Here is a 115,343-nt window from a genome sequence, read left to right as displayed (position 1 = left end):
TTTCTGATTATCGGGTTAGCCCTTTGGATCATGTCCTCAGGATTCTTTGATAATTTCCAACGTTTTATGAAAATGCATTTTCGTTTTAGAAAGAAGAACGAGCCGAAAGAATTTATTCCATTTTCAGAGATTGGCAAAGCACATCAGCTTTACTGGCTTGAAACTGGAGGTATGTTACTGATCGTCTCTATTGTTTCTTTATTATTTTACTTTTTATAAGCACAGATAGCAAGAGAGAGAAATATAAAATTCTCTGATTTTTGCTAACTTGCCCTAAATCTGAATAAATGGCGAAACAGAAGCAGCTCCTTTAGAAATAAGTTGAAATTCACGAAAATTGGAAACCCAATTTTCGTGAATTTCTTTTTATTCCCTTAAACCATTCGGTTCGTTGGAGTTGTTTGCTTCTGTATCGGCCACTTTTTTATTAGAACTAGTTCAGATTATTCTGAAATGTATGTCCATTTGTAATCGTATTGAGCACCTGCTGGATGGAAACCAACATCTTTGACTTTTTCAGCACGCAAGTGAGCTTCAGCTTTTTGATAAAGCGGGATCACACCCATGTCACCCATGATTGTTTTCTCTGCATCAACCATATTTTCCCAACGTTTTTCAGGATCATTAGCGTTTGTTGTTGACGCTTCTTTTACTAATTTATCATATTCAGGGTTGCTGTAGTGTCCACGGTTATATGGTACACCTGTTTGGAATAAATCTAAGAAACTACTTGGGTCTACATAGTCAGCTCCCCAACCGCCGATAACAGCTTTAAAGTCCCCTTTATTAGAACGATCTAAACGTACAGCGAACGGTACTGGGCTAACAGTTACTTTAGTTCCTTCCAAGTTTTCTTGAATTGCTCCTTGGATATATTCAACTGTTTTCTTAGAAGAATCTGCATCAGAAGATAAGATATCGATATCTAATGTTTTAATGCCTAATTCTTTCTTCGCTTTGTCCCAATATTCTTTTGCTTTTTCTTTATCAAATGCAATCTTATCATCTGCTGCTTCTGTAAAGTCTTCTTTTCCGTCTGGAGATTTAGCCATATCCGCTGGAACTAATCCTTTAGGTTCAACTGATCCGTCCCCTAAGATTTTTTCAACTAAAGATTTGCGATCGATTGAATAAGAGATTGCTTTTCTTAAATTTTCATTTCTATATGGTGAATTTTCGTCGATTTGATTTAATTCCATATATTGAGTTGATGCTTCTTTTTGAATTACAAGAGCTGGATCATTAGCTGCTTGTTGTGCTAATTCACCAGTTAAGGTTACATCATCAGCTTGTCCATCTTGGAATAAGTTATATGAAGTAGGTGCTTCTTTCACGACGTTCGTTTTTACTTCATCTAATTTTACAGAATCTACATCCCAATATTCTTTATTTTTCTTATATGACCACTCAGTATCTGTTCCTGCTCCATCAAAACCATCTAATACAAATGGACCATTATAAACTGAGTTATCACTATTTGAAGCATAGTCTTTACCATATTTTTCCACGATGTCTTTTCTTTGTGGGAAGAATGACGGGAAGGCTAATAGATAATCAAAATAAGGTGTTGCTTTTTCTAATGTAATTTCTAATTCATAATCACCTGTCGCTTTGATTCCTAATTCAGCTTTGTCTTTTTTACCTGCTGCGATATCTGCACCATTTTTTACAGATTCATAAAGGTAAGCGTACTCTGAAGCTGTCGCTGGATCAACTGTACGTTGCCATCCATAGACATAGTCTTCTGCTTTTACGGGTTTGCCGTCTGACCATTTAGCTTTTTCGTTCAGTTTGATTTTATAAGTAGTACCATCTTCACTGACTTCAGCTTCTTCACTAGCTCCGGCTGGTTCTGGTTTATTATCTAAGTTTAAACGGTAGATTCCTTCATATACGTTGTTTAGTGCAGTAAAGCTGATAACGTCTGTCGCTAACGATAAATCGGCACTTGGCATTTCTTGTAAAACATTGACACGGAAAACTTGCTCGCCGCTTGGTTTACCATCGGCTGCTTTTGAGCTGCCTGAATCGTCTGTTTTTGTACCGCCGTTACCACATGCTGCTAATGTTAAACTAAATAAAGTGATGAATCCAAAAGCAAATGACTTCTTTAACTTCATTCTATTTTCCTCCCTAAAAGACCCAAAGTATTTTCTGAAAAATCAGAATTTAATAATTATTTATTGTACTGAGGTATAGTTTACAATTTTTAAATTAAAAAATCAAGAAAAATCTTATTTTTTCTTAATACTTACATCATGGAATTATCTCTTCATTAGAAGTGATTTCTTAGAAATAGCCATAAAAGCGACTGTTTTCTTATATAAAAGTATGTTAGATTAATAATGGAAGAATCAGACATGCGTGGAACGAGTTTGTGCTTGTCCATTAAAATTAATAAAAAAAAGTTTTTTATCTTAATAATAATAGTAAGGAGTGATCAGATGCTTCGTTCATCTTTTTTCAAAGAATTAACTACATTTCATAAACCTAAAAAAGCCCCTTTTCGTTTGATTGGTGCTGGTATTTGTATGGCTGTGCCATTGTTCATTGGCTATTTTTCTAATAATTTGCTAATTGGTAGTTTTGGTTCACTGGGAATCTTTACTTTCCTGTATTACCAAACACTTCCATTAAAACAATTGCTGATTCGTTTAAGTTCAATTGGTAGCTTTTTACTTTTGGGAAATCTGTTAGGTGTTCTTAGTACCCACATCCCTTGGGTTATTCCAATCACAATTGCGTTGATTGCATTTTTGGCTAGAATTATTTTTAGGTTATACAGAATTGCGAAGCCTGGGGCTTTTTTTATTGTCATGGTAACCGCTATGGGCAGTGGGACTAAAATCCCCTTGGAAAGAGTCCCTGCAATGATGAGTTATGTTCTACTAGGCGTGTTGACTTCTCTTGCGGTAGCGATTCTCTTGTTTTTTATTGAAGGGGAAACCGTAGAACCCGAAAAGAAAGTCTCTTTACAAGAACGACTTTATACAGACCCCGCAGCTCTTCTTGATGCATTACACTATGCTGCTATTTTATTTTTAGCAACGTATATCAGTCAATCTCTGCATTTAACGAACGCTTACTGGATGGTTGTTTCATGTGCAGCTGTCTTGCAAGGTGACAATTTACGTGCTGTTATGCATCGAAATATTCAAAGAATTTTAGGTACCATGATCGGTTTATTGATTGCCGCACTTCTATTAAGTATTTCGTTTACTTCTTTAGAAATGATTTTTCTGATTTGTTTTTTCTTTTTAACTGTAGAATTTTTCATTAAACGAAATTATACAATTGCAAATTTTTTTACAACACCCATGTCTTTATTGTTAGCAAATCTAGCCCGTCACCAATATTTAATAAGTTTACTGAATTATCGATTGATCGGTATCGTTTTAGGTAGTCTCTTAGGTTTATTGGGCGCTTTTGTATTAACGACTTGCTTGAAATTTTATAATCGTGCCTATCAGTTAAATGAAAATTTAGATAAAGAAACAGAATAATGATAGCGACTCTATCTTAAAAATGCGGAGGTTCATTTATGAAAATCAAAAAGCCAATTGCACCACTCTTGCCTCAACTCACTGAAACAGATTTCGTTTCTATTGATGATGAACTTATTATTGAAGGAATTGTTTTAAAAGAGCAAGATCTTAGTTATCAAGATGTTCGTAACTTAGTATTTAGAGAATGTCGTTTTGAAAAAATTACAATGAATCGAAACCATCTTGAACGATTCGAATGTAGCAATGTGATTTTTGATCATTGTGACCTGTCTAATACAGAATGGATCGGCGCTAGTTTTCACCAAGTTCATTTTCGTCAATGTAAATTGACTGGAACAAACTTTGCAGAAAGTTATCTACGTGATTGTTTCTTTGAAGATTGTTTAGCAGACTATACTTCCTTCAGCTCAACCAATCAAAAAGTCGTTCAGTATGATCAAACCAGCTTAAATGACACTGAATTTGTGGATGTCACTTGGAATAATCTTTTATTTGACCAATGCTCTTTAACTGGAAGTAATTGGTTCCACACAAAATTAGCTAATCTTGACCTAACTAAAAGCACTTTCGAGAAAATCGCTTTCTCACAAGAATTGTTAACAGGATTAAAAGTAAATCAAGAACAGGCCCTTACGATTGCTTCAGGATTAGGCTTAGTTATTGAAGACTAACATTAAATTTTGAGATAAGCTTGGTATTTACACTTCTAAGCTTTCTTTTTGCTTTCAATTATTAATGAGAAATTAATTTTTTCCTTAATATAGAAACTATAAATTTCACTTAGGACACTTTTTTGGTAAACTAGTGTAGGTTAAGAACAGTCAGTACCTTTATATTGGAGGTTTTTAAATGAAAAAGAATCTTGTTGAAATCTGGGGAGACCTAGTTGATTTAAAAGATTTAATTTTGGCGATTGCGATTTGCAGTGTTACAACAATGGGGAGTTTCTTTTTAGCACCTGCAACAGATACAACAAAACAATTATTTTTTGGACTTGGTGGAGCTGTCACAGGTTTTATCATCAGTGCTTTTTTAATCAAACCAAAACGAACGGTGATTGAGGAGAACGATAACTAATGGATACTGGACTACTCTTTCAAATGTTTCTAGCCGTATTAGGAGCAATCGTTTTATATACATTCATTGGATTTGTGCCTGGAACAGACGAAACGTCCGTTTTAATGCCTGTTACCTTGGCAGTCGTTTTAGCTGGAGTTCAACCCATCGTTGTTTTGACGTTTTTTATCTCAGCAATCATTACGTTGAATTTAATGAATGCTATCCCCACCGCTTTGGTTGGTTTACCTGGTGGTGTGCTGTCAACGCCAATGATCGAACACGCATTGTATTTAAAAGAGCGTGGCTTAGCTGCTACTAGCATAAAGAAAATGGCGACAGGTTCGATTATTGGAACAGCCGTTGCGATACCTGTAAGTTTACTTTTAGCCAACATTTTGGCACCTTTCTCTGATTCAGTAAAAGAATACGCGCCTTTATTATTTGTTTTCGGTGCGGTCTTTTTATCTTTGATTGGTAAAAATAAACTACTTGCTCTAATCAGTATTGTGCCACTTGCTTTGCTGTTTCAAGGATTGCGCTCCCTTTATTGGAGCATCGGAGCTGTTCCACAAGACAAAAACGTGACGGTCTCTTTCTTTCTTGGCATCACCATTGGTCCTTTACTTGTTTCACTTCTAGGGTTATTAAATAAACAAAATCGTGAGACTTTACCTCGATTTGAAGAAAATGAAATCAAGCTCCAGGCGGCAGATAAAAAGCAAACAACATTCCAACCATTTCACACAATCTCAAAAAAAGAAGCTGGAACTAGCGCTGTTGTCTCTTTGCTATCAAACTTCCTATTCTTTTTAAGCCCTGTTGGTTTGACTATATTATTTGGCGAAGCTGTCGCAAATAAAGAAAAGGATCCTGTAAAAAAAGCCAGTATGGCAATTACTTCAATGAGTGCTTTATCTCATGCTACATATCTTTCAGGAGTGATCATTCCATTGATTGCATTAGGGATTCCCTTATCTCCAGTAGCTGTGGGACCAGCCAATGCCTTATTCAATGCTCCGCCTGTTTACACACTAGATCATAATCTCCATCATCTATTAAGTAGAAGCGAGTTTGTTTTTGCGATTTTATTTGCTGGTTTACTTTCCTCTATCATTACTTATTTTATTGCGATGAAATATGCGCGTCAGATGACGTCATTTGTCTTGAAAAAGATTCCTCATGAAGCAATACTAGGTTTGTTTATTGGATTTATATTATTGTTAGCTTATATGGATGCCGGATTGATCAATATTTTTGGTGTTTTGCTGGTGGGAATCGTTTGTGGTACTCTTAATAAAATGGGGGTCAATTATGGCGTTCAATTTATGATTCTTTATGCAGCACCTTGGATCACTACGCATTTGATATTTAAATAAAAGGACTGTTTATTAAAATGAATAAAGAAAAAACTGGTCATGGTCAAGCTTCTGGAAAAATTATATTGATGGGTGAACATTCCGTCGTTTATGGTGAGCCCGCGATTGCTTTTCCTTTTCAGGAGACCTTCATTTCAACACAAGTTGAAGCTAATTCTACTATGATAGTTGATTGTCATTACTTTTCGGGAGAACTCTCAAATGTTCCTCCACAATTGAAAAGTATTAAAGAAGTTATTAGCCAAACATTGACTTTGCTCAAAAAAGAAAATACAACTTTAAAAATTACGATTACTAGTACGATTCCTGCAGAACGCGGTATGGGATCAAGTGCCGCAGCAGCAGTGTCTATCGTACGGGGGCTATTTGATTATTTTAACATTCCATGTACACAAGAAGTATTGCTTCCTTTAGTCAACCGAGCAGAAAAAATTGCTCACGGGAACCCTAGTGGCATTGATGCCGCAGCTACCAGTGGCAATGAACCCTTATTTTTCATCAAAGGTCATCCATTAGAAACGTTCCCAATGAACGTTTCGGATGCTTTTTTGATTGTAGCAGACACTGGCATCAAAGGTCAGACTAGAGAAGCTGTTAGTGATGTAGCTCATCTATTTGAGTTGAATAAACAAAGCGTTTCACAACAGATTACAAAGTTGGGACGCTTGACTAAGCTCGCTAAAAAAGCTATTTTAGCAGATGAAGTCTATACATTAGGAACTATTATGAATCAGGCACAAGAACAACTTAAAGCCTTGACTGTTAGCAATGAGCAACTAGATAAACTGGTTACTACCGCTCGTGAGCATGGTGCTTTAGGAGCTAAATTAACAGGTGGAGGCCGTGGCGGTTGTATGATCGCCTTAGCAGATTCTAACGAACAGGCGGTAAAAATTGCAGCCGCTATAGAGTCAGCAGGAGCTGTAGCCACTTGGATTCAATCATTAGGAGTGAAAAAATAATGTACGCTGGAAAAGCACGAGCCTATACAAACATTGCATTGATCAAATATTGGGGTAAAAATGATGAACACTTGATACTCCCTATGAACAGTAGTCTTTCTTTAACTTTAGATGCGTTTTATACCGAAACTAGTGTCTATTTTGATGAAACGCTGACAGAAGATAGCTTCTTCTTAGATGGGAAACAGCAAGATTCTAAACAAACCGCTAAGATTTCTAAATTCTTAGATCTTGTTCGACAACAGCAAAACCTGGCTTTGTTTGCTAAGGTAGACAGTAAAAATTTTGTACCTACTGCAGCTGGGTTGGCCTCTTCCGCTAGCGGTTTAGCAGCTCTAGCTGGCGCCTGTAGTGACGCATTGAATTTACAATTAACAAAAACAGAATTATCTCGTCTAGCAAGACGCGGCTCTGGTTCTGCTTGCCGTAGTATTTTTGGCGGCTTTGCTGAATGGCAAAAAGGAGACTCCGATCAGACTTCCTTTGCTCAAACGGTCCCCTCTGATAATTGGGAAAACGAATTAGCTATGTTATTTGTTCTAGTCGATGACGGAATGAAAGACATTTCCAGTCGTGACGGGATGAAGCGAACAGTTGATACCTCTAGTTTTTATTCTGGGTGGCTAGATAATGTTGAAGCTGACTTAGCCGTGGCTAAACAAGCAATCAAAGAAAAAGATTTTAACAAGCTTGGTCAAGTGACTGAAGCAAATGGGTTACGCATGCATGGTACTACTTTAGCTGCTGTACCTCCTTTTACTTATTGGTCACCAGACAGCTTAAAAGTCATGCAGTTAGTACGTTTGGCTCGCCAAAAAGGATTGCCTTGCTACTTTACGATGGACGCTGGTCCAAATGTTAAAATCTTAGTAGAAAAGAAAAATTTACCTGCTTTAAAACTCTTTTTATCAGAACATTTTTCAAAAGAACAGCTGATTACAGCATACGCAGGACCAGGAATTGAAGGAATTCCTGTAGAAAGGTCGGAAGAATTATGATAGAAGTTTCCACACCAGGCAAACTATTTATAGCGGGAGAATATGCTGTTGTTGAGCCCGGACATCCAGCAATCATCGTTGCCGTAGATCAATTTGTAACGGTCACTCTTGACTCTGCTGAAAATGTTGGTAGTATCCAGTCTGCCCAATACAGCTCACTTCCTGTACGTTGGACAAGACGAAATAATGAACTAGTCTTAGACATTCGAGAAAATCCTTTTCATTACGTACTAGCTGCAATCCGTTTGACTGAAAAATATGCACAAGAACAACACAAAGAGTTGTCTTTCTATCATCTGAAAGTGACGAGCGAACTAGATAATTCTAATGGTCGAAAATATGGTCTAGGTTCTAGTGGTGCTGTGACTGTAGCAACAGTAAAAGCGTTAAGTCTTTTTTATGGTTTAGAGCTAAGTGAAGAAGCCATCTTCAAACTTTCTGCGCTAGCACATTTAGAAGTGCAAGGCAACGGTTCTTGTGGAGACATCGCGGCAAGTTGTTATGGTGGTTGGATCGCTTTTTCAACGTTTGATCACCAATGGGTCAACGATCAAGCTAAAAAGCAAACTCTAACTACACTACTTGATGCAACTTGGCCAAAACTAATGATTCAGCCGTTGACGGTTCCTAAAAAATTACGTTTGTTGATTGGTTGGACCGGTAGTCCAGCTTCTACTTCTGATTTAGTTGATCAAGTCAACGAGTCAAAAGAGGTACAAGAAACAGCCTATCAACAGTTTTTAGAGGATAGTAAAGCATGTGTTGAAACCATGATTGCAGGTTTTCATTCAGAGAATATCTCTTTGATCCAAACACAAATCAGAAAAAATAGAAAACTACTTCAACAATTAACCTCCCTCACAGGAGTGACAATCGAAACCCCTGCTCTTAAAAAATTATGTAATTTAGCACAAACATATGGTGGTGCAGCTAAATCCTCGGGTGCTGGCGGCGGCGATTGTGGAATTGTTTTATTCAAACAAAAATCCGGCATTCTACCTTTAATGAGTTCATGGGAAAAAGAAGGGATAACACCTTTACCATTACATGTATATTTTTACGGAAAGCAGGAAAAAGATGAATCGAAAAGATGAGCACATCTCTTTAGCGAAAGCCTTTCATAAAGAAAAAAGCAATGATTTCGATCAAATTCGTTTCGTTCATCATTCGTTCTCAGAAATAGCGATGGATGAAGTTGATATTTCAACATCTGTTCTTGGATTTTCCTTAAAACAACCATTTTATATCAATGCCATGACCGGTGGTAGCGAGCGAGCGAAGGACATCAATCAGCAGTTAGGCATAGTAGCCAGAGAAACTGGTGTGATGGTGGCAACAGGATCGGTAAGTGCTGCTTTGAAAGAGCCTAATTTGGCTGAAACATATCAGATCATGCGCAAAGAAAATCCCGATGGTGTACTATTAGCTAATATTGGGGCTGGACTTGCTTTAGAAGAGGCAAAAAGAGCAGTCGATCTTTTTCAAGCGGATGGATTGCAAATCCATGTAAATGTTCCACAAGAGTTAGTCATGCCAGAAGGAGATCGTGATTTTCATAGCTGGCTAGACAATATTGAAGATATTGTCTCAAACCTATCCGTACCTGTAATCGTGAAAGAAGTTGGTTTTGGTATGAGTAGTGAAACAATTGAACAATTAGTTTGGCGGGGTGTAAAAGCTGTTGACGTCAGTGGTCAAGGTGGCACTAGTTTTACTCAAATCGAAAATGCTCGCCGTAAAAAAAGAGAATTAGTTTTTTTAACTGACTGGGGACAATCAACGGTTCTTTCCTTGTTAGAATCGATGAATTGGCAACGTGACTTGACTGTTTTAGCCTCTGGTGGTGTTCGTCAATCTTTAGATATTCTAAAAGCACTTAGTTTAGGCGCCAAAAGTGTGGGGGTTGCGGGAACCATTTTAAACAACCTAATGACAAATGGTGTGGATGACACGATCGCACTTGTTCAACAATGGGAAGCAGAACTTAAAATGTTGTATACATTGCTTGGGAAAAAAAGTACAAGTGAACTTACAACAACGGATATTATTTTTTCTGGTGAGATCATTCATTGGTGTGAAAGTCGTGGGATTGCTTATCAGCCGTTTGCTAAGAGAAGTAAATAAAGAGAGAAGATTGAGCTTAAATGCTCAATCTTCTTTTACTTTATTCTTCGTATGCTTTTCTCAGTGCAGCTATATCGATCCGTTTCATCTTATACAATTCCTGCATTACCCGATAGGCTCTTTCAGGATCTGAGTTATCAAATAGCGTATCCATATCAACTGTAACAGTTTGCCAACACACCCCATACTCATCTTCCATCCAACCACATGGCCACTCTTTCCCCTTGGCAGTAACAGCATTCCATAACCGATCAATTTCTTCCTGATCTTTACAATAGACATAAAATGAAGTCGCCATCGTAAACGTAAAATCATGTGATTCTCCGCTGTCCATCACTCTAAAGGGTTGTCCATGCATTGTAAATAATGCTTGTGCAACCGATCCATCAGGATTTTTTTGCATATATTCTACCTTACCATCACCAAAAATTTCAATCCATTGATTCATCGCTTCTTCTGCTTTTCCAAATTGTTCCCCAGAAAATAAGAAACTAGGTGAGATAGACTGTAGCGTTTCAGATAAAACTAATTGCCATGAAACACCATACTGATCTTTTAACCAACCATACTTTTTGCTGAAAGGATATGAACCAAATGCCATCAATACTTCGCCATTATGACTTAATGTTTCCCATAATCGATCGATTTGTTCCTCAGTTTCACATTCCACAAAAAACGAAATTGCCGGTGTAAAATCAAATTCTGGTCCGCCATTTAGTAAAATAACTTCTTGTCCTGCAAGTGTCATCGCTATAGTCAATACTGAACCTTTGGGTTGATGTTCGCTATCGACGTAGTAATCCGTTTTATTGATTTTACTTTGCTCAAATGCGTTCACATAAAACTCTGCAGCTTCTTCAACTTTTCCGTCGAACCATAAACATGGAGAAAATTTTGACATATTCGATCTTCCTTTCTTAATCAAACTGATTTTTCAAGTAAAGTTGTTCTAGCTCTTATTATATAGATAATCCAATCGTTTTAACACTATTCAACTCTTTTATGATTCCCCTTTGAAATTGTAAATGGGGCGAATCACTTCTTTTATATCCATTGTGTCTTTCATATCTTCTATTAATTGTTTCTTTGGTTTATAAGCTTTTGGTGCTTCATCGATTGTTTTCTTTGAAACAGAGGTCGTCCAAACATGCTTCATCGCATGCTGATAACTTTCTAAACTGATTTTTGCTTTTGCTTGGGAACGACTCAATACCCTTCCTGCTCCATGAGGACCTGATTGATTCCAATCATGATTGCCTTTACCCGTTGCTAAAATACTACCGTCTTTCATATTCAAGGGCACAATGATTTTTTCCCCAAGCTTGGCAGATACAGCTCCTTTTCTTAAAATATTACTGTCTAAATCAATGTAGTTATGAGGACAATCGAATGATTCTATGACCGCCTTTTTCCACTTCATTCCTTTAAGAATGGTTTCTGCCATGATTTTGCGATTCATAGCTGCATATTCTTGAGCGATTTTCATATCCGCTAAATATTTAGTTAGATCATCTGTTGATACATACGATAACTCATAAGGGACTTTTATCGCTTCTCGTGCTGCCTTCAGTTCTGCTGCTTTTTTTGTATCCCCATTTTGTTTCGCCAGAGTTGCAGCAATTTTTAACTCTTTTCGTTGTTGCGATAGTTTTTGATAGGCTACTTCTTGATGATATTCAGCGATTTCCTTACCTAAAACACGACTGCCGCTATGGATCACTAAATATAAACCATCTGTTCCTTCGTTCACTTCAATAAAATGATTGCCACCACCAAGTGTCCCTAAACTTCTTAAAGCCCAACCTTTGTGGATCGGCGCATGGATATTTCCTAGTTCAAACTCATGTTGTTTTTTATCATGTGACTTAGAACCACTAGGGATTCTGATACGAATGATTCGATCTAATTTATCAAAATTTGTTTTAATCGATTTGTTTAATTTCACAACATGCAAGCCACAGCCGATATCAACTCCGACTATATTAGGAACTACTTTGTCTTTGATCGTCATCGTTGTGCCAATCACACACCCTGAGCCGCTATGAGTATCCGGCATGATTCTGATTTGACTTTCTTTTGCAAACTCTTGATTGCATAAAGACATGATTTGCCCAATCGTACTATCCTCTAACATATCTGTATATACTTGTGCTTCGTTATATTTTCCTTTGATTGTTAACATTCTGATTCCTCGTTCTTTTTTTATTGTTGGAATGCAAAATGTCGGCTGCATTCCTTAGCCGGTTTGATTTTTTCCTTTTCTTCCACTCATTGGGTTCACCTCCAAGAAATTTCCACAAAAAACCGTCGATCAAAAATGATCGACGGTTTATCTTTTAAAGAACTATACTCAAATAGTCCTATATACTGAAAGAGAGAGCAAAAAAACATGATTCCTGCTGTTGTCTCAATCTAAGATAATACGTAACATCCCATTTTTGATTATTCATTCGCATAAATTGATTCATTATCATTTTGCTCCCTCCTTTCTTCTTTTATTATTTTTCTATGGTATCATTTTATAATTTACTTTGTCAATAGACATTTTTATTCATTACGACAGCTATTTATCTCTTCTTTAATCAAATAATTTTCTGAAATTCACTTGGTTTTTAACTCTTTTATATCCTTGATGTTCATAAAATTTATGTGCTTCCGTTCTTTCAACACCTGAATTCAGCCGGATACCATCAGCATTGTTTTCTTTAGCCCATACTTCTGCATGCGTCAGTGATGATTTGCCTATTCCTTGACCATGAAAGTTTTCATTTACGACAAGTGCCAAAATGTTCATCAGTTTCGGACCATACGTACAAACATATTCACTTAACTGAATGTAGCCAACGACTTTTGTATCTATAACGCTTACAAATAATTTATTCGTCGGCGAAGATAATAAGTAATGTAACTGTCTTTTGGCCTCTTCTAATGGGTATTCATGATTCGACGGAAACGTATTTAACTGATTAATCGCTTCGATATCCTCTATTTTTGCTTCTCTAATGGTCATTTTGTATCACTCCCTTTTATTTTGACTTTATTATACCTCTAAACAAAAAAAGAAGAGCAACTTTTCAGTTACTCTTCGTACTTTTTTAATTAACCATTGTAGGCATCAATGATGATTTGTTTCAATTCACTGATCAACGGTTCTTTTGGATTTGCTGTTGTACATTGATCTTCATACGCTAATTCTGCCATGTGATCAACAGTTGAATCAAGAATTTCTTGTGTCACACCTTGTGCTTTCAAGTTCATGTCGATTCCAACAGATACACCTAAATCGTAAACAGCTGTTGCTAATGCATCCACTAATTCTGCTGTATTTTTTCCTTTAAGACCTAAGAATTTCGCAATATCAGCGTAATCTGTGTCTGCACGGAAGTAGTCATATTTAGGGAACATTGCATGTTTTGAAGGATCTTTGGCATTGTAACGGATGATATGCGGTAATAAAATCGCATTTGTACGTCCGTGAGGAATCCCATATTCTCCACCAATTTTATGTGCTACTGAGTGACAAATTCCTAAGAATGCGTTGGCAAAAGCCATACCAGCCATTGTTGATGCATTATGCATTTTTTCACGACTTTCAGCATCTGGACGTTTCACTGAGTTTTCTAAGTGTTCAAAGACTAATTTGATTGCTTGTAAACTTAATCCACGCGTGTAATCAGAAGCCATAACTGAAACGTAAGACTCGATTGCATGTGTTAAGACATCCATACCAGTATCTGCTGTTACAGAAGCTGGAACTGACATTACAAATTGAGGATCAATGATCGCAACATCTGGTGTCAATGCATAATCTGCTAATGGGTATTTAACATGTGTTTCGCTATCTGTAATAACCGCAAATGGTGTTACTTCTGAACCCGTACCTGATGTTGTTGGGATACATACAAATTGTGTTTTAACAGCTTTTTCAATTTTGTACGTACGTTTACGGATATCTAAGAATTTTTGTTTAGCGCCAAAGAATTCTGTATCTGGGTGTTCGTAGAACATCCACATTCCTTTAGCCGCATCCATTGCAGATCCCCCACCTAAAGCGATGATTGTATCTGGTTCAAAGTCAACAATGACTTTTGTTCCAGCATAGACTGTATTAGTAGATGGATTTGGTTCTACAGCTGAGAATACTTCGATTTGAACATCGTTTTTACGTTTTTGTAATTCTTTACGTACGGTATCCGCATAGCCGAATTGAACCATTCCTGGGTCACAAACAATCATGACACGTTCAACGTTTTCCATTTTTTGTAAATATTGTAATGAATTTTTTTCAAAGAAAATTTTTGGCGGTAATTTAAACCATTGCATATTATTTCTCCGTTTCGCTACAGTTTTGACGTTGATCAAGTTAACAGCAGATACGTTTTTAGAGACTGAATTTTTACCGTAAGATCCACAGCCTAATGTTAATGAAGGAATCATTTCGTTATAGATATTACCGATTCCGCCTTCAGCAGATGGAGAGTTTACTAAGATACGGCAAGCTTTCATGCGTAAACCAAATTTCACTTGTAGGTCTTCATCTTCTGTATGGATCACTGCTGTATGTCCTAAGCCACCTAATTCAAGCATTGCTTCACATAAATCAAAAGCATGATCTGTATTTTTTGCTTTCATCATTGCAAGAACTGGAGATAATTTTTCACGAGAAAGTGGGTATTCAGCTCCTGCTCCTTCAAGTTCAGCAATTAGAATTTTCGTTCCTTTTGGTACTTTGATTCCAGCAAGATCTGCGATATGTTCAGCAGAATACCCAACGATTGCTGGATTTACTGCATATTTTCCTTCGTTCATCACAGCATCTTCAAGTTTTTGTAATTCGTTTGGTTTAACGAAGTATACTTGGTGTGCTTCAAATTCAGCTTTTACAGCTGCATAAACTTCTTTATCTACGATCACAGCTTGTTCAGAAGCACAGATCATACCATTATCGAATGATTTAGACACGATCAAGTCGTTTACTGCACGTTTGATTTTAGCTGTTTTTTCAATATATGAAGGAACATTACCTGGTCCAACACCTAACGCTGGTTTACCAGTTGAATACGCTGATTTAACCATGGCACTACCACCAGTAGCTAAAACAATCGCGATTCCAGGATGATTCATCAAACCTGAAGTTGCTTCTAAAGAAGGTTGTTCGATCCATTGTACACAGTTTTCAGGAGCCCCTGCTTTGATGGCAGCATCGCGAACGATACGAGCAGCTTCAGCAGAACATTTTTGCGCACTTGGGTGGAACGCGAATACGATTGGGTTACGTGTTTTGATTGAAATCAATGCTTTAAAAATAGTTGTTGAAGTTGGATTCGTTGTTGGTGTAACCCCACAAACAACCCCAACTGGTTCAGCGATTTCGATCAATCCTGTTTGGTCATCTTTATTGATCACACCGACTGTTTTATCGTGTTTGATGCTGTTCCAAATATATTCAGAAGCATACATATTTTTAATTGCTTTATCTTCGTAAATTCCACGGCCAGTTTCTTCAACCGCCATTTTTGCTAAAGGCATATGTTGGTCTAATGCCGCCATTGCCATTTGGTGCACAATGTGGTCAACTTTTTCTTGATCGAAGTCTTCCATTTCTTTTAAAGCAACGTTTGCTTTTTTTGCTAACTCATCGATCATTGCTGATACATCAGTCGTTTTGGTATCTTCTTTCTTCATTGTTTTAGCCATTGTGATCCTCCTAGAAAAATAAGTTATTTATTTTTGTTTGTTAACTATTTCACATACATATCATACAACATTATTTTTCAGTTGTAAATAGTTTTATTGTGATTTTTTTCACATTAAATCGTTTTTTTATCTATCCTCTTAAAGTAAGCGTTTTTATCTAGTAAAAAGAAAAAAGAACCTATCCTAAACTAGAATAGATCCGTTAAATCATGCCAATCCTTAATCGTTAGATTACTTGTTTGTGCAATCAACTGCTGATAATCAAAAAATTCATTTGGCTCAATATGTAAAATGTCTTCACGACATGCTTTGATCGATGATGGAGCGTTCTTTTTCCAACGATAAGAAACGAGGTAGTTCATCAATTCTGTTTCATTGACTGATGAATAGCCCATTTGCTGAAAAGATCGGCAAGTGATTTTTAATTCTTTTTTTAATAAGAATTTTTGGTGCCATGATAACTTTTCGATGGTTCTCCCCCTCTTTCCAAAGAATAATCTATGTCTATTTACTTAGTTGCTATTAGAAAGAAAAAATTCCAGCAAGCTGGAATTTATTCTTTCGTTTCATCGTTTTCAGAAATTGTTGTTGGTGCTTCAACAGTTATTTCCTCTGTTTCAACAACTGTTACATCACTGTCATTTGTAACAACAGTTCCTGGTTTTACAGTTTTGATTGCTGCACGATCAAATTCAAGGATAATTCCTTCACAATCGATTAGTACAGTTCTTTTTTCGCTGTCGATTTCAGAGATCACACCATGTAATCCGCCAATCGTTACAACGCCATCGCCCACTTTCATTGCATCTAAAAGTGTTTGACGTTCATTTTGTTGTTTCTTTTGCGAACGTGTCATAAAAAACATCATTCCCGCTAAAAGAATTAATGGTAAAATAAACGAAAGTCCTCCGCCCATTATCTATTCACCTCTCTATCGTGTAATCACTAGTTTACTGTAACAAAATTTCACGTACAACACTAGTCTTTTGATCACTTTTTTAGAAACTTTTTGCATTTTCTTTATTGAATCCATATTCTTCAAAAAAGGCTTGTCTAAATTCCAGTAAATTATCATCCATGATTGCTTGACGAACTTGTTTCATCAAATTCAATAGGAAATATAAATTATGATAAGACGTTAATCGAATACCAAATGTTTCATCCGCTTTGATCAAGTGACGAATATAGGCACGCGTGTAGTTTTTACATGTATAACAATCACATTTCTCATCCAATGGACGGAAATCTCTTGCATACTGTGCATTCTTAACAACCAGACGGCCCTTAGACGTCATACACGTACCATTTCTAGCGATACGAGTCGGTAAGACACAGTCAAACATATCGATCCCGCGAATCACACCATCGATCAATGAATCTGCTGTTCCCACACCCATTAAGTATCTTGGTTTATTGTCAGGAATCAACGGCGTTGTAAAATCTAAAACGCGGTTCATTTCAGCTTTCGGTTCACCTACAGATAAACCACCGATAGAATATCCTGGGAAGTCCATGCTGATTAAGTCTTTCGCACTTTGATGACGCAAATCTTCAAATCCTGCACCTTGAATGATTCCAAACAATCCTTGACGATCAGGATTAGCATGAGCCTTCAAACCACGTTCTGCCCAGCGTGATGTACGCTCAATTGATTTCTTCACGTAATCATAGCTTTCATCAAACGGCGGACACTCATCAAAACTCATCATAATGTCAGAGCCTAGATTATTTTGAATATTGATTGCTTTTTCTGGTGAAAGGAATAACTTAGACCCATTTAAATGATGTCTAAAATGAACTCCTTCTTCTGTAATTTTACGCATATCACTTAACGAAAATACTTGGAAGCCGCCAGAATCTGTCAAAATCGGTTGATCCCAATTCATAAATTTATGTAAGCCGCCAGCTTCTGCAATCAAATCATCGCCAGGGCGAAGCCATAAATGATAGGTATTGCTTAAAATCACTCCTGCACCCATTTCTTTCAAGTCTTCTGGTGACATTGTTTTTACTGTCGCTAACGTTCCTACAGGCATAAACATCGGTGTTGGAAACGTTCCGTGAGGCGTGATGATTTCTCCTAAACGAGCACCTGTATGTTTTTCTTTCTTTATTAAACGATAACGAATGGCTGGTTCCGTCATTCATTTCCCTACTTTCTTTTACAATTTTACACTTTCCTCATCATACTTTTTTTTGTTTGTATTTGCAAGACCTGAACCGTTTCCAACTATGGATTCAATGTGTTTTTTAATAATTGAGGGATAGTACTAGACTATAATTGAAACAATAGAGCCTAACAATTTTTAACAACAGGTTATTAAATGAATTAAATCTTGCACTGCATATAAAAAACCTAAGATAACGTCTATATTTCGTTTTATCTTAGGTTTTTGTAAATATTTACGTTAGAGGCATTAAATGTAGCCCTATTTATTAATGAACGTCCTTAGGAAAATAACGTTCTGACGCTATTCGCTCAAAAAAAGAACTCTGCGTTTTTCCAGGAGCTGTGGTTCCTTTTTTGACAAGCTTAATTTGAATACCTTCTGAACGGTAGGCAAAGCCTTTAGTACCAGCAGCTGCACCATTTTTTGCCCAATCCAACCAGCCCGTTCCCTCTACATATACTCGATAATAGATATCAAATTCCTCACCTAGTCGCCCCGTTAAACGAAAACGAACAGCTTCTATTCGTAATTGCTTTCCAACAGACCCACTTGTTGCTCCATTTGCTTTCCAGCCTTGCCAACCAGTATTTTGAATATATGCTTGGTATTCAACAGAACCCGTGGACGGATAATCTGCTATCTTCGCCTGAAGACCTTCCATACGAAGACCTCGGCCAACCGCTCCACTCGTTTTACCATTACGAACGTAATTTTGCCAACCTGCTCCTTGAATATTTGCACGATAATTAAGTTTTGGCATTTTTTTGAACGCATTGGCTGTGCTTCCAGGAGCGGGTTTATTCTTGGGTACAAAACAGACCTGCATTGCCTCTACTCGGTAGCCATAGCCTTCAGTGCCTGCCGGTTCACCATTTTTTGCCCATCCCATCCAACCAAAGTTCTGCACATGAACTCGATAATAAAGATTATATCGACTTAAAGTCGTACCCACTAATGTATAGTGAACAGCTTCTAAACGTTTTTTGAACCTTTGTCCTAGTACTTCTTCATATATAGCTCGGTCTGAATCCCAGCCATAATCCGCAAGATGAAAACCTGTTTCTATCCACTGATTGATTCCTGGTCCCCCACCATGGAAATACATGTCCTTACCTAGTATTGCTTTTCCTTTACCGACAGTTCCGCTTGTTGCTCCATCAGTGACAAGTTTTTGCCAACCTAAATCCTGCACATATGTTTTATAGACGATATGTGGAGTAGACCAGCCACCAGCTATGATTGAATCTCTTTCCATAGGTTCAGCTTCTTCACTCATTGGATTCGCCGTCTCATCATCACTCGAAGCTGTCATTTCTTCAGATGATATCTTTGTTACTACACGTTGAATTTCCGTATGTTCAGATCCAGATTCACTTTGAATCGTTTCTTCTGTCGGTTCTATCTCTCCAAGACTGCTAGTTGTCACCTCAGCAAATGCCCAAGTAGGGTAAAAGTTAATCAAGCTGATTAATACCAAAACACTTATTATTTTTTTCATTTTTATTTCCTCCTTTGTAGATAGATTTTCTCATAAAATAGTTATCATTAAAAGAGTAAATAAAAACATTTTGTGTGATTTTTATTTTCTATTGAATTTTTCTAGTTCTTTCATTGCATCTTTTACTACTTCTGGTGTAATCTTTTCTTTCATATAATGAATCGTTTCATGAGGTTCTGAAGCACGTTCAGCAACTCTCATATACTCGTCATCAGATAAAACCATGTTCATTTCTTTTAAAGATGTTGGTAAATCAAGACTACGATAAAACGGAAGCAAGCGTTCAATTTCAGACCACTTATTTTCGATCACTAACTGAACAAAAACACCGTAAGCAACTTTATTCCCATGCAGTTGCTGGTGGCTCTCAGGTAACATCGTCAATGCATCATGAATAGAGTGAGCACCTGCTGTTCGACCATAATCATCACCGAATCCGCCAACCATTCCGCCAAGTAAAATATTCGTTTCAACAACATTTAAAAAAGCTTGGTTGAGTTCTTTTTCTTTCATAGCATTAAGCGCCTCTTGACTGTCAGAAAGTAAAACATCTCGACATTTTTTCGCCGCAAATGCTGATACTTGAATTTCAATTGGCTGTATCTCTAATTGTGAGATCATGGCATCTGCTTCATACCATTTGGCTACAGTATCACCGATCCCAGCAATCATCAATTCAATCGGTGAAGATAAAATCACTCTAGGTTCAATTAGAACCAACGCATTACTTTGTGGAAATGCATCATAGCGATCCATAGAACCATCTGTTTTATAGATCACACTTAGCGGTGTATAAGCAGCACACGTTGCAGCCAATGTTGGTAAAATCAAAATAGGTTTGTCACATTGGTTTGCTATTGCTTTTCCTAAATCAGCAATTTTACCACCGCCAACAGCTACAATTCCTTCTAAGTGCTTTTGTTCAACTATCTGCTTTAATTCCGCTGTCTTCTCATCTGTACATTCTCCGCCATAATAAACAGAGCATTTTTCTATATTCATTAATGTAGGAAAATATGGTTTGGCTGCTTCCCATGACTCTTTTCCATGTAAAATCATCACTCGTTTGATTTTTCTTCTATTTAAGTGCTCTTCTAAATCATCCCAGGCCCCTACTCTACATTCATACTCTTGTGGCGCTCCTCTTACTATCAATGATTGATTCATTCTTCTCGACCTTTCATTTTTTACTAATTTTTATGCAAAAGTGAAATTTTGTAAATTCTTTGATAAAATTCACTTTTCCTTTCCCTTAATCTATGATATGATAAAACACATCCAAAAACAATAAATTTTTATACATATATACACGTTTTTTAGAATATTTATTGAAAAAATGGGAATGAAGATAAAAAGATCTATCCACTCTCTACCATTCTATTATAAAGGAGAAAAACAAATGAAACTATGTAAAAAAACCTTAGCACTTATTATTCCTGTATTACTAGTACTACTTACTTTTCTACCTGTAACTACAGCATTTGCAGATGAAAAAGATCCTGTCTATGACAGTATCATGAAACGAGGAGAACTGATCGTCGGGTTATCTGCTGATTATGCACCTTATGAATTTCATGCAGATGTTGATGGAAAAGATCAAGTTGTTGGTTTTGACATCTCGATCGCTCAGAAAATCGCAGATGATTTAGGGGTAAAATTGAAAATCGAAGAATTGGGTTTTGATGCATTATTAGGTGCATTAAAAACTGGTAAAATCGATTTGATCATTTCTGGTATGGCTCCCACACCAGAACGTCTCCAAGAAGTTAATTTTTCAACACCTTATATGACTGTCCAACAAAAAGTTGTTGTAAGAAAAGACGACACAGATAAATTCCAATCAACTAAAGATTTTGATGGCGTAAAAGTCGGTGTTCAAAAACAAACAACGCAAGAAGAATTGGCAAAAACTGAACTCGTTGGGTCCATTCCAACTTCTTTGCAAAAAGTACCCGACATCATCATGAACTTAAAAAACAAAAAAGTTGATGCTGCAGTTTTAGAAGGCCCTGTTGCCGAAGCATACGTAGACCGTGATAAAGAACTGGCATTTGCTGATGTTACCTTTGAACAAGGTGAAAAAGATGCAGCCGTTGCCATTCCAAAAAATGCTTCAGTGTTAGAACAAAAAGTTAATGCCTCAATCAAAACAATCAATGACAATAATTTGTTAGAGGGGTATAAAAAGGAAGCCGGGAAATTGATGTTTACGGATGACGAAAGCTTCCTTGGTAAATATGGTAAATTTTATATCAGTGGTGCTGGATACACCATTTTCCTAGCCTTTATGGGTGTATTATTCGGTGCCATCTTAGGTGGTTTACTAGCATTAATGAAATTATCTAAATCTAAGATTTTGCGTGGAATCGCCATCTGTTATATTGAATATGTTCGTGGTACTCCATTATTAGTACAAATTTTTATCGTTTATTTTGGTACAGGCGTTCTAGGGCTTGATTTATCAAAAATCGCTGCTGGGTGTATCGCGCTAGCTTTAAACAGTGGTGCTTATGTAGCTGAAATCGTCCGTGCCGGCATCAACGCTGTCAACAAAGGACAGTTAGAAGCTGCTCGCTCTCTTGGAATGAACCAACCGCAAGCAATGCGTTTTATCATTTTGCCACAAGCAATCAAGAATATTTTGCCTGCTTTAGGAAATGAATTTGTAACTGTAATCAAGGAATCCTCTGTTGTTTCTGTTATCGGAGTATCCGAGTTGATTTTCCAAGCCGGTAATGTTCAAGGTGCCAGCTTTAAGCCGTTCTTACCATATTTAGTTGTATCATTGATTTACTTTGTTTTAACCTTTACTATTTCTCGCCTATTGGGTGTTGCTGAAAGGAGAATGAGTACTAGTGATTAATATTAAAAACTTACACAAAACCTTCGGGAAAAATGAGGTATTAAAAGGTATCGACCTAGACGTAAACGCTGGAGAAGTGGTCGTAATCATCGGTCCTTCCGGAAGTGGGAAAAGTACTTTCTTACGTTGTTTAAACTTATTAGAACAACCTACAGATGGACTCATTGAATTTGAAGGAAAAAATTTATTAGATAAAGATACGGATATCGATGCACTTCGTCAAAAGATGGGCATGGTATTCCAAAACTTCAATCTATTTCCTCATAAGACAGTTTTAGATAACTTAACAATCAGCCCAATCAAGGTCAAAAAAGAAACAACCGAAGCAGCAAAAGAAAAAGCTCTTTCCTTATTAGAACAAGTTGGCTTGAAAGACAAAGCAACAAGCTATCCTTCAAGCTTATCGGGTGGGCAACAACAACGGGTAGCAATTGCTCGCGCTTTAGCAATGAATCCAGACGTAATGCTTTTCGATGAACCAACTTCTGCACTAGATCCAGAAATGGTTGGAGAAGTGTTATCAGTTATGAAAGCATTAGCTGTTGAAGGTATGACCATGGTCGTAGTAACACATGAAATGGGCTTCGCTCGTGAAGTTGCAGATCGTGTAATTTTCATGGATGCAGGAATCATTCAAGAAGAAGGAACACCAGAAGAAATTTTTGGACAACCGAAAAACCCAAGAACTCAAGACTTTTTAAGAAAAGTGTTGTAAAAATGTAAAGAGGGCAAAGCAAGTTTGGATACTTGCTTTGCCCTCTTAAAAAAATAGTATAGAATGAATAGTGTATTAAGTAATAGGAGGTAACAACATGGATCGTTCAACTATCGCAAAAAAACATCAGCAACCAGCAGAAAATATTTTAATGGATATTGCTACTTTAGCAAAACAAGTACCTGATCTACTAGATTTATCAATCGGTGACCCTGACTTGATCACAGACGAGCGAATTATTGAAGCAGCCTTTACAGATGTCAAAAACGGGCATACTAAATACACTGCATCCGGCGGCAGTCAAGAATTTATCGATACGGTGATTGAGTTTTATGAAAAACAATATGATTTATCCTTTGAGCCTAACCAAGTTCGTGCAACAGTGGGTGCATTGCATGGTATGTACTTAACTTTACAAGTATTGCTAAATCCAGGAGATGAAGTAATTATTCATGAACCCTACTTTTCACCATACAAAGATCAAGTAATTTTCGCTGGTGGAAAACCTGTCTTTATCCCAACTTATGAAAAAGATGGCTTTCAAATTAACATTGATGTACTAAAGGCAGCGATCACAGATAAAACAAAGGCCATTATTATCAATTCACCAAATAACCCAACAGGTGCTGTATTCTCACCAGAAACATTCAAAGCCATTGCAGAATTAGCAATTGAACATGATTTTTATATTCTTTCTGATGAAGTCTATGAGGCTTTTTGTTTTTATGACGATTTTGTCCCAATGGCAACTTTTGCGCCTGAAAATACAATTACATTCAGTAGTTTCTCTAAAGCGTTTGCGATGACTGGTTGGCGTATTGGGTATATGGTTGCGCCCGACTATATTAATGATGCAGCAAAACTAATCAATGAAAGTATTACTTACTCTGCTCCAAGTCCTTCTCAACAGGCTGGTATTTATGCTTTAAATCACGCTGACGCTTTAGTACCTGACGTAGTCTCAGTCTTTAAAGAGCGGCTAGAATATATAGAAGAACGTATCGCTACGATTCCATTTCTTTCACTGCATCCAGTTAAAGGCAGTATATACGCGTTCATCAACATTTCCAAAACAGGACTAACCTCTGTTCCTTTTGTTGAAAAAGTATTAAAAGAAACAAACGTATTAATGATTCCTGGAAAAGCCTTTGGTGAAACAACTGGAGATGACTATGTACGTTTAGCTGCGACACAAAATAACACGGTTTTGAAAGAAGCTTTTGATCGAATACAAAACATGAATTTTTAAACTAAAATAGTTTTGCTTTTTCCATTATTATGATGAAAAAGCAAAACTATTTTTATTAAGATTGTTCACTATCTGATAAAGTATTGTACAGAATAACTAATGTTGATACCACACAAACACCAATCTGAATCAGTAAATTATCTGAAAAGTTCTCGGTTACTTTGATAGTCGTTATGGCTAAAATAAAACAAATAGCTAAGATAAAAGCCAATTTCAATCGTTTGAATTCTTGTTGAATTCGATAAACCGTCTCAATTGGAATCCCCTTTTGTTTCGCTATTTTTCGTAATTTTTGTTTTCCAAGCAATCGCCATACTATATCACGGTACATTTGTTTAGCTTCGGGGTCTCTAGTAAATACAGAATAGGTTTCTCTATTTCGATTTTTTTCTTGCTTCAACTTTAACTTAATCAAACGAGGGTGTACTAGTTGATCATTTCGACTTGCCCAAAAAAGTACTTCTCGCCAATTTATCAATGTCAGTTCTGGTGAAGTTAACACAATTAAATCTAATTTCAACGTTTCAAGTTCATTAATAAAATCCAATAATTGATGATAATCTCTTGAGATGACTTCTAAAAATGAAATGACTAAACAATCTCCTGATTCCGCATAATCTAATAACCTTCGATAATCACTTTCTGGATCTTTAAGCACATCAAAATTCAGATCACTATCAGAAAAAATCTCATCTAATTCATAGGCTTCTAACAAATCAAACTGCTGATCTAATTTATGTCCACGAGCATAGCCTAAATTCATCGTCGTCTATTTCCTCGTTTCATTGGTTTCGTCTTTCTTTCGGTATTGAACTGATTTGGTTTTCTCATTTCTTTTTTTGATACCCTTTCTCGCTGCCCATTTGATTTTAAAAAAAAGTTCGCCTGCTCAAGTCGAGTGATTTTATTTATTAAATCTGTATTTTTTTGAATAATAAAAACGAATAGTAGACTGTGGATAAAGCTAATTATCCCTAAGGCAACTAAAAGCAAATACACGCTACATCACCCTTCTCTATTAGGTCTAAATATTTTGTTCTTCAAGACTCAACTAAAGAAAATATTGAGTTTTTATGACCACCTCTATCCCATATTACTCATCAAGGCTAATTTCACCTAATTGGTTTTGTTTGTAGCTCCAACTATACGGTGTGGGAGAAGTATCCAAGCCAATAGCCGGTTCAAGGTATATTGTTAGCCAGTAATTCCCTTGTCCATTAATATCTATATTCATTTCGCCCGATACTTTATTCATACTGTCATGCGGACGATCATTTTCCGTCATAATATACCCGCTATAACGATAATATTCAGGAATCATCAATGATACTGCTAATTGATCATGCTTTCCCGTTTTAGCAAATTGAATAGGAGAATAAGGAATATTTTCAGACTCCTCACCTGAATTCACAGATACATGAAAGACATTACTTTTTTTATCTATCTGGCCATTATCTAGTTGAACATAGCCTTTATTCGGTACGATAAGTTCGTTGTGGCCTGTGAGTACTATTTGCCTAATATTCAATTGGATTAATTTATTGTAATAATAAGTCACTGTGTGATGATCGTTGACCTGTTCAATCATTACTTTTCCATCTGATGTTGCAGATATATTATTTTCGTTGTTGATTTTATAGCTATCTATTACATATTTATCAATACTTTCAATTTTTTTTTCATATGAATTATTTTTTTGAATATCTTGATAAGAATCTGGCTTAATTTTAGCACCTTCAGTATCAACGTATTGTTCAAGGACACGAAAGTCATTCATCAACTCTTTGATTTTAACTGTTTTGATTCCACTAACATTATTAGAACGGTCAACCGTCACGATATGAAGGTACTTCTCTAAATCAGTTATTCCATTAATCCCTTTGATCGTTCCTTTAGTGTTGTAGTTCACCAAGTTAGCATCTTTCGTTGGATCATACGTTGGGCTTTCACTATTTGTCTCTCCTGTTGGTGCTATATAAATATCAAATAAGCTAGCAGAGATACGACCGAATGCATCCTTATAGCCTTCCACGGTTTCCTTTAAAGGAGAAGTAGCCAAGGTATCGATTGTGTAAAAATAACCAGCTATGTTACTCGTAATATTTTCTTTTACAATATCTGATCTCTTTAGTCCATTTGATTTTGTATTTGCTTCAATAAACCATTGATATTCCTTTCCCTTATCCACACTATCAACTTCTATATCAAAATTCAATATGCTTCCACCTGGTTTTTGAATGGCCGTCGCTAGTGATGGTGCCTGATCATCTTTAACTGTTTGATCTTGTGCGGTTGTTTCGAAAGAAACCTGGGCTAAGTTATACAGTGTATTCGCAATTATTTTCCTTTCATCCGGAGTAGAAGTACCATTACTGTGTCCAGTTTGGATCATTCCTAAATTATTATTGGTTGCCAAATAAAATGTTGCATCTGCACTACCATCACCAGGTTTATTCCAATTATATGGCGGTTTAAATTCTAACCATTTAGTTGTTGTGGCGTTCGGTAAAATCCCTTGCCCCCACGTATGTGTTAGAGGTATCGTCAAATCCAAATCATTTTGTAATTCAAAAGGATATTTCATCAAGTAACCGTTATTGGTTATTTTTACATTTCTACTTCCAAGCTGAAATGATTTTGCCTGTAGTTTTAGTCCTAGTTGACTAGCAAAACTATTAAAATTCGTATGACTTCGATCATTAGGTGTAATCGTATCATGACCAAAAAGTACTCCTCTTCCAGAATCAATAAACGCTTGTGTGGCATTTCTAGCGGAAACAGATATATCTATATGATTATTATAGTCCCACGAACCAAACATAATCACATCATATTGGTATTCACCTTGCGCATTTTTCAAATATTTATTTGGATTAGCACTATAGTCTCTTTGACTACTGGCATCAACATTGATTAATTTTTCACCCTTAGAATTTTTTAAATCTAAACTATCCATCCAAACTTTCAAATTATTTGAGCTAGTAAGATCTGGATAAATATTAAGAACTTTTATGGCCTTTCCATAGTTCAAAGAACGAACACTCCAACTGTTGCCATCTTCAGATTGATAAAGTTGATAACCAGTTTTATCTATATCTTTTACATTATCCCATTCTAAATAAGCAAAGCTCTTCTTATCGTCACCACTCCATCTATTCTCAGCTTTCAACCTAAAATCTCTCATCACTACTATAGTCGACGCTGTCAACTTGTCTTGATAAAAAATAAGGTAAGAACTTATGGCTACTAAAGTAATGCACAAAAATACTCCTATAAATTTTGTTTTGATATTCAATTTACGCTTTTGTTTTCTCACTCAATATCCCTCTCTTCAATACTCATCAAATCAATGACCTTTTCCTACTAGAAACACTCATTTCATGAGTGTTGAGTTGCATTGAAAAAAGCAATTTTCTACCACATAATCATGATTACTCTGCTATAGTCGCTAATTGATTGTCAATCAGCTGAAGCTGCCCATCCGTTGGAATAGCGCCTTGCCACCAAGCATCACGATAGGTATATTTCACACAACCAATAGCTTCCACTTTAACTAATAAGCTGGCAACTGCCTTATCGTACTCCTGTCCCAATCCATTTTTTAATTTGACTTGGGTGAATAGTGTTTCAGTCCGATTTGATTTACCAGATTTCAAAACTTTTAAGTAGTAATAATAACCGTCCTCCCCTAATTTCCAATCGGTATCATTTAAGTCTAACAGCATTTCTTCACCGATTTTCGAGGGAAATACTCTCTTATCTTCGTCATTTCCTACAGAAATTTCAGGCTGAAGCATTACACGAACGAATTGATCAACTGTTCCTGTATTTGTGACACTTACGCTCTTTTCAACAGGCTTATCTGGTAAAATCGTTGTTGTTTCAGTAAATATTTCTTCAATAGTTGTTTGAAGATTTCCAATCTGAAAAAGATTTTGTTTTTCATCTCTTACCGTCATTGCTGCATAAACAGTTGCACTACCAATAAGTAAACACAAAAAAAGTACAGGTAACATCCATAAGATATAAATTATTTTTTTGCTTTTTTTCATCCTTAATTCCCTCCTATTGGACTTTTTCACGATACATCTCTTCCAGATAGGAACCAGTCGCAACATTCCAATCGCCCATCAGAGATTTCGTACAATCATGAGCATCCATAATTGGAATTAATTGATATAAAGAACTCTTATACTTATTCGGTAACTCTTTATCCAAATTAACACTTTTGATTAGTTGTACTGTTTTTTCTTTTGGTTGTATTACTTCCGAATAGTAGAAATAGCCATCTGAATAATACCAATAATCCTTCACTCCAAACGCTGGTCGATCATTTTCATCATAAATAGCAGTGTCATTAAATTGAATATTCAGGAATTTTAATGCCTCAACATCCCTGCTTCCTTTGTAAATATAAGCTGTATTTGAATTTGATTTATCACTTTTATAAACTTCTGATGCCGTATAATACTTTCCAGAAGCAATTTTATATGTATTACCTTTTTTCCAGGTGTTAACGTCATCCATTATCATGTCATATCCATTTGAATTTTTCACAATTTTTTGATTACCGTTGCCAACTCCATCACTCATATCTAGTTCAAACTGTGCAAAAAATTCGTATAGAGATACTCTAACGATTACAGGAATTTGTCCATCATTTTTTATTGTTACTTTTTTTTCAGTCACATTCCCTGGTACCCATTGTAGATTAGGTGTAAAAACCTCATCGATTATCGCAGAAATTTTTTTTCTATTTGGCTTGTTTCGATTAATCTGTTCATCACTATAGGTAATCCACGAGTAAGTACTTCCTACTACAAGTAATAGGCTTAGACATACAGAAAACATGGCTAAAAACGGTTTGTTTTGATTCATTGTTTTCAATATTATTTTTCCTTTACTCATTCGTCTACCCCTTTCTCTAATCTACTTCACCTTGCTGTTCTTTATGCTTTTTCCATAATAAAATTGCAATCAATACTAACAGCAAGCCTGATAGTATTTTATACATCATATTTCTGATTTCTTCTCCGGTCATAGGAAATTTTCCTTTCGGTTTTACTTTCGCTGAAGAAGAATCGCTATCATTTGTTTCTGATGATTTAGTTTGGTTTTTGGTTGCAATGAATGTCCAGTGATACACGAGTTGACTTTCCTCTTTATAATCTTCACTCGTTAAATTCTTATCAACTTCAAATAGTGCAGTCAAAATTTGATCCTTTCCATATTCACAAGTTCCTATGATCAAAGGTTCTATTGTCCAATCAAATTCTCCATTTCCTAGTAAAGGACCTTGATACAATTTTTTGCCATCTATCGATAAAGTTAATTTGATTTGTTTGCCAAACTCTATTACTCCTTTTGTAGACTCCGGCTTCGCTAAAACACCTAATTCAAAGGGTTCTTTTACATCCATCCCCCGAATCGTAATTGTTTTTTCGTAACTTTCTCCAGGTAAAACATTTGGTAAATCAACAAAGTAATCTCCCTTTGAAGAAGCAGATATCCCTGTCTCATCACCAATGATCACCCCTGGAGGAAGGGTTTGACTGGCAACAACTACTAGTGTTCCACTCGTTAATGTGACAAAAACACTTAATACACTGTATAAAACCAGAAATGATAGACGTTTTCGCATTAATTGTCGCTGCATCGTTTTCCCCTTCCATTTACTTATTCTTAGCTAGAAATTAACTTGCTGCTTGACCATCTAGATACGTTGTAATTTTTTTTGTTTCTGAGCCTTCTGCTCCATTCAAATTCCAACCAGTCGTATCAGTCAATGCTGCTTTAGTCGCTTGAATTGCTTCCATTTTTACAATTAAATCGTACGTAGCATTTGTAAATTCTATTCCGACGTTATTTGTAAATACTAATTTTTTCAACAAGTGCGGTGTAGTAGCCCCAGAAACAACTGGACTTGTGAAGTAGAAATACCCGTCTTCTTTGTTGTATGCCCATTTATCATTTGCCATCGTTGCTGTTGTAACCATATCTGTTCCGTACTCTACATTGATTCCACTAACACCTAAAGCATCTTTATCTGTTTGAATAGCTTTTTTATCTGCATCAGCGATCGGAATTTGATCAGCTTCTGTTGCTGGAGTTGCTGTTGGAAGTGCGCTCAACCCTAATGTTGCCACTGTATAGTCATAATCAACAGCATATTTTTTCCCAGCGCTTCCTAGTAAAGAAGCATTCGCTGCTGTTGCTTCTGATGAAGCACCTTCTAAAGAAGAAGCTGCCCAGTTTGCTACAACATTGCTATAACCGCCTTTATAGACTAAGTAATCAGCTTTAGAAATTTCGAAACTCCACGATTCAATGGCTGCTCCATCTGTGTTCCCTGTTTTTACCCCTACCTCTGTCTCCATTGCTTGATATTTATCAGGTGCATATTCGAAAAATGCAGAATAGCTAAAGGTAGTATTTTCGTCTCCTGTAACAGGATCTTTTGTCACAGAACCTTTACCGTATACTTTAACGCCTGATGGTAGATCGGCATTAGCACTGTCCTTGACCTTACTTGATATATCTACATAACCACTTCCTGCATCTATATACTTTTCACCATCATACTCAACAGGGATATCATCTGTTAAAGCTGGTGTTGCACTGCTCTTCCATCCTGTAGTTCTAGTACTAACTGCTCCTTTTTCTGTTAAATGCTTCAATACTTCTTCATACGAAACACGAACAAAGACTGGTGTATTTCCTGAATTCGTAATTGCTACTTCTTTTGTTGCCTCTGTACCTGGAACAATCGGTTTTGGATTCCACGTTTCTTCTACACTGACACTACCGTCTTTGATAGCAGCTGATTTCACACGGTTAATTCGTTGATCTTGAGAGTTAATCCATGCAAAGGTACCTGCTGCTGCAGCTAGCATTGCTAAACAAGCCGCTGCCACCAACTTTTTCTTTTTGTTCTTTTTCATTCTTATTGTTCCTCCTATAAAGTTATAATATATATTATTCTCACTTGCCTGTGTCAATAAGGCGAAGTGGTAATATCATCTGCTATACGCTGGGCGATTTTTATTTTTTCTACGAACTGGTTCATCTTTAGATGAAAATAGATAAGCTTTCAACACCAAGAAGAAACCATACAGTGATAAGATGCAAACTAAACAAGCCCAAAATTCTTCTCGAGCAAATTCTATGAGACTGCCAACTTTCGGCACTGCAATAACCACTTTTCCCAGCACACGATCAGCTGTTATCGGTGGATCATTACTTTTATTGGCATCCCCTTTCGTAATAAGAAATGCGCCTTTTTCTCCGTTTAGTTCATCCTTGCGTTCCACCATTCTATGAGTGAGGTAACGTGAACCATCACCGACAGAAAATGTCACGATATCATTTTTTTTCACTTTGTCTCCATCCATTAGTTTAACGATCACAATATCCCCAGCATAAAAACCGCCTTTTGGTCCATCTTCTTGCGGTACCATGGAATTAGTCAAAACTGTATAAAATCGATAACCAAAAATAGATGCTGTTGATTTCGAACTAAATGAAAACATTACCGACATTAAAATAATGCCAATTGTAACACCGTAAAATACTAAATTACTAAAAAAAGAAAAAGCTAATCTAGCTGGACTTCTAGTCAGTACTTGCTGTTCCCGTCTATCAAAATCATCCTTCAATCTGCGTTTTTGAGTTGGTCGTCTATTGCGTGGGTATCTTGAGTCCTCAGCTTGTCTAAAATTTTCAGTTAAACGATCACGATTCTCTCTATCTGCATATCTGGGTTTGGGTTTTGCTATACGTCGCTCATATCTTTCCTTTTCTGAATAACCACGTGAACGCTTTTTGGGAGCCCTTTGTCTAGCCATTTCATCATTAGGACGGACACGCTTTCGTACAGATGTTTTTTTCGGCATATACAATCCCCTTTCATTTCATTAAATCTCATCCGTGGTTTGATCTTCTACTTGCAATAAAAAAATAGTTTATAAATCCACTATAAAAATAAAAAATAGTTCAAAATAATATCTTTTTCGCCCTTACACAAACTATACATATTGTTATTTTTAGTGTCAATAGTTTTTTGTTTTTTTCTTTCTCATGCTTTTTACTAAAATAGAAAAAAATTTACCTCACTTTTTCCAATCACAAAAAAACGCTTATAAAACGGCTTTAACGAGCAATTTTTCCGATAAACAAACTAAAAAACATATTACCAAAACTTTAATATCTTATATTATCAAAAACAGTTCAAAAAAATAAATAATCAAAAACATTGTTATTTTATAAATACAAAAAAATGAAATAAAACAATCTGTTTTGTACACATTTTTTTGATTATATACAAAAAAATACACGAGCAAACATGTCTAAAGACATTTGACTCGTGTAATCTTTTTTCATTTTATTCCTTTACCTATGCATTAAATAAACTGCGCGTCGCCTCTCTAATTTTTTGAGCTACATATGGATTATTCATTGTATAAAGATGAATCCCATCCGCTCCTTGCGCAACTAAATCTACAATTTGGTTGATTGCATAAGCAATACCTGCATCTCGGATTGCTTCTGGATTGTGCTCATAGCGCTCCATCATTTTTAAAAATTTTATTGGCAAATCAACATTAGACATTTTTACCATGCGTTCTATTTGCTTTTTGTTGACTACAGGCATGATTCCTGCTTGAATCGGGACGTCAATTCCTGCAATATCACATTTTTCTTTAAATGTATAAAAATAGTTATTATCGAAAAACAGCTGCGTAATCAATTGATTGGTTCCGTAATCAACCTTTCGCTTTAAATTTCTAATATCTTCAACCGAATTTTCTGCATCGCTATGCGTTTCAGGGTAACAAGCACCAATAATATTAAAATCGCCTTGTTCTTTTATAAATGCTACTAGGTCATTTGCATAAATAAAATCTTTCTTTGGTGTTTTATCTGGTAAAATATCTCCTCTTAAAGCTAAAATATTTTCTACTTTTTTTTGTTTTAGTTCCTCTAAAATAGCAACAATTTCCTCTTTTGAGAAATTAACAGCTGGTAAATGAGCTACACTTGGTAAAAATTGTTCCTCTTGAATTTTTTGAGCAATATCTGCGGTACTCAAATTTGCTCCTGCTCCGCCCGCACCTAATGTCACACTTATAAAATCAGGTTGTTGTCCTTTCAATCGTTCCAACGTATGATAAATCGTATCAATTGGTGCTGTTCGTCTAGGTGGGAAAATCTCATAGGAAAAGACCGTTTTTTCTTTGAACAAGGAATCGGTTCTCATTTACACCCCTCCACGTACCTTTTTAGCTGCAAGTACTAAATTTTTCAAACTAGCTTCTGTTTCTGGTACGCCACGTGTTTTTAGCCCACAGTCAGGATTGACCCAAATTTTTTCGATAGGTAATTTATTTAAAATATTGTGAATGGTTGCTTCTATTTCATTGACTGAAGGAACACGAGGTGAATGAATATCATAGACACCTGGCCCTACTTGTGTTTGAAAATCAATTGCTTTTAAGGCATCTAAAATATCTAAATTAGAACGAGAAGCCTCAAACGAAATAACGTCCGCATCCATATTATCGATATCTTGAATAATATCGGCAAATTCGCTATAACACATATGCGTGTGAATTTGTGTTGTCGGTTTTACTTTGCTATGAACCAGTCTAAACGCCGGTATCGCCCAATCCAAGTACTCAGAATGCCAATCTGTTTGACGTAAAGGTAATTTCTCACGCAAGGCTGCTTCATCAATTTGAATGATTTCAATACCATTCGCTTCTAAATCTAACACTTCTTCTTGAATGGCCAATGCTAGCTGCAAGGTTGATTCTCTTAAACTGATATCTTCACGTGGAAACGACCAATTTAAGATCGTTACAGGTCCTGTTAGCATTCCTTTCATTGGTTTGTTCGTCAAGGTTTGGGCGTATTTTGAATAGGCTACTGTGATCGGTTGAGAACGCGAAACGTCGCCCCAGATGATTGGTGGTTTTACACAACGCGTTCCATACGACTGCACCCAAGCCTTTTCAGTAAATAAATAACCATCTAAGCTTTCACCAAAATATTCTACCATGTCATTTCGCTCAAACTCACCATGAACTAAAACATCCAACCCAATTTCTTCCTGAAAAGCCACACACTCTGCAATTTTCTGTTGATTGAACGCTGTATATTCACGCTCAGTAATTTCACCTTTTTTAAACTTTGCTCGATTTTGTTTTACTTCTTTCGTTTGTGGGAAAGAGCCAATCGTCGTTGTTGGTAAAATCGGTAAGTTTAGTTTGTCTTTTTGAATCGTTGCCCGTTCTGCCAAAACAGGTAATCGGATAAAGTCTTGTTCTGTTAGTAAATCAACCTGTTGAGCGACTTGTTCGTTTTTAGAAAAACGTTCTTTTTTGAATAATGCCGTATTGGCATTTAGTATCGCTTGATTTCCATCTTTGTCCGTACTTATTTTCTTCAAATCGTTTAATTCAGCCAATTTTTCTACGGCAAACGAAAAATAATTTGTTACTTCTTTTGTTAGTGCTGATTCATTAGCTAATGTGAAAGGGACATGCAACAATGAACAAGATGTATTCAACACAACATTACCGAATGTTTGAATTTTTTCAAGCAACGTAAGTGTTACTTCATAATTATTTTTCCAAATATTTTTCCCATTTACGATACCTGCAAATAGTAATTTCTCTTTTGGGAATCCATATTTTTCAAGTAAGCTGACTGTTTTCCGCCCTTCAATAAAGTCTAAACCGATTCCATCAAATGGCAACTCAATTAATTCTTGGTACACATCTCGAACGTCTCCGAAATAGGTTTGTACCAACACCTTTAGATTGACTTTTTTAGCTAACAATTTTTGATACAGTTGTTTGAATTGTTGAACTTCAGCTGTTGATAAATCCAAGACCAATGCCGGCTCATCGATTTGAATCCACTCACACCCTGCTTTAACTAATCGATCAAAGATTTGCGCATAGGCGTTGATTGCATCCTCGTAAAAATCTGCTGCCTGCTTAGTACCGTGATACGTCGCTAATTTCAACAAAGTAAATGGGCCTATTATCGTTGGTCGTGTAATGATTCCTGCTTTTTTCGCTTCATTAAAAGCTGTAAACAGGCTATCACCCACAAGTTTCAATTCTGTCTCATCATCGATTTCTGGAACCATATAATGATAATTCGTATTAAACCATTTTTTCATCGCTAAAGCTGTAACATCTCCTGCTTCGCCTTGATAGCCTCTAGCCAATGCAAAATAGGTTTCTAATGGTGATAACTTTAATTGCTGGTATTTTTTTGGCACAATATTCAATAGCACTGCAGCATCCAATGTTGTATCAAAAAATGAAAAATCCCCACTAGGGATAAAGTCGATTCCCTGATCGACTAATAACTTCCAATGTTTATCCCGTAATTCTTTTCCTTTATTTTCTAATTCTTCTGCTGAAATTTCATTTCTAAAATAGTTTTCTGTTGCAAATTTTAATTCCCGCACCTCTCCCACACGCGGGAACCCGATAATCGATGTTTTCATACTATTCCTCCTTCAATAAGGTATTTCAACTACTTTACCACGGGAAAGGAATATAGAATAACACTTAATTTCTATCGATAAATATAGTTTTAAACTATATCAAAACAGTAACTAAAAAAAACGTGTCTGGGTCATAACTCTGTGAGTTATGACCCAGACACTTGGTATCCGAATAGACGGTGGGAGCAAATGGTCCTCGATGCTTCGAGGATCGGAGTGAAACGAGAACCGTAGAAGCAGAAGTAACACCATCAGAGTTAAACATTTCTGTCCCAACCTCGTCCTTTTCTATTTTTGTTCAGCTAAAAATTCTTTTGCTTCTTTGTTTACAGCTTTTAAATCAACGCCTTGTTTTGATGCCGCAAACATACAGCCACAATAGCATTGACGGTAGACATCATATTCCTTACACAGTTCTATCGAACGTTTATAGCCATTATTTTTTTTAAAATCACTTGGTAAATAATTGGTCGCGTAAAACTTTTGGATATCAATACCAATTTCATTGATCAATTGGCTATTCTTTTTCGGTGATAACGTCAACGCACTGCCGAAATAATCGTATTCTAATTCCTGTGCTTTTTCCGCAACGATATCTAAGCGCATTTGAAAACAGGCGGAGCAGCGCTTTCCACCTTCTGGCTCTTCTGTCAGTTCTTTTTGTTGCACCATTTGGATGAATTTATTAGGCTCATAAGGCGCAGCTAAAAATTGAACCTGGCTATTGGTCTGTTTATTAAAATCTTCTACAAATTTCTGTTGAACGATTTCTCGACGTTGATATTCTGCCCGTGGATGAATATTGGAATTGGCAAAAAATATCGTAACATCTGCATATCGTGTCAGATATTCCAGCGAGTATGTACTGCAAGGTGCACAACAACTGTGGAGTAAAATCGTAGGTCGGATTGCTGATTTTTCCCATTCTGCGATGACTTTTTGTAACACACGATCATAATTTATTTTTTGGTTTGGTGACATTTTCTCCGTTATTTCTGTCAAGTTTATCACTGTTTTGCCTCCATACTTTGTCTTACGATACGTTTTATTTTACTGCTTAAAAGACAGAATAGCTAGCTTAATTTTGGTGGATTTTTTTAGACACCATTTTTCAATCATAATCATTTGCCTAAACTTTAGTTTTGTTTTATAAAAAGACACAAAGAATGGTTTATTTTCTTCGTGTCTTACTAGTTATTCAGTTGTTTTTGTCACTTTAAAATAATCAATATGCGCATGTTCATAATCCATCACTTCAAACATAAAGTGATCAATTTTAATCTGATCCCCTACAGCAATTTGATTGTTCTTTTGCTCCATAACTAGCCCTGCTAAAGTGGACATTTCAGAGGTTTCAAATATTGGGATTTTCACTTTAAAGTAACGTTCAAAATCATCCAGTGTAATTTTCCCGGACACAATATAGGTGTTCTCAGAGTCTTTAGCAATCAAGGCATTTTCTAAATCTGTTTCATCCCTGATATCTCCGACCAATTCTTCTAAAATATCTTCGATAGTGACCATGCCTGTCGTACCGCCGTATTCATCCTTTAAAATGGCAATATGTTTTCCTTCTTTTCGCATCATCGTCAATAAGCTTTTGATTGGAATCGTCGTTAATGCGACTATTGGTTCTTCTACCAACTCACTCACTTTCTTTTGATTATTGATAAATGATTCTTTGATCAACGCTGGAAGCGTCACATAGCCTAACACGTTGTCTTTAGATTCTTCGATTACGGGGTAACGAGTATGGCCTCGTTTTAAAGAATGTTGGATAGCTTGTTCTACCGTTTCATCTGCTTCAAAAACTTCCATCGATGTTCGATCTACTTGAATTTCTTTGGCTAATGTATCATCAAATTCAAACACATTTTCCATATAATGGTATTCTTCTTTTGTTAATTCACCTTTTTTATAAGAATCAACTGCTACATACAATAATTCTTCTTGGGTTAAGGTTTCTTCCCCTTCTGAAACTAATTTTATCCCTAACATTTTCCCTAACCTTGCGGCAGAATGGTTTAATAACCAAATGAAAGGATACATCACTTTGTAGAAATAATGCAAAGGTTTGACGATTGCCAAAACCACTTTTTCAGTTTGAGCGATGCTATAACTTTTCGGCAATAATTCCCCTACAACGACATCAACATAGGTTACGATCGCAAAGCCTAAAATAACCGAAATAGTCCGACTCAAGGCAACACTGATCGGCAAATTTCCTATTAACGGATGTAGCAATGCAGCTACCGAACCTTCTCCGACCCACCCAATAATCAATCCAGTTAATGTAATTCCTAATTGACTAGCAGATAAATACGCATCTAAATGATGCGTTACATGGATCGCTAATTCCGCATTTTTTACATTTTCTTTTTTCAGCTGCTCTAATCTCGACATACGAATCTTCACTAAAGCAAACTCACTCGCGACAAAAAATGCCGTAATGGCAATCATTAAAAATAATATGAAAAAATTTATTGCAAGCATATTTTACACCTCATTTTCCTTCTATCTGTTTATTATACTTGTCCTTTCAAAATTGCGCGAATAGGAACTATTCACACAAAAACAAAAATCTCTAAGACGTATAGGCTGTCTTAGAGATTTTCTATTTATAATAAAGCTTTTCTTTCTCTTAATCTCGTCTTCCGTGCATCACCAATGATCAACGGAACAGATTCATATTTAACTTCACTATATTCTAGCCCAAACCAGTTTTCTGGAGATGTCGTTCTCTTTTTGATTGCTAATTTCAGTTGCATGATTTGACGATCCCATTTTTTTAGTTCCGTTACTTTCGATAGTTCTTCACGAATAATAATAAATTGGAAATCCCCAACCTCACGACCTGGTGTCAATGAATATTTTTGTGGTTGTTTAGGTAAACGGCCTTCTTTCATCAAATCATAAACGATCTGACGAATATAAACATTGACCTCTTGCGCTACATGGAAACCAAGATACAGTTGAACTTGAACAATGAAATCTGTCCCCATCATATCTACAGAGTATTCTTTCGTAAAAGGTTCGTCCGTCACTTCCACATTCACAAACCAATATACATTTGCTCGTTTAGGTTGTTTATCTAAAATCGAATAAATAATCTGACGTCCGATCTCATCTCCAATTGTATCAGGTGTCATGAATACCACATTAGTTTGAGATTTTGGCACGGTGGTATCATCTTTTAGCATCCGTAACTGTTCAACATATTGTTTAAGTGGAACTGTATCAGATGTTTTTTCTTTGATAATATTGCCCCATTCCCAGATAGACATTACCGCCAAAATCAACAGAGCAATTCCAACCGCAACATAGCCTCCATGGAAAAATTTGGCAATACTTGAGACAAAGAAGATGGATTCAATACTGCCAAAGAACAAGGTAACAAGATAAGCGATCCATTTTGGCGCGCCTTTTTGTAGGAGATAAAACATTAGTAAAATCGTTGTCATCAACATCGTTACAGTAATAGAAAGACCGTAAGCCGCTTCCATATGTGTAGATGTTCTAAACGTAATCACAATCAATGAACACACGATCCATAACATCATATTGACTGCTGGAATATACATCTGACCAATATTTGCACCTGGATAAATAATTTTCAATCTTGGCAATAGCTTTAATTTAATTGCTTCAGATACTAGCGTAAACGATCCTGAAATCAAGGCTTGAGAAGCAATGACTGCCGCAACAGTAGCAAAAACCACGCCAATCAACATAATGCTGTTTGGCATCATTTGGAAAAACGGATTAAGGTTTTCGATTGCTAAAATTGATGGATCATTTTTAGCGCTTAAAATCCACGCTGCTTGTCCAAGGTAGTTTAGGATCAAACAAATTTTGATATATGGCCAGCTCGCACGAATATTGTGTTTCCCAACATGTCCTAAATCTGAGTACAACGCTTCTGCCCCAGTTGTTGCTAAAAAGACATTCCCTAAAACAAAAATCCCTAATTTATTTTCTGGACTAAGCAATAGATGAACTGCATAATATGGGTTCAGCGCACGAAGAACCGTCCAGTCTTGGCCAAAATTAATCAGCCCCATCACACCTAAAAATGTAAACCAAGCAAACATGATCGGTCCAAAGGCTTTACCAACCGCATCCGTTCCGAAGCGTTGAACAGAAAATAGAATAAGAATAATGACTAAGGTAATCATAACAATAATGTTTTGATCACTTCCAAATCGATCAAAGAAAACAGGAATACCACGTAACCCTTCAATTGCGGTTGTTACGGTTACAGCAGGCGTTAAAACACCATCAGCCAAAAGTGCTGCTCCACCGATCATTGCTGGAATGATCAAGTACTTTCCTTTTTTACGTACAAGCGTGTATAAAGAGAAGATTCCGCCTTCACCATGATTGTCCGCATTTAAAGCAATCACGACATATTTAATCGTCGTTAAAATCGTTAATGTCCAAAAGATCAATGATACCGCACCAATAATGAAATTCTCCGAAACATTCTGCAGACCGCCATTATCTCCGACGATTGCCTTCATTACATAAAGCGGGCTTGTTCCGATATCTCCATAAACGACACCCATTGCTACTAAAAGACCAGCAGCAGTCAATTTCTGATGATGCGAAACTTTTGACTTCTCTACCACAAGATTCTCCTCCAATTTAAAAGCTGAGCAAACTGATATAACGCTGACAGAAAAATGGTACTCACTTTTCTAATGCGTTAGCGTGCCAAGCTAGATGTTGTTAAAAGCCTCTGTTCCTGAATTGGCTTCAACAAAAAAACAGTGTTCAGATTTCCTTTTTTAAATAAAACAAGAGACCTAAGTGAAACGACACTTGGCCCTTACACTTAGGTCTCGCAATTTCATTCTTAGACCAGTGTTCACACACTTGCTGTTGATCTAAAAACATAGATGATCTATGCTGCTACTCCCCTAAGATTTTTATTTGGAGGTCCAAATAAAAATATCGGTTACGATTTATAATTTAATTGAAAACTATTAGAAAAAAATCAAAATAACTGATTTCGATAACAACTATAATACTCCTTTAAGATTTTAGCAAGCCTTTTATGTAAATAATTTCAATAGTGTTTTCAAAGTGTCCTTTCAAACACCAACTATTTCCTAAAAAGAACAGTTAAAAGGCTGATTTCTATTAAGAAATTAGCCTTTTAACTAGTCTACTTATTATCCTATTCTTCATCTTCGTCTGTTGAATAATGGAATTTAATCATTTCATTTACAAATATCGGTACAATCGATAATCCCATTACTAATAACCAGTGATTGATGCCAATCGGAACTAGTCCAAACAACTCTTGTGTGAATGGCAACAACGCAATCACTGTGGTAATAATAACGGCCAGTACTGCCATTTCAAATAATGATTTATTTGTCGATAATTTTACTCTAAAAATTGATTCTGTGCTTCTTACATTGAAAACGTGCAAGATAGATGAATAAGCCAAAATCAAGAATGCTACAGTTTGACCAATTTCATGGCTCGCCTCAAAAAAGTAAGAAACAGAATCAACATTCGCACCTAAATAAAAACCAAATAACGTAATTACAGTAAAGACAAATGCGTTGATTCCAATTTTTTGCCATAAACCGCGCGCAAAAATCCCTTCATTTCTAGGAATCGGTGCTTCATCCATGATGCCTTTTTCAGCTGGTTCTTTTCCTAAGGCAAACCCTGGAAGACCATCTGCAACAACGTTTACAAACAATAGTTGAACCGCTGTAAACGGCGCACCCCAGCCCATCAGCATAGCAATCAGTACAATAAAAATCTCCGAAATGTTACAACTTAGTAAAAAGTTTACCGCTTTACGGATATTTCGATAAACCGCTCGCCCTTGCGCTACTGCATCCACAATCGTTGCAAAGTTATCATCCGTCAAAATCATATCTGCGGCACCTTGGGCTACGTCAGTTCCTGTAATACCCATAGCACAGCCAACATCACTCGCTTTCAAGGCTGGTGCATCATTAACACCATCACCTGTCATAGCAACAACTGCACCTGTTCTCTGCCAAGATTTAACGATACGAATTTTGTCTTCTGGTGTCACTCGAGCATAGACTGAAAGAGATTTTACTCTTGAATCTAGTTCTTCATCTGTCATTTTTTGTAATTCTGATCCTGTTAAAGCTTCACTCTTATCCGTCAAAATACCTAATTCTTTGGCGATGGCACCTGCCGTTACCACATGATCTCCTGTGATCATGACTGTTTTGATTCCAGCTTTCTTCGCTCTAGCAATAGCACCTTTACTCTCCGGTCTTGGTGGATCGATCATACCAATCAATCCTAAGAGCCTTAAATTCTTCTCTAAAGCTTCTGAAGTGATTTCTGTAGGTTCCTCATCATAGATCGCATACCCCACTGCAATCACGCGTAAAGCGCGTTTTCCAAAGCGGTCATTTACTACAGCTGCCTGATCTAAATCGCCAAAACGGAAACGTGTCAATAAGACATCAAAAGCACCTTTTGTTACAGAAATATATTTTTTCCCCATTTTATGGACAGTTGTCATCATCTTACGTTCTGAATCAAAAGGTATTTCCCCAATTCTTGGGTATTTTTCTTCTAATTCAGCTTTTGTATGGTAATTTTCTTCCACTGCTCGTACAATTGCTGCTTCTGTAGGATTCCCTTGAATAACTAAGTCATCCCCATCTTTGTCCACAATAACATCTGTACATAGTGAAGCCATTTTTAAAACTTCCATTGCTTCATCTGTCATCGCGTCTTCCGTATCCGTTACTTCGTCTCCACGAGACCAAACACGTCTAACGCGCATTTTATTTTGTGTCAATGTCCCTGTTTTGTCGGAACAAATCACATTGGCAGTTCCTAATGTCTCAACGGCAGGCAATCGTCGAATAATTGCATGCTTTTTAGCCATTTTTTGTACGCCATAAGCTAATGTTAAGGTTACAATTACCATTAATGTTTCAGGTACGGCTGCAACTGCTAATGAGACTGCTGTCATAAACATTTCTAATAATGGTTCACCTTGTAACTCACCAATGATAAAGACAAGTGTTGCAGCAGCCAACGCAATTAAACTAATCCGTTTACCTAATTGATTTAAACGCTTTTGTAATGGTGTTTGCTGTGTTACGTCGTCATTCAGTAACCCCGCGATCTTACCCATCTCTGTCTGCATGCCTGTCGCTGTAACAATCGCTCGCCCACGACCGTTTGACACAGTACAACCCTTAAATACCATATTGATTTGATCGCCAATTGGTGCATCTTTTTCCCCTATGTACTCGGCATCTTTTTCAATAGGTTCACTTTCTCCAGTCAATGCAGATTCTTCCACTCTAAGTTGTGAGGCTTGAATCAAACGAGCGTCTGCGGTGATCATCGATCCTGATTCTAACACAAGTATATCTCCGACGACCACAGCTTCTGCATCTATCGTTTCTACCTTGCCATCACGCAAAACAGAACTACTCTGCTTATTCATATCTTGTAATGCTGCAAGCGATTTTTCAGCGTTCCCTTCTTGAACAATTGCCAAAACAGCATTAATGATCACGATCGCAATAATTAAAATCCCTTCAAAATAATCTCCATGATCTGTTGCGATGGCTGTGTAAAATGAAATAGCCGCTGCCACCAATAAAATAATTGTCGTAAAATCAGATAAACTATGAAGGAACTTTTTCAATACAGACTCTTTTTTAGATTCTTGAAACTTATTAGCACCATGCTCAGCGAGGCGTTTCTTTACTTCTTCCCCCGTTAAACCATGCTCTTTATTTGTGTTCACTTCTTTGATAATTGTTTCGATAGGTTGTTTGTATGCTTCCATCCTATCCCCCCATTCTTAAATTTTTCCTTCTATTATTATAGTATCTATATTCACTATACCATGTTTTTTTTTCAAACTTCAATAAATATGGCTACTTTTTCATTTTTTCTTTCCATTTCTTTTTAACCTGTCCCTAAGATGTTTAATCAAAACCAAAGAATTATTAAAAGCATTAAACTTGAAAACGCTTACTCAAAATGGTATTATAACTATAGAAGGAAGGAGGCAGTATCAGTTGTATTGAAGAATTTCTCGAAGCTAGAAAATGAATAAACACAAAATTGTTAGCAGAACACGATTCACCTTTCATCACGACGTATATGTAAAGTATAAAAATCATAAAAACATCTTTAAAAAATAGTGAATATGTGTGAAATATCGGACAAAAATCCAAGCAACTCAAAAAAACACGTATAAAGATAGTTTGATTGAAAAAAAATTTTAAAAAAGAAATGTAGATACTGTAATGAAGACAACCTTTTGTTTATGAACAAGAAATTCAACTAATTACTTTACATGTATAGCGAAAAGTAAAAAAAATATCGTTCAATACGCTGATTCCTTCCGTAAATGAAAGCCAAGCTAGTCGAGAAGCTTGGCTTTTTTCTTTGCAAGATATTTGTAAGTGAAAGTAAGATATGGTATATTGACTATGCGCTTTTTATTTAATACATAAATTAGACTATTGGAGGGATTTGCATTGCCAAAAAAGAAGAACTCATCTTTTGAGAGTTCCATTCACGTCTACAGAGCCATGAAACGCATGACCCAACAGGAACTTGCTGACAAGGTGGGAGTATCTAGACAAACAATTATTCAGTTAGAAAGAAATAGGTACAATCCTTCCCTTTTACTGGCTCACGACATAGCTGACGTTTTCGAAGTGCCGATTGAACAAATCTTCACTTTCAAAAAATTAACAGAAGACGAGCAAACAAACGAAGAAACCGACTAACGGAAGGAAAGGATAAATTATGACTGAATCACTTAAATCTTTTTTTGATAACTTGCCTAGAAATCATTGGTCTAGTATTGTGATTGCTGTATTATCAGTAATTTTTATTGTCTATTCAATTTATTTTTACTTTAGCAAAGAAGGTAAAGATGAACGTGGAAAGAAAATTATTTCAACAGCAAGTTTTATTTCTTTTATTATCACAGTAATCTTAATATCTATTCTGAACAACTTTTCAACACTTTTTGAAATTGTCTCAAAAAGCCATTTAGCTTTTAACTGGATATTAAATTTCTTCGTTCTTGTTATTTCAGGTGTCGAAGCAATTGGGATACTTATTTTGAAAAACATAAAGTAAAAGAGACCTTTTAAAGGTCTCTTTTACTTTTTAGAAACAAATCAATCTAGTCCAACCACCAAGTGAATTAGGTGTTGTCTCATCAAGTCTGTTAAACATTTCATCAGTTTCTTCATTTCGTTCAAATGATGCACCAACAAATTTGTCTAATTTCTTGATATCTTTTTCAGTTTCCATTTTTTCAATTGATAATTTTCTCATGATATTATTTCTCCCCCTTGCGTTAATACCTAAATTATAAAACGTTATCTCCGATAAGTAAAGTTATTTTTTCAGTTTGTGTCACTTAATAAATAACAAGGAGTGAACATTGACTGGATCATACGCTCTTAGCAATTGATATCCGATTCCCCCCAAGCCACAGAATAAGCCTATCGGAGTGCTTTCTATATCCGTCTTCAATTTAATAACACTTTTCGATAATATAAAGATATTATTTAAATAATTATCATCATTTCCATATCTTCCATGGCACAAACAAGATTCTTCTCTACTTTCATCTTCAATCCCCATAATATTTTTATTTGGAAAAGAACGATTCAATACATGACAGACTTCTTCGATTCCTGTTATTCCTCGACACCAAGATACGTTTAACGAATCTTCTTTGTATAACTGTTTTTCAAACCTTTGTTGATACCATTTCAGTTTCTCTTCAACAGTTGATGATTGGAGAACTTGCTTCGCACTATTTAACCCGTAACATATGCCCGCATAGCCATGAGCAAAACTATTATCTTCCATTTCTTCCAGCGTTATTTCTTGTGTATAGCGTGAAAGTAACTCATATGCGTCTTTATTATGAAATGCTTGAGATACAGTTGCTAAAATAGCGATTAAACTGGCTTTACCGTATAACCATTCATTCGCAACCGTTACAGAAGTAGTTCGACTTTCTTTTAAAGAGCGTAAACTCGTTTCCATATACGAACGATGTTTGGCATCTTTGAGCAACTTTGTCACATAAAAAGCAACCGTCACGCGCATTCCGTCGGCAAAAAAGGCACTTTCATACGTGTTTATGTCCTCCTTTATCAGAAAAATATCTTTCTCTAATAACGCGATTATTTCTTGATAACTCTTTTTAGGAACATAATAATTTAAATAGACTAAAAATAAATAGACTCCTGCACTCCCGCCGTATAGATCTGTATCTGGATACCCGATACCTATTTCAGTAGCAGACTCTGGAAGAACACTCATCCAATCCACTTCACCAAGGTCATAGTTTATGTCAATTTGATCAATGATTTTATCGCCAATATCAGCAGCTTTTTGTAGTAATGGTTGGTCCATTGAACTATTTTTTTCTGCAATCGTTATTTCCTGAAGTTTGTATTCTAACGTTCCTAAACTTTCTTTTAATAAAAGATACGAAAAATGACTCGTTTTCTCTGTAATTTTCTCCATGTGTTCTACAGTATCTTGTAGAGGTGTCTTAGCTAAAAGGTTAGGCAATTCATAACCGTTTGTGTATACACTGGTTAATGACGTATTAGCTGTGATCAAAGGAATATCATGGTCTAACATTGCTTGAATCTCAAAAGGAATCAATGCCTCTGGAATAATTTGACTTGCCCATAAATTTTCAATGATCTTTTCCCGCTCAATGTAATTCGACATGCTTTCTGTGTGTAAGGTAAAATTCAATAAATTCCCGTAATCTTGTGTATCTCTATAAATCAAACGAATCGCCGTATTTGAAAACAATTTTTTAACTTTTTCGATAAATGCGACCTTATTATTTAATAATAGTTGATTCATCTTTTTGAACGATGATTGAATCACATGCCGATAAAGTTGGTAGTCTACTTCTTTTCCAGCTAAATATGGGATATTTTGAGCACCATCCATATATGCCTCTTCTAATTGAAACGCGATTTCACTGGAGCGTTCATTTCTTAACCTTCGAACTTTTTTTGGTAATTTTTGTTCGGTGCCAGATAGTGCGTCCATTTCCAACACGCGTTTCCATTGCTTTTTCTGTGGAACCAACCCTGTTACGAGCACTGATTGTTTTTCAATTCGAATTTGTCTTGATGTTTTTTTGGTCTGCTTAAACATTTCCGGACGGATCAACGTTTCTACATCAATCAATACAGGGTGAGCACCACTAGCAATCACGTTTTCCATGTGCAAATCGGTTGAACCAAGCCAATAGACGATTGCAAGTAGTTGACCATACTCTTGGTAGAATTTCGTTACATCCTCCTCATCTTTACATTCTTGATGTGCTACTCTTTCTTCAATTGTAAAAGTGGGCTGAACAATTCGTTTTATTTTATAAAAAGACAATGCTGGATTTAGACCTTCAAGATAGGTCAATAACGCATTAAATCGCTCACCAATTTCCAAATTTTTAAATTTGAAAATCAACGATTTTTCTTGAATTTGAAATTGAATCACTGTTTTTCCGCGATCATGACTGTCTCCTTTTCCCACCTCAATCTTGGTAATATCCATTAACGATGAGAGAGCAAACCTCTTTGATATTTGTTCTGTCGAGTCATTTACTGCTGACATAAATTCGTCTATCATTTCACATGCAAAACGCAATCTAGTAGCAAGGACTCTAGCAAGGGCTGGGTATTCTCCGTAAAAAAGATAGGTCCGTTGTTTATCTCCAAGAAATTCATCGATATATTTAGTAAACTCTTCTTCTTTTGTTTCAGCCTGTAAATGGTATTCTTCAATCATTTGATGAACATCCCAAACTAATGTTTTTTGGGCGATAAAAAGGAATTCGTCTGTCAGTTGCTCAATCAGTTTAACTATCGCTTTTTCTGAAAGTCGGATCTTAGAGAATTTTTTCGATAGATTTCGTATATGACGTTCATAATAATCGATGTGAAATCGTAAAGCTGCACTCAGAGATTCTTCTTTGATTGAAACTTCCGTCCTAAACAAAGTTCTATGCAATTGGAACCACTCACTTTTCTCGACTGTGGGCAAGAGCAATTGTGCCCGTTCTTCTGTAAAAGGGAGTAATCCAATACCAAATGTTTTTTCATCTAACTCGTAGCATTGAAGCATTTTCGTATAATCAGCTGCTTTCAATAAGCTTTTTCGTGCTTGCCATTGTTTGAAATAAACATCTGATTCTAGCTTCAATCCTTGCCAACACTGGATTCTTTCTGATATTGTTGTAGCATAACTATAGGTCAACTCTTCAATCATCGTGTTCTCTCCCTATCCATTGTTTGTCTTGTTTATAATAATAATAAAAAAGTAGGAAAAATACTATACTAATTTCATAGTAAGAAACAAATTGCCGTTTTAAGTACACCGTTCGTAGGATTAATTCAAGAAATTCCCACTAAATTTTATATAACAATTAAGATTTGCTTTTCAGATTGGCAGCAGGCTACTTTCCTCAACAAAAATAACAAAAGTTTGTGAATTTATAGCTATTTTTACCTTTCGATAGAAATAAACCCTTATTTTCAAAGCATTTATTTTGTGAATTTTTCACTTTTCGTATATTATAGTTATCAAGAGGTATGTACCAATATTTTCGAAAGGATCTGAAAAAATATGTTAAAATTATATACGACAAATAGCTGTACATCATGTAGAAAAGCACGGAGATGGCTTGTTGATCATGATATTCCATTTGAAGAAAAGAATTTTGGCACTACTCCTATTACATTAGATGAACTAAAAAATATATTAATCCTTACAGAAGAAGGCACTGAGGATATTATTTCAATCCGCTCCAAAGTCTTCCAAAAATTAGACATAGATATTAACGAACTCCCTTTACATGTTTTATTAGAACTAGTCCAAGATAATCCAAGTTTACTACGTCGTCCAATTATGATCGATGAAAAAAGATTACAAATTGGCTTTAATGAAGATGAAATCCGTTGCTTCTTGCCAAGATCAGTTCGTAAACGAGAATTATCTCAAACTTTGCTTTTAAGTGGCTTATAATTACTAATACCTCGATTTAAAAAAACTTAATCAAAAAAACTCATTCGTTTCTCACCTGAATGTGGAAGATAAATGTACTCTGTAAAAGAAACAGCTCATTTATCCCCACTAATTCAGTTAGAATTAGAATGAGTTTTTTTATCACTTATACTACTTTACAAACATTGCATCTCCAAAGCTAAAGAAACGATAACGCTCTTCGATTGCATGATGATATGCTGCAAGTGTCAAGTCTCGACTAGCAAATGCACTGACCAACATAACTAATGTTGACTTAGGCAAATGGAAATTCGTTGAAAAAGCTTGAACAATTTTAAATTCATATCCTGGCGTTATAAAAATATCGGTCCATCCGCTATCTGCTTTGATCTGACCATCAAACTTCGTTCCGATTGTTTCTAAAGTCCGAATCGATGTTGTCCCAACGGCAACTATTTTGCCCCCACTACTTCGAACTTCATTTAGTTGTGCTGCCGCATCTTCTGTTAAACGATAAAATTCACTATGCATTTCGTGTTCTGAAATATTCTCCACACTAACTGGTCTAAATGTTCCTAAACCAACGTGTAAGGTCAAATAAACAAGCTTTACGCCCTTAGACTGTATTTTAGTAAGAAGTTCCTGCGTAAAGTGTAAACCCGCTGTAGGGGCCGCTGCGGAGCCATTTTCTTTAGCGTATACCGTTTGGTAGCGTTCTGGATCTTCTAAACGTTCTTTGATATAGGGTGGCAATGGCATTTCGCCAAGTGATTCTAAATTTTCTAAAAAGATCCCCTCATATTCAAAAGTCACAATTCGTCCGCCATGTTCTAACTCTTCAATAACAGTTGCTGTTAAGCGTCCATCACCAAAACTGATTTTAGTCCCAACTTTCGCACGTTTAGCTGGTTTGATTAATGTTTCCCACGTATCTCCTTGTGTATTAGTCAAAAGAAGGACTTCTAAATGACCGCCAGTTTCTGGTTTTTCACCATATAATCGGGCTGGTAATACTCGTGTATCATTCATAACAAGTGCATCCCCAGCATTTAGCTCATCGATAATGTCGTGAAAATGTTTATCTTCAATTTCTTTTGTCTCACGATTTAAAACTAATAATCGTGAACTTGTTCGATCTTTCAACGGTGTTTGCGCAATTAATTCTTCTGGTAAATCAAAATCAAAATCTTCTGTACTAAGCATAATTGTCACTCTTTCTACTTGATTTGTCTTGGCTATTCTACCATTTTTTATAGTATCTGGCTATGAAGAACGCATTTTGTAAAAAGACAAATTACTTGAAATCAACTTTATTTACTCCGGCATTCCTAAAACGGCTAAGTCAAATGAGCTGAGTGACGCATTACATCACATTCTTTCAGGTAAAGAACCAGCTAGGTCTTATTATCCACCTATATAGTTATAAAAAAAGGCAGTGCAACATGGTTTCCCCGTTGCGCTGCCTTTTTCTATTCAACTGATTTTATTCAACTTTTTTTAAGATTTTGACATCTCCCGTTTTAGATTGCACGTCGATCTTATATTTTTCATTATCTGCTACATTTAAAAAATCATTTCGCAATTCACCCGTTTCAGTGTTTGCAGTGATTTTAATTGCTAGTTCAGGATCTTGTAACCATTTGATAAATCCAGATTGACTTAAAACAGTTGCATTGACTTTGCTTTCTTGAATCGCAATCGTTGGGCCAGATCCATTTTTCAACTCTAATGTACCTTGATTTTCTTCCGAAACGATTTTGCCCGTTTTATTGGCCATCGATAGGTCACCTTTTGTTCGTTTTACGATTATTTGACCATCAGTTGCAGTAGCTGTAAGTTTTTTTGCTTCCGCATCTTCCAAAATCATACGACCTGAATGATTATTTAATACAACATTGTCTGAACGTAAAAATTTTAAAATCGAGAGGCTTTTATTTCCCTCAATCTCTAAATCTCCCAGCATACCCGTAATAACTGTTTTTCCTGAATTACTTTTAACCTTTAAATTTATCGCAGATTCTTCAATGATCACATCACCATAATCGCTATTGATATTTCCTTCATCAGCAATAATATTTTTAGCGTAAACATCTCCTGAAATCAAATCTAAATCAAAATTCTTTGTTTGAATATCCAATAAACGCAAATCTCCACGACTTAACCCTAGATGAAAATCGTCCAGTATCGTTCCTTTTGGAATAAAGAAAATGACTTCTGAACGTCCAGTTCGGGTAAAGATATCAAAAATATTCTCTTCGTCTAATGTTAGATCGACCTTATCTTCATATGAGCCGTTTTCAATTTTTTTAATATCACTTTCCTTAAAGCGTCCTTTGATCATCAAGCTAGGTTTTTCAGCACTAGATACTTCTACCGTTGTAATTTCAACATCCGCATCGGAATCGAAGCTAAAGGCCGCATGCTTATCCGTGCTTAGACTGATTTCTTTGTAGTATTTTCTACCTGCATACATCAAACGGTCTGTTGCAGAGAAAAACAGTGACATTGCTGCACCCAGCAATACCAAACCTACTGATAAACCATTTATCCATTGTCTTTTTTCTACGACCCATTCTTTTACTAATTGTAAAATGATCGGCAACAACAATAAACATAAAATCGTTGGGATAGCGGCAATGTTTCGTTCTTCTTTCAACTCTTTTATTATGTACATCAAAAAGAAAGCAAACACTGATAAAAGAAGCAAAAGGACTAACGGTTTCACTACTTTGAACACCGTTTTCACAAGTTTTTGCATTCTTTTTTTCTGTGTTTGAATAAATACATCTTTAATTTCTTCTCTAGGTACAACGGATGTTTTCGCATTAATCGCAGCATCCAAGCTTAAATCTGCATAGTAATCCGCTGCCATTTCTTCTGGTGAAGCAAGTCTTGAAACAACTTCTGCCTCTGTTTGTCCTTCCTCCAAACAAATATATAGCTGCTCTAATAAATCTTCTTTCAGCTCATTGAAATCCTCTATATCTTCTTCAGCAAAAGCAGCTTTTAGTTGCTTTAAATACTCTTCCATCGTTTGCACTAATCTGCCCTCCTCAGTTTACTTACTTGCTCAACGAATTCATCCCAATCATGCTCTAAAAGCTCCAAATATTCTGTTCCCTTTTGAGTAATTTGGTAATACTTTCTGGAAGGACCATCAGGTGATTCTTTCGTATAAATCTCACAATACGATTCTTTGACTAATCGACGCAAAACTGGGTAAAGCGCCCCTTCAGTAATCGGTATAAACTGATTCACTCGTTGTGTTAATTCGTATCCATAACGATCTTCTTTTTGAATAAAATGGAGCACACACATTTCTAGTGCTCCTTTTTTAAATTGGCTAGAAGCCCTCATCGCTCAATCCCCTTATCACAGTTTTGATTGACAAATTACCCGCTTATTCCATCACTATCCACTGAAATAAATCGACTACGAAAAGAGCAATTGCACGTGCTTTCATTTGATGTTTGTTTAGAAAAAAGAATTCTATTTACTGATTGAATTCCAGATTCTAATACTAATCAAAAGCAATTCAGCTCCAAAGTTTTTTAATCTTTGGAGCAAAATAGTGTCCAGCCATTTATCAGTGGTTATTGCGGTTGTAATTCTTTTTCTCTTGAATGATACCTTGACGTTCTTCTGGTGTCAAATTAGGATCGCTCAACTGCTCGCCCCATTCTCTATTTTTTTGCCCTATTTCTCGTCCACTAGCTGAGGCACCCGATACTGCCTCGGCTCCTTGGGGATTTTCAGGTGCAACTGGTACTTGTGCTTGTTCTATTGGTTGCTCTTCAATTTGCTCTGTTGCGGCTGCCTGCTCATTCTCAATTGCTTGTGCAGCAGCTTGTTGGCTAGCAACTTTTTCTTCTTCTGCTTTTTTAGCAGCCGCCTTTTTTTCGTTCTCTTCTTTTTGTTTTTTTACTTTCTTTTCTTCTTGAACTTTTAATTTTTTCTTGATGGAATTTTCAACATGAGCAACCTTTTTTGAGACAACTTCGGCCAGTTTCTCTCTTTTTAAAGCAAACCGTTCTCTAACTGCTTCGTCTTTTGAAAATACCGCTTCAGCGCTCTGAGTGTTCTGGGTCATCCCCATACCAACCATCAAAAGTGCCATGCAAAATAGTATAAATTTTTTCATTTTAACTTCTCCTTACTCAACATATTTCTCTACTATTCGTTACCCTTGAAATGCATCTAGCAGTTCATTAAACCGTTCTTCTTCATCTACAATGATCCAATATTTTTTCTCTTTCTTATCTGGCTCCAGTTCTAACTGGATTGTCTTTGGTTCTTTTGCCGCTTTCAATTCTTGAAATGTCTTTTTAAGTGCTTCGAATTGAATTTGATTAAGGTCACTATCTTTCAATGATGTGAGTTCTTTTAAAATAGCATTTAATTGTTTCTCGTCAGATATCTTATCAATATCGTCTATCGTTTTCAGCTTATCATAGCCTTTATCGTTCAACCATTGTACCAATTCTTGGTCCGTTTTTTGATCGATCATTTGATCAAATTTTGTCTGATCTAACCCTGTCACAGTTACTTCAGCCTCATGTTTTTTGGTCGTATTCTCTTTCATTTTTACAGAAAAACTCGTTTCTTTATCCAGTCGTTCTTGATAAATTACGACTAATTCCTTTGCTTGTTCTTTTGAAAGGTCAAATAATTCAGAGAAATCTTGAATTAAATCCTCTTGATTTGGTGCATCCAACTTGTAAAAATAGCTGTCTGCTTTTTCCTTATCTCGTTCATAAATGACATTATTGATAAAAACTGTTGCAACCTCTTTAGGATTAGCACCCTTTGAGCATCCAGTCAATACAACAACTATTAATGCAAACATAATAATGATTTTTTCTTTTTTCATACGTCTAATTGGCTCCTTTTTTGACAATAACTGTTGATTTTTTGTACTTATTCCATTTCGTTCAACTTGAATGGAATTATTCAGATAACACAAAAGCAAATAGCTTAATTTAACTACCACAACCGATCTTTCTATTTTGTCTGTTGACTCGCCTCCTATTGTTCATAAAACAGTAGTTGCTAATCAACAATATACTAAGGTTTCTGACTATTGTCAATAGAACGTTAGTCACGCCCAATAGCTTAGTCTACTTTTCCTGTTTTCTTGTTGTTCCAAATACAAGCAACTCTTTTGATTTTTATCTCAAAAAAATGAAAAAAATCCTCTGATTTGTCCAAATCGCGGTTTTGTTGCATACTAGTAATAGAAACGTTTATTAGAAAACAGTGTGTTCATTTAAGAAACGAGAACAAGAAAAAAGAATTTGGGGTGAGAAAGTTGATCGAATTTCAACATGTTTCAAAAATTTACAAAGGCGGTAAAATCGCTGTAGACGACATCAATCTGTCTTTTGATAAAGGTGAATTTATCTGCTTTATCGGAACCAGTGGTAGCGGAAAAACTACTTCAATGCGGATGATCAATCGAATGACTGATCCATCAAAAGGAAAAATCTTGATCAATGGCGAAGATATTCAAACGATCAATCCTGTAGAGTTACGTAGAAAAATCGGTTACGTTATTCAAAATATTGGCTTGATGCCACACATGACAATCAGAGAAAACATTGTTCTTGTACCTAAGTTATTAAAAGTTGATCTAGAAGAGCGAAATAAAATCGCAGAAAAAATGATCGATCTAGTTGAATTGCCTAGAGAAATGCTTGACCGTTATCCTAACGAACTCTCTGGAGGACAACAACAACGAATTGGTGTTGTTCGTGCCTTAGCAGCAAATCAAGATATCATTTTAATGGATGAACCTTTTGGTGCTCTAGATCCAATCACAAGAGACTCTTTACAAGATTTAGTGAAAGACTTACAAGAACGTTTAGGCAAAACAATTGTCTTTGTTACCCACGATATGGATGAAGCACTAAAATTATCAAATCGAATCGCCATTATGAGCGAAGGGAAAGTTATTCAATTTGATACACCAGACAATATCTTACGTCATCCAGTCAATGAATTTGTCGAAGAACTGATTGGTGAAGACCGTTTGATTCAAGCGAAACCAGATATTACGACGGTTGGCGAAGTAATGCTAAATAACGCCATTACGATTACACCTGAAAAATCATTGTCAGAAGCGATCAAATTAATGAGAGAAAAACGTGTTGATACGCTCTTAGTCGTTGATGGCGCCGGTGTATTAAAAGGCTTCATCGATGTCGAAACCCTTGATCGCCGCAGAAATACTGCGACAAGTGTCAGTGACATCATGAATCCAAAAGTTTTCTTTGTAAAAAAATCTTCTTTATTACGCGATACATTGCAACGCATCTTAAAACGTGGCTTAAAATATGTTCCAGTAGTAGACGACCAACAAAAAGTTGTAGGAATTTTAACTCGAGCTTCCTTGGTAGATATCGTTTACGATGTTATCTGGGGTGAGGAAGAAACAGAAGAAACGGTTCCTACTGCAAGTGAAACAGAATCAACTGATGTCACACAACCTCAAGCGGAGGTGTAAAAAATGAATCAGTTTTTATTAGAAAGAGGAAATGAACTTGTCACTAAAATTGGTGAACATATTTTTATTTCTGGTGTAGCACTGCTCTTGGGAATTCTATTGGCTGTACCGATTGGGATTTTATTGACAAGAACGAAACGAACAGCAGCTATTGTCATTGGATTAACGAGTGCATTGCAAACTGTTCCTTCACTAGCTTTACTCGCATTGATGATACCTATTTTTGGTGTTGGAAAAATTCCAGCAATCATTGCATTGTTTATTTATTCCTTATTACCTATTTTACGAAATACGTATATCGGGATCAAAGAAGTCAGTTCTGATTACAAAGATGCAGCAAAAGGCATGGGGATGACAAATGTTCAGTCGATTTTCATGGTCGAATTACCGATTGCTATGCCAACAATTATGGCTGGAATTAGACTAGCAGCTGTTTATGTTATTGCTTGGGCAACTCTTGCCTCTTATATTGGCGCAGGTGGTCTTGGAGATTTCATTTTCAGTGGCTTAAATAATTACCAACCAGATTTGATTTTTGCTGGAACGATTCCTGTTACTATTTTAGCTTTAGTTGCAGACTTATTACTTGGACTACTAGAGAAGAAATTGACGCCTAAAGCTTTAAGGGAGGCGGAATAATATGAAACGAAAATTAAAATTATTGCTCATCACACTTAGTGCTATGTTGTTGCTATCTGGCTGTTCTTTACCTGGTTTAGCATCAAATTCTGATGATTCTACAATTTCGATCACAGGCGGCATTACTTCTGAGGCGCAAATACTAGCCAGTCTAGTTGCTGGAATGATTGAGCATTACACTGATGAAAAAACAACGATCATCAACAATTTGGCAACCACTACCATCAATCACCAAGCTATGATGAATGGCGATGCACAAATTTCAGCTGCCCGTTATACTGGAACTGATTTAACAACTACGCTCAATTTAGAACCAATCAAAGATCCAAAAAAGGCCTTTGATGTGGTGCAATCAGAATTCCAAAAAAGATTTCAACAAAAATGGTTTAATTCTTACGGTTTTGCCAATACCTATGCATTCATGGTCACACAAGAAACCGCTAAAAAATACAATTTGAAAACGATCAGTGACCTAAAAAAAGTTGGTGATCAGCTGACTGCAGGTGTTGATACGTCTTGGATCGACCGTAAAGGTGATGGCTATAAAGGCTTTACTGAAACGTATGGTTTTGATTTTAAACGTGTTTTCCCGATGCAGATCGGTTTAGTTTATGACGCAGTTGCTGCTAACAAGATGGATGTCGTTTTAGGTTATTCTACAGATGGACGGATCGGTAGTTATGACCTTGTGATTTTAGAAGATGATCTTCATTTCTTCCCTCCATACGATGCCTGTGCTGTTGCAACGGATGAGATTTTAAAGAAATATCCTGAATTGAAAGATGTACTGGCTAAACTATCTGGACAGATTTCAACAGAAACGATGCAAAAATTAAATTATCAAGCAGATAATGATTTAATGGAACCAGAAACCGTTGCAGATAATTTCTTGAAAGAACACCATTTCTTTGAATCTGAAGGAGGTGGAAAATAATGCAGAATTTACAAGATATGAACTTGCTACAACAGTTTTTCTATTACTTTGAGCAAAACGGTAGTTATGTTCTAAGTCAATTTGTTCGGCATTTTCTAATTTCCATTTATGGTGTATTGTTCGCCGCAATCGTCGGTATTCCGATTGGTATTTTCATTGCCCGTAGAAGAAAAATGGCGGGTTGGGTCGTGAGTATCGCTAACTTGATCCAAACAGTCCCTTCACTCGCTATGCTTTCGATCTTGATGCTTGGTCTTGGTCTTGGCGTAAACACGGTTATCGTTACTGTCTTTCTTTACTCTCTTTTACCGATCATCAAAAATACCTATACTGGAATGATCCAAGTCGATCGAAATATTTTAGATGTAGGTAAAGGCATGGGGATGACAAAATGGCAGCGACTTTACATGGTAGAATTGCCACTTTCTGTTTCTGTGATCATGGCGGGTATCCGTAATGCTTTAGTTGTAGCGATTGGGATCACTGCAATTGGTGCTTTCGTTGGCGCTGGTGGGCTTGGTGATATCATTATCAGAGGTACCAATGCAACAGACGGTACGGCTATTATCCTTGTAGGAGCTTTACCAACCGCTTTGATGGCAATCATTACAGACTGGGTGTTAGGGACAATCGAACGCCGATTAGATCCGGCGAGTAAACATTCAACCAATTAATTCTTAGACAGTTTGTCAGCAGTTGTTATCAGTAAAATAATAAAATAAAAAACGACCTTCACTACTATTTTACAGAAAAGTAGTGAAGGTCGTTTTGTTAGTGAATTAAGACTTTTAATTACTTGTCTTTCCTTATTACTAGACAATAAAGTGACGTATACCCAATAATAAACCCGATCAAACCAGATAATTCATAATTCAAAAAAGAAGATAAAATTAGGTGATCATCTCTAAATAAAATAATCATCCTAATCAACACATACGTAATTATAACAACATAATAATTTTTTCGTTTATTTTTATTCATCATCTTAGTATCAACTTTCTCAATAGTTAGAATAGGACTATTTTTTGTTGATCAATTGAACTCCAATTATGGTTGAAATAAGTAGACTAGTAATTATAAATAAGGTTTTTGATATCATATATCCAGTATCTAACGGGTTGCCATCAACAAGAATTTTATCAGGATTAAAGCTAAATAGTAATGATAGTAGAATTGATGCAGAGATGATGAGATAACCTATCGCTTTAACAAACTTTATATTCATATACTTAAAGTCCTTTCTTTTTAATCTATCATAACATTTTTTTATTTAATAGTTAATTAAAGCATATTCTCCATACTTTGGTCTTTTAACAGTATATTTATTACTAGAATGTAATTTTCCACTAGCTGTTCGATAAACTTCTCTCGTTCCTGTTTCTACGGCATATCTTACTCTATACCCTAAATATACGCGCTTATTAGCGCCAATATTTAAAGTATAGCCTTTTGCGCTAGATACTGATCCTGAAGCATTTACTTTAATCCCTTTTATATCGCCAGATACACTCGCACCAAAAGTAGCTGTCTTCGTAGCCGTTATCGAACCACCTTTGCTACCAGTAGCAACATTGTCAGATATTCTTTTATACCCTGACCACTCATCATATGTTTTTACATTCTTTTTACGAGTAGATAGAGCATATCTAGGTGCAATTTCTAACGAGCTCTCCTCTTCAATTTTAGAATCTTCGGTGTAAAAAATAATATCTTCTTCATTGACTTCTTTTACTGTATTTCCAAAAGAATCAATGAATTCATGAGAACTTACTACATCTGATGAATTCATTGAATTTTCAACGTTTTCATCAGCATAACTGGTTTTATTTCCTAAAAACAATGAGCACCCAACAATTGAAACAAATAAAAGTTTTTTCATAAAATAACTCCCTCTTTCTTTTACTATCGATTTGTTTTATCCGCTTTTTATTTAAGGTAGATGTTAATAATTTATTAGAGCATATTCACCATATAAAGGACGTTTCACAGTATAATTATTTGTTCTATAGACTTTGCCTGTTTCTAAATCATATTGCTCTCTTTTACCCGTTTCTACAGCATATCTCGTTCTATAACCAAGATAAACTCGTTTGTTTGCACCAACATTCAATTTATATCCTTTCGCACTAGATACAGATCCCGATGCATTTACATTGATTCCCGATATGTCTCCAGATACACTGACACCAAAAGTAGTCGTTTTAGTAGCACTTATTGAGCCACCTGCAGCTCCTGTTTTCAAATTGTCAGATATACGTCTATACCCAGACCATTCTTGGTAACTTTTTACATTTTTTTTGCGATAACGGATAGGATTTACCATTCGAGAACTGATAGTTGGGTTCTGATTTTCATCAGGAAGTTCGAATGAATTTTCAATAATACCATCGAAAGACAATTCGTTATCCTTAATGATAATAACAGAATCTTCCCTTCTCTCTTTTACCTGTTCGGTTTCCGCATAAGAATATTTCGGAAAAATCAAAGGGATTAAAGATATTCCTAAAACAAAACAAGCAATACACACTTTTTTCATAAAATAAAACCTTCTTTCTTTTTAATATGCAATCATCATCACACGAAAAAAATAGTTTAGTAAGCACCTATTGGTTTACATCATGACACGCTGTGGTTGCCCCACTCCTTGCAACTAAAAGTTGCCCCCAAATACACAAAAAATGATAGTTTTTTCGTTCAAAATGACGTATGATTAAGTATAAAAAAGCAAGAGGAGGGAAACGCATGGCTTTAGCTGATCAGTTACGTGCACATCGAGAAAATAGAGGTCTTTCCCAAGCAGCTGTTGCAGATCAATTGAATGTTTCTCGTCAGTCCGTCTCTAAATGGGAAACCGGAAAAGGCTACCCAGATATTGATAATTTAATTTTACTTAGTAAAATTTATGAAGTCTCCATAGATGAACTTGTTCAAGAAAACAAAGAATTGAAAAAGAAAATTGATGAAAACAACCAAACGATTGAAGAGCATCGGAAAAAATTAGATTGGATTCATGATCAAGGAGCCGGTGAAACCGATGAAGGGCTACTGTTATTGATTGCCGTAATTGGCTTGTCCGTCGCTGCTCCTTTGGGTCTAATACTTGCTCCAGTTATCATGAAACGCAACAAAAAAAGCAACACATTCTACACGTTGGTTAACGTTGTAAGTGTGTGTTGCATGCTAATTAATCTATATTTTGTTTACATTATACTTGGAGACTATCTCTTATGGGACCAAAAAATCGAAATAAACTACACGCCTGATCCTTAGGTAAGTACTGAAACATTCAACTTAGAACCATCAATTTTTGCGCGAAGATTTATCGTTGTTTCAGCAGTCCCTACTTTTCGTTTTAAATAATAAGTAGCTTGCTTTGAATGATCGATTCGTAAAGATTTACTAGTAAATGATCCCGAAATAGCTTTAACACTAGCATTTTTTGTTGAGATAATCGAATTTTTCTTTATAATTACCTGATAACTAGCCTTCCAAGAACCTCTTCTTTCTGTTGAGACGGTATACGTACCGTTACCTAGTGCCCGAGAGAGAGTTGGTTCTTTTTCAATTGTAACAATCAGCTCTTCGCCTTCTTCTGTAATAACACTTGAGACTTGCTTTTGTGTATCTGATAACGAATAATCGACCGACCCTCTATATTCTTCAGCATGTGCCACCAAATCATTAACAATAAAACTTAAAAAGAACACTGCCCCCACAATAAATTTCTTCTTCATATTTTCCACTCCTTTTTTATATATCAACCGTACAAAAAAAGGAGTGGAAAAGAAAGCACTTTTCTGTTTGCAACATGTCAACTTCTAGTTGCAAGTCAGTATCCATAAGCTTTTTGAAGAATTTGTTCATTCAATAAAACAATCCATTAGATAAACAATCGGACAGCCAATCGAGAGAAAAAATCGCGATTCATGTTATTCAGAACTAGTCGTAAAACTGTGCGCGGAACGAAACTCTTTTATTTTTTCAAATGATAACTATATGTTGCAACAACGATATTTTCCCGCCAAGATAATTTAAGACGTAAACGTAAACTTGTTTGGTTATGCAAAATATTTTGCCAGCGTCTATTAGGAACAAATTGCGGAATCAATACGGTGGTCGTATACGCCCGTTTCGCTGAATTTTTGCTTACCAAATCAACATAACGCAGAATTGGATTGGTGATTGAGCGATACGATGAATGAACAACCGAAAAGCGTATATCTGGAAAATGCTTTTTAAATTCTGCTTCAATTTCCTTCTCTTTCGCTTGATTTTCATCCAAAGACACATGCATGGCAACAACATAATCCCCAATCGAACGAGCATAATTCACTGCTCCAACATTTGCTTGCGTGGCATTTCCAACTAAAACGATAACTGTGTTCCCATAAAATTCCTGTTGTTTCACAGTCTCTTCCAACCGTAGTTGTTCTGCCACATTTTTATAGTGAGCATGGATACTGTAAAAAACAAAAATCAACACGGGCATAATGATAAAAAATGGCCAAATATCGCCTAAACGATACATAAATAAAATAATAATGATCCCATAAGAAATCAAAGCCCCTACAATATTAGCAATCGATTTTGATAGCCATTTTTTGGTTTCTTTTCGCCATTTTATAACCATTCCTGTTTGAGATAAGGCAAATGGTATAAATACCCCAATAGAATAAAGCGGAATCAGCCGTTCTGTTGACCCTTGGAAAATCAATAACAAGACAACAGACCCTGCAGCTAAAGTCAAAATCCCATTAGAATACCCTAAACGATCTCCTCGATCCATATACATATGTGGCATAAATTTATCTTTTGCTAAATTATAAGCTAGAACTGGAAACGCCGAGAAACCCGTATTTGCCGCAACAGCTAAAATCAATGCTGTTGTAAACTGCAAGACATAATACAGGATGTTTTGACCAAAAACCGCTTTTCCGATTTGAGCCAACACAGTTACCTCAGTTTGAGGGACAATACCATACCAATAGTTGATAAAAGTGATTCCCACAAAGAAAAAACCTAAGATTGCAGCCATTAGCGTTAAAGTGCCCGCCGCATTTTTTGCTCTAGGCTTTTTGAAAAAAGGGACAGCATTACTAATTGCTTCAACCCCAGTCAAAGAAGACGAACCTGAAGAAAATGCCCGTAAAATCAATGCAATCGTGATTCCAGGCACAACAGCACCAGGCACAGCTGTTGCTTGCATCGGTACGACACCTGTTACGATTTTGAATAGACCAGTTGCAATCAGCAACGTGATCACCGCAATAAAACTATAAACAGGAAACATCAAGAAACTAGCTGATTCTCTTAACCCACGAAGATTCATCAACATAATGAGCAAGACAATAACAATTGAAATCGCTACTTGATGGCCATATAATGCTGGCACGGCAGAAATGATTGCCTCAGCTCCCGCAGAAACAGAAACAGCCACAGTCAACATATAATCGACCAATAATGACCCACCAGCTACTAAGCCTGCATTCTTTCCTAAATTTTCACTACTGACTACGTAAGCTCCGCCACCATGAGGATACGCATGAATGATTTGCCGATAAGATAAGGTTAAAGAAATAAGTAAAATAATAACAAAAGCAGCAATCGGTAACGAATACCATATGGCAGCAGCAGATAACGTAACGAGTACAACCACAATTTGCTCAGTACCATATGCAATTGAAGACAACGCATCAGATGATAATAAAGCCAGTGCTGCGAATCGACTTAGTTTATGGTCGTCATTTTCAGTAGATTTTAAGGGTTTTCCGATAAATAATCGTTTTAAATAGTCCACTTGATCCATCTCTCCTTCTCAGTTTTCTTCTATTCCGTTTTCAGAAAAATATATGTTTTTTCCACAAACAATCACATATGCTACTCCCCTAGATTAAGATTGTCAATTATTTATTTGCTAAACTTCAAAAATCTTCATCGCTTCCTCCTTCTCTACTAAAGAAATTATCAGACTAATTATTTTATCAAGATTTTCTTTTCAAAAAAAATAGTTTGATTTCCTTATTCTATTAGGATATAAAAAAACAAGGATTCCGTAAAAGGCAATCCCTGTCTTGATTTCTATTCTAATTTTTGCCATGTACGGTGTTTATCAAAATGATTCGCTTCTTTTTTTGCTTGTGCAACGATTTCTTTCGGATAATTCAATACCTGTAATAATTCAATCGCATTTCTTGTAGTCGAAGGCCCTTGTCTCAAACTGTAATCAAAGGTTACCCCGTATTCTTTCGTTACTTGCTCCTCAAAATGGACATTATCACAGGATTCTTTTAAAATTTCGGTCAGTTCAATATCATGAGTCGCAACAAATGCTAATGATGGGTAATTGTCTAGCCAATGAATCATACTGGATGATGCTGAAATTCGTTCAATCGTATTGGTTCCTTTTAATATCTCATCAATAAAACATAAACACGGAGTATTCGTTTCAGCTAAGTCTAATACTCGTTTAACAGACTTTGTTTCTGCTACAAAATAACTATCTCCTTCAAAAATATCATCTTCAACGGCCATAGATGTTAAGATATGTCCAAAAGGCAGTTGGAACTTGGTGGCTAATGCCGTATGAATCGTTGCAGATAGGATACAGCTAATGGCAACACTCTTGACGTAAGTAGACTTACCTGAAGCGTTAGAACCTGTTACAAGGGTGTTTTTTGCCCAATTTACTGCATTGGGTACTGGCGTTGCCAATAGTGGATGATAAACTTCTTCCCCGATCACTTGAAGCGTATCGGAAAAAATGGGTTGGCTAGTATCAGGCATTATCTCACGAAAATTCAAAACAGCCGCACTAACCTCTAATTCACCAAGTAAACGCCAAAGTTCCTTTGCTTGAGACTCGTAATTTTTTACTTTTTCTAAAACGAAATTATAGGAAATAAGCGGCAACAAAAAAATCATAGACAAATAATCAAACATCAATTCAGCTTCACTATTCGACTTCATACGAAAAGAAATACCAAATTTAGTCATGGAAGCGATTGGTTTGAGATTTTTAGTCAACTCTTCTTGAAAAGGCGTTCGTAGTTTGGCTACTTGTTTTGCACATGCCACGGTTTGAACCAAATAACCCATACAAGCTAACTCACGTTCTAGTTTTTCTTTTTTTATTTGATAATAGATGACATTGAATAAAATCGAACCTATTAAAAATAGGATTGCTGGTGTTGACGGAAACAAGATAAATGAAATAACTCCTACAATTGGCAATACTCCACATACTAAATAAATCATTGTATTCGGTAACGCTTGGCTTTTCGTTTCAGCCAAATAATTCTCTACATTATTATTATCTTTTTTACCAAGACAGGCAAATTGGAATTGGATTTCTTCTCGGACATCTGGGTTTTGTTTATAATAATCAATTAATGTTTCTAAGCGTTCATGGCTTTTTTTAGAGAAGTTGAAATTACGCATTCGCTGATACAAGGCTTCTGATCCGGCACTCGAATACGTTGCGTTGATTCGCTCAAACAAAGAAAATCCATCTAAATCATACCATGTGATATCATCGATTTCACTATCGTATTTTCTATACGCTTTTGCTTTCCCCCACGCTGTTTTTAAGCTCTCTTCTTTGTCAAAAAAATTCCCACTTGGAAATTTCCCCCATTTTGTTTTGACTAATGCTCTTAATTTTATACGATTATATATTTCCGTTATGATGATGATTAGAATTATCAACGCAACAAATCCTAATACGATCAATTGAGCTTCCATCCAATCCCCTCCTTTTTCTTTCTAGTATAGTTTTTTGTAGCGTGATATACAAGTTTACGTTTAATGTCGAATGACTACAAAAAAACGGAAACCTAACTCCTTGAGTCCTGTTTCCGTTCTTAATTTTATTCGTTGTAATACTCCTGATTCATACTTTCATATTTATCAAAATCCCATTCTTGAACTGTTGCGTCTTCTACAGTTTTCATCGTTGACATTTCAGTTTTTTCAAGCCTAGCCGACTGTGGCTGTGAAGTCAACATATGAGAAATTGTTTCATCTTGTAATCTTATCGTATGTTTTAATCGAACTTTCTCCACTTTCAAGTCTGTGATTTCTTCCTGCAGTATGTCTTTCTTCTCCAGCAAACTTCTTAAAAATTGTTTGTCCCTTACAATCACTAAAGTCAAAACAACAATCACCACAACTAAAAAATATAGAATAACTAACAAATTTGTATCCATTTTATAACTCCCCCTAACGATCCAATTCTATAGTATCATGTTGGAGGTTTTTATTTTTTCATTTTTTTGTTTAAATAACCTTATATATATTTTTTTTTGAGAATATGGAATCACTTTTTTCGTCTCATCAATATTTATAATAAATAATTATGATCAAAAGTTACTTCTACTATATAATCACCCATATTTCTATACACTTGTTCTTGTAGACGAATTCGTAGTTCTTGATCCGTTGCTTTAAAATGATTGGGCACAACTAAGTCAAATACTATACGCGGCTTATCTCCATGATCTACTAGGCGTATATCGTGTCCTTTTAATTCACCATTGATTCCTTTGATGATTTTTTTCAATTCTTGATGGATAAACTGTTGTTGTTGATCATGCAAGTTTACTGGATCGATGTGACAGACTAAATCCACTCCTAACTGCTGTTTAAATTTCTTTTCAATCTCATCGATCGTTTCATGTGCTTGTGTTAAATTCCAACGGTCATCGATTTCAATATGAACGGATGCAAAGGTTTTATTCGGTCCGTATTGATGGATCAATAAATCGTGATAGCCGACGATTTCTGAAACAGAAGACAAATACACTTTCATCTTATCGATGGCTGCTTGATTCGGACGTAGTCCCATCAACTCATTTACAAATTCTCGAATCAACTGTAACCCACTAAAAATAATATAGCAGGCAATCACCAATCCAACGAATCCATCGATTTTAAGCCCCGTAATGCCTTCAATCGTTGCCGAAACTAATACTGCAATTGTTGTGAAGACGTCGTTCAAACTATCTTTAGCAGTTGCAACTAAGGTATTGGAATCGATTTTCTTAGCCACCCGTCTATAAAACAGACTTTGCCAAATTTTGATCAAAATCGATAAAACTAATATTACCAATATTACTGGGGTTACTTTGATGCTTTGTGGGTCTTTAATGCGTTCGATCGATGTCATAAAAAATTGGAACCCTACGAAGGTTATCAATAACGAAACTAACATGCCACTGATATATTCAAATCGCTCATGGCCATATGGATGTTCTTCGTCCGCTGGCTTTCCAGAAATATAAAAACCAATTAAAGTCAACACTGACGATACCGTGTCAGACAAGTTGTTCATCGCATCTGCCATGATTGATACACTACCTGAAATCAAGCCAATCAACAATTTACCTACAAACAGTAACAAGTTTGATAATAGGCCAACGACTCCGGCAAAAATGCCAAATGCTGTTCGCATATCCGAGCTTTTTTGTTTTCTTTTTTCAAAACGATCAATTAAAAAATTTATCATCATAATCCCTACCTCGTTTTTAGCATATCTTAGAACTATAAATTTTTTTTAGAAATTTGTATAGTAAAAAACTACTTTTATTAGTGACTTTTTATTGTTTAGAAAGACCCAATTTGATTCATTGGACTTCTTTGCTTTTTTGTTAGGGATACCTTGAAAGAATAGTCCTGTCATTATCATCCGCGACTTCTCCCGAAATAGCAAAAAATTGAGACATTCCTATCGAAAGGCTGTCTCAATCTTTTGCTATAGATTCGTTCTTATTCTTAATGGAAGATATGACTTTCATGCGAAACTTTCGCTAATTTCTTCGTTTTTTCTTCGATGTAAGGATACAATAAAATTCCTAACACACAGAAGACGATCGAAATACTGACTAGGATGAGGATAGCTTTCCACGCATTTGGCCAATAGACGCCACCAGCTGATTCTCGTAATAAATTCACCGCATGTGTAAACGGTAAAAATGGATTGATGAATTGGAAGAACTTCCCAGAAACTTGAATAGGATAATTTCCTCCACCACCAGAAATTGAGAGAACCAAAATAATGATTGCAGCTCCTTTTCCGACATTTCCAAACAATGCCACCAATACGTAAACCATCATCATAAACGCAAAGGCTATCAATAAGGCAAACAAGACACTATATACAGGCTGTCTTACGTCCACACCCAATAAGAAATAATTTCCTAATGTAACAATCAATGCTTGTGCTAAGCCCATCACTAAGAAGGTTAACATTCTTGCAGAAAATTGTTCGCGTTTAGAGTATTTTCCACGATCTTTTTCATCTAAATAGAAATCAGTTGTTGCAACACTTGAAAATAAAACGGCACCAACCCACAAGCACAAAGCTGTATAAAACGGTGTACTTGCTGAACCATTGTTCGCGATTGGGTAAATTTTATTTTCAGAAACTTCTACGGGTTTCGCAAAGAAGTCACTTTCAGCGTTAGCATCTAATTTAAGCAGTTTTATTACTTGCCCAAGATCTACATCCTTTTCACCTTTACGGATTGCTTCAGCAGCCTTATGAAGGCCAGTTTTGATGTTTGGCCAATCATTTTGAACTAAGTCATTTGCTTTGTCTAGAGCAGATTCTAAATCTGGCATTTTTTCATTAACAGTTTTTAAGGTTCCAGTAATATTTTCTTTGATTCCTGGATAATCATTTTTAATAAAATCTGCTGCTAATCCAAGTTTTTCTTCTATTACAGGTAATTCATTGTTATAAAGTTCTGCCCCTTTATTGATGCCATTTACGATTGTATCCATATGACCATTCAATAAAACGTTGGCATCGTGTACTTCTTGTTTGATTGCAGGCAATTCTGCTTGGTATTTTTCTAAAATACCGATTGCATTGGCAACTGTTGCTTGTGTTGAGCTTAATAAAGAAGCGAAGTCGATTTGTTTCGCTTTATCAAGGAGCCCTTGAGCCGTGCTAATGGTTGAGATTAGTTTTGTCAAAATATCATTGACACTTGTTGCTACTGCATCAACCTTGATGCTTCCCGCAATACCTGCAATGTTAGTAGCCATGTCTTCAATTTCAATTAAAACAGCTTTTAACTGCTCTACAGAAATCGCATCTGCATCAATGCTATCTACTCGTACTTTCAATCCACCTAATAAGGTACTAATATTATTCAGTTCCACTATAATATCTTGAATTTTTGGATCGCTTGTTGAATTTTGAATCTCTGTCAACATTGCCACTAACTGATCAATGGCAGCTTGCTGTTTGCCTAAACTATCACTAAATTGTTGTAACATTTGTTGTAACGCTACACGTTCTTCTGGTGTCAGTTCATTGTCTGTCAATAATTGTTCGATTTGTCCAGCAATCGCGGATACATTTGTACCAATTGTTTGAACAGACTCTAAGGTTACTTTAATACTGCTTGTAATACCTGGCAATGCTTCTTGTAATTTCGTTGCCCCTTCACTTGTTGCGCTCGCTAATTGACCTGCTTGGTCTCCAAGTTTTTCAATATCCGGTAGCGCTGTTTGAACTTGTTGGATAATCGTTAAACCTTGCTTGGCTTCTTCGATTCCTTCATTCATCGTTTGTTCAACAGAAGCAAAATCATCGTCAATCATCGCTAGCTGTTTGCCTGCATTTTGAATTTCCGGAATTTTTTCTTGCAACGTTAAAATCACTTTCGCTTGTTCTTTGATTGTTGGCATTTTGTCATTTAAATCGACTAATTTTGTCCCTAAAGCGTCCACTTGAGGCAAATAGTCCACAAATTCATTTGCTTTTTCTAATTTTGTTTTAAGTTCTGGCATTTTACCATGAAGTGCTACAACTTCTTGGGTATACTTGTCGATTTCATCAATGTTTTCATCTGTTGAAAGAATCATATTTTTCACTTTTGTAATACTGACTAAATTAGAATCTAAATTATAACCAATATCATTAAAAACCTTGACTAATGTACCACTAGCTGTCTTAGTAAATTCATCTGTGATTTGTGCTTGTAAAGAAGTTGCACCCTTTTCCGCAATTTTTGGTGCAATCGCGTTGATTTTCTCATTGATCGAATAATCTATTTTAGGCTTGGTGATTTCTCCTGTCGTAAAACTCAATAAATCTTTTGAAAAATCCTTAGGCAAATAAATACCAGCGTAATATTTACCTGATCGTACACCTTTGTCTAACTCTTCTTTAGAGTCAACAAACCGCCACCCCAATTGCTTGTTCTCATGGAGATTTTTCAGAACTTCCTCTCCAATATTAACTTTTTTATCCTTGAAAGTTGCTGCTTGATCATCACTGTATACTGCAATCGGCAGCTCCCCTGTATTTGCGTAAGGATCCCACAAAGCTTTGATATTGAACCATGCATAAAGTGATGGAATAATCATCAGTGCAATAATCAAAAATGTTGCAATCGGATTTTTAAAAATGCGTTGCCAATCTAATTTAAATAACTTCAATGTATTTTTTATATGTTTCATCCTGTTCACCCACTCTTTTTAATGACTGATATACTTTAGCATAATTTTTTTATCAATAACAAATGAAAAATCACTTTTTTGTCCATTTCTACGACAGGTTTCTTGAACTGTCGTAGAGATTTATTTTTTGTATCTACTTGCGTAACTCAAACAATCGATTTTATCCTTATTTATCTTGTTCATCTACGCTTTCCGACACCTAAAAAAAGGCAAACTCATCCAACTGAATCAGCTTGCCCTTACTCTTTTTAGCTTATAGTTTTGCTGAAAACTCTGATACAACTTTTTTCACTTCATTTACGGAGTCAGGATCTAAATAAGATAAAGCTCTTGGAACGACACTCATAAGATACATCTTATCAAGTTTGTCTGTTGTTCTTCTTTCCATCAATTCTGCCAGTAAATGTTTCATATCTTCTTGATGTTGTGCTGTTGTACGATCCATTATGAAGTCATAGAATTTCTTCTCATCTGCTTTCATCGGCTATGCCTCCTAGAATTTTATTCTATTATAAGCCTTAATAACAATAAGGAGAAGTAATTTGCTTTATTCTAAAAAAACATATATATGTAAATATAAGCGGAAGATACGTTATTGTACGACGTATCTCCCGCTTATTTAAGTTCTTACACTTTATATTTATTGATCAAAAACTCGTAAGCCGCTCGGCTAATGATGCCCATCGGTTGATTGATTGCTGGATTGAAATAAAAGTCCATCGTAACTAATTCTTCCAATGTTGTTTCCTTATCGATTGCTAATGATAACGTATTAATGGATTGTGTAATATCTTTTTCAGACATCAATTGTCCACCAATCAGTTTATGTGAACCTCTTTCTATCACCATTTTAATATGTACTTCTTCCTGTAATTCAAGAAAAGGTAATTGACATGGTAATGTTAAAAACATGCTTTCAACTTCAAGTCCTTCAAATTTGGCTTCATCTTCTGTTAACCCTGTACTTGCAATGTAACTGTTAAAGATTTTTGTAGCGGTCGTCTTTTGTGTCATATTGTATTTCATCTGATGACCTAAAACATTCATTGCGGCAACTGTCGCACTCCGTACAACATTATTTACCAGAGGAATAAATGATTTACGGTAGCTATTGCGAACGGGATAAGAAATAACATCACCTAAAGCAAAAATATTGGGATCACTTGTCTGCATCTTTTCATTTACATAAATTGTTCCATTTGTATTTAAGTCCAAAAAGTCTTTTACTAATGTCGTATCTGGTCTTGCGTTAACTGCCACAATCACGTAATCATTTCTGATTTCTTCATTCGTTGTTTGAGTAATAAACATGTCTTGATCTAAGTCTGAAAAACCAATAACACTCTCATTTAGATGGAGATGAATCCCAGAGTCTATGATTTTTTGTTCAACTAAGGAAGAGACTTCTTTACTTAGATAGCGAAAAAGAACAGAATCAGCGCTTTCGATCAAATGAACTTCTTTCCCTTGATCTTTCAACGCATCACATAGTTCTACACCGATATATCCACCACCCACAATGGAGATGGACTTTGCTTTCTCTAGCTTTTCTAGTACTTCAACTGAACTAGGATAACTTTTGAAAACTGTCACCTTGTCTTTACTTGGCAACGTTAGATTCGTAGCAAACTGGTTTGAACCTGTTGCCAAAATCAATTTTTCATAATTCAATTCATGTATATCTTTATTGCTGTCTTCATAAACAACGATCTTTTTATTTGGAATGATCGTAGTAGCTGTCGCATTAAGTAAAACATCGACCCCTTTTTCAGCCAAATCTTCCGAAGTAAGATACCTCACTTCGTCTAGCGTGTCTACTAATTGATTCATTTTCAAGACTACGCCACTTGAAACAAAACTGATCTCATTTCTTTTTTCAATCAGAATAACCTCTGTATGAGGATTTAATTTTTTTAATGTTAATGCAGCTTGAAGTCCTCCGTGTGAGGCTCCGATGATTACTACTTTCACCAAGGTTCTTCTCCCTTCAATCGAAAAAACACTTATCATAATTACATATATGTTAAATAAAAACAACTTTATACTCTATTATATATAAAACTTTATTGTTTTGAAATATTTATTAGATAGTTACTTTCTTTTTATAAGTTGCGTATTGCCATTTTCTCACGAATCAAGTATCCTTAAAGTGAGGTGTCTATTATGCTAAAACGAGATTTTTTAGAAAAGCCTTTCGATTATATGAATGATATATTACTATTTTTATATAACAATCAAGGCAGTGCAACAAAAAACGAGCTAGTTAGTGAATTTCAAATTAGCTTGCCAACATTAAATGAGTACTTATCTTTCCTGCAAACTTTTCTCGAAGAGAATCAAATAAACGAACAAGTAGAAATAACATTAGCTGGTGAACACATTTCTTTAAAAAAGGAGCCGACCTTTCCGTTAAAAAAAGTTGTCGTACTTTTTTTAGAGAAATCAATCAAGTTCCAAATGGTCAACCAATTATTTAACAAAGGTGAATTAACGTGTGATTACTTTCAGTTGAATTATGCCATCAGTTCTGCAACGTATTATCGTAAAATCACTGAACTCAATGACTTGCTTAAAGAATTTCGCCTGCAAATCAAACGGGGAAAACTAATTGGTGAAGAAAAACAGATACGCTATTTTTTCTTTAATTTTTTCTGGTTTCTGTTTGAAGATAAAACTAGTTTAGAAAAAGAAACCGCTAACCAATATCTTGGTTTTGTAGATATCTTAAAAGAATCTCTCAATCTAGTATTTGATCCTACCGAAGTATTACAGATCAAATTATGGATGAAAATATCGTTTAGACGACTGACAACCGAATACAATCCTGTCATTAGTCCTAACTATGATTATCCAGATCGGCCGTTGTTTGAAGAAATCAATCTAGCCTTACATACATATATGAAAAAAATCGACCGTCCATATACTATTTACGAAGCATACATGTTTTATGACTTCTTTTGTTCTATGCACAATTTTTCTCCCAATTCCACTTTTGCATTTCGATTGGCTGAAAAACAACGCAGAGAAAGTTCTTATTTAAATTACATGAATAAAGTGATTTTAAAATATTTAAAGCAACAAGGGTATCTGTCAAACTATGCTTCATCCGCTCGCCTATTGTATATTGAAAATTTATTGTTCCAACTTCATTCACAACTTTACTATTTTGATGGTTTCATCCTACCATTCGACAGTTGGACGATAAAATCTATCGTCAATGCGCATCGTCATCCGTTTTCAGGTAATGAAGTCTTTGAATTAATGGATATCGCTACCAAAAAATTCGATCAAGATGGTGAAAAAGGCAGTTATAAAAACAAATTCACAGAAATCCACTATACGATCATATTAAATCACATTGCGGAATTAAATGAAGAGAAAATTGCGATCGGTGTCTATCATTCACTAAATCCATTCATAGGTGAATTGGTTATACAGCATCTAACGAACGTATTGGGTCATAAGTACCCAATTAAAGCTGAAGCTTTTAAAGAAGATAGTCATTACGATATACTCCTTTCCAATATCTATAGCGAAATGATTTCTGAAAAACAAGAACTTGTCTATATTTTTTCAGACATTGGAAATAGCTATGATATGACCGAAATTGAAAAATTGATTATTCAGTTGATTGATACAAGATAACGTTATTTTTTTCATCTATTACTAATTGAAATTATAACAGAGAACAGGTCCTTCATGTTCTCTGTTTTCTTTCTATTTATTAAATTTGCTGAGAATAATCCTATTTATAGAGTATCATAATTCCTAAATTTAATTGTTTTTATTTTTATGTTTTTTACAAAAAAACATGATAAATCAACTCGTTTATATAAAATAAAAAAACGATAAATTTATCGTTTTTTTTATTTTATCCATCCAATATTATTAAACGGTGCAAACCTAAAGGAAACCACGCCTTCAATTGCTTGTCCATCCACTAAGCCAAAGGTTCGACTATCACTGGAATTATTTCGATTATCGCCTAAGACAAAATAATGTCCTTTAGGTATTTTCCTCAATTGTGACATCTGATCTAATGCTTCTTGAGATATATTTACTTTGATTGTCCCATCTGGTAGTTCGTGTGCAGCAGACAATTCTGAAGCATCAGGTAAGGATTCAGCTTGATGATTGATAAACAAATCGTTACCTTCCGTCCAAACCAGATCTCCCGGCATACCAATGACTCGTTTTACGTATTGAAATTCACTTTTCACAGGTGGTTTGAAGGTGATGATTTCATATCTTTTTGGTACTTTTGTACGGCGAACGATGACCCGATCTCCATTCAACAAAGTAGGGTTCATTGAATCCCCATCAACCATATGAGGGGATGTTTTTAAAATAAAGAAAAAGACAAAAATGGCAAACAATACTACTGGAAGCATAAATTTGACAATTTCAACAATGTTCTCTTTCTTCTTTTTCTTCTTTCTCTTTTCAATCTCTTCTTTTGTTAGCTTTTTCCTTTTCCTCTTTTTACTACTTGCTACCGGATCGTCTATGACTCCTTCTTTTGGTCTTGGTTTGAGTCTTGGTTCTTCATTTGATAGTTCAATTCGTTCATTCGATCTTGGTCGTTTCTTTTTTTGTCCTGGTTGTGGACGTTTTTTTTTCTTATTTTTATTAGTTTTTTTATTTTTATTTAATTTCCTCTTCAGTTGTCGCTTCAAACGTTTGAAACGTTCTCTTATTTCATCCATGATGCACCTCAATCATACCGATTAATACTCTTAATTAAGAATAACAGACTGCTATGTATTTTTCCATACAAAAACTTAGTTTCTACTCTATTCAAAAAGTGGATGAAGCAAAACTCTAAAAGTTTTGGTTCACCCACCTAAAACATACTATTAATCAATTACCAATTCTTGTCCTTCAACAATGACACTACTACTAAGTTGATTTTGGTTCATTAACGTTTGAATAGATAAGCCAGAATCTTGAGCAATTTCCCATAATGTCTGACCTTCTTTTACAACGTAGACTTCTTTTGGCGCTTCTCTAACGTTATTTTCTACAACAGCACTTGTTGCGGTAGTTGCTTCTTTAGGTTCTGCAACAGCTGCCGATGGAGTTGTTTCAGGTACTACGTCTTCACTCTCGATCGTTGTTACTGGTGCAGATACACTACCACCTGCTGAAGCTCCCAAAATCAATGAACTAGACATAAAGTAAATAGCCGTACTAAACAATATTGCAGAAAAAATCAACAATATAGTATATGTTTTATTGCTTTGTTTTTTCATATTGTTCTTCCTTTCATTCAATTTATAGTCGTTTAGTTTCCAGATTTATCTAGACGTGATAGTTTGCTTAAACGTTCTTCTAGTTCACGGTAGATTGTCATAATTTCATTCTTAGATTCTTCTACTTCATTAGAAATATTTTTCGCACGGTTACCAATGTTCAACATTTCAAGTTCTGCTGAATTGACCATGTGTTTCGCTTCAACTTGCGCTTCACTGATGATGCGATTTGCTTCTTTCTTAGCAGAAACCATTACTTCACCGATTTCTTGTTGCGATTTTAGCGCTTCTTCTTGTAAAGATTGGTTTTTCAATAATAAATCATTGATTTGTTGTTTTGCTTGCAAGAGTTCAGCTAATTGATTTCCTGTAGCTTCGCCAGTTGCAGACATGCTGCGCATTGTTTCTAATTCAGCATTTAAGTTTTCTAATTCTTCTTCTTTTTCTTTATAAATCGTTCTTAAACCGGCTAATTCAGATTCAAAGACATTTTTTTGGATAGAATATTTATCATTCAATCCTTGGATACGGCCTAGAGTGGTTTCTAACTCACTTTTCTCTTTTAGAACTGACTCTAATTCTTTTTTCAATTCGTCAACACGGCTGTTGTCAACAGAAACATCACTACTTGTTGATAAAGTGATTTCTTTATCTTTTAAGTCTTGGTTTTCTTGTTGTAATTGGCGCATTTGTTCTTGAAGATCAGCAAGTTTTTGTGTCAATTCTTGATTTTCTTTATCAGTAGTTTGAAGTTTTTCATTCAATGATTCTAATTCCATCTTCACCGTCTCCAATGCTTCTTGTTTTTCTCCGATTGTTCCTCGGGCAGCTAAATCAGCTTTTAATTGTTTAATTTCATTTTCTTTTTCAAAAATTTGTGTTTCTAATGCTTTTTCTTTTTCAACAAGAGTTGTTTCTAAGTAAGCAATTTGTTCTTGTCCAGTGGTATTTTCTTTTTTCAGTTCTGTTATTTGTGCTTTCAACTGATTGACTTCTTCAGAAGAATCTACTGCTTCGTTTGCATCTTCTAACTCGAAAATCTCTGTTTCTTTTTGGTTAAGTTGTGTTGCTAATTCATCGTTCTTCTCTTTTAGTCGTTCAAGTTCATCTTGATTGCTTTCGACTTTGATTACTAATTGTTTATTTTGTTGTGATAAACGGAAATTTTCCTCTTTATTTTGTTCAAACTCTGATTCTTGCATTCTATATTCTTCGATCAATTCTCTTAACCGTGTGATTTCTTGTTCTTGTTCTGCTATTAGACTGCTATTCGTTGTTGTTGTGACTGCAGCTGGTCGTTGTTCATTATCCGAATTGAACTCTATATCCTGTGTTAATTCCTCTTCGGAAACTTCGTTAATTTTTTTAATTAACCGTCTCTTTGCCATGTGTTTTACACCCCGTCTTTTATTTCTCTACTCTTATTTTTTAAGTTCTACTTTTTCTAAGTTACTCTCTTTTGCTTCTCGTGTATAAACAAACGACTTTTTCGAAAGTTTATTTTCCTTATCTCGATATGTAAAGTTAAAATCAATCATTTTGATTTCTTTTACTGGCTGTAATTCTTTGATAAATGTTCCGATATTTTTTTCGGCTGTTTGAAAATCATTAAATGTCAAAGCCGTTGGAAAAGCTGAAACTGTCAACGTTTCTGTTTTTTGACTAATCAGGATTGCCACATTCGCTTCGCCAAAAAAGGGCTGCCAATCTCTTAAAAGTTGAAGCTCATAGTTATCTAAGGTCTGAGCATCTCGACTTTCAACAATTTTTTTCCAAGGGAACTCCGTCAGTTTCAACGTATTCTCTTTGTAACTCTCAATTTGAGCACTAGAAGCTCCCCCTCTAGTGTCTTTTATTTCTTCTATTTTCAATTCTAAATCTTTATTATCTTTTCTCAAAGAATCTTGATTATAAAGTATCCCAAAAAGTATTAAGCAAAAAATAATTGCTGCAATCATCAAAAATAATAATGATCGATTATTCTCTTGGTACTTATAAAAATTGATCTTTCGTTTCATTTTTGGACTATCAGAATCTAGACTCTCCAGTTGAAACCGAACATACAACTGGTAACTGAAAAAAAGAAACAGTATTACTACTAATACAAACATGAAAATCGTCATCAAATATAAACTCCTTTATCCCGTAATAAAAAAACACTAACTATATCTACTTTTTTGAAAGTTATTCACTTTCCACCCAATTATACATAGTTTATTGTAACATTACGATACGTTATTGCCAACTTTTTTTTATAAACGCGACTAAAAGTCAATAAAAATGGTTGGGGTCCTCGTAAAATTTAGTGTTTTTTTATTATTTCAAACAAAGAAATTGATTGATTGTTGATTGATTTCTACTTTTTTGCTTGTGGCATATGGCTGTTTACTCTTCATGACTCATTCTGAGAAAATAACACTGTCTACGTAAAAATGTTTGTTGATTTCTGGAATTATTCTGCATCAAACGATTATCCTTAATTTGTTGATGGTGGATAAATCTTATGTTTTCTAGTAAAATATCCGCTACTTTTAACGATATGTACCAAGATTTTCTTCTTCTAGTTCTGCTTCCAAAATCCCCACACTTACTCCTAAAGCACGGTCAACAGAATCCATGATTTCTATGCCTAAATGACAAACTTTTTCTTTTAACCGTATTTTATCGATCGTTCGAATCTGTTCTAGTAAAATGACTGAATCTCGTTCGATTCCTGTTTCTTCTGAATTGATTCCTATATGTGTTGGCAATTTTGGCTTAGCCATCTTCGCTGTGATTGCGGCGACAATGATGGTTGGACTGAAATGATTGCCTAAGTTATTTTGTATGACTAGTACTGGTCGTACTCCCCCTTGTTCTGATCCAACAACAGGGGATAAGTCTGCAAAATATATGTCACCCCTTTTGACCATTTGAAGCCTCCTATTCTATTTGTACTCCCTTGGCATGCGGTCAGAAAACGTACATGCCACTTCATAGTGGATCGTCTTTAGTTTATCTGCCACCATCTGCATCGTGATTGTTTCCCCGTGATCGTGTCCAATCAAAGTTACTTGAGTTCCTACTGCCACCTCTTTCGGCAAACGAATCATGCACTGATCCATGCAGATTCTTCCAACAATTTCACATCTTTCTCCATCGACTAAAACTGAAAATCCTTGTAAATGGCGCAACCAGCCATCTGCATACCCTATCGGTATTGTACCGATCCATTGATTTTCAGCGGTCGTATACGTATTCCCGTAACCAATTCCTTCTCCAGCTGATAATTCTTTCACTTGGATCAAGTTTGAAACTAAACTTAGTGCTGGTTTCAAAGGATACACTTCTGGCAATGCTGTCCCTGAAGGATTCAACCCATACATTGCAATACCAAATCGAATCATATTGCCTACATTATCCGGATGCCAAAGTGCTGTTGCGCTATTACTTACATGGACATATTTGGGCAGCTCGGAAAGTGCCGATAATACGTCTTGAAAACGATTGGTTTGTTTTTTAAAATAGGAATCATCTTTTTCGTCTGCGGTAGAAAAATGAGTGAATAGCCCTTCCCATAAGAGCATTTGGGTTGTTTTCACTAATTCAACTATCTGTTTTACAGCAGTTGGCGTCGTAAAGCCAATCCGTCCCATACCTGTATCAACTTTTATATGTATTTTTAATGATGTTTGTGTTTTTATACCGTTCAATTGCTCAATTGCTTGTTCCAACCATTCTTGACTTGCTACTGTGACAGATAAATCATATTTCAATAGCAACTCTATGTAAGAAACATCCACAACACTTAAAATCAGTATAGGCTCTGTAATACCCGCTTCACGCAATTCTATTGCTTCATCTAGTATTGCTACACAAAAACCCGTAGCGCCTCCCTGGATAGCTGCTTTTGCTGTCTGAACAGCTCCATGTCCATAACCATTTGCTTTGACGACAGCAAATAACTCTGTACCTTGCGGCATTCGTTTTACTTCATTCCAAACATTTTCTTTAATTGCTTGTGTATCGATCACTAACTTAGTGGGACGATGCCATCCTACAGCCATAAGCGTCCTTCTTTCTTTTAAAATTGAAATACCTGATCAATGAATAGCTCACTATTTCAAAAGTTCCACAATTTCTATTCAAATAAACTTACTGAATCATACTACTATTAAACAGATTCTAAAATAATTTGAGCAACTGCAAACGTATCTGTATGTGAAATCGAAACAAATACATTGCCTTCATGAGGAGATTTCGTCACTTTTGGCGCACCATTCTCTTCTTTTAAAACTTCAATATCACGTAAACCTACGCTACCGATCCCCGTCCCCCAGGCCTTAGAGAAAGCTTCCTTACAAGCAAACCTTCCAGCTAAAAACTCAACCTGACGTTTATGGGGTAATTTTTGAAAAAGTTTCAATTCATCTGTGGTAAGAACTCGCTCCACAAAAGAAGTTTTATTTTCAATAATTTTTTCGATTCTTGAAAGTTCCACCATATCTATACCAATTCCTTTAATCATTCTTCAGAACCTTCTTTTTTATTTTATAAATCACTCTTATTCTATCAAATTTCAGCAATTTTTCCACATAATAATGTAAAAATTTATAAAAAGGTGAATTACCACCGAAAGCTACGGTGATATTTAAAAAAATAAAAGCAAAATACTTATTTATTCCATTTGAATTTTATCTTTTTTAACTTGCTATGTAAAGCTTGATATAGAAAAAAGAGGGTAAAGCAAAGCTATTAAGCTTTGCTTTACCCTCTTAAAATTCAATAACTAACCGAACTAAATTAATTTAGTTCTTACTTATATAATTTTGAATTTATTAATTTGAGTTATCTCTAATAACAAAGCTACGTTTTTTATCGTTATGACGTTTTGCTGAACGATTGTCTTTGCTCTTATTATAGCCGCCGCCATTTCCGCTGCCGCCTGTACCTTTGTTATTTTTATTGCCGCGATAACCGCCGCCACCATTTTTATTACGGTTACGACTGTTACCACCACCGCCACCACGATTGTTTTTATTAAAGCCTTTTTTGTTTGATGGTAATGGACGTTCTGGCGTAATTTTTACTGGTACTGCATCTGACGGATCTTTAGAAATAGTTTTTAGTAATAATGCTGCTAAATCTTCAGCAGAATATTTTTCTAAAAGATTTTCAGCAGAAGGCAAGTAATTTTCAAGACCATTTTCTGCTAACTTTTCTTCAACAGTTTCGATAGCTGCACCTAATTGTCCTTTGAACGCTTCTTGTTCACTTGGTGGACGTAGTGGTGTCATACGTTTTTTCGTTAATTCTTCGATGACATGTAAATAACCCATTTCGTTTGGTGTAACGAAAGTCACTGACATTCCGCCTTTACCAGCACGACCAGTACGGCCGATACGGTGAACATAGCTTTCTGGATCTTGAGGGATATCGTAGTTATAAACGTGTGTTACACCTGAGATATCTAATCCACGAGCTGCAACGTCCGTTGCGACTAAGATATCTAAGTTACCGTTTTTGAACGAACGTAAAACACTCATACGTTTTTGTTGTGACAAGTCACCATGAATTCCTTCTGCTTTATAACCACGCGCTTCTAAACCGCGAGCCAATTCATCTACACGACGTTTTGTACGACCAAAAACAATTGTTAATTCTGGTGTTTGAACATCTAATAAACGTGTCATGATATCGAATTTCTCGAAATCTTTTGAACGTACATAATATTGATCGATCAAATCAGCAGTCATTTCTTTTGCTTTGATTTTTACGTGTTCTGGTTCTTTCATGAATTTTACGCCGATATTTTTGATTGCTGGTGGCATTGTTGCTGAGAATAACAATGTTTGACGAGCTGACGGAATTTTAGAGATGATTTTTTCGATATCTTCTAAGAATCCCATGTTTAACATTTCATCTGCTTCATCTAAAACTAATGTTTCAATTGTATCTAATTTTAGTGTGCGACGATTGATATGGTCTAATAAACGTCCTGGTGTTCCGACAACAACATGTGGATTTTCTTTTAATCCGCGAATTTGACGACCGATATCTGCCCCACCATATACTGCTTGTACACGGATTTTTTTGTCACGGCCTAAACGATATAATTCTTCTTGTGTTTGGATCGCTAACTCACGAGTTGGTGCAATAACGATTCCTTGCAATACGCGGTTTGATGTGTCGATTTTTTGCAACATTGGCAAGCCAAAGGCAGCTGTTTTACCCGTACCTGTTTGTGCTTGTCCAATTACGTCTTTTCCTTGCAATGCTAGAGGGATCGTTTCCTCCTGAATCGGTGTTGCTTCTTCAAATCCTGAACGTTCAATCGCTGCCAATAAGTCTGGTTCTAAGCCTAGTTCTTTAAATTTCAAATGATATCCTCCTAAATAGTGTTTGTTACAGAAGAAAATTTTTTCTTCTAGTAATGATAATACAGGTGATTTGTCTTTCACTAATTTTGAAAATGTTCAAAAAACAGTAAACCTTCTACATAGGTTTAATATATTTTCATATTAGTGTTACCGAAAAATCCACCTTATGAAGCTACAGGCACTAGAAAAGCCAAACGAGTTCGTTCAGCTTTTTTAATCTTTATATGATAGAAAAGTATCTTCAATAGGTACTTTCGATTTATCTACTTCGATCTTCCGGCAATAGGTTATTTTAGCATAGTTTTATATTTTCAGCAAGTTTTATGAAAGCTTGCTAAATTTCGAGAAGTTTCGTCACAACTTCATTTAGTCCCATACCATTACTTGCTTTTAAAACCACCATATCTTGAGGGGTAAGAATTGATTTTAAAGTATTCGTTAAGGATTCTTTCTCCTCTTTATTGAAGTAATGGATTTGGTTTTTTGGATATTTTTTTAGTAATACGTCATATAAGGCCTTCATTTCCGTCCCATACAAAACAACTTCTGAGATTTCATTTTGGTCTAAATGTTCATTTACACAAGCATGCATTTCGGCAGAATCCGGACCTAATTCAAGCATATCTCCTAATACTGCTACCCGTTTTCCTTTGGTTGGCATTTGACTAAAGCTATCGAGTACTAAATTCATCGCTGTTGGGTTTGCATTATAAACATCACTTAATAGCTCAATCCCTGAACGGCTCTTCAACCATTCTGTTCGATTTTTGGTTAATTGAAATGTTGCTAAACCAGTTTTTATTTGTTCTTCTGAAAGGTCAAACCATTGTCCAATCGTCATTGCAATCAACGCATTGCCGACATTATATTTACCAGGAACAGGAATAGTAAAGATCGTATCAGACCCGTTGATTTTAAAGGCTGTATAGTCTTTTTGCACTTTGATGATTTCAGCTTGGCAATCTGCTTGTTCTACGCCAAATGTTTTGATTGTTTGGGGTAAATCTTTAATGAGGGGAACTAACAATGGTTCCGCCGCTGGAACGACCAACAAGCCTTTTGTTGCAAGACCCGCTGTAATTTCCATTTTTGCTTTTGCAATTCCTTCTCTTGAACCAAGGTTTTCAATATGGGCCTCACCAATCATCGTAATTGCCGCCACATCAGGCTGCGCTAATTTTGATAGAAAGTCGATCTCGTTTGCATGATCCATACCCATTTCCAAAATTAGTTTTTCGGTATCGTCAGGCATGTGTAAAATAGTGTACGGTAACCCGATATCGTTATTGTAATTCCCTTGGGTTTTATATGTCTTAAATTGTTGCGCCATAACTGCTTCTGTCATGTCTTTTGTTGTTGTTTTACCATTACTTCCAGTAATCGCAATCACTGTTGGGCTCATTTTTTTTAAATAATACACAGCTAAATCCTGCATCGCTTTCAAAGTATCCGTTACTTGTAACACAGGAAACTGCTCAGGAGCTGCTTTTGCAGAACTCCAAAATGCCGCTTTTGCTTCTTTATCCATTGCGTTTTTAATAAAAGAATGGCCATCATTTTCGCCTTTTAACGGGACAAATAAATTTCCCTGCGTGATTAGACGACTATCAAATTCAATACCTGTCAAATCAAAATCAGCCCATTGCTTCCAATCATTAGTAGCTTTTGTCGCTTCAGCAGCTTCCCAAAAAGTTAATTTCATCGGTTTCTCTCCTTAAAGTAAACTAGTTTAATGACACGTCAGAAACAGAAATGCTATCTTCCATTCTAACTTCAACATAAAAGGGCTGAAACAAAACATACTACGTTTTGCTTCCTCCCTTTTGGCATTTTATTTTTGGTAAAAACTTTGTCTTTGTTTGAAACGGTTTAAGGCTAATTGAATTAATTCCTCAATCAAATCATTGTATTTCAAGCCCATGTTTTCCCACAATAGTGGATACATACTAAATTCTGTAAAACCAGGCATCGTATTTAATTCATTCAAGAACAATTCATTTTTGCTTGTTAGGAAGAAATCACAGCGGCTTAATCCACTACCATCTAAAATAGCATATGCTTTTTTAGCATACTCTTGTGCCTTTTGATGAACTTCATCTGGCACTTCTGCCGGTATCTGCATCGTAATTTGATTATCAATATACTTTGAGTTGTAATCGTAAAAATCAACATCTTTCACGATTTCACCTAACAAGGTTGTACGAACATCTTCATTCCCTAAAATTGCTACTTCGATTTCACGTGCTTCGATTCCTTGTTCCACAATCGCTCTAGAATCATAACGATACGCCTCTTCCAAGGCATTTTGTAATGCTTTGCGGTTTTCAGCTTTGCTGATCCCAACACTTGAGCCCATATTAGCGGGTTTAACAAATACTGGGTAAATCAATGAACCTTCACATTGTTCGAACACTTTTTTAGGATTTTCTTTCCAATTACTTCTTAGCACAGGAACAAATGGAACTTGTGGAATCCCTGCTGTCTGCAATAGGTATTTGGTCATGATTTTATCCATTGCATTCGCACTTGCTAATACGCCAGCACCAACATAAGGCATGCCTATTGTTTCTAAAAAGCCCTGAATCGTACCATCTTCACCATTTGGTCCGTGCAATACTGGGAAAACAATCGTATCTTCTTCCTTGATCTCACAAGGTAGAATCACACGTCCAGTGAATTCTCCCCATTTATCTGGTTCATTCTCTTTGGACCAAGTCAGGTTCAAGACATCTGGGCTTTCAGGTTTTTCTGATAGCAAAGGTCCTTTGACCCATTCACCGTTTTTACTGATGAAAACTAATTGAACTTCATAATAGTTATAGTAAATCGCATTTAAAATGGAATAGGCAGATAATATCGAAACGTCATGTTCTTCACTTCTCCCACCATATAGCAAAGTAATCTTCAAATGCTTTTCCTCCTAATTTTTAAAGCTAAACAGACTCATCAAACACTGATAGAAATTATCCTGTGATCCTTTTGACCACACTCAATTTTTCTATTTTCCGAGGAGCAAGCCTATAAAGCTAGATAATTTTTTACGTGTGATAACGTTGTTCACTTCACCTTTAAATAAAGTAGAAGTATTTTATTACCACATTCATCGTTTATTTTCCAAGGTTTTTACTAGAATTTATAAGCGTAATGTGTCGTGCTAACTAGATAACACAAATGCTCGTATTATCGTACCTTATAAATGAATTCAACATAGCTCTTTCATATTTTAGCATAAAAGCGTTAGTCCGAATAGAAACAAATCACGAAATACAAGAATTTTTTTTTGATCGATACGTCAATAGACTACACGAAGCTTTTAATTGCTTGTGAGCCTAAAAAACTTGAGGCTAGGATCCCCCACGTAGCGTTATCTCTCAGTCTCTTTTTTCTCTTACTTTCTTAGTTTAGTAACTCAAGAAGTTTTTCTTTAAATTTGTCACGGTCAGCCTGAGTAAACGCTTTTGGTCCTTTCGTTCGCCCACCACTTTTTCGAACCTTCGCACTAAAATAACGTTGTTCCAACAAGCCATCCATATTTTCTCCAGTATACTCATAGCCCAACTGGTGTATAACTCGCGCTCCTTTTGGTAATACTAACGATGCTAATCCATAATCTTGCGTTACTAAAATATCGTCTTTTTGAATGAGTTGGACGATTTTATAATCAGCTGCATCTGCTCCTTTGTCTACATAAACAAACGAAACATTTTTAGGGTATTCTTTCAATGAATAATGATCGATACTCGTCACAATCACCACTTCGACCAAAGCAGCCAAAGCGACCTCAATTGTCGTATCTTTTACTGGTGAGCCATCACCATCGATAAAAATTTTCATATGTCTTCCCTTTCATTGGTGGATACTCAATTCAAATACCAAGCTGGGTGTCTTTTTAAAAATATAGATACTTCTGTAAAAACTGCTTCTTTTACGATTTTATACAATTCAGGATTTCTGATTTTCTTTTTGACTGCTCCTGTGTATCTCGGACGTTTAACTTTAATTGAAAGAACAACATCAAAACGTTCAGGAAAATTATCGGTTGTTAGATATTTCAGTCGATTCGTTTCTTCTAAAAATTGGTTAATTGCATCCACGGTTCCTTGAACAAAACCATCCAAATGCGTTCCACCATCTGAAGGTAAATGACCATTGACAAAACTGTCTTTAACACTAGTAGAACCATTTTTTGAAATCACAGCTTGAATCGAGACGCCTTCACTAATCGTATTGATGACTAACGGCTGTCCGTTTCTCGTAATGCTATCGTCTTTTTGAAAAATATATTCAACAAGTCCTTGTTTGTAATGAAAATAGTTTTTTTGTTTTTTCCCATCCGTCAACGAAATCGTCAATCCGCTATTTAGCATTGCGAGTTCTTGACATCGGTTAAATAAAACAAAATAAGATAATTCCTTATTCCCAAATAAAGGTTCAGCTGGTGTAAAAGCCAGTTCGATTCTTTGTCCTTCGTCTTCAGATGGGATCAACGCTTTTTTATTCAGTTGTCCGTTTTGATAGATTTGGATTGTTCGTTTCCCTTGTTTTTCGATCCCAAATCCCAACTGCTCTGATAATGCATTGACTACTGAAAGGAAAAGATACGGCGGTGTATACTGTTCTTCTGGAATTTTATCTAAAAATAGCCCTTTTTTACTGAAAAAAGAAAAGATGAATTGTCTCTCTGAAAGTTCGATCGAAAGCTCCGCTTGTGTTAAATCGACCGCTAATTGTAGTAAATGATCCAATACTTGTAAGACCATACTTTCCAAACCCGTCGGACCGATCCCGCCAATATACATACCTGGTCGTTTTCGAATACTATCTTTCAAAACATCATCGTCTAGTGCTTTCCAAATATTTTCATTGGCCATATCGATTTCCTCCTATAAACAGACTTTTCTATATAAAAATAACGTTTAGCATCCTATCTTTACTTTCTAAGCATACCAATTTATCGGGACTACGTAAATGGTTTCGCTAAATTCCCTACTCTTCTTATTATAATGAAAAAAAGACAAGAACGAAAGTAGTATAAACTTAATTATACTACTTTGTTCTTGTCTTTTTTCAGCGAATCAAATCTACTGTCGGCTGTTCCATAATATGTCTGACTTGTTTTCGAGTCGTAAGTGGTACGTCTCCTTGGATCGTATGCGCTAAGACACCGTTGGCTGTAGCAAATTCAACCGTTTCAATCAGAGGCCATGCTTCGCTATAACCAAGCAATACACCTGCAGCGTAGCCATCACCTGCACCTATTCGATCTAAATTGATAATTTCTCTAGGAGCTGCTTGTACATAATGATCTGAATCAACTAAAAAACCTGTTAAATACTGCTTGTCTCCATCTCCTTGCCGAAGTGTTCCAGCAAAATACTCAAGTTGATAGTTTGTCATAAACCGATGAACTAATTCTTCAAATTGTTTAGAAGACTCCAGCGTTTCATCTAGTTTCATTCCTAATAAATCAGTCAAGTCACGCTGACTTCCAAAAACGAGATCACAATACGGTAATATTTTTTCATATTGCTCTTTCATAAAAGATACTCCATGCTCTTCATTTAAACTGGGGCGAAAATTAAAATCAAAACAAACTTTTTTCCCAAAATCATGTGCCTTTTCAGCTAATGCAAAGGCTGCTGAGCGTGTTTCTTCCGTCAAACTCAATGAAATACCACAAATATGGATCAAATCAGTTTCTGCTAAGATTGCATCAAAATCATAACTAGCAGCGTTGCTTATACCAAACGAACTATTTCTGCGGTTTTGATAGGTTACTTGTGTGGGTCTTGGGCCAAATCCCATCTCAGCAAAATAAGAGCCAATATGATCCCCAGCCGTACCGATCCAATGATCTTGAATACCTAGCTGACGGACACTTGCTTTAGCTGCCTCCCCTAATCGATTATCAGGAAGATTTGTTAGTAAGCTTGTTTGACAACCAAAGTGAGCAAGGTTACTTAAAATATTGACTCCTGTCCCTGTAAAATCTAGGCGTAACTCTTTTGTTTGTTCCAACATCAAATATTCTGGTGGTGTCAAACGCATCATTATTTCACCAAAAGCTACAATTCTCATGTTGATTCCGGCCTACTTTCTCGCTTCATGAACGAGCCATTCAGAAAAAAGATAAAACTTGAATCAGGTAAAAAATACCACCGTCAAGTTTTATTACTTTTTTCAGTGCTGAAAAAGCTCATTCAGCTTTTATTTGTCTAGCTTTACAAGCTAGGACTTAGGAAAAAAGACAAGCCTTGATGGCAGCTAAAACCGCTGCATTCAAGTTTTACTATTTTTCGGTCAGTCCTAAACGAGCTTGATCAGCTTTTATTTTATCCAGCTTTACAAGCTAGGACTTAGGAAAAAAGACAAGCCTTGACGGCAGCTAAAACCGCTGCATTCAAGTTTTGCTATTTTTCGGTCAGTCCTAAACGAGCTTGATCAGCTTTTATTTATCTAGCTTTACAAGCTAGGACTTAGGAAAAAAGACAAGCCTTGACGGCAGCTAAAACCGCTGCATTCAAGTTTTGCTATTTTTCGGTCAGTCCTAAACGAGCTTGATCAGCTTTTATTTTGTTAATGTGTTTTTCATCATTCCAAGTAATGTTTTGACATCTTCTGGTTTTGTGTCACCTGTTGCTGAATCGATAATTGAGCTGTATACGTGAGGAATAATCTTCTTCACTCCTGCATCAACTGCGATTTGGACGATTTCTTCAAAATTTTCTAAATCGATGCCACCTGTTGGTTCTAGGTAGAAGTCATATTTAGCACAAGCTGCTGCCACAGCTTTATATTCTTCAATGTGGGCTAATCCTTTCATTGGGAAGAATTTGATTGAGCTACCGCCCATATCTTGTAATAGACGAATCGCTGTTTCGATTGTTACTTCCCCTGCGGGTGCTTGTGAGCTTAATGGGCCAGTTGCAATATTAACGATACCAACTTTACCTGTTGGAGACACTAAACCATTCACAATCGTGTCGTTTTGCCCTAGTAATGCACGAGAAGTTCCTACGCCAGTGAAAACTTGGTTCACGTGTTGCGGTTGTAAGTCTTTTGAAATTCTTGAAACCATTTGACTTTGATTTGGATCACCTGCACCTAACCCTACAGATAAAGCATTATTTGTTTCTGCTGCATATTTTTTCATATCCTCAATTGCAGCAGCATCCGTTGGGTAATTCTTTGATAGTACGCCTAATACGATATGTCCTTCAGCAGCTTCGTAACAATTTTTCGCATTTTCTACTGAATTTGCTAAAACGTTTAAGCAAATGCGATCTTCTAAATAGTTTGGTGTTAATGTCATGGTTGATTCACTCCTATTTTTTCTTTTTTAGTTCATGATTTCGTTTAAACGAGTCACGATTTTCTTCATTTCTATTTCATTGACAGACCGGATATCAAATTCAATAATGCCATTGTTCGCTTGATATTCACGTGTATATATTGCTGGACTTTCAGCCCGTAATTCTTGGATAACTTCTTTGGCTGATTTGGCTCCACTGATTTTAATACTTGCGCGATAAATCTCTCTACCTGCACCATCTTGAACGACTTTGGCAACAATATTTGGAATATTATTTAACGCTTCAATAAAGGGTGTGAGACGGGCTTGCATCGCTTCTCCTGATTCACTGCCATTTTTCACATAGTCTTCAACAGCTTGTGTGAACCCCAAGATATTGTCTTTGCCGATTTTCATCGCACGACCAATACCTTTTCCTTGTAGACGAATCCACTCGATGTAGTCTTTTTTACCAATCACAAGTCCTGCACTTGGCCCTTCAATAGCTTTTGCTCCACTGTATATCACTAGATCGGCTCCTGCTTCAATATATTTGAAGAGGTCTTCTTCTGCTGCTGCATCCACAATCAAAGGGATGTTATTCATTTTGGCTACGGTCGCAGCTTCTGTCACGCTTAACATGCTTTTTTGAACAGTATGGTGACTTTTAATGTATAAAATAGCTGCAGTTTGGTCGGTAATCATCATTTCAATATGTTCTGGTGTACACATATTTGCATAGCCTGCTTCAACGACCTGTCCACCACCTTGTTCTACCATTACTTCAACAGGCGTACCATAATCGACATTGTGTCCCTTAGGCAGGATGATTTCACGTTTCGTGATCTTCTCTGTATAAGGATGATAGGCATGAAACACCAATCCTTCACCAATCAAGGCTGCCACACTTTGTGCAATACCAGCAGATGCAGAAGAAACCACTTGAGCATCTTCGACTTTTAAGAGTTTTGCAAGATAGGCGCCAGTTTGAATACTTAGCTCACTCATTTCGAAGAAATGTTCACCACCAAATTTTTGAGCAGCCAGAACATTTTCTGATACTTTTGATACACCTAAAATCGTCATTCTACCTGAAGCATTGATCACTTCTTTTAGGTTGAATTTTTCATAACTAATTGTCATAAACGGTTCCTCCAATAATCGTTTTTACTGGTTTGATCAATTCTTTTGCCTCTCTGGTAAAACCATTTGAATCAGTCAATGTTTTATGCCCCGCCTCTATTGTAAAGACTGTAATATCAGCATCATAGCCTTCTTTTAAGTGTCCTTTTGTATCAAAATGAAAATTTTTAGCAGGCGCTTCAGTAACCTTCTCAATAATTTCAGGCCATTCATAGCCTACAACGCGTAATTTTTCCATTGTGGTTGCTAAATCGTAGACTGGTCCATTTTCACGATTTCGAATATAGATATCTGTACTGATCGACGTTGCTTTCATGCCTTCTTTTAGAGCTGCTTCTGCCACATGGAAATTAAAACTATCTGTCCCATGTCCGATATCAAATACGATTCCTTTATCATATGCTGCCCAAGCAAAATCTTTTATTTGATCGGTTTCTTTGTTTAAGATTCCGTTTGGTTTTCCATTAAAACAATGCGTCAGCACATCTCCTTTTGACATATGAGCTAAAATTTCATCTAGTTCAGGTGGCGCAGAACCAATGTGAACCATCAATGGCAAGTCATTGTTTTCTTTTTGAATTTTCTTCGCCATTTCTAAAGGTGTGATTCCATTTTCTCCAATCACTGTTTTACTCATTCTAGCCTTGATTCCTACTACAAAATCTGGTAATTCCGCTAATGCTTTATGCACTAACTCTTCTTTAACTTTGCTTAGATCAGCTAATTCATCTTGTTCAACGATGCCCCATTTAGAAATATTCACTAACGCATACACATTGGTTTTGGCTTGTTTCGCTAGGTCATAAAATTCATGAATGTTTTCCGCTCCTGTAGTACCAGCATCAATCACTGTTGTGATACCTTTTTTTACCCCAATTTCATCTGGAAAATCGTAGTACAAGGTCATCTTTTCAAAACAATGCACATGGTCATCGATCCAACCTGCAGATAGATACGAGTCTGCCACTAGTTCCAATACCTCTTTACTCTTTGCTTCGATTGTATCAGAAACTTTAACGATTTTACCAGCATTGATTGCTATTTCTATTGGCTTACCATCAATGGTTCTTCCATTTTTTATAATTAAATCGTAACTCATTTTATCCCCTACTTTTCTGTAAATCTAAATTTTGTCCAGGGTTTTACAAAATCCAACAACAACAATTCTTTCTCTGTTATTTGCCCCACTTTGTTTTTACGGTCATCTGAATGAGGCTGTAAAACAATCTGTAGTTCATTTTTGTATTTCCCAAATGCATCATTTCCAATCACAACATCGCCGATTTGAAATTCATGCGTATTATCGTGAGCAGGATTCGCAGCATCTTTGTATTTTTTACGAACTTCCGTTGAACGAACGACTTGATCTGTAATGTCGCCCCGACGGAAGTGTTGTTCCGTTAACGTGATCTCTTTTTCAACTTTGCTAGCCTCGTTTGTAAACTCAACTGCTAATTCTAATTGATAGCGATTCAAACGACCTAGTAATTCAAGCTCTTCATCCGATGCATAGGCATTTCCTATGATCACATCATCAATCAAACCAGTCGCAAATAGGTGTTTCGCCTGAATATCTACTGGTAAATGTCTATGCATTTCCAGTGTTGGTAAGCCATCATTGACATCCCAAGGACCGATCTTACCTGCCTGAGAATTAATAAAGGCAGCTGTGCGAATCCCATGCTTTTTAAAACGAACGCTACAGCGCTCAAAGAAATCATACGGTAGCGCTGTGCCTTCTTGCGGATAAAAATTGTGACATCCGTAAAGGAATGGAACATTGGCTTCATACGTTAAAATATTATCCAAATAGGCTACATCATTACTCATATTCAATTCAATCGCTAAATCAAATGGATTAAATGTCAATTTAGCTTCCTTGTTCCCATCAAATCCAACATCCAAACGAATACCGTCCGCTCCCGTTTCGTAAAAGAAGGTTAAATCATCATAGGAAATTTGCAGTTCATCAAAAATATTTGGTGCTACATCTAAAATTGTTTCGTAACCTAAATCTTTCGCATAAGAAATTAATGATTTAAATTTCTCTTTTACTACTTCTTTGCCTTCAGTAACTTCTAACATACTCATAAAAATCCGTGAAAATCCACACTCGCTAGCTTTTTTTAAATAAGCTTTATCTTTTTCTATTTCACTATGATCTGGATAAACTGATACACCTAATGCTCGTTTCATTTGTTTTCCCTCCGCGTTATCTAATCAAATTTATGTCGATACTTCCAAGAGATGACCGAACTACACAAAATAGTTACACTTCCTACTATGAACAGTGGTTGTCTAATTAAAATTCCAACTACGATTGAGAGCAAAATCAACCCAATCGATACAATACATAAATGGAACAACCTCAATCCTGTAAATGATGCAGGCAACCATTTTCTTTCGATCATGACTTGACTCAAAATAAAAAATACAATAAACCAAATCAACATGATCTTAATCACCAAAGAGGATAGTAAATCTACTACCCTCCCCCTCTTTTAAATTAAGCAGCTGCTTTCGCTTTTTGTTCTGCTGCCAACTCTTCTGCTTCTTTATCTAACTGTTGTTTTTCATATACTTTGAAGAACGGGTAGTAAATCGCCAAAGTAATCAGGAAATTGACACAAACAAGCAATGCTGCTGGCACGCTCCAATTAGTACTCATCCAAGCAGCGATTGGTGCTGGTATTGCAAATGGTAAACGAGCTGCCATCATCGGAATCACATTTGTAACAGTTAAGAAATAAGAAAATGTTGTGGTGATCAATGGTGCCACAATGAATGGAATCCCTAAAATTGGATTCATAACGATTGGTGTACCAAAGATAACGGGCTCATTAATATTAAATAAACCTGGTAAGAAAGACAAACGACCTAAACTTTTCAGGTATGTCGATTTTGAAAACATCATTAAAACAACTAACGCTAAAGTAGTCCCTGCGCCACCGATCCAGATAAACCATTGTAAAAATTGTTCCGTAAAGATATTCGGTAAATTGTGAACTGACGCTCCTTCTTGAAAAGCAAGTGTATTTTCAGCAATCGACATATCCCAAAACGGTCTGATAACCGGTCCCATGATCGCTGGTCCGTGAATCCCTAAAACCCAGAAGAAACAAATCAGGAAGACTGTAAGCAATCCGCCAAATAGGCTATTCCCTGCTAAAGTGTCTTTCAACGGCATCAATAATGTACTCAAGAACCCATTTAAATCAAAACCAATCACATGACGAATTACCCAAAATAGTAATAAGATCACAGCACCTGGAATCAATGCGATAAATGAATTTGATACTTCTGGTGGAACACCATCAGGCATTTTAATCGTAATATCTTTTTGAATAAAGAAACGATAAATTTCCACTGAAACAAGGGCAGTAACGATTGCGCCAAATAATGAGGCTGAACCGATATTCGCTAAATTAATATAACGACCTGCACCAATAACATCTTTCACATCTTCAAAAACTCGTGTTGGCGGTGCTGCCGTTACTAAAAAGGCCATAACCGCTAAAATCCCACATGTTAAAGAATCCAACTTATAACTTGTTGCTAAAGAAGAAGCAATACCAAACGTTGCATATAAAGCTAAAATCCCCATAGTATATCGAGAAGGAATATCCAACACTGCTTGATATGGCTCAATAAATTTCATATACGCATCGATTGGAATATTCTGGAACACTGTAAAAAATGCACCGACGATCGTCAAAGGCATTGTAGCAATAAGTCCCTTTCTAATTGCCGTCATATGACGCTGTGAGCCAAATTTATTGGCAATCGGCATCAATTTTACTTCCATCCACTGCACAAAACCATTCATTTCTTTTGTCCTCCGTTCAAAAATTAATATAAATAAAAAATCAAAATTATTTCTCATTTATAATAACATGGTAACATTATAATGTAAACGGTTTTCAAAAGAAAAGTGCAACTTTAATTCGTTTTAACTAGGTAAATCAACTGGGAATATTGCACCAAAAATCATCGCACCTAGAATTGCACCACCTGCAATTGGCTTTTTCCACACGTAGAAAATCACAGCACCAATAATTGAACCAATACCGATTGGAGCAGATGCACCGCATGCACTGATAATGATCAAAGGTCCTAAGAAGCGACCTGAAGCATTCCCTGCGCCCATCATAACATCAGCACCAAACGTAGAATTTGACTGATTAATGGTAAATTTACGAATCATAATGATGATGCCGCCAATAATCAAACCAAGAAGCATGCCCGTTAATAAGGAAAGGCCAAAGTTTTCAACTGGCGCTGTAATGTCCATACTTAAAAGTATTGCAGGAACACCAATTCCAACACCTGTCAAAATTGCACCTCCAATATCTAAAATGCCAACCAAAGAGCCCTCTAATATACGAGCAAATAAGAAACTTGCACCAAATGCTGCCGCTGCTCCGTAAGAACCGCCATCCATTCCGGCTTTTAGCATTGCAACAATAGCTACTTCATTAAACGCTCCAACGCCATGCTCAATGTACATGTGGGTTCCAGCAAATACTCCAGCAGATAATAAACCGACTAAAATTGGAAACGACCAATCAGCGAACCAAAAATTCTTTTTCTCTAATTCTACTATCTCATCCATTACAGTTCCTCACTTTCTCCTTCATTATTTACCAATAGTAAATGCATCATGCATATTTTGCAGCCAACCTGGGATTTGCATTCTAAAGCTTTCAATCATTTGTAAGTCAAATCCACGGAAAAAGGCACTAAATACAAATAATAAAATGACTGCTGCCATCATACTTTTGGTTACTCTATTCCACCCAATTTCATCGACACCTTTTCCAATCAAAATACCCAAAACAACACCTGGAACTGCATTTCCCATAATCATTGTGGCAAGTCCACCAAAAATCGTTGCCCAAAGTCCTGAACGTTTGCCTGCATCAATTGCTGCTAACCAGAATAAAACTGGCATCACAGTATTAATCAGTAAGTTTGCAGCTGGTACTAAAACAGCGATTGCTGTCACTTGTAAAGATTCTGGAATTGCTGAGGCTGTCGTATTTAAAAACGCCACGACTAACATACCCACGATTGCACCAGAAATCCCCATTTTTTTAGGATTATGCATTGTTTCAGCAACATTTTTATTTTTTACTAATAACGCTGCAGCTGCCCAGTTAGGAATAACACGGTGATCCACATCTTGTGTAAATGCACCAGCACCAACCGTCGATGCCCACGCATTAAAGAAGAACCCTAATCCAAACGAAAAATGACTAGCCGCATCTCCCTCACATGCATTCATTTCGCCTAATGTTCTAAAAGCACCTAAGCCTTGTGTACTGGGTGCGTGGAACATTCTTGCAGCGCCTGCTCCCGCTGCAAATCCAACCAATCCTCCAATCAATAATGATTTGAGTAAAACAACTAAAACGTCCATTTAATTTGCCTCCTTATGCACTCTTTTTTTCTTGCTAAAAGGGATTGGAAGACCATTTGGATCACTCACTCTTTTTTCAACAAACGGAATCATCTCCATCTCAATCAATGTGATCTCCACTTCAACATCCAACAACACACGATAATCTGCACGTGTCCGCGGTAAAAAGAAAAAGAGAAAGCGTTCCGTAAATGTTTCTTGTTCTGCTCTAATAATTTGAATATCTAAAGGTTCGATGCGTACGATCACATCGTCTTTTTCTTTTAATACACGATTGTGGATTTGATTCAGTGCATTCGCAAAAGCTAGATTTTTTTCTTTCCCCGTACCTTCAACTTGAATGACCTGACGTTTTTTTACAGTGACTTTCTCCATCTAGTTTTCCCTCCTCTAATTCACTAGTTAAGCATTCTTTTTCAAATACGCTTCTACTATCCGTTTCCCTAGTTCCTCTTGATCCATAAAACCAAAGCCTAAAACAGTTTTTCCGTCATTGATTGCTGTTATACCTTCGTCAATGGAGCGCATACCATGACGTTCTGAATAGCCGTATTTTGTTGCAGCTGTTAAAGCGCCTGCACCACCACTTCCACAAAACGAAATGCCTAAATCAGCATTTTCTTGCTGCATGACATCTCCTAAACGCATATCTGCACCCATTCCAGGTACAACAACCGCTTTGCCTCCTGCAGCCTCGACACCTTTTGCAACATTTTGACCTTTTCCTAAACGATCTGCGATTACTACTGTTATCATAATTATTCCTCCAATTTTTTATTTATATACTAATAATCATTCTTAAAAGCTTCTTACTAAATCTCATTTTGTCGTGCTGCTTCAAAATGAATTGATAATACATACATTTCATCTGAGGGCAAATTCCCAATATGCTGTACAACTTTATCAGCAATCAGCAAAGCTTCTTTGGATACTTCTTCAAACATCTTCGGGTCCACACCAGACATCTTTTCTCCTGCAATCGAGCGTTTGATCATTTCATTGATATGATTGATCAAGATTGTCCATTGTAATTCGCTTGGCTGGATCTGTTGTTCCTTCAATAGCGTATCGATTTGTTCAAGTGCTGCTTGAAGTTCAACCTGATTTTGACTTTCGTCAATGATTGTTTGAGCATCGTCATTTAACTTCATACGTGCTACTCCTCTCTTATATAATTCAATAAAGCAGTAATTTCTGCTTGATTAACCATTAAATCATTTTCGGCAAAAATCCGTTCGATTTGTTCGACTAACTCTTGCTGAGCAAGTAGCATTTCCTTAACGATATTGCCTTCGTTTTCATATTGACCGTCAAACGTAATTCGATGAACCATCAGCATCACATGAAGTAAAAATGCTTCTTTATATTCTTCTGCTAATTTTTCAGCAAATGCTTTAAGTAACGCTTCATAAATGACATACGTCTGAACAATAATATCTCGACTTTCTGCTTCGATTCCTTGGTTTTCCCTCACTTGCTGACGAGGGATCAAACGAGGAACTTTTCCTGTTTTGGTATGGGTCAAAATTTTATTGACTTCATCTTGGATTGTCTGAATATCGGCTTCTGTAGGTAATGGATTGACTTTGACAAATGGACGATTGATAATTTCAATGGGAAATATACTCAAAACCAAGTCTGGATTTTTTTCTTCTATAATATCAACAGCATTTAATACCGAAGCAAAACCAGCAATTTCAACATTTGCGACTTCCTCTAAAATTTTCTGTTCAATCAAGCTTGTCACACCTAGTCCTGTCGAACACACATACACGATCCTAACTACATTGACTTCATGAAGATTTTTCTCGTATGCCACTAAAAAGTGCAATGCAATATAGGCAATAAATGAATCGTTGATCAATAATGCAGAGCCTACAATGTCACTTTGACTCGCAAGTTGTATGGCGGAAAATAGTTGCGGGTATTTTGCTTTGATATCATCCACAAAAGGATTGTACTCATTTATAAAGAGGTGTTTTTTTGTTAACCGTAAGGAAAGATGTGCAAATAAATTCGTAAAAAGTTGACGATCGCGGTAAAAAGGAAAATTAATTTCTTCTGACACATCTTTGATCAACTCTTCTGTCAAACCAACAATGTCTTGTTGGTTATTTGCAACAAATACATCACTATAAATATAGAAGTATTCATCTGCTAACAGAGGAAGCTCATAATGATCAAAAACTTTCTTCATTAATAAGAACGGTAACTCTTGTTTTTGTTGCAATACCTTTTGATTTGTCAACATTTTATACCCACCAACTGTATGGTGTAACTGCATTCTCGAAGCTGCAATCGCAACTCGTAGCGTAATTGAAAGAATTTCAGCGTAGTTAAATTGATCAAACAAAGAGGGATCTAGAAGTCCCGTCATCTCCTTTAGCGCAACTTGATAGATTTTTTGAAAAATCGTGTTGACGCCCACATGAACTTCTTGCATTTTTTTCTGTTGTCCTGATTGCACAAAATAGCTCATGATTTGATAAATATCATATTCAGTAATTTCTTTTTGGGTAATGTATTCCATCAACAAACGAATCTTGCTTTCTTCTCCAACAATAGAAAAACCTTGACGGCTTTGACGATTTAATACAAGTTCATGAACGTCGATCAATTCTTCTATGCGATCCAAATCACTGATGATCGTATTTCTGCTAACTTGTAATTCATTGGCTAACGCTTGTGACGTCAAACATTTGGGTGCTAATAATAAACGAAAAATCAATTGATTTACTCGCAATTCTTGGTCTGGGTATGTTTCAAATCGTTCAACTTCAATAATTTCATTTTTTAAGGTCAATCGTTCTGAATCTGGTAACTCCAACCAAATCCCTTTGTTTCGTCTAGTTTTAAGTAAAACATTCTGTTCTTTAAACCAATCACGTACATTTTCTAAATCATATTTGATCGTTCGGACACTAACATGGAAGGTTTCTGCCAATTCTTTTGTTGTCACACTTTCTTCTAAATCTAAAAGCAATAACAATATTTTTATTTCCCGTTTTGATAAGTGCAGTGACATTCTACTCACCAACCTTCTTTCTCTTACACTTGAACTATATCTTGATTTTTATTTCGTAACAACACAAAAAAGTTGCACTTACACAAGTGCAACTTTCTTAGTATACTATTTTTATTCAACGATTCAAATTACCAAATGCGTTATTTTATTTCTTTACTCTCAAATAAATCTACCTTTAAAAAAGAGGTTTAGTCTGCTTTTTCCTTAGTGCAACTTATCTTATCCATTATTTAATAAACGTTGCACGAACTTATCTAAGGAAGAATTCAAATAGCGTACAGCAAACGTTAAAAAAACAAAAAAGAAGACCGAAGTCTTCTTTTTTGCCACAGTATTTATAAAAATAAATAGATAAAATCTTCTCCACAAAAATATTTATCCGACACGCCTACATCCGGTAGGTATGATTAAACATATGTGCCTCTGTTGTTTTGTCAATCACTAGCCGTCAAAACGGAACAGCCTAAGCTGTCTGATTGAGTCAACTCGTCGCATGAGGATTACTTTAACACAGATATGCAGCGATTGCAATCTCTTTATGCTTTATCCTCTTCTTTTTTCCATTTGTTATAAAATCCTTCTACTAAACGAACCGTTTCGATCGTCATCTTTCTGGTCATGACAGGACTTTCTCTTAGTTGATTTTGAAGACAGTTATTGACATGTTCTATCTCAAAGACAAATTCACTATCAGACCCACCCGTCAATCGTTCTTCACTGCCATCTTCATAATAAATAGTCGCTTGCTTTGTCTTCCAAAAATTTGGAATCTCTATCCGACCTTTTTCTCCGTAAATCGTCAGCTTACTTGGAATATCAAGTTTTACCGAGATAAAAATAGAACCTAAAACTTGATCAGCGAACTTTAAAGTTAAATTAACTTGATCATCTGTCCCACCGTCCATTTTTGTGGCATTGCCCTGACATTCTTCAATTGGTTTCCCTAATATAAATTGCATATACTGCAATGGATAACTTCCTGAGCCATGCAATGCACCACCACCTGCATCCAATGAATGAAACCAAGCGATATGCTCTACACTCGGATAAGTCGTTACAGATTGAAGCCAATGTACTTTTCCAATTTTATTTTGTTGAATCACTTTTTTCACTTGTAGACTAATTGGTAAGAAAACAGATTTTTGGGCCTCCATTAAGAAACAAGCATTTTTTTCTGCCAATGTAAAAAGTTCTTCTGCCTCTTCCACATTTAGAGTAAAAGGTTTTTCTACTAACACATGCTTTTTATGCGTCAATGCCAATTTTGCCGCTTCATAATGCCCTTTATTATATGTTGCCACATAAATAATATCGATTTCATCATCCTCACATAATTCTTTATACGTGCCATAAGCTTTAGAAATAGTTAATTCTTCAGCCATATCAACAGCATTTTCTAGGTTACGTGATGCAATCGCCACGACTTCTCCGTCCGCGCTTTTTCTGATCCCTTCCACAAATCTTGGAACGATTTGTGCTGTACTTAAAATGCCATAACGTATCTTCTTCATCCTTATCGACTCCTTTGCCTATACTATAGCGATAACTATTGAAAAGTTCAAAAGTTCTATTGGCTTCCCCTATTTTTTCACACAAAAAGCCTAAAACAAAACGAAATGCAGGTTTTGTCTCAGACTTCGATAAATCTTTACATTAAAAAATAATAGGCGTAAATTGCTTGTGTCGTGATTATTCTATTTTTACGATTCGCAGTTTACGACTATTTATGTATATCTTCCCCTATGTATCACTCTTCAATCAACGAATACCAATGCTTATTTTCAGTGCTTGGTTGACTTTCAGCATGTCCTCTTCTTCTAATTGACAAATTTTGTGAAGAATTCGTTCCTTATCCAATGTTCGGATTTGTTCCAACAATACCAAAGACGGTGTCATACGGTCTTCATGTGGTATATCCACTTTGACCTGTGTTGGTTGCATTTTCTTATTCACGTTCCTAGTAATAGGCGCAACAATCAACGTTGGACTAAATAAGTTCCCCTTATTATTTTGAATAATCAATACTGGTCTAATTCCTCCTTGTTCTGAACCAACAACCGGTGAGAGATTGGCATAAAAAATTTCTCCCCTTCGCATCATAATACTTTATCACCCCTAACTAAAAAAACCACTTTCGTGTAAATTATATCATGCTTTTATGAGGAAATTTTTCAATATTTTATACTAATCATGGAAATCTTTGATAAACTCTATAAAAGGAAAATTCCATGAGAAAATACTTTACACTATTCGTTCCAAAAAAAAATGTAATTTATCTGAATTTTTCCATGCTATTTTCTTTATTACTTCCTCCAAAATAGTGTTAAATTACATTTTAATAATAAATATATTGACTTTAAAATGAATAATGCTATAACAACGTGGTTAAATACTTAAAAGACAACAAATACTAAGCATTTAAAACGGATGTTTTATCCAATTATTTATGCAAAAATTATCATTTATCTTTGAACAAATTATTAACAATCCTATTCCTTGATTTTACAAAAATAAACGTGTAAATAAATTCTCATCAAACTTTTATTTTTCTACTTTTCTTTCCGATCCTTTAAATGAAAAAGATACCATAGGAATCGACTACTTCCTATGGTATCTTTTTCTATTATTACGGCGAATCATTTACGTCTTTTTCATTCTCAGTTGAATCCTTCTCAGAGGATTTAGGTACTGGATTGGAAGCTCCTTCTAAATTACCTAAACTGATATCTAAGGCTACTGTATAATCTAATGGTACATACAAGTTATATGCACTCATTCCTACAACTGTACCTTTAGGTTCTGCAGAATCAACATATCTAACTGTATATTGAATAGTTGCACCTTTTGATTGAAATTCATCATAAAATTGTTTTTGTAAATCGCCTTCTAATGTATTCCCTCTTAAATCTTTGAGGTAGGGTTGACCAGCTGAATAATAAACCTTTACTTTTAGATCATCTTTACTCGTCAACTGAGTTCCTGCTTCAACACTTTGGGAAACCAATTGTCCGTATGGAACATTATTCGTATAAATACTTTTCGCTTGGACAGTTAATCCCTCTACCGCAGTTGTTGCGTCTTCCGGTGTATAGTCAGCAAAATTGGGCACTGTGTATCCTTTGCCTAAAGATACCGTCACAGTCAAACTATCCTTTTTAGCTACCTTTTGGTCTTTTGCAACACTTTGAGATATAATGCTTTCTGCTGGAATTTCTGCGGAGCTTGCTTCTTCATATGTTACTTTTATATCGTTGGTTTTAGCCCAGCTTTCAACTTCCGTCTTCATTTTTTTAGTAAAGTCGGGAACAGAAATATTTTTTTCAAAGGTCTCTTTTCCTTTAGAGTAATACATATTCGCTTTGTCTTTGCGCTTGTAGTTTTCTTTTGAGACTTCTTTATTCACGATCTCAAATCGAGCGGGCTTGCCTTTTTCTAGAGTCTCGCTATATTCATCAATTAAAGAAATATTTTCTGCTTTATTTTCTTTGATCCACTTTTCTACTTCCGATTTTTTCATTGTCATAAAATCAGGAAGTGTTAGTTTTTCTTCTGGATCAGCACCTAAACTTGCTACAACAGTTAATTCTGACCCTTTTTTGATTTTGCTCGCTTTTTTTGATTTTTGCGAAATCACCTTGTTGGTCTCTATTTCTTTATCGTATGTTTGGTCGACTTTTAATTTTACTTTATTTTCAGTGGCCCAAGTTCTTGCTTGTGCAAGATCTTTTCCTGTAAAATCAGGAAGTTTAACATGCGTCGCTTGATAATAAATGAAAAACAGGAGACATAGCGCTGCCAGAATCCCTGCACCAATCATACGAAATTTTTGTTTTCTTTTCTTATGATAGGTCGGATCGATTTCCATTTCATCCTGTAATTGGCTACTCCTTGTTTGAGAAGGTGTTTCTTGTGCTGCTTTAGTCGATTCCATGGGTATTTGAGATTCTGGTCTATTGATTGGTCCGATTTTTTCCTGTGGATCATTGCTGTTTGAATCAGAAGACTCTCGTGCCTTTTTTTCCTTCGTATTATCGTAATTTGATTTATTGAAATTAGATAAAAAATCACTCATTCAACATCAACTCACCTTGCTTTAGAAAATACGTTTTATCTGATTGTTTTGCGATTTCATTTGAATGTGTGACAACAATTACGCATTTATTATGTGTTTCCGCCAAATCTTTAAAGATATCAACAATTTCTTGTTCCATTCCCTCATCAAGGTTTCCTGTTGGCTCATCAGCAAGAATGATATCCACATTTGTGGCTAATGCTCTAGCAATTGCCACACGTTGTTGTTCCCCACCAGATAATTGCCCGACTAAACGATCTGCTTTGGCTTTATTAATGCCAATGTAATCCAATAGGTTATACGCTACTTCACGATTGTCTTTTGGCATATCATTATCTGTTATCGACATTGCGACCAAAACATTTTCCAATGCGGTTAAATACGGAACTAGATTATAACTTTGAAAAATAATACTAATATCATCTCTGCGGTACTTCTCTAAGCCAATATTCTTGATGTTTTGCCCTTTATACAACACTTCACCAGATTTCGGCTCATCTAATGCACTAATTAACGAGAGAAACGTTGTTTTTCCTGAACCTGATTGCCCTAAAATCGTATAAAATTGTCCTTGATCAAAATTGATTGACGTATCTTGTAAGATCATCCGTCTTTTATCGCCATCTTGATAAAAGTAGCTTACGTTTTTTGTCTGTAAAATTGTCATATTGGTTTCCTCCTACATCATGATTTTCTTTGGATTTAACCGCAGTACATAAGTCAACGGTAAAACTGCAGATAATAGAACTGTACTTAATCCTGCAATCAAAAAGCTCACGATATAGCTAATTGAGAAGGTCACTTCATATGCATTTGAAACATCTTCTGTCGTTAACGTCGAAACGCTCGCTCCACTAGCCCCAATCATCATTGTGCCACCGTTACCAGCAGTATCCCCTACAGTTGAAAATGCATCACTGGCAATCAATGATTCTGAAACCATTTTCCCAAGAAAATTCCCTGTAATCAGTGATAAACACATCGCGATCAAACTAATAAGTAGCAATTCGATTAGAATCTGCTGCATCACTTTCGCTCTCGTTTCACCTAATGATAAATAAATACCCAATTCGTGTTTACGGTCACGTAAGAAGAGAATCACCACTAGTGAAATAATCAGCAGTGTTGCACCAATTGCTAAAAGAACAACATAGCCAGAGATTTGCGACATTTTTTTAAATGTACCACCAACTTGATCATACTGATCTGTTGATGCAGTTAACTTATACCCTTCTGGAATCAATGATTTCGACTCTTCTTTGAAGGCCTCCACATCTTCCGGTGTCTTCAGTACATAAACAGGGGTAATTTGATTCATATCCTCTTCCGTCATGTCTGTTCCATCCGCTTTTTTGTAACGGTCTGGTAACAAGGTTTTCCCTTTTTCAAATTCTACTTTATTGATAGTCATCACGGCATCATTAGGCATATAGATCGTATTAAATTGCTCTGTTTCCATAAATTGCTCTTCGATTCCTTTTTGATCTTTTCCGTCCGATTTTTTCTTCTCAACACTAGTAGGTTCAAATATGCCAATGATCTCTACAGGATGATCTTGGCTCGCTAACTGTTCCATTGATCCATCTTGTTTAAAATCCATGACTGAACTATCTAAAACCACTTTATCCCCAACATTGAATCCATTTTCTTCTGCTAATTTTTTCGAAATAACAGCTACATCCTTGCCATTATTGATTTCCTCTTGTTTAAATAGTCTACCTTCGACTAGATTCACTTTCTTATCCTTAAAATCTAGAGGTTCTAACAAGTTGTTTCCTTTAAGACTCAACGTTTTAGGCATACCACCCATCACCGCAGAGTTTTCCATTTCATAGGTTTTGATTTTATCCACAAAAAGACTCGTTTTCACATTATAATCAAATTCTTTAACATACGCAGATTTGCCTAATTTTTTTACGTCTTCTACTTTTAAAGCTGTCGGTGAAAAAGATTGTCCTTCATCCATCATTTTTTGATAATCTAACTCAACACTTACTGTTGCACCTAGGTCATGTTTTATTTTCTTTTCAACGTTGGCTGTAGATTGTTGGATTGCAATTGCTCCTGCTATCACGTTACCTAATATTAAAATGACAGCAAATAAAATAATTGATTTTCCTTTTCTCCTTGTAACACTACACAATGCTCGATTCCAATAGTTCATATACTCTTCCTTCCTACTTAAAAACAATGTAGAAATGACTTAATTCGCTATCGCAACACTATTTCATCGAGTCAACAACACTGGATAGACTCTAAAGTTTTCCATTTGCTACATTGTTTTTAATAAATGATAGTTTCCCACCATTCAATCCCCATAATTCATCAACTCCTTCTGCAATTGCTTTGGATTGCGAAGTGATGATAATACACTTGTTTTCATTTTCAGCGTATATACGGATATATTCCATCACCATTTTTAGTGAAAGTTCACTTAATGATTCCATAGGTTCATCGATCAAGACGATTTTCGGATCATTGATCATGGCTTTGGCTAAATAAACTCGTTGCTGATTGGCAGTAGATAATTTTTTGATCTTTTGGTTTGCCAGTTTTTTGTCGATTCCCACTTTTTTTAAGGCTTCATAAAAAAAGTCATTACGCTGTACCTGCATAGTCGCATTAGGCGTACACAAATTAAGTGTCGTCAAAGCTGTTTCATTTAAAAGTACATTATACTGTTGAAAAATCGTGCCAATTTCCTGTTGCCGATAAAGATCTCGATCAAGTGTCTCAAGGTTTTGATGTTTAAAAAGAATCGTACCCGAACTAACGGTGTCCATTCCTGCAACAAGTGCTAGCAATGTCGTTTTTCCTGCGCCAGGTTTTCCTAAGATGCCATAAACGTTCCCACGAGAAAAATCGATCGTTACATTATCCAATACAGTCACGTTGTTTTTTTTATGCGTATATACTATATTTTTAAGAGAGAGAATCATGATTCATCGATGTTCCTTTCTAACAAAAATTCAATCGGTTCAAATTTGAAAATCTTATAGGCTTCAATGGAAATAATCGTCATCAAGAACAAGCTGGTAATACCGATCATAAAAACAAACGAATAATTCGTGAGCATCATAGGAATCGTTGTGATCGATTCTACTTTTCCATTGTCCATAACGCTGAACAATTGAGCCACATTCCCCATCATTTGTTTTTGATTCTTTAACTGCCAATCTGCAATCGGTTGAGTGACTAAACGAGCAGTCATGAAGGCTAAACTAAAACTGATTATTGTACTAACGCCTAATTCAATTAAACGACTTTGAATCAGTTGGCTTTTAGTGATCCCTATATTACGCAACACATAAATATCTGTTTGTTCTTGTTTGAATTTTCGAATCGAGAACAATGCTAGACTAAAATTACCAAAAATCAAGAAGCTCAAAAGAATAGTTCCTGACAACGTTCCTACCCCATTAACCGGACTTAAAAGCATGTCCATATTCGCTTCATTTGTCATGACATGATACTCATCAGGTAGCCCTTTTTTCTGTAACTCTTTCAAAAAAGCGTCGAAATCAGATCGATTCTTTAATTCATAGGCCACATTGTTATAGCCATATTCTTCGAAACTTTTGGTTGCTTGTACTGTCTCTAAATTTGTATAAATATTATTTTCCTGAATACGCATCAACTCATTAACCTCTTTTGAAGCAGTTTGTTCTTTAGGTTGATAGATTCCAGCAATGACCAACACCTTTTTTTCAGGTACTTGATTGCCGATTACCGTTACCTGAATCGAATCGCCTATTTTAAGCTGATTCAACTTAGCTAACTCAGCACTGATCAAACATTCATTCATTTTTAGATTTGCACGCCCCGTACTGATTTCCATGTCACCTTGTAAGAACTCTGTTTTAAGTTCTTGTGTATCAACACCAAACCAACTCGCGATTGATGGATAATAATTTTCCTTCACCTCATCGCCATCCATTTTTTGAACTTGTAATGGACTTGATTCTGAATTTGTCTTTAACGTGTCAAATGATACTGGAAAGTTTGCAGCCATTCGGGTTCCATTTACATATTTCGATTCGCCAAATTTGAGATACTGTTCTTTCGTTAGTTTTTTTTCATGCGTAAGACTACTTAAATCTGGTTCAAGAATGGTTACTAGGGTCATAAACTGCTTACTGTAATTTTTTGCAAAAACTTTAGCAGATGTATACACAGTACTTGTTACTACCGTGCCTAAAATTAAAAGAAATAAAATGATACCAACTAGTAAATAACGCCAAGTGTGTCTTTTAAGATTTAAGAAAGCATGTTTAAAGACGAACATGTTCTTGCTCTCCTCCTTCCTTGTTTCCACAATACCAAATCAATTGTTAACTGAATGTTAACTTTCAGAAATTTGTGGAAAAGATAGATAAAAAGTCGCCCCTTTATTCTCTTCACTTTCAACATAAACAAATCCTTTACATAGGTCACATACGTGGGAAACGACTGATAATCCAATGCCATATCCGTCCTGTTTCAAGCCATTGATTCGATAATTATGATTAAAAATTGCCGTATGAACGTCAGAATCTATCCCTTTGCCATGATCTTTGATTTCAACGATAATACTCCCTTTTTGATTAGTAACAGAAACTTCGACGGGTTTATTGTCACCATACTTGATTGCATTATCTACTAGATTTGAGACTGCACGATAAATCCAACGATTCTTTCCTAAGATCAGTGTTGCATCGATTTCATCAAAAGAAAATAGAAGGTTAGGATAACTTTTACGATAGGTATCGCAAACCTCTGCACAAATCAATGAAACATCCACCTGTTCACTCATTGCTTCTTCCGTGCTATTGGACAGAGTCAAAATATCATCAATACTATCTGTCAAACGGTCTAATATAAGTAAATTCCCAGTTTCATTTTGTTTCAATTCCAGATTAGCCCTTAAAATCGCAATTGCATTTTTTTGCTCATGTGTGAGGTAGCTACTAAGCCTTTTATAATCATTTAGATTCCCATCAAATTTATCTTTTAATTGTTGAAATGCTTTTGCGACTGATTTATCTTCAACTTTTTCCTCTGAAAATTTTTCCAAAAATTGCAAATCATGAATGATCGAAACCATTTGCTTTGTATAAATTCGCCGTAAGACAACCCATAAAGTCATCGTTAACACTAAAATAGCTGAACAAACGATCAATATGATCATTGGTAAATACTTCAGTAAACTAGTCAAATAAATATCATCCAACGCCTTTGTACTCACCATTTCAGATGCTTTAAGTTCGACCGTTGCAGTTGGTTGTAAAATCGCTTCTTTTGTATCATTGACTACATAGATAGCCGAACCGATAGACTGACCAATATTTAGTGAACTCCAGTTGCTTTTCACCGCGAAAAAACCACCACTAATAATCAAAATGACAAAAAATGCAAAGGTCAAAACAGTTAAACTTATCTTCAAATTTACTCGCATAATTGGTATCCTTTCGCTCGAATTGTTTTAAGTAGCTCTTTTCCTGATGCTTGCACAAGTTGTTTTTTCACTCGGGCAAGATGGACCCTAAGTACAGAAGAAAAGGGGTCAAAGTTTTCGTCATAAACATGTTCCGCAATTTCTTCTGTAGAAACTACCGCTGGATGTTTTTGAGCAATACATAATAAAATATCAAATTCTTTAGGTTTTAATGCCACTTCAGAATTGCCATAGCATACAAACCGTTTCACTGGATCGATCGTTAACAAACCAATCTTGATATGGGGAGAGGTTCGCCCATGAAAACGCCGAACCACTGCGCGAATGCGTGCCACTAATTCCAGTAATTCGAACGGTTTTACTAAATAATCATCCGCGCCAAAATCAAGTCCTTTTGCCCGCTCTTCGATTTCGTCTCTAGCTGTGATAATAATAATTGGACTATCTATGCCTGACTCTCTTAAAAAATTTAAAATCGACAACCCGTCTTTATCGGGTAAATTTAAATCTAATAAAATCGCATCATACCTATTCACATAAGCCTTTTCTTCTCCCTCTAAACCAGAAAAAGCAAGATCCACCACGAATTTTTCTCGTTCTAATCCTTTTTGTACTGATAATGCCAATTCTCGATTGTCTTCAATAATTAATATTCTCATCGGTCTCGTTCCCTTCAAAAAGCCGACCTAGTCGCCAATAGTTATCTCATAAGATACTATACCTAAGAATGATTTGTCTACGATTCATTTTTTGCTCTAAAATAAAATAACAAATAATCCGTAATTCTACTTAGTATTTCCAAGTACAATTACGGATTATTTTAATTCATTTACTTACACTTCATTTAAAATGCTCGCCACTTTAGTAGTAATCAAATCAATGGCTACGTGATTTTCTCCACCTTCTGGCACAATCACATCTGCATAACGCTTCGTTGGTTCAATAAATTGATGATACATGGGTTTTACTACAGTCAGATATTGTTCAATAACAGAGTCTAAGGTTCTTCCACGTTCTTCCATATCACGTTTGATTCTGCGAATGATGCGCATGTCGTCATCTGTATCAACATATAACTTAATATCCATCAATTCTCTTAAACGACTATCTTCTAAAATTAAAATACCTTCTAAAATAATGACCTCTTTCGGCTCTTGGACGATAATGTCTGAACTTCTCGTATGTTCAACATAATCATACACTGGTTTTTCAATCGATTGATAGTTTAATAATTGTGTTAGATGCTCAATCAACAAATCTGTATCAAATGCAAACGGATGATCATAATTCGTTGCTAGTCTTTCTTCAAAACTCAGATGGCTTTGATCTTTATAATAAGAATCTTGTTCCAGCATCATGATTGAATGGTTTGGGAAATGATTGAAGATTGCCCGACTGACACTAGTTTTCCCACTGCCGGAACCGCCAGTAACACCAATCACGATTGGTTGAGTATTTTTCATTCAACGAAACCTCTCTCTTATGTGTAATAGTCATAATAACCTTTTTCTATTATAATAGAAACGAGCAAGAAAACCACAATTTTATCTATTTAATTAAAAAAAACTGTTCATTTATTCAATCCATTTATTAGAAAGGAACAATGCCATGATAATTAAAGAAATCCAAGAATTTCAAGCTATTCACTACGACCTATTATTATCAGCTGATCCAGACAAACAATTGGTTGAAGACTATATCAAACGTAGCGTTTGTTTTGATGCTATGTTTGACGGTAGTCCAGTAGGTATTTTAGCTTTGCTCCCTACTAGACCAGAAACTTTAGAAATCGTCAATATTGCTGTATCAGAAACATATCAAGGCCAAGGAATCGGCGAGAAATTGCTTCAATTTGCACTGAGTTATGCTAAAAATAGCCAGTACAAAACCGTAGAAATCGGCACGGGTAGCACTAGTTTTGGTCAATTATATCTGTATCAAAAATGTGGCTTCCGGATGACGAGTATTGATCGAGACTTTTTTATTCGTCACTATGAAGAAGAAATCGTGGAAAATAAGCTGATTTTAAAAGATATGGTTCGTTTAAGTATGGATGTATAACCTAAAAAAAGAGAACAAGCCTCTAGCAAAGCGCTTGTTCTCTTTTGTTATTATTCTAATACAGTAAAGATCTCATCCAAACGACTGATTTCATATGTTGGTTGAATCTCTGAATGGGCTGGTTGTTTTGAAGGATTTAACCACAATGTTTGAATTTTAGCTAAGTTTCCACCTTGAATATCGGATGCCAAGGAATCCCCAATGATCATCGTTTTTTCATGTTCAAAATTAGGAATTCGGTCAAACACATAATCAAAATATTCTTTCATCGGTTTTTGATAGCCTACTTCTTCTGAAACAAAAATATCGTTAAAAAATTCAGTCATATTTGAATCCTTTAGTCGTTGATACTGCGTCTTTGCTACACCATTTGTCACAATATATAAGTCATAATCAGGTTTCAAACGCTCAATAATCTCTTTACTGTTGCCCAGTAAATCGTGTCCTTGACTTAAATGATAACGATATCGTTCTCCCATTTTTTTGCCATCGACTGTCTTATTCAACTGATCAAACAATAAGCTAAAACGAGTATCTGTAACTGTTTTTTTGTCTGTCTTTCCTTGTTCGAATTCCCGCCATAATTGACTATTGATTTGTTTATAAGTTGCTTCTATTTCATCCGTCAATGTTACCTCTTCTTCTTCAAAAAGGGCTTGTAATGCTTTTTTTTCTGTTGCTTGAAAATCTAGTAATGTATCGTCCACATCAAATAATAATGTTTTAAATTTCATGTTCCACTCTCTTTTCTTTTTTATGAATCGTAAAATAAGGCAGTAACTCCTGCAGTTCTTCTTGGTTTAACGGCCGATATGCTCCTATTTCAAGGGTAGGATCTAGTTGAATCGGTCCCATCGATAATCGTTTTAAATAGATCACTTTTTTTCCCACAGATAAAAACATTTTTTTGACCTGATGGAATTTGCCTTCCGTGATGTCTAAATAGACGTGACTTTCATTGTTTTCTGAAGCTAAAATCGTCAATGTTGCTGGTTTACAGGTTGTCCCATCTGAAAAGATGATTCCTTCAGCAAATACGTTACAGTCGTTCGTTGTCAGCATTGCATTCACTCTAACTTCATACCTCTTTGAAACCTTTTTATGCGGCAACAGTAGTTGATATCCAAGCTGACCATTATCTGTAATCAGCAACAGACCTTCTGTGTCACGATCTAAACGACCAATAGGATACAGCCCTGTTCGTTGATCACTTTGACTGATTAAATCAATAACAGTTTGATGGCGGGTATCCTTGACAGCGGTCACAACGCCTTGAGGTTTATTCAACATATAATACACATGGGATTCTTGTTGAATTTTTTTATCCCCAACATAAATTTCTTGCAAGGCTGCATCTACGTTTAAACTTTCATCCATGACAATCTGTCCATCGACCCGCACTTGTTTACTGCGGATCAGTGTTTTGACTTTTCTTTTGGAACCTATTTTTTCTACTTCCAATACTTTATCTAAACGCATTTACTTTCCTCTTTTCATCTAATATTTTAGTATAAACTTTAAAGAATGAAAAGAAAACAAGCCGATTAAGCAAAACATATTCGCCCTATTCATTCTTTAAGTACTATTTAAAAGACGTCTGTTCTTCCTTCACTTCCCTTGACTTAACTTTGGATTCGCGTTATGGTTGATATAGAAAGTGAATAAGGTTTCTCAAAAACAGCGTAATGACCTGGGAGAGAATAAGATATCATATGGAATTTCCCCCTGGATAATTGTGCACAATTATTCGGGATTTTTTGTTTTTGTTGCTCGTTTGTAGAAGCTGCTTGTTCGTTTCAACTTTGAACAGGAAAACCTTAGCTACGTTTATGCTTTTACATGTTTACAACTTGCGTCAACAAAACTCCTTTTTTCCATCATGTTGCGTTTTGTAGATAACCAAATATAAATTCATTTTGATTGATCTAGTATCACTAGCCTGTTTGGCTTTTAAATCAAGGGAGGAATTTAGGTTATGTCAGTATCATTAGAAGTTAAAGAAAGAGCTGTCCGTCCGCGTTCACTAAGAAATCAACTACGTCACTCTGGTCAAGTACCCGCCGTCGTTTATGGATTTGAAATTGAAAGTACTCCTATTTCAGTGGAAGAAAAAGAATTAACGAGAATTTTACGAGATAATGGTGTCAACGCCGTGATCACAATGACTGTTGGCGGTAAAAAAATCAATACATTACTGTTTAAAGCTCAATTAGATACTTTCACAAGCAAAATGAAACACGTTGAATTTTTAGCTGTAAACATGAAAGAAGCAACAGAAGTAGAAGCTGAAATCGTGCTTGTCGGCGAATCTGAAGGTGTAAAAGCTGGTGGTGAACTAGCTCAAAACTTATACAATGTTTTAGTTTCGGCAACGCCAGATAAATTGCCAGAACGTGTAGAAGTTGATATTACAAAACTTGCAATTGGTGATGCTATCACTGTCGCTGATTTACCAAAGAGTAAAGATTATGACATCATTACGGATGGTGAAGAACAAATTGCAGCAGTAGTAGAAGCTAAATCCGAAACAGAAGAAGAAAGTGTTGGAGAAGCCGCTGAACCTACAGTGATCGGTGAAAAACCAGAATAATCCACTAATTTAAATAGAGATAAAGAGGTTGGGTCATAAGTGTTTAACTTCGAGAAATAAGAAGCCTTCAACTCTTAGTGCTTTAGCACTTAGAGTTTGATGTGATCGAAGCGTAGTAATTACTTTTGCGCCCACCGTTTATTCAGATACTAAGAGCCTGAAATATAACTTTTTAGTTATGTACCAGGCTCTTTTTATACCCTAAAAAATAGATACCCTCCGCAAGCGTAATTGTTGCTTTTTTTTTGAAACTTGACAGAAGCCAGTTTCAGTTAAATAATGTATACTGTTGATATTAGATAGCTAAAGGAGGTCAAATAAATGGTTGAAAGTTTTGATAGTGAACGTAGTCGTTATGCATCCCTAGGTGTTGTGGAAAGCTTACCTGGTGCTTTGATCGACAGCATTTGGCTAATCATTGATTTAGATTTAAAAGGGGTCATCCCACTTACGAATATGCTGTATTTTGATTTGATAGACAATGGTGGGAAAGTAACAATTCATTTTTCTCAAGAAATCAGTGATGTTCAAATGGCTATTGATTTACCTTTTGTTTACTCTGATGAGTATCCGTCTCAGGTATTTGCCTTTGATGACGGTCATAAGGAAACGATTTTATTGCCTGCAGAAATGCTGGAATAACTATAAAAAAACAGTTCTACATCACTTTTATAAGCTGTGTAGAACTGTTTTTATTTTTTTATATTATGCCATTCGTTTAACAATAAACGAATAAATCGCAATACAGATTACTGCTCCGATTAAAGCAGAGATGATTGGAAATCCACCGATAATGGGACCGAAATTACCCAATAACATTGTTCCTATCCAACTTCCGATAAACCCAACGATAATATTACCGATTACACCACCAGGTACATCTTTTCCTAAAATTGCTCCAGCAATAGCACCAAGTACTCCACCGACAATCAATGACCAAATAAAACCGAACATAATTCCTCTCCTCCTCTTATTAGAATAAACCTACTTATTATTGTAATGTCCGTGTGTTATTTTCTTGTTTTTTCTCATTTTCATTCTCTTCTTTTTTCTTGTTTTCGAATTTTTCTTCATATTGCTCTTTTGACATGACATCATCTACATTCATATTGAATTCAATCACATCAAGACCTGTCATGTTTTTGACTTCTTCCGCTACTTTTTTCGTTGCTGTGTCAAAAACTTGTGCAATGTTTTTCCCGTATTCACCGATTACATCTAAGTCGATGGCTACTTGTTTTGTTCCAACTTCTGCACTAATGCCTTTTGTTGGGTTGTTTCCATTCGTGAATTTATCAGTTAAGTTTGTGATCGCGTTTCCGCTCAATCCTAAAATACCAGGAATTTCTGATACGGCGATACCAGCAATTTTTTTCACGACTTGATCGTCAAATGTTAATTTTGTTTTGATCCCATTTACGTTGGTTCCCTCAGTTGTGTTTCCATTTGCTTTGTTATCCATTGTCTTCTCAACCTTTCTGATTTTGATTCAATTTATTTTATCTTTCAAAAAAAGCTTGCACTGAAGCTAAAATTGAAGAGATAGAGCGTTTTTCATCTTGCGTTTTGCCAATAAAATAGCCGATTCCTGTTAAAGCGACAAGCAAAACGGTTTTCCAAAATCCAATCGTCATCAACAAGATGGCAATTAGACTGGCTAAAATTGTAAAAATGATTTGGTTGCGATAAGGAGCGACTGTCATTAATTTTTTCAACCTATTCCCTCCTTTAAACGACCCGAGATTCTTTTTTAGCTGTTGGCAATATTGTCGATTCTGATTTTTTCTTTTTAAAGATAACGTTTATTTTATGTGTTTCGACCATTGCCATTTGTTGCAACGCTTGCGGAATCATTTCTTGAATCTTTTTTCCTCTGCTTAAAAATTGCTGTTGTTGCTCATCCGCTATCGTAACTTCTACATCGGCTGTTTGGTTTTTAGTCAGCCTGACCTTTACCTGTACATTTTCCCTGTCAACAATTCCTTGTAACGACGATCTGGCAATCGATTCCAAGGTGCTTAACGGCAAATTCACCTGACCTGTGTCTTTTTTTAGATGTATTTGCTTTTTAGTGATTGGTTTGAATACAACCAGTAAAAATAGGAGCAATAATACTGCTAATACCGCAAAAAGAACGATTTGGTAAAAATAAAACAGCCAGTCATATCGAAATAATAGATCATTAAAAAATGTACTCACAACGCCTAAATCCATTATTTGAGAATATAGACCGGTGATTCCAAAAATACCAGCTACTAATAACAATGAAATAAGGCCTTTCATCACTCGCATAGATTTTCCCCTCCAACGTTGTTTGTCCTTTTGTAAAATTTTTTTTCTTCTCTATACAATTAATGTTAAACGCATTATTCAACAATTACAAAAGATACGCATGGTTTGTGCTAAATACCCACCATTTTTTTACTCTTTGTTTATCTGCCAACTACACGTGTATGTGGATTTTGAACACTATTTCAGGTATTAAAAAAAAGTGAGCTGTCATATAAAGGAACTACCTCTAATTGACAACTCACTCTATTAAATTTTCTCTACTGTTCTACATAAGCCAAACGATAGGATACCGTTCTTCCAAAAGGAAAAACTTGTAGTTCTTTTAACTGATCTGCTTTAAGGTAACCGATTGCTCCTTGATAAAGCGGCAAAACAGCAGCATCTTTTTCAATCAATGTTTTTTCGAGATCTTTTAACTTATCCCAACGTTTTTCTGGGTCATTTGCCAATGTGATTCTCGCATCATTCAACCCTTTATCATATTCGGGATTGTTATACCCTGCAGTGTTTAACCCGCTTTTAGAATCATAAAATTCCAAGAAGTTGATTGGATCTGCATAATCTGGTGTCCATGTACCAAAAACTAAATCAAATTCACTAGCAGTTTGTAAATCTAAACGATTTTGCAATGGGACTGATTTTAATGTGATTTTTAGACCTGGTAAATTTTGTTGTAACTGACCTTGAACGTATTCGATCGTCTTTTTAGCAAGGGCCGAATCCGCTGAGAGTAATTCTAACTCAATTTCATCTTTCCCTAGTTCTTTTTTAGCTGTCTCCCAGCTTTTTTGAGCTTCTTTTAAATCAAACGGTAAGAAATCACCATTCTCTTTGCGGAAGTCTTCATTATTTTTAGGATCTTTAGCAAAGTCTTGCGGTACAAAACCATTGATAGCAGTCGAGCCATCACCTAAAATGTCTTTAGCGAATGTTTCTTTATCGATTGCTTGTAAAATCGCTTTGCGAACATTTACATTGCCTGTCACTTCTCGTTTATGGTTTGGACTCAAATAACCAACCATCGCTTTAGGTGTAAAATGTGCCTGTGGTGACTCTTTATATTGTAGTGCATAAGTATCTGC

General features: G+C 35.8%; 106 protein-coding genes (2 of these 106 cut by a window edge). 24 read left to right on the top strand and 82 right to left on the bottom strand.

Features of this window, described 5'->3' with window-relative positions; all coding sequences use genetic code 11:
* Positions 1-219, top strand: partial view of a DUF3899 domain-containing protein gene (locus I586_RS16295; protein ID WP_010763954.1) — the 3' portion only. Its footprint begins 129 nt before the window's first position; 219 of the gene's 348 nt are visible here — the last part of the coding sequence; the start codon falls outside the window, past its left edge; its stop codon occupies positions 217-219.
* Positions 220-443: 224 nt separating this feature from the next.
* Here I586_RS16295 and I586_RS16290 read toward each other — a convergent pair whose 3' ends face one another.
* Positions 444-2,120, bottom strand: coding sequence for a peptide ABC transporter substrate-binding protein (locus I586_RS16290; protein ID WP_010763953.1), 1,677 nt, complete (start codon positions 2,118-2,120; stop codon positions 444-446).
* A 324-nt stretch (positions 2,121-2,444) separates the two neighbouring features.
* Between I586_RS16290 and I586_RS16285 the strand changes: the two genes are divergently transcribed.
* From I586_RS16285 to fni, 8 genes are all read left to right on the top strand, one after another.
* Complete coding sequence (locus tag I586_RS16285) at positions 2,445-3,503, top strand: FUSC family protein (RefSeq protein ID WP_010763952.1); 1,059 nt, start codon at positions 2,445-2,447, stop codon at positions 3,501-3,503.
* Positions 3,504-3,541: 38 nt separating this feature from the next.
* Entirely contained in the window at positions 3,542-4,177 is a 636-nt protein-coding gene (locus I586_RS16280) for a pentapeptide repeat-containing protein (protein ID WP_010763951.1), read from the top strand.
* A 178-nt stretch (positions 4,178-4,355) separates the two neighbouring features.
* Entirely contained in the window at positions 4,356-4,583 is a 228-nt protein-coding gene (locus I586_RS16275) for a hypothetical protein (protein ID WP_010763950.1), read from the top strand.
* Positions 4,583-5,941, top strand: coding sequence for a tripartite tricarboxylate transporter permease (locus tag I586_RS16270; protein ID WP_010763949.1), 1,359 nt, complete (start codon positions 4,583-4,585; stop codon positions 5,939-5,941). Before I586_RS16275 ends, I586_RS16270 begins: the two co-directional genes overlap by 1 nt.
* 17 nt (positions 5,942-5,958) lie before the next feature.
* Positions 5,959-6,903, top strand: a complete 945-nt coding sequence (gene mvk / locus I586_RS16265) for a mevalonate kinase (protein ID WP_010763948.1) — start codon at positions 5,959-5,961, stop codon at positions 6,901-6,903.
* Positions 6,903-7,901 (top strand): diphosphomevalonate decarboxylase, encoded by a 999-nt coding sequence (gene mvaD / locus I586_RS16260; protein WP_010763947.1) that lies wholly within the window; start codon positions 6,903-6,905, stop codon positions 7,899-7,901. The genes mvk and mvaD overlap by 1 nt, the downstream gene beginning before the upstream one ends.
* Positions 7,898-8,995, top strand: coding sequence for a phosphomevalonate kinase (locus I586_RS16255; protein WP_010763946.1), 1,098 nt, complete (start codon positions 7,898-7,900; stop codon positions 8,993-8,995). Before mvaD ends, I586_RS16255 begins: the two co-directional genes overlap by 4 nt.
* Complete coding sequence (gene fni / locus I586_RS16250) at positions 8,979-10,025, top strand: type 2 isopentenyl-diphosphate Delta-isomerase (protein WP_010763945.1); 1,047 nt, start codon at positions 8,979-8,981, stop codon at positions 10,023-10,025. The genes I586_RS16255 and fni overlap by 17 nt, the downstream gene beginning before the upstream one ends.
* Before the next feature lie 40 nt (positions 10,026-10,065).
* Here the strand turns inward: fni and I586_RS16245 are convergent, their stop codons facing one another.
* From I586_RS16245 to I586_RS16205, 9 genes are all read right to left on the bottom strand, one after another.
* On the bottom strand, positions 10,066-10,926 hold the full coding sequence (locus I586_RS16245; RefSeq protein WP_010763944.1) for a VOC family protein: 861 nt from the start codon (positions 10,924-10,926) through the stop codon (positions 10,066-10,068).
* Between the two features lie 99 nt (positions 10,927-11,025).
* On the bottom strand, positions 11,026-12,207 hold the full coding sequence (locus I586_RS16240) for an RtcB family protein (protein WP_010763943.1): 1,182 nt from the start codon (positions 12,205-12,207) through the stop codon (positions 11,026-11,028).
* Between the two features lie 396 nt (positions 12,208-12,603).
* Positions 12,604-13,035, bottom strand: a complete 432-nt coding sequence (locus I586_RS16235) for a GNAT family N-acetyltransferase (protein ID WP_010763942.1) — start codon at positions 13,033-13,035, stop codon at positions 12,604-12,606.
* An 89-nt stretch (positions 13,036-13,124) separates the two neighbouring features.
* Positions 13,125-15,722 carry a bifunctional acetaldehyde-CoA/alcohol dehydrogenase gene (gene adhE, locus I586_RS16230; RefSeq protein ID WP_010763941.1) on the bottom strand — a complete coding sequence of 866 codons (2,598 nt, stop codon included), beginning with the start codon at positions 15,720-15,722 and terminating at the stop codon, positions 13,125-13,127.
* Positions 15,723-15,910: 188 nt separating this feature from the next.
* The gene (locus tag I586_RS16225; RefSeq protein WP_034702806.1) at positions 15,911-16,192 is read right to left on the bottom strand and encodes a post-transcriptional regulator; all 282 of its coding nucleotides are present in this window, start codon (positions 16,190-16,192) and stop codon (positions 15,911-15,913) included.
* Positions 16,193-16,275: 83 nt separating this feature from the next.
* Complete coding sequence (yajC, locus tag I586_RS16220) at positions 16,276-16,638, bottom strand: preprotein translocase subunit YajC (RefSeq protein WP_010763940.1); 363 nt, start codon at positions 16,636-16,638, stop codon at positions 16,276-16,278.
* A gap of 82 nt (positions 16,639-16,720) precedes the next feature.
* A complete protein-coding gene (gene tgt, locus I586_RS16215; protein WP_010763939.1) occupies positions 16,721-17,866 on the bottom strand; it encodes a tRNA guanosine(34) transglycosylase Tgt in 1,146 nt (381 codons plus the stop codon).
* 292 nt (positions 17,867-18,158) lie between these two features.
* Positions 18,159-19,391, bottom strand: a complete 1,233-nt coding sequence (locus tag I586_RS16210) for a hypothetical protein (protein WP_010763938.1) — start codon at positions 19,389-19,391, stop codon at positions 18,159-18,161.
* 81 nt (positions 19,392-19,472) lie between these two features.
* Entirely contained in the window at positions 19,473-20,558 is a 1,086-nt protein-coding gene (locus I586_RS16205) for an iron-containing alcohol dehydrogenase family protein (protein ID WP_010763937.1), read from the bottom strand.
* A gap of 232 nt (positions 20,559-20,790) precedes the next feature.
* On the opposite strand from I586_RS16205, the gene I586_RS16200 reads away from it, so the two are divergent.
* The 3 genes from I586_RS16200 to I586_RS16190 all read left to right on the top strand — a co-directional run bounded on the left by I586_RS16200 (position 20,791) and on the right by I586_RS16190 (position 24,218).
* Positions 20,791-22,254 carry an ABC transporter substrate-binding protein/permease gene (locus tag I586_RS16200; RefSeq protein WP_010763936.1) on the top strand — a complete coding sequence of 488 codons (1,464 nt, stop codon included), beginning with the start codon at positions 20,791-20,793 and terminating at the stop codon, positions 22,252-22,254.
* Positions 22,247-22,969 carry an amino acid ABC transporter ATP-binding protein gene (locus I586_RS16195; RefSeq protein ID WP_010763935.1) on the top strand — a complete coding sequence of 241 codons (723 nt, stop codon included), beginning with the start codon at positions 22,247-22,249 and terminating at the stop codon, positions 22,967-22,969. Before I586_RS16200 ends, I586_RS16195 begins: the two co-directional genes overlap by 8 nt.
* A gap of 97 nt (positions 22,970-23,066) precedes the next feature.
* Positions 23,067-24,218 (top strand): pyridoxal phosphate-dependent aminotransferase, encoded by a 1,152-nt coding sequence (locus I586_RS16190; RefSeq protein ID WP_010763934.1) that lies wholly within the window; start codon positions 23,067-23,069, stop codon positions 24,216-24,218.
* Between the two features lie 55 nt (positions 24,219-24,273).
* Here the strand turns inward: I586_RS16190 and I586_RS16185 are convergent, their stop codons facing one another.
* From I586_RS16185 to I586_RS16120, 13 genes are all read right to left on the bottom strand, one after another.
* Entirely contained in the window at positions 24,274-24,981 is a 708-nt protein-coding gene (locus tag I586_RS16185) for a recombinase family protein (protein ID WP_010763933.1), read from the bottom strand.
* A 330-nt stretch (positions 24,982-25,311) separates the two neighbouring features.
* On the bottom strand, positions 25,312-27,534 hold the full coding sequence (locus I586_RS16175) for a DUF5057 domain-containing protein (RefSeq protein ID WP_010763931.1): 2,223 nt from the start codon (positions 27,532-27,534) through the stop codon (positions 25,312-25,314).
* A gap of 115 nt (positions 27,535-27,649) precedes the next feature.
* Positions 27,650-28,270 (bottom strand): hypothetical protein, encoded by a 621-nt coding sequence (locus I586_RS16170; protein ID WP_010763930.1) that lies wholly within the window; start codon positions 28,268-28,270, stop codon positions 27,650-27,652.
* Between the two features lie 13 nt (positions 28,271-28,283).
* Positions 28,284-29,126: a BsaA family SipW-dependent biofilm matrix protein gene (locus tag I586_RS16165; RefSeq protein WP_010763929.1), complete on the bottom strand. Its 843-nt coding sequence runs from the start codon at positions 29,124-29,126 to the stop codon at positions 28,284-28,286.
* Between the two features lie 16 nt (positions 29,127-29,142).
* Positions 29,143-29,874, bottom strand: coding sequence for a hypothetical protein (locus tag I586_RS16160; protein WP_010763928.1), 732 nt, complete (start codon positions 29,872-29,874; stop codon positions 29,143-29,145).
* A 37-nt stretch (positions 29,875-29,911) separates the two neighbouring features.
* On the bottom strand, positions 29,912-31,159 hold the full coding sequence (locus tag I586_RS16155) for a hypothetical protein (RefSeq protein WP_010763927.1): 1,248 nt from the start codon (positions 31,157-31,159) through the stop codon (positions 29,912-29,914).
* 75 nt (positions 31,160-31,234) lie between these two features.
* Positions 31,235-32,110, bottom strand: coding sequence for a signal peptidase I (locus I586_RS16150; protein ID WP_010763926.1), 876 nt, complete (start codon positions 32,108-32,110; stop codon positions 31,235-31,237).
* Positions 32,111-32,610: 500 nt separating this feature from the next.
* Positions 32,611-33,474 carry a methylenetetrahydrofolate reductase [NAD(P)H] gene (metF, locus tag I586_RS16145; RefSeq protein WP_010763925.1) on the bottom strand — a complete coding sequence of 288 codons (864 nt, stop codon included), beginning with the start codon at positions 33,472-33,474 and terminating at the stop codon, positions 32,611-32,613.
* Entirely contained in the window at positions 33,475-35,739 is a 2,265-nt protein-coding gene (gene metE / locus I586_RS16140) for a 5-methyltetrahydropteroyltriglutamate--homocysteine S-methyltransferase (protein ID WP_010763924.1), read from the bottom strand.
* A gap of 288 nt (positions 35,740-36,027) precedes the next feature.
* Positions 36,028-36,750, bottom strand: coding sequence for an epoxyqueuosine reductase QueH (locus tag I586_RS16135; protein WP_010763923.1), 723 nt, complete (start codon positions 36,748-36,750; stop codon positions 36,028-36,030).
* A gap of 183 nt (positions 36,751-36,933) precedes the next feature.
* Complete coding sequence (locus I586_RS16130; protein WP_010763922.1) at positions 36,934-38,232, bottom strand: hemolysin family protein; 1,299 nt, start codon at positions 38,230-38,232, stop codon at positions 36,934-36,936.
* Positions 38,233-38,357: 125 nt separating this feature from the next.
* Positions 38,358-40,304, bottom strand: a complete 1,947-nt coding sequence (locus I586_RS16125; protein WP_162139061.1) for a KUP/HAK/KT family potassium transporter — start codon at positions 40,302-40,304, stop codon at positions 38,358-38,360.
* Positions 40,305-40,918: 614 nt separating this feature from the next.
* Positions 40,919-43,555, bottom strand: coding sequence for a calcium-translocating P-type ATPase, PMCA-type (locus tag I586_RS16120; protein ID WP_010763920.1), 2,637 nt, complete (start codon positions 43,553-43,555; stop codon positions 40,919-40,921).
* A 700-nt stretch (positions 43,556-44,255) separates the two neighbouring features.
* Here I586_RS16120 and I586_RS16115 point away from each other — a divergent pair.
* Positions 44,256-44,510, top strand: coding sequence for a helix-turn-helix transcriptional regulator (locus I586_RS16115; protein WP_010762625.1), 255 nt, complete (start codon positions 44,256-44,258; stop codon positions 44,508-44,510).
* A 19-nt stretch (positions 44,511-44,529) separates the two neighbouring features.
* A complete protein-coding gene (locus I586_RS16110) occupies positions 44,530-44,868 on the top strand; it encodes a hypothetical protein (protein ID WP_010763919.1) in 339 nt (112 codons plus the stop codon).
* Positions 44,869-44,898: 30 nt separating this feature from the next.
* Here I586_RS16110 and I586_RS17380 read toward each other — a convergent pair whose 3' ends face one another.
* Together I586_RS17380 and lanM are read right to left on the bottom strand one after the other, a co-directional pair.
* The gene (locus I586_RS17380) at positions 44,899-45,069 is read right to left on the bottom strand and encodes a hypothetical protein (RefSeq protein WP_010763918.1); all 171 of its coding nucleotides are present in this window, start codon (positions 45,067-45,069) and stop codon (positions 44,899-44,901) included.
* Between the two features lie 81 nt (positions 45,070-45,150).
* Positions 45,151-48,045 (bottom strand): type 2 lanthipeptide synthetase LanM, encoded by a 2,895-nt coding sequence (gene lanM, locus I586_RS16105; RefSeq protein ID WP_010763917.1) that lies wholly within the window; start codon positions 48,043-48,045, stop codon positions 45,151-45,153.
* Positions 48,046-48,402: 357 nt separating this feature from the next.
* On the opposite strand from lanM, the gene spxA reads away from it, so the two are divergent.
* Positions 48,403-48,801, top strand: a complete 399-nt coding sequence (gene spxA / locus I586_RS16100; RefSeq protein ID WP_010763916.1) for a transcriptional regulator SpxA — start codon at positions 48,403-48,405, stop codon at positions 48,799-48,801.
* 150 nt (positions 48,802-48,951) lie between these two features.
* On the opposite strand, the gene queA is transcribed toward spxA, so the two are convergent.
* The 5 genes from queA to I586_RS16075 all read right to left on the bottom strand — a co-directional run bounded on the left by queA (position 48,952) and on the right by I586_RS16075 (position 53,650).
* Positions 48,952-49,983 carry a tRNA preQ1(34) S-adenosylmethionine ribosyltransferase-isomerase QueA gene (queA, locus tag I586_RS16095; RefSeq protein WP_010763915.1) on the bottom strand — a complete coding sequence of 344 codons (1,032 nt, stop codon included), beginning with the start codon at positions 49,981-49,983 and terminating at the stop codon, positions 48,952-48,954.
* Positions 49,984-50,263: 280 nt separating this feature from the next.
* The gene (locus I586_RS16090) at positions 50,264-51,811 is read right to left on the bottom strand and encodes a DUF4097 family beta strand repeat-containing protein (protein ID WP_244147898.1); all 1,548 of its coding nucleotides are present in this window, start codon (positions 51,809-51,811) and stop codon (positions 50,264-50,266) included.
* Between the two features lie 8 nt (positions 51,812-51,819).
* Positions 51,820-52,137, bottom strand: coding sequence for a PadR family transcriptional regulator (locus tag I586_RS16085; RefSeq protein ID WP_034702799.1), 318 nt, complete (start codon positions 52,135-52,137; stop codon positions 51,820-51,822).
* Between the two features lie 229 nt (positions 52,138-52,366).
* Entirely contained in the window at positions 52,367-52,921 is a 555-nt protein-coding gene (locus I586_RS16080; protein WP_010763912.1) for a hypothetical protein, read from the bottom strand.
* A 39-nt stretch (positions 52,922-52,960) separates the two neighbouring features.
* Positions 52,961-53,650, bottom strand: coding sequence for a hypothetical protein (locus I586_RS16075; protein ID WP_010763911.1), 690 nt, complete (start codon positions 53,648-53,650; stop codon positions 52,961-52,963).
* Positions 53,651-54,088: 438 nt separating this feature from the next.
* Here I586_RS16075 and I586_RS16070 point away from each other — a divergent pair, with 438 nt between their 5' ends.
* Genes I586_RS16070 through I586_RS16055 form a run of 4 tightly spaced genes read left to right on the top strand, consistent with a single transcriptional unit; the run spans position 54,089 to position 57,529 of the window.
* Positions 54,089-55,282 carry a betaine/proline/choline family ABC transporter ATP-binding protein gene (locus tag I586_RS16070; protein WP_174270369.1) on the top strand — a complete coding sequence of 398 codons (1,194 nt, stop codon included), beginning with the start codon at positions 54,089-54,091 and terminating at the stop codon, positions 55,280-55,282.
* A 3-nt stretch (positions 55,283-55,285) separates the two neighbouring features.
* Positions 55,286-55,921 (top strand): ABC transporter permease, encoded by a 636-nt coding sequence (locus tag I586_RS16065; RefSeq protein ID WP_010763909.1) that lies wholly within the window; start codon positions 55,286-55,288, stop codon positions 55,919-55,921.
* 1 nt (position 55,922) lies between these two features.
* Positions 55,923-56,855 carry an osmoprotectant ABC transporter substrate-binding protein gene (locus tag I586_RS16060; protein ID WP_010763908.1) on the top strand — a complete coding sequence of 311 codons (933 nt, stop codon included), beginning with the start codon at positions 55,923-55,925 and terminating at the stop codon, positions 56,853-56,855.
* On the top strand, positions 56,855-57,529 hold the full coding sequence (locus I586_RS16055) for an ABC transporter permease (RefSeq protein WP_010763907.1): 675 nt from the start codon (positions 56,855-56,857) through the stop codon (positions 57,527-57,529). The genes I586_RS16060 and I586_RS16055 overlap by 1 nt, the downstream gene beginning before the upstream one ends.
* A gap of 596 nt (positions 57,530-58,125) precedes the next feature.
* Here the strand turns inward: I586_RS16055 and I586_RS16045 are convergent.
* Positions 58,126-58,734 (bottom strand): hypothetical protein, encoded by a 609-nt coding sequence (locus I586_RS16045; RefSeq protein WP_010763905.1) that lies wholly within the window; start codon positions 58,732-58,734, stop codon positions 58,126-58,128.
* Positions 58,735-58,797: 63 nt separating this feature from the next.
* Positions 58,798-59,391 carry a hypothetical protein gene (locus I586_RS17020; RefSeq protein WP_010763904.1) on the bottom strand — a complete coding sequence of 198 codons (594 nt, stop codon included), beginning with the start codon at positions 59,389-59,391 and terminating at the stop codon, positions 58,798-58,800.
* Positions 59,392-59,597: 206 nt separating this feature from the next.
* Between I586_RS17020 and I586_RS16035 the strand changes: the two genes are divergently transcribed.
* Positions 59,598-60,125 (top strand): helix-turn-helix domain-containing protein, encoded by a 528-nt coding sequence (locus I586_RS16035; RefSeq protein WP_010763903.1) that lies wholly within the window; start codon positions 59,598-59,600, stop codon positions 60,123-60,125.
* On the opposite strand, the gene I586_RS17015 is transcribed toward I586_RS16035, so the two are convergent.
* From I586_RS17015 to I586_RS15995, 8 genes are all read right to left on the bottom strand, one after another.
* On the bottom strand, positions 60,122-60,589 hold the full coding sequence (locus I586_RS17015) for a DUF5626 family protein (RefSeq protein ID WP_010763902.1): 468 nt from the start codon (positions 60,587-60,589) through the stop codon (positions 60,122-60,124). The genes I586_RS16035 and I586_RS17015 overlap by 4 nt on opposite strands.
* A gap of 239 nt (positions 60,590-60,828) precedes the next feature.
* Positions 60,829-62,652, bottom strand: a complete 1,824-nt coding sequence (locus I586_RS16025; protein WP_010763901.1) for an APC family permease — start codon at positions 62,650-62,652, stop codon at positions 60,829-60,831.
* Between the two features lie 281 nt (positions 62,653-62,933).
* Positions 62,934-64,595 (bottom strand): MutS-related protein, encoded by a 1,662-nt coding sequence (locus I586_RS16020; protein ID WP_010763900.1) that lies wholly within the window; start codon positions 64,593-64,595, stop codon positions 62,934-62,936.
* A gap of 125 nt (positions 64,596-64,720) precedes the next feature.
* A complete protein-coding gene (locus I586_RS16015) occupies positions 64,721-65,059 on the bottom strand; it encodes a hypothetical protein (protein ID WP_010763899.1) in 339 nt (112 codons plus the stop codon).
* Between the two features lie 134 nt (positions 65,060-65,193).
* Entirely contained in the window at positions 65,194-66,357 is a 1,164-nt protein-coding gene (locus I586_RS16010) for a cation diffusion facilitator family transporter (RefSeq protein ID WP_034702840.1), read from the bottom strand.
* Positions 66,358-66,623: 266 nt separating this feature from the next.
* Positions 66,624-69,323: a YhgE/Pip domain-containing protein gene (locus I586_RS16005; protein ID WP_010763897.1), complete on the bottom strand. Its 2,700-nt coding sequence runs from the start codon at positions 69,321-69,323 to the stop codon at positions 66,624-66,626.
* Positions 69,324-69,576: 253 nt separating this feature from the next.
* The gene (locus tag I586_RS16000) at positions 69,577-69,804 is read right to left on the bottom strand and encodes a hypothetical protein (RefSeq protein ID WP_010763896.1); all 228 of its coding nucleotides are present in this window, start codon (positions 69,802-69,804) and stop codon (positions 69,577-69,579) included.
* Between the two features lie 146 nt (positions 69,805-69,950).
* Entirely contained in the window at positions 69,951-71,294 is a 1,344-nt protein-coding gene (locus I586_RS15995) for an FAD-dependent oxidoreductase (protein ID WP_010763895.1), read from the bottom strand.
* Between the two features lie 192 nt (positions 71,295-71,486).
* On the opposite strand from I586_RS15995, the gene I586_RS15990 reads away from it, so the two are divergent.
* Positions 71,487-72,968: an AcpB/EbpR/MafR family transcriptional regulator gene (locus I586_RS15990; RefSeq protein WP_010763894.1), complete on the top strand. Its 1,482-nt coding sequence runs from the start codon at positions 71,487-71,489 to the stop codon at positions 72,966-72,968.
* 221 nt (positions 72,969-73,189) lie between these two features.
* Here I586_RS15990 and lepB read toward each other — a convergent pair whose 3' ends face one another.
* From lepB to udk, 35 genes are all read right to left on the bottom strand, one after another.
* A complete protein-coding gene (gene lepB, locus I586_RS15985) occupies positions 73,190-74,029 on the bottom strand; it encodes a signal peptidase I (protein ID WP_010763893.1) in 840 nt (279 codons plus the stop codon).
* Between the two features lie 150 nt (positions 74,030-74,179).
* A complete protein-coding gene (locus I586_RS15980; RefSeq protein ID WP_010763892.1) occupies positions 74,180-74,575 on the bottom strand; it encodes a LysM peptidoglycan-binding domain-containing protein in 396 nt (131 codons plus the stop codon).
* Positions 74,576-74,607: 32 nt separating this feature from the next.
* Positions 74,608-75,963 (bottom strand): coiled-coil domain-containing protein, encoded by a 1,356-nt coding sequence (locus tag I586_RS15975; protein ID WP_010763891.1) that lies wholly within the window; start codon positions 75,961-75,963, stop codon positions 74,608-74,610.
* A gap of 33 nt (positions 75,964-75,996) precedes the next feature.
* Positions 75,997-76,698 carry a hypothetical protein gene (locus tag I586_RS15970; protein WP_010763890.1) on the bottom strand — a complete coding sequence of 234 codons (702 nt, stop codon included), beginning with the start codon at positions 76,696-76,698 and terminating at the stop codon, positions 75,997-75,999.
* A gap of 408 nt (positions 76,699-77,106) precedes the next feature.
* Positions 77,107-77,487, bottom strand: a complete 381-nt coding sequence (locus I586_RS15965) for a type II toxin-antitoxin system PemK/MazF family toxin (RefSeq protein WP_010763889.1) — start codon at positions 77,485-77,487, stop codon at positions 77,107-77,109.
* A gap of 15 nt (positions 77,488-77,502) precedes the next feature.
* Positions 77,503-78,621 carry an alanine racemase gene (gene alr, locus I586_RS15960; RefSeq protein WP_010763888.1) on the bottom strand — a complete coding sequence of 373 codons (1,119 nt, stop codon included), beginning with the start codon at positions 78,619-78,621 and terminating at the stop codon, positions 77,503-77,505.
* Positions 78,622-78,728: 107 nt separating this feature from the next.
* Positions 78,729-79,082 (bottom strand): holo-ACP synthase, encoded by a 354-nt coding sequence (gene acpS, locus I586_RS15955; RefSeq protein ID WP_010763887.1) that lies wholly within the window; start codon positions 79,080-79,082, stop codon positions 78,729-78,731.
* A 310-nt stretch (positions 79,083-79,392) separates the two neighbouring features.
* Complete coding sequence (gene cshA / locus I586_RS15950; RefSeq protein ID WP_010763886.1) at positions 79,393-80,934, bottom strand: degradosome RNA helicase CshA; 1,542 nt, start codon at positions 80,932-80,934, stop codon at positions 79,393-79,395.
* A gap of 334 nt (positions 80,935-81,268) precedes the next feature.
* Positions 81,269-82,636 (bottom strand): UDP-N-acetylmuramoyl-tripeptide--D-alanyl-D-alanine ligase, encoded by a 1,368-nt coding sequence (locus I586_RS15945; RefSeq protein ID WP_010763885.1) that lies wholly within the window; start codon positions 82,634-82,636, stop codon positions 81,269-81,271.
* A 129-nt stretch (positions 82,637-82,765) separates the two neighbouring features.
* On the bottom strand, positions 82,766-83,842 hold the full coding sequence (locus I586_RS15940) for a D-alanine--D-alanine ligase (protein WP_010763884.1): 1,077 nt from the start codon (positions 83,840-83,842) through the stop codon (positions 82,766-82,768).
* A gap of 488 nt (positions 83,843-84,330) precedes the next feature.
* Positions 84,331-84,768 (bottom strand): YaiI/YqxD family protein, encoded by a 438-nt coding sequence (locus tag I586_RS15935; protein WP_010763883.1) that lies wholly within the window; start codon positions 84,766-84,768, stop codon positions 84,331-84,333.
* Between the two features lie 26 nt (positions 84,769-84,794).
* Entirely contained in the window at positions 84,795-85,805 is a 1,011-nt protein-coding gene (locus I586_RS15930) for a DNA topoisomerase IV subunit B family protein (RefSeq protein WP_010763882.1), read from the bottom strand.
* A 196-nt stretch (positions 85,806-86,001) separates the two neighbouring features.
* Positions 86,002-87,012: a sugar kinase gene (locus tag I586_RS15925; protein WP_010763881.1), complete on the bottom strand. Its 1,011-nt coding sequence runs from the start codon at positions 87,010-87,012 to the stop codon at positions 86,002-86,004.
* A gap of 490 nt (positions 87,013-87,502) precedes the next feature.
* Positions 87,503-88,246 (bottom strand): 2-dehydro-3-deoxy-phosphogluconate aldolase, encoded by a 744-nt coding sequence (gene dagF, locus I586_RS15920; protein ID WP_010763880.1) that lies wholly within the window; start codon positions 88,244-88,246, stop codon positions 87,503-87,505.
* 27 nt (positions 88,247-88,273) lie between these two features.
* Positions 88,274-89,368 carry a DgaE family pyridoxal phosphate-dependent ammonia lyase gene (locus I586_RS15915; RefSeq protein ID WP_010763879.1) on the bottom strand — a complete coding sequence of 365 codons (1,095 nt, stop codon included), beginning with the start codon at positions 89,366-89,368 and terminating at the stop codon, positions 88,274-88,276.
* A complete protein-coding gene (locus I586_RS15910; RefSeq protein WP_010763878.1) occupies positions 89,358-90,467 on the bottom strand; it encodes an amidohydrolase/deacetylase family metallohydrolase in 1,110 nt (369 codons plus the stop codon). Before I586_RS15910 ends, I586_RS15915 begins: the two co-directional genes overlap by 11 nt.
* Before the next feature lie 8 nt (positions 90,468-90,475).
* The gene (locus I586_RS15905; RefSeq protein ID WP_010763877.1) at positions 90,476-91,564 is read right to left on the bottom strand and encodes a DUF871 domain-containing protein; all 1,089 of its coding nucleotides are present in this window, start codon (positions 91,562-91,564) and stop codon (positions 90,476-90,478) included.
* Between the two features lie 20 nt (positions 91,565-91,584).
* Positions 91,585-91,821 carry a hypothetical protein gene (locus tag I586_RS17210; protein ID WP_071868135.1) on the bottom strand — a complete coding sequence of 79 codons (237 nt, stop codon included), beginning with the start codon at positions 91,819-91,821 and terminating at the stop codon, positions 91,585-91,587.
* Between the two features lie 53 nt (positions 91,822-91,874).
* Complete coding sequence (locus I586_RS15900) at positions 91,875-93,194, bottom strand: PTS sugar transporter subunit IIC (protein ID WP_010763876.1); 1,320 nt, start codon at positions 93,192-93,194, stop codon at positions 91,875-91,877.
* Positions 93,195-93,317: 123 nt separating this feature from the next.
* Positions 93,318-93,980 (bottom strand): DUF4310 family protein, encoded by a 663-nt coding sequence (locus I586_RS15895; RefSeq protein ID WP_010763875.1) that lies wholly within the window; start codon positions 93,978-93,980, stop codon positions 93,318-93,320.
* Between the two features lie 24 nt (positions 93,981-94,004).
* Positions 94,005-94,787, bottom strand: coding sequence for a DUF4311 domain-containing protein (locus I586_RS15890; protein WP_010763874.1), 783 nt, complete (start codon positions 94,785-94,787; stop codon positions 94,005-94,007).
* On the bottom strand, positions 94,788-95,162 hold the full coding sequence (locus I586_RS15885) for a DUF4312 family protein (RefSeq protein WP_010763873.1): 375 nt from the start codon (positions 95,160-95,162) through the stop codon (positions 94,788-94,790).
* Between the two features lie 27 nt (positions 95,163-95,189).
* Positions 95,190-95,543, bottom strand: a complete 354-nt coding sequence (locus I586_RS15880) for a glycine-rich SFCGS family protein (protein ID WP_010763872.1) — start codon at positions 95,541-95,543, stop codon at positions 95,190-95,192.
* Positions 95,544-95,599: 56 nt separating this feature from the next.
* Complete coding sequence (locus I586_RS15875; protein WP_010763871.1) at positions 95,600-95,938, bottom strand: PRD domain-containing protein; 339 nt, start codon at positions 95,936-95,938, stop codon at positions 95,600-95,602.
* Positions 95,939-95,943: 5 nt separating this feature from the next.
* Positions 95,944-97,812, bottom strand: a complete 1,869-nt coding sequence (locus I586_RS15870) for a BglG family transcription antiterminator (RefSeq protein WP_010763870.1) — start codon at positions 97,810-97,812, stop codon at positions 95,944-95,946.
* A gap of 536 nt (positions 97,813-98,348) precedes the next feature.
* The gene (locus I586_RS15865) at positions 98,349-99,323 is read right to left on the bottom strand and encodes a Gfo/Idh/MocA family protein (RefSeq protein ID WP_010763869.1); all 975 of its coding nucleotides are present in this window, start codon (positions 99,321-99,323) and stop codon (positions 98,349-98,351) included.
* 247 nt (positions 99,324-99,570) lie between these two features.
* On the bottom strand, positions 99,571-99,912 hold the full coding sequence (locus I586_RS15860; RefSeq protein WP_010763868.1) for a type II toxin-antitoxin system PemK/MazF family toxin: 342 nt from the start codon (positions 99,910-99,912) through the stop codon (positions 99,571-99,573).
* Positions 99,913-100,438: 526 nt separating this feature from the next.
* Entirely contained in the window at positions 100,439-101,884 is a 1,446-nt protein-coding gene (locus I586_RS15855) for a PASTA domain-containing protein (protein ID WP_010763867.1), read from the bottom strand.
* Complete coding sequence (locus I586_RS15850; RefSeq protein WP_010763866.1) at positions 101,877-102,551, bottom strand: ABC transporter ATP-binding protein; 675 nt, start codon at positions 102,549-102,551, stop codon at positions 101,877-101,879. Before I586_RS15850 ends, I586_RS15855 begins: the two co-directional genes overlap by 8 nt.
* 12 nt (positions 102,552-102,563) lie before the next feature.
* The gene (locus I586_RS15845) at positions 102,564-104,048 is read right to left on the bottom strand and encodes an ABC transporter permease (RefSeq protein WP_010763865.1); all 1,485 of its coding nucleotides are present in this window, start codon (positions 104,046-104,048) and stop codon (positions 102,564-102,566) included.
* A 91-nt stretch (positions 104,049-104,139) separates the two neighbouring features.
* Positions 104,140-104,775 carry an ATP-binding cassette domain-containing protein gene (locus tag I586_RS15840; RefSeq protein WP_244147895.1) on the bottom strand — a complete coding sequence of 212 codons (636 nt, stop codon included), beginning with the start codon at positions 104,773-104,775 and terminating at the stop codon, positions 104,140-104,142.
* A 44-nt stretch (positions 104,776-104,819) separates the two neighbouring features.
* Complete coding sequence (locus I586_RS15835; protein ID WP_010763863.1) at positions 104,820-106,169, bottom strand: ABC transporter permease; 1,350 nt, start codon at positions 106,167-106,169, stop codon at positions 104,820-104,822.
* A 57-nt stretch (positions 106,170-106,226) separates the two neighbouring features.
* On the bottom strand, positions 106,227-107,318 hold the full coding sequence (locus tag I586_RS15830; protein ID WP_010763862.1) for a sensor histidine kinase: 1,092 nt from the start codon (positions 107,316-107,318) through the stop codon (positions 106,227-106,229).
* Positions 107,309-107,977, bottom strand: a complete 669-nt coding sequence (locus I586_RS15825; protein ID WP_010763861.1) for a response regulator transcription factor — start codon at positions 107,975-107,977, stop codon at positions 107,309-107,311. Before I586_RS15825 ends, I586_RS15830 begins: the two co-directional genes overlap by 10 nt.
* A 174-nt stretch (positions 107,978-108,151) precedes the next feature.
* Entirely contained in the window at positions 108,152-108,781 is a 630-nt protein-coding gene (gene udk / locus I586_RS15820; protein WP_010763860.1) for a uridine kinase, read from the bottom strand.
* Between the two features lie 145 nt (positions 108,782-108,926).
* Here udk and I586_RS15815 point away from each other — a divergent pair, with 145 nt between their 5' ends.
* Positions 108,927-109,379: a GNAT family N-acetyltransferase gene (locus tag I586_RS15815; protein ID WP_010763859.1), complete on the top strand. Its 453-nt coding sequence runs from the start codon at positions 108,927-108,929 to the stop codon at positions 109,377-109,379.
* A gap of 50 nt (positions 109,380-109,429) precedes the next feature.
* Here the strand turns inward: I586_RS15815 and I586_RS15810 are convergent, their stop codons facing one another.
* Together I586_RS15810 and I586_RS15805 are read right to left on the bottom strand one after the other, a co-directional pair.
* Positions 109,430-110,113, bottom strand: coding sequence for a YjjG family noncanonical pyrimidine nucleotidase (locus I586_RS15810; protein WP_010763858.1), 684 nt, complete (start codon positions 110,111-110,113; stop codon positions 109,430-109,432).
* Entirely contained in the window at positions 110,103-110,858 is a 756-nt protein-coding gene (locus I586_RS15805; protein ID WP_010763857.1) for a 16S rRNA pseudouridine(516) synthase, read from the bottom strand. Before I586_RS15805 ends, I586_RS15810 begins: the two co-directional genes overlap by 11 nt.
* Positions 110,859-111,354: 496 nt before the next feature.
* On the opposite strand from I586_RS15805, the gene I586_RS15800 reads away from it, so the two are divergent.
* A complete protein-coding gene (locus I586_RS15800) occupies positions 111,355-111,969 on the top strand; it encodes a 50S ribosomal protein L25/general stress protein Ctc (RefSeq protein ID WP_010763856.1) in 615 nt (204 codons plus the stop codon).
* Positions 111,970-112,290: 321 nt separating this feature from the next.
* Positions 112,291-112,611, top strand: a complete 321-nt coding sequence (locus I586_RS15795; protein WP_010763855.1) for a DUF960 domain-containing protein — start codon at positions 112,291-112,293, stop codon at positions 112,609-112,611.
* 63 nt (positions 112,612-112,674) lie between these two features.
* Here I586_RS15795 and I586_RS15790 read toward each other — a convergent pair whose 3' ends face one another.
* The 5 genes from I586_RS15790 to I586_RS15770 all read right to left on the bottom strand — a co-directional run.
* Positions 112,675-112,923 carry a GlsB/YeaQ/YmgE family stress response membrane protein gene (locus tag I586_RS15790; protein WP_010763854.1) on the bottom strand — a complete coding sequence of 83 codons (249 nt, stop codon included), beginning with the start codon at positions 112,921-112,923 and terminating at the stop codon, positions 112,675-112,677.
* A gap of 37 nt (positions 112,924-112,960) precedes the next feature.
* On the bottom strand, positions 112,961-113,431 hold the full coding sequence (locus I586_RS15785) for an Asp23/Gls24 family envelope stress response protein (protein ID WP_010763853.1): 471 nt from the start codon (positions 113,429-113,431) through the stop codon (positions 112,961-112,963).
* A gap of 37 nt (positions 113,432-113,468) precedes the next feature.
* Positions 113,469-113,684, bottom strand: a complete 216-nt coding sequence (locus I586_RS15780; protein ID WP_010763852.1) for a DUF2273 domain-containing protein — start codon at positions 113,682-113,684, stop codon at positions 113,469-113,471.
* A gap of 13 nt (positions 113,685-113,697) precedes the next feature.
* Positions 113,698-114,261: an alkaline shock response membrane anchor protein AmaP gene (amaP, locus tag I586_RS15775; protein ID WP_010763851.1), complete on the bottom strand. Its 564-nt coding sequence runs from the start codon at positions 114,259-114,261 to the stop codon at positions 113,698-113,700.
* A gap of 257 nt (positions 114,262-114,518) precedes the next feature.
* Positions 114,519-115,343 carry the final stretch of a peptide ABC transporter substrate-binding protein gene (locus I586_RS15770; RefSeq protein ID WP_010763850.1) on the bottom strand. 825 nt of this gene lie beyond the right edge of the window, so 825 of the gene's 1,650 nt are visible here — the last part of the coding sequence; its start codon lies beyond the right edge, outside the window; its stop codon occupies positions 114,519-114,521.

The organism is Enterococcus moraviensis ATCC BAA-383, from assembly GCF_000407445.1.
Taxonomy (GTDB): Bacteria; Bacillota; Bacilli; order Lactobacillales; family Enterococcaceae; genus Enterococcus_L; species Enterococcus_L moraviensis.
This window is presented reverse-complemented; position numbering and strand designations above follow the sequence as displayed.

Bases quoted from the DNA above. Each gene is read 5' to 3' on its own strand.
- I586_RS16290 (WP_010763953.1), bottom strand. From the start codon at position 2,120: ATGAAGTTAAAGAAGTCATTTGCTTTTGGATTCATCACTTTATTTAGT.
- I586_RS16285 (WP_010763952.1), top strand. From the start codon at position 2,445: ATGCTTCGTTCATCTTTTTTCAAAGAATTAACTACATTTCATAAACCT.
- I586_RS16280 (WP_010763951.1), top strand. From the start codon at position 3,542: ATGAAAATCAAAAAGCCAATTGCACCACTCTTGCCTCAACTCACTGAA.
- I586_RS16275 (WP_010763950.1), top strand. From the start codon at position 4,356: ATGAAAAAGAATCTTGTTGAAATCTGGGGAGACCTAGTTGATTTAAAA.
- I586_RS16270 (WP_010763949.1), top strand. From the start codon at position 4,583: ATGGATACTGGACTACTCTTTCAAATGTTTCTAGCCGTATTAGGAGCA.
- mvk (WP_010763948.1), top strand. From the start codon at position 5,959: ATGAATAAAGAAAAAACTGGTCATGGTCAAGCTTCTGGAAAAATTATA.
- mvaD (WP_010763947.1), top strand. From the start codon at position 6,903: ATGTACGCTGGAAAAGCACGAGCCTATACAAACATTGCATTGATCAAA.
- I586_RS16255 (WP_010763946.1), top strand. From the start codon at position 7,898: ATGATAGAAGTTTCCACACCAGGCAAACTATTTATAGCGGGAGAATAT.
- fni (WP_010763945.1), top strand. From the start codon at position 8,979: ATGAATCGAAAAGATGAGCACATCTCTTTAGCGAAAGCCTTTCATAAA.
- I586_RS16245 (WP_010763944.1), bottom strand. From the start codon at position 10,926: ATGTCAAAATTTTCTCCATGTTTATGGTTCGACGGAAAAGTTGAAGAA.
- I586_RS16240 (WP_010763943.1), bottom strand. From the start codon at position 12,207: ATGTTAACAATCAAAGGAAAATATAACGAAGCACAAGTATATACAGAT.
- I586_RS16235 (WP_010763942.1), bottom strand. From the start codon at position 13,035: ATGACCATTAGAGAAGCAAAAATAGAGGATATCGAAGCGATTAATCAG.
- adhE (WP_010763941.1), bottom strand. From the start codon at position 15,722: ATGGCTAAAACAATGAAGAAAGAAGATACCAAAACGACTGATGTATCA.
- yajC (WP_010763940.1), bottom strand. From the start codon at position 16,638: ATGGGCGGAGGACTTTCGTTTATTTTACCATTAATTCTTTTAGCGGGA.
- tgt (WP_010763939.1), bottom strand. From the start codon at position 17,866: ATGACGGAACCAGCCATTCGTTATCGTTTAATAAAGAAAGAAAAACAT.
- I586_RS16210 (WP_010763938.1), bottom strand. From the start codon at position 19,391: ATGAAAAAAATAATAAGTGTTTTGGTATTAATCAGCTTGATTAACTTT.
- I586_RS16205 (WP_010763937.1), bottom strand. From the start codon at position 20,558: ATGAATCAATCATTGATAGTAAGAGGAGCGCCACAAGAGTATGAATGT.
- I586_RS16200 (WP_010763936.1), top strand. From the start codon at position 20,791: ATGAAACTATGTAAAAAAACCTTAGCACTTATTATTCCTGTATTACTA.
- I586_RS16190 (WP_010763934.1), top strand. From the start codon at position 23,067: ATGGATCGTTCAACTATCGCAAAAAAACATCAGCAACCAGCAGAAAAT.
- I586_RS16185 (WP_010763933.1), bottom strand. From the start codon at position 24,981: ATGAATTTAGGCTATGCTCGTGGACATAAATTAGATCAGCAGTTTGAT.
- I586_RS16170 (WP_010763930.1), bottom strand. From the start codon at position 28,270: ATGAAAAAAAGCAAAAAAATAATTTATATCTTATGGATGTTACCTGTA.
- I586_RS16165 (WP_010763929.1), bottom strand. From the start codon at position 29,126: ATGAGTAAAGGAAAAATAATATTGAAAACAATGAATCAAAACAAACCG.
- I586_RS16160 (WP_010763928.1), bottom strand. From the start codon at position 29,874: ATGCAGCGACAATTAATGCGAAAACGTCTATCATTTCTGGTTTTATAC.
- I586_RS16155 (WP_010763927.1), bottom strand. From the start codon at position 31,159: ATGAAAAAGAACAAAAAGAAAAAGTTGGTGGCAGCGGCTTGTTTAGCA.
- I586_RS16150 (WP_010763926.1), bottom strand. From the start codon at position 32,110: ATGCCGAAAAAAACATCTGTACGAAAGCGTGTCCGTCCTAATGATGAA.
- metF (WP_010763925.1), bottom strand. From the start codon at position 33,474: ATGAGAACCGATTCCTTGTTCAAAGAAAAAACGGTCTTTTCCTATGAG.
- metE (WP_010763924.1), bottom strand. From the start codon at position 35,739: ATGAAAACATCGATTATCGGGTTCCCGCGTGTGGGAGAGGTGCGGGAA.
- I586_RS16130 (WP_010763922.1), bottom strand. From the start codon at position 38,232: ATGCTTGCAATAAATTTTTTCATATTATTTTTAATGATTGCCATTACG.
- I586_RS16125 (WP_162139061.1), bottom strand. From the start codon at position 40,304: ATGGGTGTCGTTTATGGAGATATCGGAACAAGCCCGCTTTATGTAATG.
- I586_RS16120 (WP_010763920.1), bottom strand. From the start codon at position 43,555: ATGGAAGCATACAAACAACCTATCGAAACAATTATCAAAGAAGTGAAC.
- I586_RS16110 (WP_010763919.1), top strand. From the start codon at position 44,530: ATGACTGAATCACTTAAATCTTTTTTTGATAACTTGCCTAGAAATCAT.
- I586_RS17380 (WP_010763918.1), bottom strand. From the start codon at position 45,069: ATGAGAAAATTATCAATTGAAAAAATGGAAACTGAAAAAGATATCAAG.
- lanM (WP_010763917.1), bottom strand. From the start codon at position 48,045: ATGATTGAAGAGTTGACCTATAGTTATGCTACAACAATATCAGAAAGA.
- spxA (WP_010763916.1), top strand. From the start codon at position 48,403: ATGTTAAAATTATATACGACAAATAGCTGTACATCATGTAGAAAAGCA.
- queA (WP_010763915.1), bottom strand. From the start codon at position 49,983: ATGCTTAGTACAGAAGATTTTGATTTTGATTTACCAGAAGAATTAATT.
- I586_RS16090 (WP_244147898.1), bottom strand. From the start codon at position 51,811: ATGGAAGAGTATTTAAAGCAACTAAAAGCTGCTTTTGCTGAAGAAGAT.
- I586_RS16085 (WP_034702799.1), bottom strand. From the start codon at position 52,137: ATGAGGGCTTCTAGCCAATTTAAAAAAGGAGCACTAGAAATGTGTGTG.
- I586_RS16080 (WP_010763912.1), bottom strand. From the start codon at position 52,921: ATGAAAAAATTTATACTATTTTGCATGGCACTTTTGATGGTTGGTATG.
- I586_RS16075 (WP_010763911.1), bottom strand. From the start codon at position 53,650: ATGAAAAAAGAAAAAATCATTATTATGTTTGCATTAATAGTTGTTGTA.
- I586_RS16065 (WP_010763909.1), top strand. From the start codon at position 55,286: ATGAATCAGTTTTTATTAGAAAGAGGAAATGAACTTGTCACTAAAATT.
- I586_RS16060 (WP_010763908.1), top strand. From the start codon at position 55,923: ATGAAACGAAAATTAAAATTATTGCTCATCACACTTAGTGCTATGTTG.
- I586_RS16055 (WP_010763907.1), top strand. From the start codon at position 56,855: ATGCAGAATTTACAAGATATGAACTTGCTACAACAGTTTTTCTATTAC.
- I586_RS16045 (WP_010763905.1), bottom strand. From the start codon at position 58,734: ATGAAAAAACTTTTATTTGTTTCAATTGTTGGGTGCTCATTGTTTTTA.
- I586_RS17020 (WP_010763904.1), bottom strand. From the start codon at position 59,391: ATGAAAAAAGTGTGTATTGCTTGTTTTGTTTTAGGAATATCTTTAATC.
- I586_RS16035 (WP_010763903.1), top strand. From the start codon at position 59,598: ATGGCTTTAGCTGATCAGTTACGTGCACATCGAGAAAATAGAGGTCTT.
- I586_RS17015 (WP_010763902.1), bottom strand. From the start codon at position 60,589: ATGAAGAAGAAATTTATTGTGGGGGCAGTGTTCTTTTTAAGTTTTATT.
- I586_RS16020 (WP_010763900.1), bottom strand. From the start codon at position 64,595: ATGGAAGCTCAATTGATCGTATTAGGATTTGTTGCGTTGATAATTCTA.
- I586_RS16015 (WP_010763899.1), bottom strand. From the start codon at position 65,059: ATGGATACAAATTTGTTAGTTATTCTATATTTTTTAGTTGTGGTGATT.
- I586_RS16010 (WP_034702840.1), bottom strand. From the start codon at position 66,357: ATGATAAATTTTTTAATTGATCGTTTTGAAAAAAGAAAACAAAAAAGC.
- I586_RS16005 (WP_010763897.1), bottom strand. From the start codon at position 69,323: ATGAAACATATAAAAAATACATTGAAGTTATTTAAATTAGATTGGCAA.
- I586_RS16000 (WP_010763896.1), bottom strand. From the start codon at position 69,804: ATGAAAGCAGATGAGAAGAAATTCTATGACTTCATAATGGATCGTACA.
- I586_RS15990 (WP_010763894.1), top strand. From the start codon at position 71,487: ATGCTAAAACGAGATTTTTTAGAAAAGCCTTTCGATTATATGAATGAT.
- lepB (WP_010763893.1), bottom strand. From the start codon at position 74,029: ATGGATGAAATAAGAGAACGTTTCAAACGTTTGAAGCGACAACTGAAG.
- I586_RS15980 (WP_010763892.1), bottom strand. From the start codon at position 74,575: ATGAAAAAACAAAGCAATAAAACATATACTATATTGTTGATTTTTTCT.
- I586_RS15975 (WP_010763891.1), bottom strand. From the start codon at position 75,963: ATGGCAAAGAGACGGTTAATTAAAAAAATTAACGAAGTTTCCGAAGAG.
- I586_RS15970 (WP_010763890.1), bottom strand. From the start codon at position 76,698: ATGACGATTTTCATGTTTGTATTAGTAGTAATACTGTTTCTTTTTTTC.
- I586_RS15965 (WP_010763889.1), bottom strand. From the start codon at position 77,487: ATGGTCAAAAGGGGTGACATATATTTTGCAGACTTATCCCCTGTTGTT.
- alr (WP_010763888.1), bottom strand. From the start codon at position 78,621: ATGGCTGTAGGATGGCATCGTCCCACTAAGTTAGTGATCGATACACAA.
- acpS (WP_010763887.1), bottom strand. From the start codon at position 79,082: ATGATTAAAGGAATTGGTATAGATATGGTGGAACTTTCAAGAATCGAA.
- I586_RS15945 (WP_010763885.1), bottom strand. From the start codon at position 82,636: ATGAAATTAACTTTTTGGGAAGCTGCTGAAGCGACAAAAGCTACTAAT.
- I586_RS15935 (WP_010763883.1), bottom strand. From the start codon at position 84,768: ATGAAAATTTTTATCGATGGTGATGGCTCACCAGTAAAAGATACGACA.
- I586_RS15930 (WP_010763882.1), bottom strand. From the start codon at position 85,805: ATGGCCAATGAAAATATTTGGAAAGCACTAGACGATGATGTTTTGAAA.
- I586_RS15925 (WP_010763881.1), bottom strand. From the start codon at position 87,012: ATGAGAATTGTAGCTTTTGGTGAAATAATGATGCGTTTGACACCACCA.
- dagF (WP_010763880.1), bottom strand. From the start codon at position 88,246: ATGACATTAACACCAAACTATTTAGAAGATCGCATTTGCTTAAACGTT.
- I586_RS15915 (WP_010763879.1), bottom strand. From the start codon at position 89,368: ATGACAATTAGTTATGAAAAATTCAACCTAAAAGAAGTGATCAATGCT.
- I586_RS15910 (WP_010763878.1), bottom strand. From the start codon at position 90,467: ATGAGTTACGATTTAATTATAAAAAATGGAAGAACCATTGATGGTAAG.
- I586_RS15905 (WP_010763877.1), bottom strand. From the start codon at position 91,564: ATGAAACGAGCATTAGGTGTATCAGTTTATCCAGATCATAGTGAAATA.
- I586_RS17210 (WP_071868135.1), bottom strand. From the start codon at position 91,821: ATGTTGATTTGGTTTATTGTATTTTTTATTTTGAGTCAAGTCATGATC.
- I586_RS15900 (WP_010763876.1), bottom strand. From the start codon at position 93,194: ATGAATGGTTTTGTGCAGTGGATGGAAGTAAAATTGATGCCGATTGCC.
- I586_RS15895 (WP_010763875.1), bottom strand. From the start codon at position 93,980: ATGGATGAGATAGTAGAATTAGAGAAAAAGAATTTTTGGTTCGCTGAT.
- I586_RS15890 (WP_010763874.1), bottom strand. From the start codon at position 94,787: ATGGACGTTTTAGTTGTTTTACTCAAATCATTATTGATTGGAGGATTG.
- I586_RS15885 (WP_010763873.1), bottom strand. From the start codon at position 95,162: ATGGAGAAAGTCACTGTAAAAAAACGTCAGGTCATTCAAGTTGAAGGT.
- I586_RS15880 (WP_010763872.1), bottom strand. From the start codon at position 95,543: ATGATAACAGTAGTAATCGCAGATCGTTTAGGAAAAGGTCAAAATGTT.
- I586_RS15875 (WP_010763871.1), bottom strand. From the start codon at position 95,938: ATGAAGTTAAATGACGATGCTCAAACAATCATTGACGAAAGTCAAAAT.
- I586_RS15870 (WP_010763870.1), bottom strand. From the start codon at position 97,812: ATGTCACTGCACTTATCAAAACGGGAAATAAAAATATTGTTATTGCTT.
- I586_RS15865 (WP_010763869.1), bottom strand. From the start codon at position 99,323: ATGAAGAAGATACGTTATGGCATTTTAAGTACAGCACAAATCGTTCCA.
- I586_RS15860 (WP_010763868.1), bottom strand. From the start codon at position 99,912: ATGATGCGAAGGGGAGAAATTTTTTATGCCAATCTCTCACCGGTTGTT.
- I586_RS15855 (WP_010763867.1), bottom strand. From the start codon at position 101,884: ATGAGTGATTTTTTATCTAATTTCAATAAATCAAATTACGATAATACG.
- I586_RS15850 (WP_010763866.1), bottom strand. From the start codon at position 102,551: ATGACAATTTTACAGACAAAAAACGTAAGCTACTTTTATCAAGATGGC.
- I586_RS15845 (WP_010763865.1), bottom strand. From the start codon at position 104,048: ATGAACTATTGGAATCGAGCATTGTGTAGTGTTACAAGGAGAAAAGGA.
- I586_RS15835 (WP_010763863.1), bottom strand. From the start codon at position 106,169: ATGTTCGTCTTTAAACATGCTTTCTTAAATCTTAAAAGACACACTTGG.
- I586_RS15830 (WP_010763862.1), bottom strand. From the start codon at position 107,318: ATGCGAGTAAATTTGAAGATAAGTTTAACTGTTTTGACCTTTGCATTT.
- I586_RS15825 (WP_010763861.1), bottom strand. From the start codon at position 107,977: ATGAGAATATTAATTATTGAAGACAATCGAGAATTGGCATTATCAGTA.
- udk (WP_010763860.1), bottom strand. From the start codon at position 108,781: ATGAAAAATACTCAACCAATCGTGATTGGTGTTACTGGCGGTTCCGGC.
- I586_RS15815 (WP_010763859.1), top strand. From the start codon at position 108,927: ATGATAATTAAAGAAATCCAAGAATTTCAAGCTATTCACTACGACCTA.
- I586_RS15810 (WP_010763858.1), bottom strand. From the start codon at position 110,113: ATGAAATTTAAAACATTATTATTTGATGTGGACGATACATTACTAGAT.
- I586_RS15805 (WP_010763857.1), bottom strand. From the start codon at position 110,858: ATGCGTTTAGATAAAGTATTGGAAGTAGAAAAAATAGGTTCCAAAAGA.
- I586_RS15800 (WP_010763856.1), top strand. From the start codon at position 111,355: ATGTCAGTATCATTAGAAGTTAAAGAAAGAGCTGTCCGTCCGCGTTCA.
- I586_RS15795 (WP_010763855.1), top strand. From the start codon at position 112,291: ATGGTTGAAAGTTTTGATAGTGAACGTAGTCGTTATGCATCCCTAGGT.
- I586_RS15790 (WP_010763854.1), bottom strand. From the start codon at position 112,923: ATGTTCGGTTTTATTTGGTCATTGATTGTCGGTGGAGTACTTGGTGCT.
- I586_RS15785 (WP_010763853.1), bottom strand. From the start codon at position 113,431: ATGGATAACAAAGCAAATGGAAACACAACTGAGGGAACCAACGTAAAT.
- amaP (WP_010763851.1), bottom strand. From the start codon at position 114,261: ATGCGAGTGATGAAAGGCCTTATTTCATTGTTATTAGTAGCTGGTATT.